Source organism: Limnobaculum zhutongyuii (assembly GCF_004295645.1).
Taxonomy (GTDB): domain Bacteria; phylum Pseudomonadota; class Gammaproteobacteria; order Enterobacterales; family Enterobacteriaceae; genus Limnobaculum; species Limnobaculum zhutongyuii.
In genome coordinates this window covers 4115344-4229987 of the sequence record NZ_CP034752.1, presented here as the reverse complement: position 1 = coordinate 4229987, position 114644 = coordinate 4115344, and the positions used below count along the sequence as shown (strand labels likewise).

The 114644-nt window shown below is 46.3% G+C and carries 117 protein-coding genes, 1 tRNA gene, 3 rRNA genes and 1 pseudogene (2 of these 122 only partly in view); 84 read left to right on the top strand and 38 right to left on the bottom strand.

What is annotated here, in order from left to right:
* The 3 genes from glpE to EKN56_RS18925 all read left to right on the top strand — a co-directional run.
* Positions 1-244: the 3' portion of a thiosulfate sulfurtransferase GlpE gene (gene glpE, locus EKN56_RS18935; protein ID WP_130593210.1), read on the top strand. The gene continues 80 nt to the left of window position 1, outside the view; 244 of the gene's 324 nt are visible here — the last part of the coding sequence; its start codon lies off the left edge, out of view; the stop codon is at positions 242-244.
* Between the two features lie 278 nt (positions 245-522).
* Positions 523-1362, top strand: coding sequence for a rhomboid family intramembrane serine protease GlpG (gene glpG / locus EKN56_RS18930; protein ID WP_130593209.1), 840 nt, complete (start codon positions 523-525; stop codon positions 1360-1362).
* Between the two features lie 48 nt (positions 1363-1410).
* Positions 1411-2172 carry a DeoR/GlpR family transcriptional regulator gene (locus EKN56_RS18925; protein ID WP_130593208.1) on the top strand — a complete coding sequence of 254 codons (762 nt, stop codon included), beginning with the start codon at positions 1411-1413 and terminating at the stop codon, positions 2170-2172.
* Positions 2173-2230: 58 nt separating this feature from the next.
* Here the strand turns inward: EKN56_RS18925 and EKN56_RS18920 are convergent, their stop codons facing one another.
* Entirely contained in the window at positions 2231-2788 is a 558-nt protein-coding gene (locus tag EKN56_RS18920) for a glycine zipper 2TM domain-containing protein (protein WP_130593207.1), read from the bottom strand.
* A gap of 228 nt (positions 2789-3016) precedes the next feature.
* Here EKN56_RS18920 and glpD point away from each other — a divergent pair, with 228 nt between their 5' ends.
* Positions 3017-4522 (top strand): glycerol-3-phosphate dehydrogenase, encoded by a 1506-nt coding sequence (gene glpD, locus EKN56_RS18915; protein ID WP_130593206.1) that lies wholly within the window; start codon positions 3017-3019, stop codon positions 4520-4522.
* 275 nt (positions 4523-4797) lie between these two features.
* Here glpD and nfuA read toward each other — a convergent pair whose 3' ends face one another.
* Positions 4798-5376, bottom strand: a complete 579-nt coding sequence (gene nfuA / locus EKN56_RS18910) for a Fe-S biogenesis protein NfuA (protein ID WP_130593205.1) — start codon at positions 5374-5376, stop codon at positions 4798-4800.
* Between the two features lie 42 nt (positions 5377-5418).
* Complete coding sequence (locus tag EKN56_RS18905; protein ID WP_130593204.1) at positions 5419-6117, bottom strand: phosphoribosyltransferase family protein; 699 nt, start codon at positions 6115-6117, stop codon at positions 5419-5421.
* A gap of 60 nt (positions 6118-6177) precedes the next feature.
* Here EKN56_RS18905 and bioH point away from each other — a divergent pair, with 60 nt between their 5' ends.
* Entirely contained in the window at positions 6178-6972 is a 795-nt protein-coding gene (bioH, locus tag EKN56_RS18900) for a pimeloyl-ACP methyl ester esterase BioH (RefSeq protein WP_130593203.1), read from the top strand.
* Between the two features lie 25 nt (positions 6973-6997).
* On the opposite strand, the gene EKN56_RS18895 is transcribed toward bioH, so the two are convergent.
* The 4 genes from EKN56_RS18895 to EKN56_RS18880 all read right to left on the bottom strand — a co-directional run bounded on the left by EKN56_RS18895 (position 6998) and on the right by EKN56_RS18880 (position 12748).
* The gene (locus EKN56_RS18895) at positions 6998-7246 is read right to left on the bottom strand and encodes a FeoC-like transcriptional regulator (protein ID WP_130593202.1); all 249 of its coding nucleotides are present in this window, start codon (positions 7244-7246) and stop codon (positions 6998-7000) included.
* Between the two features lies 1 nt (position 7247).
* Positions 7248-9563 (bottom strand): Fe(2+) transporter permease subunit FeoB, encoded by a 2316-nt coding sequence (feoB, locus tag EKN56_RS18890; protein ID WP_130593201.1) that lies wholly within the window; start codon positions 9561-9563, stop codon positions 7248-7250.
* A 59-nt stretch (positions 9564-9622) separates the two neighbouring features.
* Positions 9623-9847, bottom strand: coding sequence for a ferrous iron transporter A (feoA, locus tag EKN56_RS18885; protein WP_130593780.1), 225 nt, complete (start codon positions 9845-9847; stop codon positions 9623-9625).
* Between the two features lie 576 nt (positions 9848-10423).
* Complete coding sequence (locus tag EKN56_RS18880) at positions 10424-12748, bottom strand: Tex family protein (protein ID WP_130593200.1); 2325 nt, start codon at positions 12746-12748, stop codon at positions 10424-10426.
* A 162-nt stretch (positions 12749-12910) separates the two neighbouring features.
* Between EKN56_RS18880 and greB the strand changes: the two genes are divergently transcribed.
* From greB to envZ, 3 genes are all read left to right on the top strand, one after another.
* Positions 12911-13396 carry a transcription elongation factor GreB gene (gene greB, locus EKN56_RS18875; RefSeq protein ID WP_130593199.1) on the top strand — a complete coding sequence of 162 codons (486 nt, stop codon included), beginning with the start codon at positions 12911-12913 and terminating at the stop codon, positions 13394-13396.
* 197 nt (positions 13397-13593) lie between these two features.
* On the top strand, positions 13594-14313 hold the full coding sequence (ompR, locus tag EKN56_RS18870; protein ID WP_130593198.1) for an osmolarity response regulator transcription factor OmpR: 720 nt from the start codon (positions 13594-13596) through the stop codon (positions 14311-14313).
* Positions 14310-15644: a two-component system sensor histidine kinase EnvZ gene (envZ, locus tag EKN56_RS18865; protein WP_130593197.1), complete on the top strand. Its 1335-nt coding sequence runs from the start codon at positions 14310-14312 to the stop codon at positions 15642-15644. Before ompR ends, envZ begins: the two co-directional genes overlap by 4 nt.
* An 84-nt stretch (positions 15645-15728) precedes the next feature.
* Here envZ and pckA read toward each other — a convergent pair whose 3' ends face one another.
* From pckA to EKN56_RS18845, 4 genes are all read right to left on the bottom strand, one after another.
* Positions 15729-17351 (bottom strand): phosphoenolpyruvate carboxykinase (ATP), encoded by a 1623-nt coding sequence (gene pckA, locus EKN56_RS18860; protein WP_130593196.1) that lies wholly within the window; start codon positions 17349-17351, stop codon positions 15729-15731.
* A 221-nt stretch (positions 17352-17572) separates the two neighbouring features.
* Positions 17573-18457, bottom strand: coding sequence for an Hsp33 family molecular chaperone HslO (gene hslO / locus EKN56_RS18855; protein WP_130593195.1), 885 nt, complete (start codon positions 18455-18457; stop codon positions 17573-17575).
* A 47-nt stretch (positions 18458-18504) separates the two neighbouring features.
* Positions 18505-18909, bottom strand: a complete 405-nt coding sequence (gene hslR / locus EKN56_RS18850) for a ribosome-associated heat shock protein Hsp15 (protein WP_130593194.1) — start codon at positions 18907-18909, stop codon at positions 18505-18507.
* A 159-nt stretch (positions 18910-19068) separates the two neighbouring features.
* On the bottom strand, positions 19069-21252 hold the full coding sequence (locus tag EKN56_RS18845) for an IgaA/UmoB family intracellular growth attenuator (protein WP_130593193.1): 2184 nt from the start codon (positions 21250-21252) through the stop codon (positions 19069-19071).
* Positions 21253-21602: 350 nt separating this feature from the next.
* Between EKN56_RS18845 and nudE the strand changes: the two genes are divergently transcribed.
* Positions 21603-22163, top strand: coding sequence for an ADP compounds hydrolase NudE (nudE, locus tag EKN56_RS18840; RefSeq protein WP_130593192.1), 561 nt, complete (start codon positions 21603-21605; stop codon positions 22161-22163).
* A gap of 62 nt (positions 22164-22225) precedes the next feature.
* Here the strand turns inward: nudE and EKN56_RS18835 are convergent, their stop codons facing one another.
* Complete coding sequence (locus EKN56_RS18835) at positions 22226-24844, bottom strand: PBP1A family penicillin-binding protein (RefSeq protein WP_130593191.1); 2619 nt, start codon at positions 24842-24844, stop codon at positions 22226-22228.
* A 133-nt stretch (positions 24845-24977) separates the two neighbouring features.
* On the opposite strand from EKN56_RS18835, the gene pilM reads away from it, so the two are divergent.
* The 12 genes from pilM (at position 24978) to trpS (ending at position 35066) form a co-directional block, all read left to right on the top strand.
* Positions 24978-25841, top strand: coding sequence for a pilus assembly protein PilM (gene pilM, locus EKN56_RS18830; protein ID WP_130593190.1), 864 nt, complete (start codon positions 24978-24980; stop codon positions 25839-25841).
* Entirely contained in the window at positions 25841-26386 is a 546-nt protein-coding gene (locus EKN56_RS18825) for a PilN domain-containing protein (protein ID WP_168189686.1), read from the top strand. The genes pilM and EKN56_RS18825 overlap by 1 nt, the downstream gene beginning before the upstream one ends.
* The gene (locus EKN56_RS18820; protein ID WP_130593188.1) at positions 26383-26952 is read left to right on the top strand and encodes a hypothetical protein; all 570 of its coding nucleotides are present in this window, start codon (positions 26383-26385) and stop codon (positions 26950-26952) included. The genes EKN56_RS18825 and EKN56_RS18820 overlap by 4 nt, the downstream gene beginning before the upstream one ends.
* On the top strand, positions 26949-27311 hold the full coding sequence (locus EKN56_RS18815; RefSeq protein ID WP_130593187.1) for a hypothetical protein: 363 nt from the start codon (positions 26949-26951) through the stop codon (positions 27309-27311). The genes EKN56_RS18820 and EKN56_RS18815 overlap by 4 nt, the downstream gene beginning before the upstream one ends.
* Before the next feature lie 3 nt (positions 27312-27314).
* Positions 27315-28649 (top strand): DNA uptake porin HofQ, encoded by a 1335-nt coding sequence (hofQ, locus tag EKN56_RS18810; protein WP_246019885.1) that lies wholly within the window; start codon positions 27315-27317, stop codon positions 28647-28649.
* Between the two features lie 359 nt (positions 28650-29008).
* On the top strand, positions 29009-29527 hold the full coding sequence (gene aroK / locus EKN56_RS18805; protein ID WP_108900624.1) for a shikimate kinase AroK: 519 nt from the start codon (positions 29009-29011) through the stop codon (positions 29525-29527).
* A 55-nt stretch (positions 29528-29582) separates the two neighbouring features.
* Positions 29583-30668, top strand: a complete 1086-nt coding sequence (gene aroB / locus EKN56_RS18800) for a 3-dehydroquinate synthase (RefSeq protein WP_130593186.1) — start codon at positions 29583-29585, stop codon at positions 30666-30668.
* A gap of 76 nt (positions 30669-30744) precedes the next feature.
* Positions 30745-31704 carry an SPOR domain-containing protein gene (locus tag EKN56_RS18795; RefSeq protein WP_130593185.1) on the top strand — a complete coding sequence of 320 codons (960 nt, stop codon included), beginning with the start codon at positions 30745-30747 and terminating at the stop codon, positions 31702-31704.
* A gap of 78 nt (positions 31705-31782) precedes the next feature.
* Positions 31783-32601, top strand: a complete 819-nt coding sequence (dam, locus tag EKN56_RS18790; protein ID WP_130593184.1) for an adenine-specific DNA-methyltransferase — start codon at positions 31783-31785, stop codon at positions 32599-32601.
* A gap of 87 nt (positions 32602-32688) precedes the next feature.
* Entirely contained in the window at positions 32689-33363 is a 675-nt protein-coding gene (gene rpe, locus EKN56_RS18785) for a ribulose-phosphate 3-epimerase (RefSeq protein WP_130593183.1), read from the top strand.
* Positions 33360-34052, top strand: coding sequence for a phosphoglycolate phosphatase (locus EKN56_RS18780; protein ID WP_130593182.1), 693 nt, complete (start codon positions 33360-33362; stop codon positions 34050-34052). The genes rpe and EKN56_RS18780 overlap by 4 nt, the downstream gene beginning before the upstream one ends.
* 9 nt (positions 34053-34061) lie before the next feature.
* Positions 34062-35066, top strand: coding sequence for a tryptophan--tRNA ligase (gene trpS / locus EKN56_RS18775; protein ID WP_130593181.1), 1005 nt, complete (start codon positions 34062-34064; stop codon positions 35064-35066).
* Positions 35067-35133: 67 nt separating this feature from the next.
* On the opposite strand, the gene EKN56_RS18770 is transcribed toward trpS, so the two are convergent.
* Positions 35134-35730, bottom strand: coding sequence for a dual specificity protein phosphatase family protein (locus EKN56_RS18770; RefSeq protein WP_168189685.1), 597 nt, complete (start codon positions 35728-35730; stop codon positions 35134-35136).
* Between the two features lie 437 nt (positions 35731-36167).
* Between EKN56_RS18770 and codB the strand changes: the two genes are divergently transcribed.
* The 3 genes from codB (at position 36168) to EKN56_RS18755 (ending at position 39399) form a co-directional block, all read left to right on the top strand.
* A complete protein-coding gene (codB, locus tag EKN56_RS18765) occupies positions 36168-37421 on the top strand; it encodes a cytosine permease (RefSeq protein WP_130593179.1) in 1254 nt (417 codons plus the stop codon).
* On the top strand, positions 37411-38691 hold the full coding sequence (gene codA, locus EKN56_RS18760) for a cytosine/isoguanine deaminase (RefSeq protein WP_130593178.1): 1281 nt from the start codon (positions 37411-37413) through the stop codon (positions 38689-38691). Before codB ends, codA begins: the two co-directional genes overlap by 11 nt.
* Positions 38692-38832: 141 nt before the next feature.
* Positions 38833-39399, top strand: a complete 567-nt coding sequence (locus EKN56_RS18755; protein ID WP_130593177.1) for a peptidylprolyl isomerase — start codon at positions 38833-38835, stop codon at positions 39397-39399.
* Positions 39400-39468: 69 nt separating this feature from the next.
* Here EKN56_RS18755 and EKN56_RS18750 read toward each other — a convergent pair whose 3' ends face one another.
* The 4 genes from EKN56_RS18750 to EKN56_RS21040 all read right to left on the bottom strand — a co-directional run bounded on the left by EKN56_RS18750 (position 39469) and on the right by EKN56_RS21040 (position 44508).
* On the bottom strand, positions 39469-40515 hold the full coding sequence (locus EKN56_RS18750; RefSeq protein ID WP_130593176.1) for a radical SAM/SPASM domain-containing protein: 1047 nt from the start codon (positions 40513-40515) through the stop codon (positions 39469-39471).
* A gap of 11 nt (positions 40516-40526) precedes the next feature.
* A complete protein-coding gene (locus tag EKN56_RS18745) occupies positions 40527-41513 on the bottom strand; it encodes a TIGR04222 domain-containing membrane protein (RefSeq protein WP_130593175.1) in 987 nt (328 codons plus the stop codon).
* 178 nt (positions 41514-41691) lie between these two features.
* Positions 41692-44013, bottom strand: coding sequence for an FAD-binding and (Fe-S)-binding domain-containing protein (locus tag EKN56_RS18740; RefSeq protein WP_210405314.1), 2322 nt, complete (start codon positions 44011-44013; stop codon positions 41692-41694).
* Positions 44014-44025: 12 nt separating this feature from the next.
* Positions 44026-44508, bottom strand: coding sequence for an FAD-binding oxidoreductase (locus EKN56_RS21040; protein ID WP_210405313.1), 483 nt, complete (start codon positions 44506-44508; stop codon positions 44026-44028).
* Positions 44509-44864: 356 nt separating this feature from the next.
* Between EKN56_RS21040 and EKN56_RS18735 the strand changes: the two genes are divergently transcribed.
* Positions 44865-46379, top strand: coding sequence for a helicase HerA-like C-terminal domain-containing protein (locus EKN56_RS18735; protein ID WP_130593174.1), 1515 nt, complete (start codon positions 44865-44867; stop codon positions 46377-46379).
* Positions 46380-46667: 288 nt separating this feature from the next.
* Here the strand turns inward: EKN56_RS18735 and EKN56_RS18730 are convergent, their stop codons facing one another.
* Positions 46668-47357, bottom strand: coding sequence for a GntR family transcriptional regulator (locus EKN56_RS18730; protein ID WP_130593173.1), 690 nt, complete (start codon positions 47355-47357; stop codon positions 46668-46670).
* Positions 47358-47806: 449 nt separating this feature from the next.
* Here EKN56_RS18730 and EKN56_RS18725 point away from each other — a divergent pair, with 449 nt between their 5' ends.
* The 3 genes from EKN56_RS18725 to EKN56_RS18715 all read left to right on the top strand — a co-directional run bounded on the left by EKN56_RS18725 (position 47807) and on the right by EKN56_RS18715 (position 51327).
* Positions 47807-49099, top strand: a complete 1293-nt coding sequence (locus EKN56_RS18725; protein ID WP_130593172.1) for a ferredoxin reductase family protein — start codon at positions 47807-47809, stop codon at positions 49097-49099.
* Positions 49100-49250: 151 nt separating this feature from the next.
* On the top strand, positions 49251-49943 hold the full coding sequence (locus EKN56_RS18720) for a heavy metal response regulator transcription factor (protein ID WP_130593171.1): 693 nt from the start codon (positions 49251-49253) through the stop codon (positions 49941-49943).
* The gene (locus EKN56_RS18715; RefSeq protein WP_130593170.1) at positions 49930-51327 is read left to right on the top strand and encodes a heavy metal sensor histidine kinase; all 1398 of its coding nucleotides are present in this window, start codon (positions 49930-49932) and stop codon (positions 51325-51327) included. Before EKN56_RS18720 ends, EKN56_RS18715 begins: the two co-directional genes overlap by 14 nt.
* A gap of 332 nt (positions 51328-51659) precedes the next feature.
* Here the strand turns inward: EKN56_RS18715 and EKN56_RS18710 are convergent, their stop codons facing one another.
* From EKN56_RS18710 to manD, 4 genes are all read right to left on the bottom strand, one after another.
* The gene (locus EKN56_RS18710) at positions 51660-53141 is read right to left on the bottom strand and encodes a mannitol dehydrogenase family protein (protein ID WP_130593169.1); all 1482 of its coding nucleotides are present in this window, start codon (positions 53139-53141) and stop codon (positions 51660-51662) included.
* Positions 53142-53185: 44 nt separating this feature from the next.
* Complete coding sequence (locus EKN56_RS18705) at positions 53186-54592, bottom strand: MFS transporter (RefSeq protein ID WP_130593778.1); 1407 nt, start codon at positions 54590-54592, stop codon at positions 53186-53188.
* A 74-nt stretch (positions 54593-54666) separates the two neighbouring features.
* Positions 54667-55680, bottom strand: coding sequence for a Zn-dependent oxidoreductase (locus tag EKN56_RS18700; RefSeq protein ID WP_130593168.1), 1014 nt, complete (start codon positions 55678-55680; stop codon positions 54667-54669).
* Positions 55681-55694: 14 nt separating this feature from the next.
* Complete coding sequence (manD, locus tag EKN56_RS18695; RefSeq protein WP_130593167.1) at positions 55695-56909, bottom strand: D-mannonate dehydratase ManD; 1215 nt, start codon at positions 56907-56909, stop codon at positions 55695-55697.
* Positions 56910-57235: 326 nt separating this feature from the next.
* Between manD and argD the strand changes: the two genes are divergently transcribed.
* A complete protein-coding gene (gene argD, locus EKN56_RS18690) occupies positions 57236-58462 on the top strand; it encodes a bifunctional acetylornithine/succinyldiaminopimelate transaminase (protein ID WP_130593166.1) in 1227 nt (408 codons plus the stop codon).
* A gap of 220 nt (positions 58463-58682) precedes the next feature.
* On the opposite strand, the gene EKN56_RS18685 is transcribed toward argD, so the two are convergent.
* The 5 genes from EKN56_RS18685 to EKN56_RS18665 all read right to left on the bottom strand — a co-directional run bounded on the left by EKN56_RS18685 (position 58683) and on the right by EKN56_RS18665 (position 63943).
* Complete coding sequence (locus EKN56_RS18685; protein WP_130593165.1) at positions 58683-60764, bottom strand: YccS/YhfK family putative transporter; 2082 nt, start codon at positions 60762-60764, stop codon at positions 58683-58685.
* 70 nt (positions 60765-60834) lie between these two features.
* The gene (crp, locus tag EKN56_RS18680) at positions 60835-61467 is read right to left on the bottom strand and encodes a cAMP-activated global transcriptional regulator CRP (protein WP_027273485.1); all 633 of its coding nucleotides are present in this window, start codon (positions 61465-61467) and stop codon (positions 60835-60837) included.
* Between the two features lie 296 nt (positions 61468-61763).
* Positions 61764-62633: a phosphoribulokinase gene (locus EKN56_RS18675; RefSeq protein ID WP_130593164.1), complete on the bottom strand. Its 870-nt coding sequence runs from the start codon at positions 62631-62633 to the stop codon at positions 61764-61766.
* A gap of 84 nt (positions 62634-62717) precedes the next feature.
* The gene (locus EKN56_RS18670) at positions 62718-62966 is read right to left on the bottom strand and encodes a YheU family protein (RefSeq protein ID WP_130593163.1); all 249 of its coding nucleotides are present in this window, start codon (positions 62964-62966) and stop codon (positions 62718-62720) included.
* A complete protein-coding gene (locus EKN56_RS18665) occupies positions 62963-63943 on the bottom strand; it encodes a hydrolase (protein WP_130593162.1) in 981 nt (326 codons plus the stop codon). Before EKN56_RS18665 ends, EKN56_RS18670 begins: the two co-directional genes overlap by 4 nt.
* Positions 63944-64044: 101 nt before the next feature.
* Between EKN56_RS18665 and EKN56_RS18660 the strand changes: the two genes are divergently transcribed.
* Positions 64045-64647 carry a LysE family translocator gene (locus EKN56_RS18660; RefSeq protein ID WP_130593161.1) on the top strand — a complete coding sequence of 201 codons (603 nt, stop codon included), beginning with the start codon at positions 64045-64047 and terminating at the stop codon, positions 64645-64647.
* A 57-nt stretch (positions 64648-64704) separates the two neighbouring features.
* On the opposite strand, the gene EKN56_RS18655 is transcribed toward EKN56_RS18660, so the two are convergent.
* Complete coding sequence (locus EKN56_RS18655; protein ID WP_130593160.1) at positions 64705-66627, bottom strand: ABC transporter ATP-binding protein; 1923 nt, start codon at positions 66625-66627, stop codon at positions 64705-64707.
* 357 nt (positions 66628-66984) lie between these two features.
* Here EKN56_RS18655 and kefG point away from each other — a divergent pair, with 357 nt between their 5' ends.
* From kefG to slyD, 3 genes are all read left to right on the top strand, one after another.
* The gene (kefG, locus tag EKN56_RS18650) at positions 66985-67536 is read left to right on the top strand and encodes a glutathione-regulated potassium-efflux system ancillary protein KefG (RefSeq protein ID WP_130593159.1); all 552 of its coding nucleotides are present in this window, start codon (positions 66985-66987) and stop codon (positions 67534-67536) included.
* Positions 67536-69374 carry a glutathione-regulated potassium-efflux system protein KefB gene (gene kefB / locus EKN56_RS18645; RefSeq protein WP_130593158.1) on the top strand — a complete coding sequence of 613 codons (1839 nt, stop codon included), beginning with the start codon at positions 67536-67538 and terminating at the stop codon, positions 69372-69374. The genes kefG and kefB overlap by 1 nt, the downstream gene beginning before the upstream one ends.
* A 163-nt stretch (positions 69375-69537) precedes the next feature.
* Positions 69538-70164 carry a peptidylprolyl isomerase gene (gene slyD / locus EKN56_RS18640; protein ID WP_130593157.1) on the top strand — a complete coding sequence of 209 codons (627 nt, stop codon included), beginning with the start codon at positions 69538-69540 and terminating at the stop codon, positions 70162-70164.
* Positions 70165-70253: 89 nt separating this feature from the next.
* On the opposite strand, the gene EKN56_RS18635 is transcribed toward slyD, so the two are convergent.
* Positions 70254-70481: a protein SlyX gene (locus EKN56_RS18635; protein WP_130593156.1), complete on the bottom strand. Its 228-nt coding sequence runs from the start codon at positions 70479-70481 to the stop codon at positions 70254-70256.
* 168 nt (positions 70482-70649) lie between these two features.
* On the opposite strand from EKN56_RS18635, the gene EKN56_RS18630 reads away from it, so the two are divergent.
* The 10 genes from EKN56_RS18630 (at position 70650) to tuf (ending at position 79426) form a co-directional block, all read left to right on the top strand.
* Positions 70650-71846 (top strand): FKBP-type peptidyl-prolyl cis-trans isomerase, encoded by a 1197-nt coding sequence (locus tag EKN56_RS18630; protein WP_130593155.1) that lies wholly within the window; start codon positions 70650-70652, stop codon positions 71844-71846.
* A gap of 268 nt (positions 71847-72114) precedes the next feature.
* Complete coding sequence (gene fkpA / locus EKN56_RS18625; protein WP_130593154.1) at positions 72115-72903, top strand: FKBP-type peptidyl-prolyl cis-trans isomerase; 789 nt, start codon at positions 72115-72117, stop codon at positions 72901-72903.
* A 156-nt stretch (positions 72904-73059) separates the two neighbouring features.
* The gene (locus EKN56_RS18620; RefSeq protein WP_130593153.1) at positions 73060-73773 is read left to right on the top strand and encodes a helix-turn-helix transcriptional regulator; all 714 of its coding nucleotides are present in this window, start codon (positions 73060-73062) and stop codon (positions 73771-73773) included.
* 2 nt (positions 73774-73775) lie between these two features.
* Positions 73776-74162: a sulfurtransferase complex subunit TusD gene (gene tusD / locus EKN56_RS18615; protein ID WP_168189716.1), complete on the top strand. Its 387-nt coding sequence runs from the start codon at positions 73776-73778 to the stop codon at positions 74160-74162.
* An 11-nt stretch (positions 74163-74173) separates the two neighbouring features.
* Positions 74174-74533, top strand: a complete 360-nt coding sequence (gene tusC / locus EKN56_RS18610; protein ID WP_130593151.1) for a sulfurtransferase complex subunit TusC — start codon at positions 74174-74176, stop codon at positions 74531-74533.
* A 9-nt stretch (positions 74534-74542) separates the two neighbouring features.
* Complete coding sequence (gene tusB / locus EKN56_RS18605) at positions 74543-74833, top strand: sulfurtransferase complex subunit TusB (protein ID WP_130593150.1); 291 nt, start codon at positions 74543-74545, stop codon at positions 74831-74833.
* A gap of 195 nt (positions 74834-75028) precedes the next feature.
* Positions 75029-75403 (top strand): 30S ribosomal protein S12, encoded by a 375-nt coding sequence (rpsL, locus tag EKN56_RS18600; RefSeq protein ID WP_047779685.1) that lies wholly within the window; start codon positions 75029-75031, stop codon positions 75401-75403.
* A 96-nt stretch (positions 75404-75499) separates the two neighbouring features.
* A complete protein-coding gene (gene rpsG, locus EKN56_RS18595; protein ID WP_108900587.1) occupies positions 75500-75970 on the top strand; it encodes a 30S ribosomal protein S7 in 471 nt (156 codons plus the stop codon).
* A 95-nt stretch (positions 75971-76065) separates the two neighbouring features.
* Positions 76066-78171, top strand: a complete 2106-nt coding sequence (fusA, locus tag EKN56_RS18590) for an elongation factor G (RefSeq protein WP_130593149.1) — start codon at positions 76066-76068, stop codon at positions 78169-78171.
* A 70-nt stretch (positions 78172-78241) separates the two neighbouring features.
* Entirely contained in the window at positions 78242-79426 is a 1185-nt protein-coding gene (gene tuf / locus EKN56_RS18585; protein WP_130593148.1) for an elongation factor Tu, read from the top strand.
* Positions 79427-79522: 96 nt separating this feature from the next.
* Here tuf and EKN56_RS18580 read toward each other — a convergent pair whose 3' ends face one another.
* Entirely contained in the window at positions 79523-80959 is a 1437-nt protein-coding gene (locus tag EKN56_RS18580) for an LTA synthase family protein (RefSeq protein ID WP_313770517.1), read from the bottom strand.
* 666 nt (positions 80960-81625) lie between these two features.
* Here EKN56_RS18580 and rpsJ point away from each other — a divergent pair.
* From rpsJ to rplQ, 28 genes are all read left to right on the top strand, one after another.
* On the top strand, positions 81626-81937 hold the full coding sequence (gene rpsJ / locus EKN56_RS18575) for a 30S ribosomal protein S10 (protein WP_001181005.1): 312 nt from the start codon (positions 81626-81628) through the stop codon (positions 81935-81937).
* A 32-nt stretch (positions 81938-81969) separates the two neighbouring features.
* Positions 81970-82599, top strand: a complete 630-nt coding sequence (gene rplC, locus EKN56_RS18570) for a 50S ribosomal protein L3 (protein WP_130593146.1) — start codon at positions 81970-81972, stop codon at positions 82597-82599.
* Between the two features lie 16 nt (positions 82600-82615).
* The gene (gene rplD, locus EKN56_RS18565) at positions 82616-83221 is read left to right on the top strand and encodes a 50S ribosomal protein L4 (protein ID WP_108900583.1); all 606 of its coding nucleotides are present in this window, start codon (positions 82616-82618) and stop codon (positions 83219-83221) included.
* A complete protein-coding gene (gene rplW / locus EKN56_RS18560) occupies positions 83218-83520 on the top strand; it encodes a 50S ribosomal protein L23 (RefSeq protein ID WP_029095676.1) in 303 nt (100 codons plus the stop codon). The genes rplD and rplW overlap by 4 nt, the downstream gene beginning before the upstream one ends.
* A 19-nt stretch (positions 83521-83539) precedes the next feature.
* On the top strand, positions 83540-84364 hold the full coding sequence (rplB, locus tag EKN56_RS18555; protein ID WP_130593145.1) for a 50S ribosomal protein L2: 825 nt from the start codon (positions 83540-83542) through the stop codon (positions 84362-84364).
* A gap of 14 nt (positions 84365-84378) precedes the next feature.
* Positions 84379-84657 (top strand): 30S ribosomal protein S19, encoded by a 279-nt coding sequence (gene rpsS / locus EKN56_RS18550; RefSeq protein WP_029095678.1) that lies wholly within the window; start codon positions 84379-84381, stop codon positions 84655-84657.
* 14 nt (positions 84658-84671) lie between these two features.
* Positions 84672-85004, top strand: a complete 333-nt coding sequence (rplV, locus tag EKN56_RS18545) for a 50S ribosomal protein L22 (protein WP_047779694.1) — start codon at positions 84672-84674, stop codon at positions 85002-85004.
* Positions 85005-85021: 17 nt separating this feature from the next.
* Complete coding sequence (gene rpsC / locus EKN56_RS18540) at positions 85022-85723, top strand: 30S ribosomal protein S3 (RefSeq protein WP_108900580.1); 702 nt, start codon at positions 85022-85024, stop codon at positions 85721-85723.
* A 12-nt stretch (positions 85724-85735) separates the two neighbouring features.
* Entirely contained in the window at positions 85736-86146 is a 411-nt protein-coding gene (gene rplP / locus EKN56_RS18535; RefSeq protein ID WP_029095681.1) for a 50S ribosomal protein L16, read from the top strand.
* Positions 86146-86337, top strand: a complete 192-nt coding sequence (rpmC, locus tag EKN56_RS18530; protein ID WP_130593144.1) for a 50S ribosomal protein L29 — start codon at positions 86146-86148, stop codon at positions 86335-86337. Before rplP ends, rpmC begins: the two co-directional genes overlap by 1 nt.
* The gene (gene rpsQ / locus EKN56_RS18525) at positions 86337-86591 is read left to right on the top strand and encodes a 30S ribosomal protein S17 (RefSeq protein WP_108900579.1); all 255 of its coding nucleotides are present in this window, start codon (positions 86337-86339) and stop codon (positions 86589-86591) included. Before rpmC ends, rpsQ begins: the two co-directional genes overlap by 1 nt.
* Before the next feature lie 161 nt (positions 86592-86752).
* Positions 86753-87124: a 50S ribosomal protein L14 gene (gene rplN / locus EKN56_RS18520; RefSeq protein ID WP_108900578.1), complete on the top strand. Its 372-nt coding sequence runs from the start codon at positions 86753-86755 to the stop codon at positions 87122-87124.
* A gap of 10 nt (positions 87125-87134) precedes the next feature.
* Positions 87135-87449 carry a 50S ribosomal protein L24 gene (gene rplX, locus EKN56_RS18515; protein WP_108900577.1) on the top strand — a complete coding sequence of 105 codons (315 nt, stop codon included), beginning with the start codon at positions 87135-87137 and terminating at the stop codon, positions 87447-87449.
* 14 nt (positions 87450-87463) lie between these two features.
* Positions 87464-88003: a 50S ribosomal protein L5 gene (gene rplE / locus EKN56_RS18510; protein WP_130593143.1), complete on the top strand. Its 540-nt coding sequence runs from the start codon at positions 87464-87466 to the stop codon at positions 88001-88003.
* A 13-nt stretch (positions 88004-88016) separates the two neighbouring features.
* A complete protein-coding gene (gene rpsN, locus EKN56_RS18505; protein ID WP_047779700.1) occupies positions 88017-88322 on the top strand; it encodes a 30S ribosomal protein S14 in 306 nt (101 codons plus the stop codon).
* Between the two features lie 31 nt (positions 88323-88353).
* Entirely contained in the window at positions 88354-88746 is a 393-nt protein-coding gene (gene rpsH, locus EKN56_RS18500) for a 30S ribosomal protein S8 (protein ID WP_130593142.1), read from the top strand.
* Between the two features lie 13 nt (positions 88747-88759).
* A complete protein-coding gene (rplF, locus tag EKN56_RS18495; protein WP_130593141.1) occupies positions 88760-89293 on the top strand; it encodes a 50S ribosomal protein L6 in 534 nt (177 codons plus the stop codon).
* Between the two features lie 9 nt (positions 89294-89302).
* Entirely contained in the window at positions 89303-89656 is a 354-nt protein-coding gene (gene rplR / locus EKN56_RS18490) for a 50S ribosomal protein L18 (RefSeq protein ID WP_130593140.1), read from the top strand.
* 14 nt (positions 89657-89670) lie between these two features.
* Positions 89671-90171, top strand: a complete 501-nt coding sequence (gene rpsE / locus EKN56_RS18485) for a 30S ribosomal protein S5 (protein WP_029095690.1) — start codon at positions 89671-89673, stop codon at positions 90169-90171.
* Between the two features lie 6 nt (positions 90172-90177).
* Positions 90178-90357 (top strand): 50S ribosomal protein L30, encoded by a 180-nt coding sequence (gene rpmD / locus EKN56_RS18480; protein ID WP_029095691.1) that lies wholly within the window; start codon positions 90178-90180, stop codon positions 90355-90357.
* 3 nt (positions 90358-90360) lie between these two features.
* Positions 90361-90795 (top strand): 50S ribosomal protein L15, encoded by a 435-nt coding sequence (gene rplO, locus EKN56_RS18475; RefSeq protein WP_130593139.1) that lies wholly within the window; start codon positions 90361-90363, stop codon positions 90793-90795.
* 7 nt (positions 90796-90802) lie between these two features.
* A complete protein-coding gene (gene secY, locus EKN56_RS18470) occupies positions 90803-92131 on the top strand; it encodes a preprotein translocase subunit SecY (RefSeq protein WP_130593138.1) in 1329 nt (442 codons plus the stop codon).
* Positions 92132-92164: 33 nt separating this feature from the next.
* Entirely contained in the window at positions 92165-92278 is a 114-nt protein-coding gene (gene rpmJ, locus EKN56_RS18465) for a 50S ribosomal protein L36 (RefSeq protein WP_108900572.1), read from the top strand.
* A gap of 162 nt (positions 92279-92440) precedes the next feature.
* A complete protein-coding gene (gene rpsM, locus EKN56_RS18460) occupies positions 92441-92797 on the top strand; it encodes a 30S ribosomal protein S13 (protein WP_130593137.1) in 357 nt (118 codons plus the stop codon).
* A gap of 16 nt (positions 92798-92813) precedes the next feature.
* Positions 92814-93203, top strand: a complete 390-nt coding sequence (gene rpsK / locus EKN56_RS18455; protein WP_027275681.1) for a 30S ribosomal protein S11 — start codon at positions 92814-92816, stop codon at positions 93201-93203.
* Positions 93204-93237: 34 nt separating this feature from the next.
* A complete protein-coding gene (rpsD, locus tag EKN56_RS18450) occupies positions 93238-93858 on the top strand; it encodes a 30S ribosomal protein S4 (RefSeq protein ID WP_130593136.1) in 621 nt (206 codons plus the stop codon).
* A 25-nt stretch (positions 93859-93883) separates the two neighbouring features.
* Positions 93884-94873 carry a DNA-directed RNA polymerase subunit alpha gene (locus tag EKN56_RS18445; RefSeq protein ID WP_029095697.1) on the top strand — a complete coding sequence of 330 codons (990 nt, stop codon included), beginning with the start codon at positions 93884-93886 and terminating at the stop codon, positions 94871-94873.
* Between the two features lie 40 nt (positions 94874-94913).
* Complete coding sequence (rplQ, locus tag EKN56_RS18440) at positions 94914-95300, top strand: 50S ribosomal protein L17 (RefSeq protein WP_108900569.1); 387 nt, start codon at positions 94914-94916, stop codon at positions 95298-95300.
* A gap of 79 nt (positions 95301-95379) precedes the next feature.
* Here the strand turns inward: rplQ and EKN56_RS18435 are convergent, their stop codons facing one another.
* The gene (locus EKN56_RS18435; RefSeq protein ID WP_130593135.1) at positions 95380-96669 is read right to left on the bottom strand and encodes a tetratricopeptide repeat protein; all 1290 of its coding nucleotides are present in this window, start codon (positions 96667-96669) and stop codon (positions 95380-95382) included.
* A gap of 156 nt (positions 96670-96825) precedes the next feature.
* On the opposite strand from EKN56_RS18435, the gene zntR reads away from it, so the two are divergent.
* Positions 96826-97266 carry a Zn(2+)-responsive transcriptional regulator gene (zntR, locus tag EKN56_RS18430; protein WP_130593777.1) on the top strand — a complete coding sequence of 147 codons (441 nt, stop codon included), beginning with the start codon at positions 96826-96828 and terminating at the stop codon, positions 97264-97266.
* Positions 97267-97332: 66 nt separating this feature from the next.
* On the top strand, positions 97333-97539 hold the full coding sequence (locus tag EKN56_RS18425) for an alternative ribosome-rescue factor A (protein ID WP_130593134.1): 207 nt from the start codon (positions 97333-97335) through the stop codon (positions 97537-97539).
* 13 nt (positions 97540-97552) lie between these two features.
* Here the strand turns inward: EKN56_RS18425 and mscL are convergent, their stop codons facing one another.
* From mscL to def, 5 genes are all read right to left on the bottom strand, one after another.
* On the bottom strand, positions 97553-97954 hold the full coding sequence (mscL, locus tag EKN56_RS18420; protein WP_130593133.1) for a large-conductance mechanosensitive channel protein MscL: 402 nt from the start codon (positions 97952-97954) through the stop codon (positions 97553-97555).
* A 120-nt stretch (positions 97955-98074) separates the two neighbouring features.
* Complete coding sequence (trkA, locus tag EKN56_RS18415) at positions 98075-99451, bottom strand: Trk system potassium transporter TrkA (protein ID WP_130593132.1); 1377 nt, start codon at positions 99449-99451, stop codon at positions 98075-98077.
* 45 nt (positions 99452-99496) lie between these two features.
* Entirely contained in the window at positions 99497-100786 is a 1290-nt protein-coding gene (gene rsmB, locus EKN56_RS18410) for a 16S rRNA (cytosine(967)-C(5))-methyltransferase RsmB (RefSeq protein ID WP_130593131.1), read from the bottom strand.
* A gap of 67 nt (positions 100787-100853) precedes the next feature.
* Entirely contained in the window at positions 100854-101801 is a 948-nt protein-coding gene (gene fmt, locus EKN56_RS18405; RefSeq protein WP_130593130.1) for a methionyl-tRNA formyltransferase, read from the bottom strand.
* Between the two features lie 42 nt (positions 101802-101843).
* Positions 101844-102356 carry a peptide deformylase gene (gene def, locus EKN56_RS18400; RefSeq protein ID WP_130593129.1) on the bottom strand — a complete coding sequence of 171 codons (513 nt, stop codon included), beginning with the start codon at positions 102354-102356 and terminating at the stop codon, positions 101844-101846.
* Between the two features lie 292 nt (positions 102357-102648).
* Here def and dprA point away from each other — a divergent pair, with 292 nt between their 5' ends.
* From dprA to EKN56_RS18375, 5 genes are all read left to right on the top strand, one after another.
* Entirely contained in the window at positions 102649-103749 is a 1101-nt protein-coding gene (gene dprA / locus EKN56_RS18395) for a DNA-processing protein DprA (protein ID WP_130593128.1), read from the top strand.
* Positions 103750-103834: 85 nt separating this feature from the next.
* Entirely contained in the window at positions 103835-104386 is a 552-nt protein-coding gene (locus EKN56_RS18390; protein ID WP_130593127.1) for a DNA topoisomerase family protein, read from the top strand.
* Positions 104379-104936: an L-threonylcarbamoyladenylate synthase type 1 TsaC gene (gene tsaC, locus EKN56_RS18385; RefSeq protein ID WP_130593126.1), complete on the top strand. Its 558-nt coding sequence runs from the start codon at positions 104379-104381 to the stop codon at positions 104934-104936. Before EKN56_RS18390 ends, tsaC begins: the two co-directional genes overlap by 8 nt.
* Positions 104937-104953: 17 nt before the next feature.
* Positions 104954-105772, top strand: a complete 819-nt coding sequence (aroE, locus tag EKN56_RS18380) for a shikimate dehydrogenase (protein ID WP_130593125.1) — start codon at positions 104954-104956, stop codon at positions 105770-105772.
* Entirely contained in the window at positions 105769-106026 is a 258-nt protein-coding gene (locus tag EKN56_RS18375) for a DUF1488 family protein (protein WP_130593124.1), read from the top strand. Before aroE ends, EKN56_RS18375 begins: the two co-directional genes overlap by 4 nt.
* A gap of 11 nt (positions 106027-106037) precedes the next feature.
* Here EKN56_RS18375 and EKN56_RS18370 read toward each other — a convergent pair.
* Positions 106038-106570 (bottom strand): annotated as a pseudogene (locus EKN56_RS18370) (gamma carbonic anhydrase family protein).
* 516 nt (positions 106571-107086) lie between these two features.
* Here EKN56_RS18370 and EKN56_RS18365 point away from each other — a divergent pair.
* The 4 genes from EKN56_RS18365 to rrf all read left to right on the top strand — a co-directional run bounded on the left by EKN56_RS18365 (position 107087) and on the right by rrf (position 112164).
* Positions 107087-108629 (top strand): 16S ribosomal RNA (locus EKN56_RS18365).
* Between the two features lie 91 nt (positions 108630-108720).
* Positions 108721-108796 (top strand) — tRNA-Glu (locus EKN56_RS18360).
* A gap of 216 nt (positions 108797-109012) precedes the next feature.
* A 23S ribosomal RNA gene (locus EKN56_RS18355) occupies positions 109013-111918 on the top strand.
* A gap of 130 nt (positions 111919-112048) precedes the next feature.
* Positions 112049-112164 (top strand): 5S ribosomal RNA (rrf, locus tag EKN56_RS18350).
* The 16S, 23S and 5S rRNA genes sit together here with 1 tRNA gene alongside, the layout of an rRNA operon.
* Before the next feature lie 515 nt (positions 112165-112679).
* Here the strand turns inward: rrf and EKN56_RS18345 are convergent.
* Complete coding sequence (locus tag EKN56_RS18345) at positions 112680-113399, bottom strand: NUDIX hydrolase (RefSeq protein WP_130593123.1); 720 nt, start codon at positions 113397-113399, stop codon at positions 112680-112682.
* 200 nt (positions 113400-113599) lie between these two features.
* Between EKN56_RS18345 and EKN56_RS18340 the strand changes: the two genes are divergently transcribed.
* Together EKN56_RS18340 and EKN56_RS18335 are read left to right on the top strand one after the other, a co-directional pair.
* Entirely contained in the window at positions 113600-114613 is a 1014-nt protein-coding gene (locus tag EKN56_RS18340; RefSeq protein ID WP_130593122.1) for an SPFH domain-containing protein, read from the top strand.
* Positions 114610-114644, top strand: the beginning of a protein-coding gene (locus EKN56_RS18335) for an NAD(+)/NADH kinase (protein ID WP_130593121.1). 889 nt of this gene lie beyond the right edge of the window; the window shows 35 of its 924 coding nt (coding positions 1-35); the start codon lies at positions 114610-114612; its stop codon lies beyond the right edge, outside the window. Before EKN56_RS18340 ends, EKN56_RS18335 begins: the two co-directional genes overlap by 4 nt.

The window sequence follows — 114644 nt, the reverse complement described above, 5'->3', positions numbered from 1 at the left end:
TGATGCACAGAGTTTTCACTCAGGTCACGCGCCTGAGGCCGTTCACTTGACGGACGCCAGTCTGAATCGCTTTATGCAAGAAACTGAATTCAGCCATCCAATTTTTGTCATGTGCTATCACGGTATTAGCAGCCGTGGTGCTGCACAGTATCTGGTTCATCAGGGTTTTGAACAGGTTTACAGTATTGAAGGTGGTTTTGAGTCCTGGGCTCGTCACTATCCACAACAGGTGGTTGCTTCCTGATGTTGCGAACAGGCAGGCTATCGCTGTTAAGATAGCCTGTTGCCACACCATTTTTCCCCCTCTTTATCTTCTCTTTGCCTGCTGGCGGGCCTGTCTGCGTTATAAATTTATAGGTCAGTGCTCCGGCCTGTTAATATATCCCCTGATGATGTAGGGAATGTTGTGGTAAATTATGTATACGCAAGCGTTAACGTATTGCTTCAGGCACGGTTTATTATGGCAATCGGTATTGGTACGCTAAATTTTATATTCTCTGGTTAATGGTAGAGTGAGTCTGGATGGTTCGACTAATTGTTCTTTCTAATCCCCGTATGGCGCATGCCTTTGTTGACTATATGGCTACGTTAAATGTGACCATCGAGATTCATTATCAACAGCAACAAATAGAGCTATGGCTGGTTGATGAGTCATCTGAACAGCTGGCCCATCAAGAATTAGACCGGTTTTTGCATAATCCAAACGATCCGCGCTATCTGGCTGCCAGTTGGCAGTCAGGGCGATCTGATGCCAATATTACTTATCACCGGGCTTACTCGCTGGCTACGCTACGAAATCAGGCGGGGCCTTTAACATTTGCGGTTATTGCCATCTGCGTTATTGTCTATCTGTTGATGCAACTGTTTGGCGATGATGCATTAATGGAGATATTTGCCTATCCGGCAGACAGTAGCCAATATATTCAGATATGGCGCTGGGTAAGCCATACATTTTTGCATTTCTCTCTGATGCATATTCTTTTTAATCTGGTGTGGTGGTGGTATTTAGGCGGGCCACTGGAAAAGCGGCTGGGAACAGGAAAATTGTTAGAGATTACCTTGTTATCCGCTATTCTTTCCGGTTGTGGACAAGCAATGTTTAGTGGACATATGTTTGGTGGCTTATCCGGTGTAGTTTACGCCCTGATAGGTTACTGCTGGCTGTCTGGTGAACGAGCGCCGGAAAGGGGGATATTTTTACAGCGTTCGTTAATGGCATTTGCCGTGGCGTGGATAGTGATAGGCTATTTTGGTGCTCTCAGTCTGGTAGGTCTGTCTATAGGTAATACCGCTCACTTGGGTGGGTTAGTAGTTGGTCTGGCGTTAGCATGGTGGGATACCCGATCTTCTCAAAGATCTTAATAAACAATAACAAAGGGCGCAAAGGATATACGCGTATAGGGTCTCGAAGTGAAACAAACTCAACGACATGAGTCTATTATCGATTTAGTGCGCAAGCATGGCTATGTGAGTACTGAAGAGCTGGTAGAACATTTTGGTGTAAGCCCGCAGACCATTCGTCGCGATCTGAACGAGCTGGCGGATCAAAATAAAATCCAGCGCCATCATGGTGGTGCTGCACTGCCTTCAAGTTCAGCCGTCAATGCTGCTTATCACGATCGTAAAGTGATGTGGCTGGAGGAAAAAGCCCGTATCGCTGAGCGTGTTGCCAGCCATATTCCTGACGGCGCAACGCTGTTTATCGATATTGGAACTACACCGGAAGCGGTGGCACATGCATTGTTGAACCATAAAAACTTACGGGTTGTCACCAATAACCTGAACGTCGCTACTTTGTTAACCAGCAAACCCGATTTCCGTTTGATTCTGGCCGGGGGAGAAGTTCGTTCCCGGGATGGCGGTATTATTGGCGAAGCAACGTTAGATTTTATCTCTCAATTTCGGTTGGACTACGGCATTTTGGGGATCAGCGGTATTGATATGGATGGTAGCCTGCTGGAGTTTGACTACCATGAGGTTCGCACCAAACGGGCGATTATCGAGAATTCCCGTAGCGTGATGTTGGTAACCGATCATTCCAAATTTGGCCGTAATGCGATGGTTAACTTAGGTAATATGGGATTGATTGATTATCTGTTTACTGATGAAGAGCCCCCTGCCAGCGTAATGAACATCATCAAGCAGTACGATGTGAAGCTGGAATTGTGCTGATTGAATACGAATAACTCAACAGGCCGTTGTATGATGCGGCCTGTTGACGTTAAAAACGCTATTTTGACTGAGTGACTGGCACCGCGACTATTAGTTGGCCTTTATCATCCAAAGGGATCTGTTTTTCGGGTTGGTGATCCATACGGATATTCCCCGGTTTGTCTCCTACCTTATAAGCCACATCGTAGCCAAGAATCTTCTCTGAACTATCCTGCACGGTCTTACAGCGTTTTTCTGAGGTGGTATAGGTATCCGTATTTTGTAAATGTCCCTGAACCTCATGACCGGTATAGCCACCTGCCGCTGCGCCAGCAATGGTTGCCAGTTGCTTGCCATGTCCTCCACCGAACTGATGACCAAGTACCCCACCAGCCACCGCACCTAAAATTGAACCTGCAATTTGATGTTGGTCTTTCACCGGTTTTTTATGCGTTACGGTGACATCCTGGCACGCTTGACGAGGCGTCTTAATGGTTTCTTTAACGGGAGTAACAGAAATGACTTCAGCATATTTTGGCTGAGTAGAAAAAAGGCGCATACCATCGGAAGCAATAGCGGTAATACCTGATGCAATCGCAATACCAAAGCCAATCCCGACCAGCATAGATTTGTTCATAGCAGCTCCTGAAATGATGCCCATCACTTTTTGGTGATAATGCTAATTATATAACAGTTGATAATATTGGCCCGAATTAACCTTTATAATGTTGTGGATATAATGTTATTGAGATCACGCGTTAATGTTTTTATTTGGTTAATTACTGGCTAGTTTGTTTGTTTTCATCTACAATAATGCTCGAATTCGAACATAAAAAGCTCTTTCGAGCATGCTGAGGTAGATAAAATGGAAACCAAAGATTTAATTGTTATCGGCGGAGGGATCAATGGTGCTGGTATTGCTGCGGATGCTGCCGGGCGTGGGCTTTCCGTTTTACTACTGGAAGCTAAAGATCTTGCCTGCGCTACATCATCAGCCAGTTCCAAGCTGATTCATGGTGGATTACGTTATCTGGAACACTATGAATTTCGTCTGGTCAGTGAAGCATTGGCTGAACGCGAAGTATTGTTACGTCTGGCACCGCATATTGCTTTCCCTCTGCGCTTTCGTTTACCGCATCAGCCGCATTTGCGTCCGGCCTGGATGATTCGTGCGGGGCTGTTTCTTTACGATCACTTGGGTAAACGTACCAGCTTACCGGCCAGTAATGGCCTGAAGTTTGGTCCAGACTCAGTGTTAAAACCTGAGTTAACTCGTGGTTTTGAATATTCTGATTGCTGGGTAGACGATGCGCGTTTAGTGGTATCGAATGCCCTTGAAGTGGTTGAACGCGGTGGCGAAGTTCGCACCCAAACTAAAGTGACTCGCGCATGGCGTGAAGAGGGGATCTGGGTGGTTGAAGCCCGGGATGAAATCAGTGGTGAAGTGCTGACCTGGCGTGCGAAAGGTTTAGTGAATGCGACCGGCCCTTGGGTGAAACAATTTTATGATGATGGCTTACAACTTAAGTCTCCACGCGGTATTCGCCTGATTAAGGGCAGCCATATTGTGGTGCGTAAGGTTCATTCCGAACCACAAGCCTATATTTTGCAAAACGAAGATAACCGCATTGTGTTTGTTATTCCATGGTTGGGTGAGTTCTCTATTATCGGTACTACTGATGTGGAATATCATGGCGATCCTCTGGATGTGAAAATTGATGATAATGAAGTGAATTACCTGCTTAAGGTTTATAACGATCACTTTAAAAAGCAGTTAGCTAAAGACGATGTTGTCTGGACTTATTCTGGTGTGCGTCCACTGTGTGATGATGAGTCTGACTCTCCACAGGCGGTAACCCGTGACTATACGCTGGAAGTCGCTGACGATGCAGGTAAAGCACCGTTACTGTCCGTCTTTGGCGGTAAGTTAACCACCTACCGCAAACTGGCTGAGCACGCGATGGAAAAACTGGTTAACTACTACCCTGGCATTGGCCCAGCCTGGACCAAAAACAGCGTATTGCCTGGTGGCGGTATGGGAACTGATCGTAATCGTTATGCAGAAGCATTACGCCGCAAATATAACTGGTTACCGGACAGTCTGGCGATTCGCTATGCTCATACTTATGGTTCGCGCAGTGAGATGATTCTGGAAAATAAAACCAGTCTGGCCGATTTAGGTGAAGACTTTGGTCACAACCTGTATCAAGCTGAACTGGAGTATCTGGTTGCTAAAGAATGGGTGCACAATCTGGATGATGCCATCTGGCGTCGTACCAAGATGGGCATGTGGCTGGACGAAAGCCAAAAACAACGCGTCGCCGCATGGCTGGCGGATGTTGCTGGCAGAAAGCAGCAGTACGCGGAATAGTTTTATCTTCTGAATGAATCAAAAAGGGGCCAATGGCCCTTTTTTGTTAGCATAGCTTAAGCTAATCGGAGGGAGAGGGCGCCGTTGGGGTCGTAGCAGCTTTAGCTGCCGGAGCGCCCCTAGGCGGACTAGGCCCGACGCACTCTACAGCTAAGTACAAACGATCTTCCGGCCGGGCACGACAGTGATATAAGCACTTTATAATTACGGCCGGAATATTCTCTGAATATTAATTAGTAGGTATTAAAAAGGGGCCATCGGCCCCTTTTTAACGATTACTTATAATAAGAATGCTCACCACTCTCATGCTCGGTTTGGTCTTTAACCCCTTTCAACTCAGGGAATTTCTGGAGCAGTTCTTTTTCAATGCCTTCTTTCAGCGTGTAATCCACCATTGAACAGCCGTTACAGCCGCCGCCGAATTGCAGAATGGCATAACCTTCATCAGTAATTTCCATCAGAGAAACGCGACCACCGTGACCGGCCAACTGAGGGTTAATTTGTGATTGCAGCATATACTCAACGCGCTCAATCAAAGGCGCGTCATCGTCAACTTTACGCATTTTAGCGTTTGGCGCTTTCAGCGTAAGCTGTGCACCCAGTTGATCAGTCACAAAATCAATGACGGCATCTTCCAGGTAAGGCGCGCTAATTTCATCAATATAGGCAGAGAACTCGTTAAATTTAAGTTCAGTGTCATTGGCTTCAACCGCATCCGGCGGACAATAAGATACGCCACACTCAGCGGTAGGTGTACCAGGGTTAATCACGAAAACACGGATCTGCGTGCCTTCTTCCTGATTAGCCAGTAATTTTTTAAAGTGGGATTGTGCCGAATCAGTAATTGTAATCATGACATACTCAGTAGTTGACCTTTCTTGTCGGATATAATACGCCTATTTACCCTCACTCTTCAAGGTTCGACATAAACACCAAATCTGTACTGACGCGGCCCCATGATGCAATAACAAATGAGTGATTTCTGCCACCGTATTGCCTGTAGTAACGATGTCATCCAGTAAGGCGATATGCAGGCCGCGTATATCACCGATACAAGAGAAGGCGTTGGTTAGATTATGCTGGCGCAGTTCGGCCGTCAGGTTTTGTTGGGGAGGCGTAGCGCGTTGGCGAATAAGAATATCTTCACGATAAGGAACATTAACCCAGCGGGCCAGGCGACGGGCAATCAGCGCTGTCTGATTAAACCCTCGTTTCCAGTGACGAGTATGATGTAATGGTACGGTAAGCAATAACTGTGGGCGTTTGAGCTGTCGGTTGCGGCGAGCATTGAGCCAGCTTAGCAGCAACAGACGTGAAAGCAGAGGGGCATATTTATCCTCTCCATAAAATTTCAGTCGGGTGATAAAGTGTTTCACCGGATAGCAGTAATCACTGACGGCAATAAGCTGTGACCAGGCCGGAGGCTTTCGTCGGCACTCATCACAGCATGGCAATAGCGGTTCTGCTGGCAGGCCGCAGCGATGGCAACAGTTGGGTAATGGGGGTAACAGGCTCAAACAGATACTGCAAATACCCTGTTGTGCGATTGCCAGAGGGCGTTGACAGAGCCAGCATAAGCTATCGATAAACGGCATAGTAAGTTATCTTTCCTTGATTGGTTTTCCCTGACGGGCTCGCTTAATGGACTTTACTTCATGACATCACTTTACTGGCGGACTTTTGGCGAAGGTAAACTCGATCTTGTGCTGTTGCACGGATGGGGACTGAATGCCGAGGTTTGGCGTTGCATTACTGACAGACTTGCGCCGTATTTTCGACTTCATCTGGTGGATTTACCCGGCTATGGCCGCAGTCAGGGATTTGGTGTACTCAGTTTGCGCGAGATGGCAGAGGTGGTGCTGGAAAAAGCACCTCAGCAGGCGGTATGGCTCGGATGGTCAATGGGTGGACTGGTTGCCAGTAAAATAGCGTTAATCGCACCAGAGCGCGTTCAGGCTCTGATTAGCGTGGCTTCTTCACCCTGTTTTTGTGCCAGAGATGCAGAACAATGGCCGGGTATTCGGGCCGATGTATTACGTGGTTTTGAAGAGCAGCTCAGTGGGAATTTCGAACAAACCGTCGCTCAGTTTATGGCGTTACAAACTCTGGGTGCACCTGATGCTGGTAATGATGCAAAAAAATTAAACCAGGTGGTACTGAGTTGCCCTATGCCGGAAGTCAGCGTGTTACACGGTGGCCTGCGTTTACTGGCAGAGAATGATTTGCGTCAGGCATTGGTTAATTTACCTGTGCCTTTGCTGCGAATATATGGTTCCCTTGATGGGTTAGTACCAAGACGAATTATCCCTCAACTGGATGCGTTATGGCCGCAATCCTGTTCCGTTATGATTAATCGTGCGGCCCATGCGCCGTTTATCTCTCATCCGGATGAGTTTTGTCATCAGATAATGAATTTTATTCGCCAACACTCGTCAGGGGATCCGGTTTAGAGGATGGTCGGGGGCTTGGGTGTATTCAGGCTGAGATATGCTTTTTGATTCTGTAGGCTTCGGTCAGACATTTTTTGCCGTCAGGGCAGTCCTTACAGTTGCCTATCAGACAACTGCTGTCTGCTTCTACGCGTTCAATTTTTCCCATCGTTTCCAGCTGTTTTAACATAGCCTGCATCAATGCCGGAGGCTGGTCAAACTGACGACTGAGCTGGTTTAATTCCGCAATGCCCTGCAGGGCAATAGCATCGCGGATAGCAATTAAGCTGACCATTTTAGTGACAATGCCCTGCTTTATTTTTACAACAAGCTTCCGTTGCTGCCTTTGGCATTCTGGTGGTTACCCTATCGCGTAAATGGTACAGGGCGTACATCAGGAGCAGGTTAAATATCACAATAGCGGCAATAATCACGGTACTTTGCTGCGGATGAGCAGAGAAGTTGGCGATTTGGTAGAAAGCCGCTGACAGGCTGTAGGCGATATCTAGTCCCCAGAAGATAGAGAACATCATCCAGCCTTTACTGCTTTCGCGGGCTATCGCCCCCATAACGGAAACACAGGGAACATAAAGCAGTACGAAGATCAGGTAACTATAGGCAGCGGAAATACTGCCAAACTTGCTGCTCATAACACCCATTGAGGTGCCATTCATCTCGCCATCGCCTTTACTGGCTTCAATTGGGTTGCTTAATGCACTAAGGGTAAACGTACCTTTCAGGCTATCCCAAGTTTCTGCCACTGCACCTTCCAGCTCGGTTAACAGATTGAAGTTTTCATAGTCGAATGGTTCGTTGGTAATCTGTTCTGCGGTGTACAAGGTATTCAATGTACCGACCACCACTTCTTTTGCCATGGCTCCGGTAATTAAACCAACGGTAGCCTGCCAGTTATCCTGAGTCACACCAATAGGGTGAAGCAGCGGCGTTAGTACTTTACTGGTAGAGGCCAGCGCGGAATCATTCAGGTTATTCACCGGTTTGCCGGAAAATGAAAAACTGTTAAGGCCACCGATTAATACGCTGGTGATAACGATGACCGTACCGGCACGTAACACGAAACCTTTCAGACGCTGCCAGGTTTGCAGCAACAGGCTTTTAACGTGAGGAACATGGTAAACCGGTAACTCCATAATAAATGGCGTCGATTCACCGCGCATAATGGTGTATTTCAGCATCAGTCCGGTAAGAATGGCAACCACAATACCCAGCAGGTACAGCGAGAAGACCACCAGCGCACCATCTTTGCCAAAAAAAGCAGCGGAGAACACCGCAAATATCGCCAGTCGTGCACCGCAGGACATAAACGGAGCCATCAATATGGTGATTAGACGCTCCCGCGGTGCATCCAGAGTACGGGTACCCATAATAGACGGAACGTTGCAGCCAAAGCCGACGATCAGCGGAACAAATGATTTACCGGGTAATCCCAGTGCATACATCAGTTTGTCCATCACGAAGGCTGCGCGAGCCATATAACCAGAATCCTCCAGAAATGCGAGGAACAGATACATCAGGCCAATTTGTGGTACCAATGGCAATACGGTGTTAATACCACCGCCAATACCCTGCGCCAGAAAAATTGTCAGCCATTCAGGGAAGTTCAGGGTGTGACCAACCCACTGAATGCCGGAGATAAAAATGGCGGCAGAGCCAACATCAAACAGCGGTTGCAGTGCGCCACCGATATTGATGGCTAACACGAACATCAGATACATGACAAACAGAAAGATAGGTAATCCGAGCCAGCGGTTAATCACGATTTTATCTAACGTCTGGGTTAGCTTGCTCGGTTGCGCCTGACTCAGGTTATGTACATCGTGGCAAATGGCGGCAATGGTTTGATAACGGGTATCGGCAATAATTAGCCCCGGGTCTTCCTGATAATGCTCTTGCAGCACAGAGCGAGCCTGAGTTAGCTGCGCTTCTGCAGCTCCGGACAACGACCGGCTATAAATATCGCCTTCTAACATTTGCAGTGCCAGCCAACGAGTTTGTTGATCCGGCAACTGGGATGGCATCAGGCTGGCCAGCTTAGCGGCTTGTTCTTCAACGACATCCGGATAAGTAATTAACGATTGATGCTGGTTGAATTGGAGTTTATCAATGGCCGATTTTAACTCTTTCAGGCCCCGGGCCCGGGTGGAAACCAGCGGAATAATTGGGCAGCCTAACTTTTTAGATAAGGCTTCAATATCAATTTCAATATGCTGGTCATGGGCAATATCCAGCATATTGAGAGCGATAATGCAGGGGATCCCCAATTCCAATAGTTGAAGCGTCAGGTAGAGACTACGTTCCAGGTTGGAGGCATCCATTACGTTGAGAAGCAGGTCGGCTTCACCGCTCAGGATATAATGACAGGCAATTTGCTCATCAAGGGAAGTGTGCTCAGAGATAGTGGTCAATGAGTAGGTTCCCGGCAAGTCCACCAGCGTTATCTGACTATTATCGGTTTTGAAATGGCCTTCCTTAAGTTCGACGGTAACCCCGGCCCAATTCCCTACGCGTTGACGTGAGCCAGTGAGCTGATTAAACAGCGTGGTTTTACCTGAGTTTGGGTTACCGATTAACCCGATAGTAAGTTGTTTCATTTTTTAGCCAAAAAGAGATAAAAGTGAGTAATACTTCTATTTATCGAACCGGTTTTAACTTATTCAACCAGTGCGAGTTTAATAAAATTCAGGTCTTTCTTGCGTAACACTAAACACACCCGTGGTGTTTCGATTTGAATAGGATCGCCTAATGGCGCTACGCGAATAACGCGGAATACCGAACCGGGTAATAATCCGAGAGACAGCAATTTTTGACGATATGCAGGATTAATCTCAGGAGTGAACCCGGTGATTTTGTATGAGCACTGAGGTTGTAGTGGAATCATAACGTTCTGGGTAACCTTAACTCATGTTAATAACAGCATAAGATTTGTTTGAAAATGGGACTTAGCAATAAATGATATTCTGAATCCTGCTTCCTGCGATAAACCGTATCATCCCGTCATTTACGCAATTTTTTATGTCCTCAATGCTAATGTTATTAATAATGATTATCGTAAACAATGCCATGAGGTTCACTAAGCGTAAATAATTATTACTACCTTTGTCCACCAATATAAGTGGGAATAATAGAGAGCGACTCGTAGATTGAGGTGGCGATCAAAAAGTGTGATTTTTAATGCATTGATTACATTGCGATTAATTTAACTGACATTGCTGCGTATCCGTTAAAAGGATGAGTGGGATGACTATTAATTAACAACTGAAATAAATAAATTAAGCTTATTTAATAAGTGATTAGGCTAAATTTGTTATTACTATTTATCCTAAAAGTTAATAATGCAGTGGTTAAATAGATTAATGTGTATTTTTTGATTTATATCAAACTGAATAATAATCGCGGCTGCGGTCAGAAAATATTTTTTCATCGGCAGCCGTGATAATTTATTACACTTCTATCAGCGTTTCATTTTATTCAACGCCGCAGCCAGAGCATCACCCATGGCACTATTATTACCGCCAGAGGCTGGTTTTGCTTTCTGCGGTGCGGAGCGACGTTGTGGTCTGCTATCGTTGTCAGCTGGCACAGATTTCCGGCTGCTACCTTCGCCGGGTTGTTCATCCAGGCGCATAGACAGGGCGATACGCTTACGGTCCAGATCGACTTCCATCACTTTGACTTTAACGATATCCCCGGCTTTGACCACGGTATGCGGGTCTTCAACAAACTTATCGGCCAGCGAAGAGATATGCACCAGACCATCCTGATGTACACCAATATCCACAAACGCACCAAAATTAGTCACGTTAGTGACTGTACCTTCCAGGATCATACCGATATTAAGGTCGTTCAGGGTTTCTACCCCTTCAGCAAAATTAGCGGTTTTAAATTCAGGGCGTGGGTCACGGCCCGGTTTTTCCAACTCTTTTAGAATATCGGTAACGGTAGGTACACCAAAACGATCATCGGTAAAGTCAGAGGCTTTGATACCGCGCAATGCATCAGGGCTACCCATCAGGTCATGCAGGGTTTTCTGTGTTGCCTGTAAAATACGCTCAACGACCGGATAGGTTTCCGGGTGAACTGTTGACGCATCCAGAGGGTTATCACCCTGATTAATACGCAAGAAGCCCGCACATTGTTCAAACGCTTTCGGCCCTAAGCGGCTAACGTCCATTAACTGGCTACGGTTATTGAAGCGGCCGTGAGTATCACGCCAGTCGACAATATTTTGTGCAATTATCCGGCTTAAACCGGCAACGCGGGTTAACAGAGGAACAGAAGCGGTATTCAGATCAACGCCAACGGCGTTTACGCAGTCCTCAACCACCGCATCCAGACGGCGGGCCAGCAGCGTTTGGCTAACGTCATGCTGATACTGACCAACACCAATAGATTTCGGCTCAATCTTAACCAGCTCTGCCAGCGGATCTTGCAGGCGACGGGCGATAGAAACGGCTCCGCGCAAAGATACATCCAGATCGGGGAATTCCAGAGCGGCCAGCTCAGAAGCGGAATAAACCGATGCTCCCGCTTCACTGACGATAACTTTTTGACCTTTTACTTCCGGATACTGGCGTTGCAGCTCCAGATAGAAGCGCTCCGTTTCCCTTGAAGCCGTACCATTACCAATGGCAACCAGTTCTACGTTATGTTTGATGCAGAGCGCTGCAACAATCGCAGCCGCTTTGGCGGTCTGACCGGTATGTGGATAAATGGTATCGGTAGCGACCAGCTTACCGGTTGCATCAACCACGGCAACTTTCACACCGGTACGCAGGCCCGGGTCCAGACCCATGGTGGCACGCATTCCCGCTGGGGCCGCCATTAATAAATCTTGCATATTACGGGCAAAAACGTTGATGGCTTCATCTTCAGCCCGCTCTCTCAGGCTGCCCATCAGTTCGGTTTCCATGTGCATCAAAATTTTGATGCGCCATGTCCAGTTAACTACCGCCTTACGCCAGCTATCTGCTGGTGCATTGTTCAGGCGTAAGTTCAGATGGTCGGTAATAATTTGCTCACAATAGCTTTCACGCGGTGGTTCATCATGTTGCGGATCGGCATTCAGAGACAGGCTCAAAATACCCTCATTACGGCCACGGAACATGGCGAGCGCACGGTGAGAAGGGGTTCCAGATATCGGCTCCTGATGGGCAAAGTAATCGCGGAATTTTGCTCCTTCCTGCTCTTTGCCTTCCAGTACGCGGGAGGTCAGATAAGCATTCTTCCACAGGTATTCACGTATTTTGCTGAGCAACGCTGCATCTTCTGAAAAGCGCTCCATCAGAATATAACGCGCACCATCCAGTGCGGCTTTAGTATCCGCTACGCCTTTGTCACTGTCGACATAAGACAGCGCGGCCTGTTCGGGATCCTGCTGCGGGTCTTGCCATAATGAATCTGCCAATGGCTCCAGACCGGCTTCGATAGCGATCTGTCCACGAGTGCGACGCTTAGGTTTATAGGGTAGGTAGAGGTCTTCCAGCTCGGTTTTACTCATGGTGCCATTGATAGCGGAAGCCAATTCGTCTGACAGTTTGCCTTGCTCGTCAATGGATTTCAGAATCGTCTGGCGACGGTCTTCCAGTTCGCGCAGATAGACCAGTCGGGTTTCCAACTGTCTGAGTTGAGTATCATCCAGTCCGCCAGTGACCTCTTTACGGTAACGGGCAATAAAGGGAACCGTGTTGCCCTCATCTAATAAGTTAATGGTGGACAGAACCTGTTCAGGTCTTACCTGTAGCTCATTGGCAATAGTGCGACTTAATAGATTATTCATAAACCCTATATCTGTCTGAGTGAAAAATTAGAGTCGTTATACGGATTACTGAATAAAAATGCCAGAAGAAACCAACACAAGGCCTGCTGAATCACTATAAACTAAGGTGAAAACATTTTGATTAAGCTACAATTTGAAATAGTTTGAAGTGCAGAGAATCTAATGGCAAAAAGTAATTACATCACCCGTCAGGGCTGGGAAGCGCTGGACAAGGAATTGAAGTATTTATGGCGTGAAGAGCGTCCGGTCGTGACTCAGGCTGTGTCTGAAGCCGCAGCGATGGGAGACCGCTCTGAGAACGCTGAATACATCTATGGTAAGAAACGGTTGCGTGAAATTGACCGCCGGGTTCGATTTCTGACTAAGCGTCTGGAAGTACTGAAGATTGTTGACCCAAATCCTCAGCAGGAAGGTAAAGTATTTTTTGGTGCCTGGGTTCAGGTGGAGAACGAAGAGGGGGAGACCAACGTTTTCCGGCTGGTGGGGCCTGATGAATTTAATCCGGCAAAAAAATGGATCTCTATTGATTCGCCGGTGGCTCGGGCGCTGATTGGTAAAAAAGTGGATGATGAAGTGAGTGTGGAAACACCGAATGGCCGGGTTAGCTATTGGGTGTTAGATATTCGTTATCAACCCTTTGAAGAATAGAACGGTTTTTAAAATCGGTAAATCACGCGGATAATAAGGGTTTATCGGCGGGCGTTATGGCGCTGACCAGACACAAGTTTACAGTGATTAATCTTTGTAACAATTTTCCCGTGTCAGTTATGCAAATTATGTTGTCTCAGCTAAACCTATTTGAGATTTGAGTTTAGCTGTTCACAGGAAACCTTTGGAGCGAAATCATGCAAGAGAATCATAAGATTCTGGTCGTTGATGACGATATGCGTCTGCGTAGTTTATTAGAGCGCTATCTTACCGAGCAGGGCTTTCAGGTACGCGGCGTTGCTAATGCCGAACAGATGGACCGGTTATTAACCCGGGAGTCTTTCCACCTGATGGTACTTGATTTGATGCTCCCCGGTGAAGATGGATTATCCATTTGCCGCCGTCTGCGCAGCCAGAGTAATCCGATACCTATTATTATGGTTACCGCCAAGGGTGAAGAAGTTGACCGTATCGTCGGTCTTGAAATTGGTGCGGATGATTATATTCCGAAACCATTTAATCCAAGAGAGCTATTGGCCCGAATTCGTGCAGTGTTACGTCGTCAGGCCAATGAACTGCCCGGAGCGCCATCTCAGGAAGAAGCCGTTATTGTATTCGGTAAGTTCAAGCTAAACCTCGGTACGCGCGAAATGTTTAAAGATGATGAGCCAATGCCGTTAACCAGCGGTGAATTTGCGGTACTGAAAGCCTTGGTAAGCCATCCGAGAGAGCCGTTATCCCGGGATAAACTGATGAATCTGGCCCGTGGCCGTGAATATAGTGCCATGGAGCGCTCTATCGATGTCCAGATTTCTCGCCTGCGTCGTATGGTGGAGGAAGATGCGGCACACCCGCGTTATATCCAAACCGTATGGGGATTAGGTTACGTTTTTGTGCCGGACGGTAGCGCTGCATGATTTTTTGGCGGTTTCCTCCCCGCAGTGCGGTTGCTCGTACATTATTGCTGATAGTCTCCTTGCTGTTTATCAGTCTGGTGACAACCTACTTTGTCGTGCTGAACTTTGCCATTTTGCCAAGTATTAAGCAGTTTAATAAAGTATTGGCTTATGAAGTACGGATGTTAATGACCGACCGTTTAAAGCTTGAGGATGGAACTTACCTGATTATTCCGCCCCAATTCCAGCAAGAGATGTATCGGGAATTGGGGATTTCATTACATACTGATGCTTCTGCTGAAGAGAGTGGGTTGCGCTGGTCGCAGCGCTATGACTTTCTCAGTAAGCAGATGTCGCAACAGCTTGATGGACCCACAGAGGTTCGTATCCAGTTAGGGAACCACTCTCCGGTAGTGTGGTTGAAGACTGAACTCTCTCCGAAGGTTTGGGTCCGTGTGCCTCTGACTGAAATACGTCAGGGGGAGTTTGCCCCACTGTTTCGCTATACTCTGGCCATTATTCTGATGGTGATTGGCGGCGCCTGGCTGTTTATTCGTATTCAAAACCGACCGCTGGCGGATCTGGAACATGCCGCTCAGCAGGTTGGGATGGGGATGACGCCGCCGCCATTACGAGAGTATGGCGCATCTGAGGTGCGTTCGGTCACCCGGGCTTTCAACCGCATGACTTCCGGAGTTAAGCAATTAGATAACGATCGCACCATACTGATGGCCGGTGTTAGCCATGATTTGAGAACGCCATTAACCCGAATTCGTCTGGCAACTGAGATGATGGGATCGAAAGAAGATTATCTGGCGGAATCGATTAATAAAGATATTGAAGAGTGTAATGCCATTATTGAGCAGTTTATTGATTATCTGAGCACCGGCAGAGAACAGCGTACTGAGCCCGGTGATATCAATATTATTTTGGCTGAGGTGGTGTCTGCCAGTGGGTTGGATCAGGAGATTGCTACTGAGTTATATCACGGTGAACTGATTGCCAATATTCATCCACTCTCCATTAAACGTGCGATTGTTAATCTGATTGTTAATGCTTCCCGCTACGGTAACGGGTGGATTAAGGTTAGCAGCGGTAGGGAAGAGGGCCGAGTCTGGTTTCAGGTAGACGATGATGGCCCCGGTATTCCTGAAGAGCAGTTAGAAATGTTATTTCAGCCCTTTGTTCGGGGTGATAGCGCCCGCAGTATTAGCGGCACAGGTTTGGGGTTATCTATCTTACGTCGCATTATTGATGGCCATGACGGTGAAATCATGATGGGCACCAGTGAACGAGGTGGGCTGAGCGTGAGAATTTACCTGATGGAAAGTCGAGCTGAGGAATTGCTTTGATTGTCGTTCAGGGAATACCGCGGAACTATCAAATTATAAAGGCGCCAATTGGCGCCTTTATAGTTAACTAACCGCTAATCAGCATTACTTCACTTTTGGACCAACCGCAACCAGTGCTGCACCGGCTGGAGTATCGGTATATTTATCAAAGTTAGTGACAAACAGGTCTGCCAGTTTTTCTGCTTTCTCTTTCCATTCTGCTTCACTGGCGTAAGTGTCGCGCGGATCCAGGATCGCTGGGTTTACGCCCGGCAGAGAGGTTGGAACCGCCAGATTGAAGATTGGCAGTTGGATAGTTTCTGCGTTCTCGATTTCACCGTTCAGGATTGAGTCGATAATGGCGCGGGTATCTTTAATCGAGATACGCTTACCAGTACCGTTCCAGCCGGTGTTAACCAGATAGGCTTGTGCGCCAGATGCTTTCATTCTCTTCACCAATACTTCTGCATATTGAGTTGGGTGCAATGAAAGGAATGCAGCACCAAAACAGGCGGAGAAGGTCGGTGTTGGTTCTGTAATACCGCGCTCAGTACCTGCCAGTTTGGCAGTAAAACCAGACAGGAAGTGGTACTGGGTTTGGTCAGGCGTCAGCTTAGACACCGGAGGCAGAACGCCAAATGCATCAGCGGTTAAGAAGATAACCTTTTTCGCATGTCCCGCTTTAGAAACTGGCTTAACGATATTTTCAATGTGATAGATCGGATAGGAAACGCGAGTATTCTCGGTTTTTGAACCATCATCAAAGTCTACGCTGCCATCGGCACGTACGGTTACGTTTTCCAGCAGGGCATCACGTCTGATAGCGTTATAAATATCAGGCTCAGCCTCTTGGGAGAGTTTGATGGTTTTTGCGTAGCAGCCGCCTTCAAAGTTGAATACGCCATCATCATCCCAGCCGTGCTCATCGTCACCAATTAACTGACGTTTTGGATCGGTGGAAAGCGTCGTTTTACCGGTACCGGACAGGCCGAAGAATATTGCCACATCACCTTTATCACCCACGTTGGCAGAACAGTGCATAGACGCAATGCCCTTTAATGGCAGCAGGTAGTTCATGATGGAGAACATACCTTTCTTCATTTCGCCGCCGTACCAGGTACCGCCAATCAGTTGGATGCGTTCTGTCAGGTTAAAAGCTACAAAGTTTTCAGAGTTCAGACCCTGTTCTTTCCAGTTAGGATTGGTGCATTTTGCGCCATTCATAACGATAAAGTCTGGCTCAAAATTTTTCAGCTCTTCATCCGTTGGGCGGATAAACATATTTTTCACAAAGTGGGCTTGCCATGCCACTTCAGTAATAAAGCGTACTTTCAGACGGGTATCAGGGTTAGCACCGCAATAAGCATCGACGACAAACAGACGCTTGCCCGAAAGTTGGTTTGCAACCAGTTTTTTCAGTTCGGCCCAGACCGCAGGAGTGATAGGTTTATTATCGTTTTTACCTTTGCCCTGATCTGCCCACCACACCGTATCACGGCTGGTGTCATCACGAACGATATACTTATCCTTTGGTGAGCGACCGGTGAAAATACCGGTATCTACTGCTACAGCACCTAAGGTTGTTACTGTTCCCTTCTCATATCCCTGTAAATCAGGACGAGTTTCTTCTTTATACAGGCAATCATAGCTTGGGTTGTACACTATCTCAGTGGCGTCTTGGATACCGTAGGTAGTAAGAACTTGGGGAGTGATACGGGTTGTGCTCATAATTTTTCCTTAAAAAGATGAATACTGATGTTTATTGTAAAGGCTTTCCTGACGGTGACTGAGATAACTATCAAGGATCGACACATTGTTCTAAATTTTGCTAGAAGATGCGATCCACATCTCGGTAATTGAGAGGTGAAGCGATTAACGAAGGGATATGAGCAGAGAATAAAGATAAAAATGCCGGGAACAACGATATTTCATTCCCGGCAAAGCGTGTATTAATGACGAGTGTCGTTTTCCAACGTGGTGCTGCCATTTAACCGTAAGGCATCAATATCCATTTTTTCAAATAGATAGTGGTTGCCGCAATAATCACAGTGGATATCAATATGTCCTTCTTCCGCAATCAGGGAATCAACTTCATCCTGTGGAAGCGCCATCAGCGCTTGTGCACTGCGCTCTCTGGAACAAGTGCAATGGAAGCTAACCTTTTGGCCATCGAACAGCGTGACATCTTCTTCATGATATAAACGGCGCAGAACTTCTTCTACATTCAGTGAGAAGAGCTCTTCTCCTTTAATAGTTTCCGTCAGCGTTGCCAGATGTTCGAACTCGCTATCGTTACCTTTATGAGCAGGAAGAACCTGTAATAACATACCAGCAGCAGCAGCTTGTCCCTGATAAGCTCCGGTTCTGATAAACAGGCGAGTAGGCAACTGTTCGGACTGAAGGAAATAGGCTTCAATGCATTCTGCAACGGTTTCGCCTTCCAGACCTACCACGCCCTGATAGCGTTCACCTTCTTTAGGAATGATGGTTATAACCAGATAGCCATTACCAATCATTTGTTTTAGTGTGAAGTTATCGCTTACCTCGCCCTGAAGGCGGGCAACACCGCGCATCTCTTGTAGATTGTTGCCATTAATAACCGCCAGTTTAACCGGACCATCACCCTGAAGTTGAACGGTGATATCACCATCAAATTTTAGCGTAGCGGTCAGTAAGCTGGTGGCAACCAGCATTTCACCCAGTAAACGCTGTACTGCAACTGGATAATCATGGTTCTCAAGAATTTGACAATAGGTATCACTGAGCGAGATCAGCTCACCCCGAACATCATGTTTTTCAAATAAATAGCGGTGTAACAGATCTGCGTTTTGCATGTGTTTTCTCTCGTTAGGGCGATGGCTATTCTCAAAACATCTGGAGATTATTCATCATCACCATATTTAAATTTTATCAGATTACGGCGTTCTTTCTTGTCCGGGCGGCGATCCGGATGAGGCATGGTTAGCGCATTCAGCTTGCGTGCCTGAGAAATGTTCTCTCTTTTAGTCACACTCTCTGGTGTTTCATGGTAAAGCTGCTGCGCCTCACTGGCTCCCCGACGCTGCATACTCAAGGCATTAACAATGATGGTTCTTTCATCGTTCCCCTGTCTCAGGCGAATTTCGGCACCGACTTCAACCAGTTTACTGGGTTTGGAGCGTTGACCGTTGTAATGAACCTTGCCACCATCAACCATCTCTCTGGCAATGGCTCTGGTTTTATAAAAACGCGCAGCCCAAAGCCACTTATCGAGCCGAATATCCTGTTCTTCGGGTGGGTTTGCCATCACTGATTCTCCTGAGTGACTCCGGCAAGAGATGAAATAGACTATTTGGCTATTACACTTGCCGGGAGCATGAAACGGGGATGAAAATTGCCGATACTTCAACATATGGGCGAAATACAATAAATCAAGGTATTTCGCCCTAAGAGTGAGTGGCTGGTATTAGCTTTGCTGAACGGTGTGTCTGAAATCCTTGGCGAAACAGCGATCGTAGTATGCCTGAATTTTTTCTGTTCGATGGGCGTTTTTACGTAACCGAATAATTAATAGCGTGATGTTATAAATCAGGCTCAAGGACATAATGATAAACAGCATGCTGGAGCCCACATAACGCCAGAATGACACCAGACTGGACTCACTGTGCAGTGAAATCTTGATGGTACCATTCTCAATAGGCTGAATATCAATCACTATACCGCTGGAGCTGAAGTGAGCATTCAGTAGCTTATTCGACAGGCGTTGTAACTCAAACCATTGCTTAATCGCTGTATTGTCGTACAGCGTGTCCAGTGGAATATTTGGATGGGTCAACTCTTTGATTTCGTCACCGTCCACCATCTGTTTTTCATCATCGTCATTACGAATATAAAATCCGCCTTTAGGCTTATTGTATAACGCCTGTGCCGCCTGATGAGTCTGGCTGTAGAAGAATGAGGAAACAATAGAGTTAACCTGTGAACGAAGCGTATCTGCGGCTACAGGGCGAAGGAAAACATCAGTATCTTTCAGTGAATGGACCTGTGATTTCTCTACCAGCTCATCCCAGTCTTTTTCGTTGCTGAGAATTAACAATGATGCCTTTAACCGGCGACAGTCACCGGAATATTTACATAAATTCTCGGTTTTTAGCACAATGTCTGAAAAGTCTGGAACTACAGTCATACCGGCACGTTCAGCGGTTCTGGCCAGGTCAGGATTGTTTTTTATCGCCTGATTATTTAACGGATTAAGCTGGTAGTTCATGGTATCCAGCAGTGCAATCGCGTTATCAATCACTTCAGATGAAGGAAGAGAAGGTAAATTAGCTGAACCCCAATACATTTCCGTACAGTCAAAAGGCATAAACGGATAAAGAATATCACTGCGGTAAATGGCTGGAATACTGCACATCCCGGAACCCTGAACGGTTAAGTGATCGCCGATTTCAAGCTGCGAAGCCTTAAGCTGCTCAGGTGTGGTCACATTGATATTTTTTGAGCCGTCCAGCAAGGCCAGACTGAGTTCCAAAGGGCGCTTCATGGGGATTGACGTCAATAATAAAATGATAACCAGCAGAGAAGAAAGCGCCAGCACCAGATTTTTTCCCCAGTGGAACAGCGGAAAATTAACCGATTCATTGTGTAGTGAGAGGAATTTTCCCTGCTTCACGACATAACGATTCAGATAAATATCGATATTGGTTTTATGATCGAGATCGTAACCTACATAAGGCTGCCAATGCGGCGGATAAATCAGGTCGATAGCCCCAATAGAGATATTGGTTAACTGACCGTTATCCGATTCACCAAACAGTCCCCAGCGTTTGGGAATACCGCGTAAACAGTGGATATTGTATTGAGTTTGCTTTAACTCGCTGCGAAACATGCGCCAGATGCCGATACTTAACAGTAATATCGCCAGAGCCACTAGCCAGGGTAAAATTTCAGTGGAACTAATCAGGCTAAAGAACAAGATAATGTAAGAGAGGACGATAATGAGGGATTCATACACCTTCTTTTTCGGCTTCAAATTGTATTCAGCCGTGGTCTCTTTACGTAAACGAATTAACTCGACATTATCACTGTTTTCTTTATCTTTTGGTGCCGGATGTTTGAGTTGAGGTGCCGTAGCTGTATCACTGGTAGGGCGTTTGGATTGCACAAAGTCAGTCAGCTTATGGCCATTTAGCGAGATAGCCAGCGGAATAGTTTGTGTTTTGACGATTTCAACCTGATTAGTATTCTCAATATACTCAATCCATTCAGATTCTAAATAAATTTCAATACCATCAATGTAATAGCGCTTTATATTCTCTGTATCGTCAGGGGACGGTAGCGACATAATAGGAGAATTAGAAGCGTAAACATTATCGCTGTATGGCATCAGGGATGATTTGAGGAAATTTCCGGATTTATTTCCCTCTTTACGCACTTTTTCCAGATATTCCAGATATTCGCTGATGGCCTGCGTTTCATCTGTTGATAGTTTACGGGTACTGTTGTGTACAAAAGGCAGATGACTGGTTTGGGATTGATTGTTTTTTGCTCTCCAACGGATAAACCATTGATAAAACCCTACGCCGGACAGCGCAATAAAAATGATAAGCAATAATATGGTGAATATGCTTAGATCATTACTGGGTAACATGGATAACTCTCACTCGTTGGCCTGCCATTCTGTCATATATTGGTTAATCAATAAGGGTTAAATTTCTCTTCAAAAAGTAACTGTCAGAGACTCTCTTATCTGCACATTTTTAGCGCATCATTTTTTGTTTATCCGTACTATCTTATATTTAGTTGGCGATGGTATCAAAAAGCAGATGTAAACATTTACTTATAGTAAAGTGGTATCAGCCAGAATACAAAACCAGTAATATGAATTGCGGGCCACTTCCAAAATATTGTCATATAAATGTTTCATATTGTCAGTAATAATAAGTATAAGCCAGCTAACATTATTATTGTATGAAAGGAATTACCCCCGAGGTCTCATTAATGAGTAAAGTGCAGCAAAAACCCCAGATACTAAACGTTGAGACCATTGCTCGTTCTCGTATGTTTCGTATTCAGTCAGTTGATTTAGCTTTCAGCAATGGAGAAAACCGGGTTTACGAACGTCTGCTACCGGAAGGTCGTCAGGCGGTGATGATCGTTCCTGTAAACGGTAATGATATATTATTAATTCGTGAATATGCCGTCGCCATTGAAGACTATGAGCTGGGTTTTCCTAAAGGTTTGGTAGAACCAGATGAGGATGTACTGGTTGCCGCTAATCGCGAACTCATGGAAGAAATTGGCTATGGTGCGAAAAAGCTGACCATACTATCAAAGCTGACACTGGCTCCAACCTATTTTGCCAGCACCATGACTATTGTATTGGCCGAAGATCTGTATGCCCAGAAACTGGAAGGGGATGAGCCGGAACCGCTGACGTTGGTGACCTGGCCGCAGGAAACCATGATGGACTTACTTCATGAAGCGGATTTTAATGAAGCGCGTAATGTGAGTGCTCTGTTTCTAGCCCGGGAATATCTGCGGCAGAGAGTTGAATTGTAGCAATAAATTAAACAATAAAAAGGCCGTTCAGTTGAACGGCCTTTTTACATTAACGATACTAATCAGAACAGTTCATGGGTGTTACCACCGCTGTCGGTTACCGTTGTACCAACTTCAGAGTAAGCTCGAGCGGTCGGTTCAGTACCTTTAATAAAGTATTCTGAACGGCTACGGCCACCACCAGGAAGTTGTCCTGTCGACATATCGATAGTCACGCTGATAATGCCTTTTGGTTGTGGTGTAGTCTGTACCGGTAAGCCATTTAGCGCAACCTTCATGAAGTTAATCCAGGCTGGCTGAGCACTCTGCGCACCCGCTTCACCACGACCTAATCCACGGCGGTGATCGTCAAAGCCAATCCAGACGGACGTCACGGTGGATGGGCCAAAACCAGAGAACCAGGCATCTTTTGAACTGTTAGTGGTACCGGTTTTACCACCGATATCATTACGTTTTAGATCCCTTGCCGCACGCCAACCGGTACCGTTCCAACCACCACCTGGTTCTCCAGAGATATCACTCTTCAATGCATCCTGTACCAGGAAGGCTAACTCAGAGCTGATAACGTGAGGGGCATAAGGATCTGCCGGTGGAACCTTAGATGGATCAATTTTCGCCAGATTTGGTACTGGTGCGATATTGTTAACTGCATTCTCAGTTAATGGATCGACATCGTCTGAACTATCATCAGCAGGATCTGCAGGTTCTGGATTGGCCGTAGCTGCCGCAGCAAGAGCCGCTGCAGTTGCTGCGGCATCTTCCGGACTGCGCAGGTCAACGGTGTTACTAACCAGCGCCTGAGATTTTGCCGTTGCGCCATAAATCACCGGAATATCGCAGGTAAAGCCACAGGCCACCTTAGGTTTAGCACCAAAGATAACGGCACCAGTATCATCTTCAATTTTGGCGATGAAATAAGGGTCAACTAAATAGCCACCGTTGGCGAATACCGCATAACCACGCGCTAATTGCAGCGGGGTAAATGACGCCGCTCCCAGCGCTAATGACTCAGTTCGCGAAATGTTTTGTTCCGGGAATCCAAAACGTTGCAGATAATCAGCAGCATAATCCACGCCAATAGCACGCATTGCGCGAACGATCATTACGTTTTTGGATAAACCTAAACCAACCCGTAAACGCAGAGGGCCGGCATACGTAGGCGGTGAGTTTTTAGGTGACCAGGTTTTACCACCACCAACGTTTAGCGTAATCGGCAAGTCGGTTAACAATGTAGAAAGGGTCATCCCTTTATCCAATGCCGCGGCATAAACGAATGGCTTGATATTAGACCCGGCTTGACGAACGGACTGAGTGACCCGGTTAAATTTACTTTGGTTAAAATCAAATCCACCCACTAATGCTTTGATGGCACCATCGTGTGGATCTAATGAGATTAACGCAGAGTTAACGCCAGGGATTTGTGATAATACCCAGTTCTCACCGCTCTTACGGATCCAAATTTGCTGACCGGCTTTAACCACATCGGTCACTTTTCTTGGGCTGGCGCCCATTGCCCGATCGTTAATAAACGGTCTGGCCCAGCGCATGGCCGAGAACGGTAACGTCAGAGCTTCGCCATCGTGAAGCATTAGGGTGGCCTGTTGGCCTTCCGTTTTTGTCACTACAGCAGGAATAAGAGGGCCGTAGCTGGAAACGCCTTTCAGGAAATCAACAATCTGCTGTTTTTCCCACGGGGTTTCAGCCCCTTTCCACAGCACATGCTCAGGACCACGGTAACCATGGCGCATATCATAATCAATGATATTGTTGCGCACCGCGTCGGTTGCTGCTGTTTGCAAGGATTTGGTCACCGTGGTGTAAACCTTGTAACCATCGGTATAAGCATTTTCACCAAATCTATCAATCATTTCCTGACGTACCATTTCCGCCAGATAAGATGCGGTAAACGCCACCTCTGGTTCATGGTAGTTAGCGACCAACGGTGAGTTTTTAGCTTCCATGTACTCTTGCTGAGTAATGTATTTCTCTTCCAACATACGATAAAGCACGGTATGACGACGTACCAGTGCCCGGTCAGGATAGTTGATCGGGTTGTAGCTGGATGGTGCTTTTGGCAGACCGGCGATCATCGCCATTTCGCTTAACGTCAGTTGGCTGACATCTTTACCGAAATAGACGTGCGCAGCGGCGCCAATACCATAAGCCCGTGAACCCAGATAAATTTTGTTTAGATAGAGCTCAAGAATCTCATCTTTGGTCAACGATCTTTCAATACGAATGGCCAGAAAAGCCTCTTTTGCCTTACGAGTAATGGTTTTCTCAGGGCTAAGGAAGAAGTTTCTTGCCAGCTGTTGAGTGATGGTACTGGCCCCTTGCTGGGCAGAACCAGCACCAACGGCAACGACTAACGCACGGGCAATACCAATAGGGTCAAGACCGTGGTGCTCATAGAAACGGCTATCTTCTGTTGCCAGAAATGCATGAATTAACTGAGGCGGCATTTGTTTTAGCGTCACCGGAATGCGGCGCATTTCACCAAATTGAGCAATAAGCTCTCCCTCTGCGCTAAATACCTGCATAGGCATCTGTAGTTTGACTTCTTTTAACGTTGAAACATCCGGTAGTTCCGGTTCAAGGTATTTATAGAGGCCAAAAATCGCGCCAATTCCCAAAAAAAAGCAACAAATTGCAATGATGAACAAATACTTTACGAACTTCACCTGATAATTCCCATGCAATGGACATTGAGTGGTTTATAAACAATCGGTCGATAGTATAAAGGCAACACGACATTGTGGATACGTTCTTTTATCGATGGATAAGAGAAAATAAGGGAAAGGAGATTTCTGGAATATGCATACCTGGCAGGTTGGCTTAGATATTCAGGAAGATAGCTTCTGTGCGCTGGCGGTACAGCGCAGGCGATATGGTTGGCAACTGCGTCACTGGCACTATCAGTCGGTTTCATCTTCGTGCATTGGCGATAAAACGGCGATGTTATCACCAGAAATCATGGCGGCTTTGAGTGAATGGCGGCGTAATTTACCAAGGCGTGTTTCTTTACGAATTGCACTACCGGCCGACGTTATTTTACAGCAATCAATAAAATTACCTGAACCGTCTTTATCCTTACAGGAACAGTCATGGTTAGTAGAGGCATCAATGAGTAAGTTGTTTCCATTGGCTGCACGTGAATTGGCTGTGGATTATCGCCTCATCTCTTCAGTGAATTCTGAACGGTCAGACAGTGGGGAAATCGTAGTAAGTGCAACCCGGCGGTTGGTTATTGAATATTGGAAAACCGAGCTGGCCCGAGCCGATATTTTCCCTGATATTATCGATACCACACCTTGCGTATTGCGCTATATGGCGTTGTCTGGCGGTGTGCCACCTGACTCGCTGTTGGTTCATCAGCTGTATGAAAAGTACCTGTTGGTTTCACCGCTTAATCGTCCTTTTTATTATCAGGTTATTTCTGATAACGCGATGACAGTTTTAGAACGCATCGAGTATGCCCGACAGACTTATCAACAAATCAGTGGTTATACCGTTAATCAGGTTAATTATAGCGGTTTGCCGACATTAGAAGATTTTCCCTCTTACATTCAATGCTGGTCACCACTGGTGGCTCTTCAACAAATGCAACCGCCACTACCAGAGGCTCCTCAACAGTTTGTTTTGGCTTGTGGTCTGGCTCTGCGTTCAGAGGATTGTTGATGCTTCAGGTAAATTTTTTACCCTGGCGTGCCCAGCGGCAACAGAAGGCAATTCGGTCTTTTGTGGTAATGGTTTTTGGCTATGTGATGGCCACATTATTTTGTCTGAGTACACATTATTTTGCCGCAATCAATCAACAACAAAAACTCACTAAACGGCTGGCAGAGATGACGGCATCTAACGCCAGCAGGCTGAATGAAATTAAACAAGTTAAGGATATTCAACAGACTGCCTTAGTCTTAGCTCAGTTGCAGAATCAGACTCAGCAAATCAGGCAGCACATTCTCTTATTACAGACATTATTTACCGATATTACATCTGCTTTGCCTGAGACGCTTTGGTTGAAAAAAATAGCGTTTCAGGAAGAGAAACTGCTGATTGAAGGCTTGGGGAATGGCTACCTGAGCGTTATGGATTTCCAGCAAAAGTTAAGCCATTCATCGTTAATCACAGGACTTCAACTGGGAAAAATGATAGCCGTGGAAGCTGAATTATCTTTGTTCACTTTTACTTTTACAGCCAACAGGACGGGAGCGACGCTGTGACGGGAGGAGCTCAAATTGACTGGCGGGATGTGGTTTTTGCTCCGTTATGGATGCGTCATATCATTATGATTTCTGTTTGTATGTTGGTGGGAGGATTGGGTTGGTATTTACTGATGATTCCGTTAACTGAGGTTAATCAGCAGTTTCAAATGCAGTTAGAAAAAGCAGAACAACAGGGAATGCTTTATCAACAGCAATTGCTCTCTCTGCCGGATAAAGAGCAGCTAAAGACGCAAATTGAGCAGGTTAAGGGGAAACTTCAACCATATCAGTATCAATCTGATAATGGTGCTGGTTTTATTCGAACCATCGCTGAATACCTTTCAACATCAGGTTGTCAGTTAATCGATATTGGATCACCCCTGGTTTCGCAACAGGGTGTTCTGACCCTATACGACTGGCAACTAAAAGTGAGCGCCGACTATTTTCAATTTATTGAGTTAATTCAATTGCTCAATAGTGGAACGGGTTTAACAACCATTAGTCGTCTGACACTGGACGGCGGTCCGCGCTTAACCATCAATATGACCGTTCGTTTATATCGGCTAAATCAAGGCACATTATGAAGCTGCTTTTTGGGGTCTTATTGCTGCTTTTTTCTGCTGACGTTTTAACGCAGGAAACTTTGCACCGTAATCCCTTTATGCCCGTTCAAGCCGCTCAGTGCCCGACTGCTGCAATTGAAGAAGAACAGCAGGTATTGAGCTGGGCGCTGCGAGGTGTAATTGGGCGTGATGATAATTGGTATGGATGGATACAAACTCAGACCGGCGGCTGGATACGAATTGCCAGGCAGAAGCCATTACCTTTGTTTTACTGGCAATTGGATCGTTTGTTGTATGGCAGTGCTCAATTCTCCGATAAGTCAGCGAGCCGTGGTACCTGCCGCAGTCGGAGCATCATTGAGCTTAAATTAAGGAAGTAAGTAATGGATTATTTTATGCATATTCGCATCATCTGTTTATGTGGAGCACTATGTCTGTCATTGCCAGTATACCCAACTGATATTGAAAAGAATCTTATAGGCCAGGTTGCGGAAACGCCAGTTTCGCTGGATTTTCAGGATGCGCCAGTTAGTGTGATCTTACAGGCGCTGGCGGACTATCAACAGTTGAATCTGGTAGTGATGGATAGCGTAAAAGGCAAGTTGAGTATTCGCCTTAATCAGGTTTCCTGGCAGCAGGCACTGTCCGCCATTTTAAAGGCAGGTCAGTTGGATGCAGAACTGGACGGTAATGTGATGGTGGTTATTCCTCGTCAGGAGAAAGAGGCTCAAAACCAGCGGGAGAAGCAACTTCAGGAACAGAAGACTGAAGAACAGCCGCTAATGACCTTTAAGTATCGGGTTCGCTATGCGGATGTTAATGAGTTGACCAAATTACTTAATAGTCAAAAAGGGCATTTTCTGTCAGATCGGGGAAGTGTCGTTGCTGATATAAGAACCAATATTGTTATTGTGCGAGATATTGCATCGGCTATACCCTCAGTGGAGTCTTTTTTACAGGAGATAGACAGTCCACAACCGCAGGTATTGCTAACGGCACATATCGTCACCATCAGCCATGAGAATCTGCAGGAGTTAGGTGTCAGATGGGGATGGGGTGGAGAGTCTCTGGCTGAGGGCGCGGGTATTACCAGCCAGTTTAATGTGGCTTTAGCCGCAGGTTCACCCGCCGGACAAATAGGTTTTCAGGTTGCACGTATAGATGGACGTTTGTTGGGATTGGAGCTATCAGCCATGGAGGCTGAAAGCAGTGTGGATATTATTGCCAGTCCGCGGCTTATGACGGTAAATCGACAAACGGCCAGTATCAAGCAAGGAACGGAGATCCCTTATGAAGTCTCAAGTGGTGCCAGTGGCGCAACATCCATTGAATTTAAACAAGCGGTACTTGGACTTGAAGTGACGCCACAAATCTTTCCGGGAGGGCAGTTAGAGTTAGCGCTGCAGATTAGCCAGAATATGCCGGGAAAAGGGCTAAAAAAGGGCGATGGAAGTGAAATTCTAACCATAGATACCCAAGAGATTAAAACTCAGGTTTCTGTGGCCGATGGAGAAACTATCGTGCTGGGCGGTATTTTTCAGCAAAATAAACTTTCGGGAAAGGAGCAAGTTCCTGTATTGGGCGATATACCCGTGTTAGGAGCACTGTTTCAACGTAATTCACATAAACAGAGTAAACGAGAATTGGTGATATTTATTACTCCAACCATCATTACCTCTCCGGCAGTTATATCGACAGGAAAAACATTAAATGGATAGTGTTCGGGAAAATCTGTTTTTCATGATGACGACCAATAAAAATGGCAGAAATTGTCAGAGAGTGATTTATCAAATAGCATCCAAATTTGACGCGTAGGCGGATTTAGCTTACAAGTGTCTATCTGAAACCGGTCTGACATGAGGTTTGAGCCTAAAATTTGATGGAATTATTGTGCTCTGCTACCGAGAAATTGAGGTGTTAAAATTTATTAGGTTGCCAAACCACCTATAGTGTTGAGATAATTTCCAGTCTGATCTCACACATCATGCAAATGAGGTTTCAGGTGAACTCCCGTTTATGTATTTACCTTACGGGGCGGGTTGTCATTAACGAATTATCTTAGTAATACCAATAAAATATGGCAGAGAAACGCAATATCTTTCTGATCGGTCCTATGGGTGCAGGTAAAAGCACGATAGGTCGTCAGTTGGCTCAACAGCTTAATATGGAGTTTGTAGACTCCGATCACGAGATTGAACGCCGTACTGGAGCTGATATAGCCTGGGTATTCGACGTAGAAGGCGAAGAGGGTTTTCGCGATCGTGAAGAAAAAGTTATTAATGAACTGACGGAAAAGCAAGGAATTGTCCTGGCTACTGGCGGCGGTTCTGTAAAATCCAAAGAAACCCGTAATCGTTTATCCGCACGCGGCATTGTGGTGTATTTAGAAACCACAATCGAAAAGCAGCTGGCTCGTACTCAGCGCGATAAAAAACGTCCTCTGTTGCAGGTTGATACCCCACGCGAAGTGTTAGAAGCGCTAGCGTTGGAACGTAATCCTTTATATGAAGAGATTGCTGACGTCACCATTCAGACTGACGATCAAAGCGCTAAAGTTGTTGCAAACCAAATTATTCAGTTAATCGAAAACCGCTGATTTTTAATGTGTTCGTTCTGCATTAAATCTAAGAATAAGATTAAAAAGGCATGCTATGGAGAGGGTAAGTGTTACTTTAGGAGAGCGTAGCTATCCTATTACGATTGAGGCTGGTTTGTTTAGCCACCCGGATTCTTTTCTTCCTCTCCGGTCTGGAGACAAAGCACTAATTGTTACCAATGAGTCTATTGCTCCGCTCTATCTGGAAACAGTAAGAGGGAGTCTGGAAACTTTAGGTGTTATTGTTGATTTCGTGATATTGCCCGACGGTGAAAAATATAAAACGCTGTCAGTAATGGATCAGGTCTTCACCCGTCTGCTGGAAAATAATCATGGTCGTGATACCACACTGATTGCGTTAGGCGGTGGTGTGATTGGTGACCTGACTGGTTTTGCAGCGGCGTGCTATCAACGCGGCGTGCGTTTTATTCAGGTGCCAACCACACTCTTGTCTCAGGTTGATTCATCCGTTGGTGGTAAAACGGCGGTTAATCATCCATTGGGTAAGAATATGATTGGCGCATTTTATCAGCCTGCGTCGGTCGTTATCGATCTTAACTGTCTGAAAACGCTGCCTAAGCGAGAGCTCTCTTCGGGCATGGCTGAAGTGATTAAGTACGGCATTATTCTGGATGCGGACTTGTTCGACTGGCTTGAACAAAACATTGATCGATTGATGGCATTAGATGAGCAAGCAATGGGGTACTGCATTCGCCGTTGTTGTGAAATTAAAGCTCAGGTGGTGGCTGCTGATGAGCGGGAAAATGGCGTCAGAGCACTGCTAAATCTTGGTCATACCTTCGGTCATGCGATTGAAGCTGAAATGGGCTACGGTAACTGGTTGCATGGCGAAGCGGTATCCGCGGGTATGGTAATGGCGGCTGAAACGGCCAAACTGCTGGGGAGTTTTAGCCAGCAGGATATTGACCGTATTAAACGCTTATTACTACGTGCAGATCTGCCAATTTACGGGCCTGAGAGTATGAAACCAGAAGCCTATATTCCTCACATGTTACGCGATAAAAAAACGCTGGCAGGTAAATTACGTTTGGTATTGCCGACGGCCATTGGTCAGTCTGAAGTGAAAAGTGGGGTTGACCATCAAGTTGTGTTGTCTGCAATAGGAAATTGCCTGATATAATTTCAGCGTCTGTGATAGTTATTATTCATAAAAGCGTTGTTGGCGCGGTATATCATTTATCTGAAGAGGTGGGAAAGTGCGAGTAGAAGATCAAGACGACTTTGAATCTGATGAAATGAAACCGGATGTTGACGATCGGGTTGCACGTCGTGAACGTAGCAAACCACAAAAGAGCGCATCGGTATCTCGTCAGCATATTAAGATTGGTATTGGTATTCTGGTACTACTGCTTCTGATTTTTTTGGTGAGTTCTGCTTTAAAAGGGCCAGCACCACAAAATAATGGCCCTCGTGAAGTGAATTTAGGCGCCAATTCAGGTTCGGATACGCCAGCGCAAGTAACGGATACTCCGCCAGCAAATACACAACCACAAGAAATTACTCCACCACCGATTTCAGGTACGCCAACAGAGTCTCAACCTCTGCCTGGTTCGCCAAATCAACAGCGAGTTGAAATCCCTGGGGAGATAACCGATGCTCTGACCGCACAGCAAGAGCAGCTGAACCGTTTGAAAGAGACTGAAATGCCAGGTTCTGGTACTACACCAGCTACGACCTCAGGGCAACAGCCCGCGGGTACTGCACCAGTTAAAGCTCCGGCTCAGAACTCCCAGCCAGCGACAACCTCTCCACGGCCAACAACCCAACCTAAGCCGGTAAGTCAGCCAACGACGACACCAAAAACAACCACACCAAAGGCGAGCGAAACCTCAACTGCACCCGTTGCTAAAGGTTCTACCACGCCAGGCACAGCTTCCGGGCTGTCAGCGATACCGGCGAATCGGGTAACACTGCAAGTTAGCAGTGCTTCTCGTTCTGATACGCTGTTAGCTTTTGCTAAAAAGAACAACATGACGGATTACTGGGTATATTCAACTCGCCGTGATGGTAAGCCGTGGTTTGTTTTAGTCACCGGTAACTATGCTTCAGCCACAGAAGCGCGTTCTGCATTATCAGGCATGTCGAAAGAAGTTCAGGCAAACAAGCCATGGGTAAGATCTATGCAACAAGTGCATCAGGATCTAAAACAAAAATAACCATTAAATGAGCAAATGTGCTGCTTGAAACAGAGTGCAAAACGCCGTTGTGAATTGTATAAGTAGCTGACTCGCAGCATGAAAAAAAATCGTTCTTTTTTAAAATGGGCCGGGGGGAAATATCCCCTGGTCGATGAAATTCGGGAGCATTTGCCCAGCGGGGATCGTTTAATCGAGCCTTTTGTTGGTGCAGGCTCAGTGTTTCTTAATACAGATTATGATGAATATATTCTGGCAGATATAAATAGCGATCTAATTAATCTGTACGAGATTGTTAAAGAGTGTGCAGAGCAAGTAGTAAAAGATTCCAGAGAACTGTTTAATGATGAAAATAATCAGGAAGCGGTTTACTACGCGTTGCGTAAAGAGTTTAACCAAAGTCGCGATCGCTATCGTCGGGCCTTACTGTTTCTCTATTTGAATCGCCATTGTTATAACGGATTATGTCGCTATAACCTGAGCGGCGAATTTAATGTGCCTTTTGGTCGCTATAAGCGCCCTTATTTCCCGGAAGCTGAGATTTATTTTTTTGCTGAAAAGGCGAAAAAAGCCACGTTCTTTTGTGAGAACTATGAGCAGACCATGATGAAGGCTTCATCAGGTGCCGTGGTATATTGTGACCCGCCTTACGCCCCTTTATCTGCTACCGCTAATTTTACCGCCTATCACACCAATAATTTCAACCTTAAAGATCAACAGCATTTAGCCTTGCTGGCTCGGAATGTGGCTGGTAATTTAGGTGTTCCGGTACTGATCTCTAACCATGCAACCGAATTAACCCGTGAATGGTATAAAGAGGCTAAATTGGTGGTGGTCAGAGGGCGAAGAACCATCAGCCGTAACGTGATGGGCAGAACAAAAGTTGATGAACTATTGGCCTTGTATCGCCCGCGCTGATTAAATATTCTGGCGATAAGAATTTAAACGTTCTTAAACCAGAACGCCTGTTTTTAAAAATGTTTTCGATAACCAGTGGATATGTGCATGAATAAATTTCTGATAGCTCCTTCAATTCTTTCTGCTGATTTTGCCCGTTTGGGTGATGATACAGCGAAGGTATTGGCAGCGGGCGCTGATGTAGTGCATTTTGACGTTATGGATAACCACTATGTACCGAATTTAACTATCGGTCCGATGGTCTGTCAGGCACTGCGTGACTATGGTATTACTGCACCTATCGATGTGCATTTAATGGTGAAGCCGGTTGATCGGATTGTGCCTGACTTTGCCAAGGCTGGTGCATCCTATATCTCTTTTCATCCAGAAGCGTCAGAACATGTGGATCGTACGATTCAACTGATTAAAGAACACGGCTGTAAAGCAGGTTTAGTCTTTAATCCTGCCACACCGCTAAGCTATCTTGATTATGTTATGGATAAGCTGGATGTGATTCTGCTGATGTCAGTTAACCCGGGCTTTGGCGGGCAGTCATTTATACCATCCACTTACGATAAGCTGCGTCAGGTTCGTAAAATGATTGATGACAGCGGTTTTGATATTCGTCTGGAAGTCGATGGCGGCGTGAAAGTTGATAACATTGGGCAGATTGCAGCAGCAGGTGCAGATATGTTTGTTGCGGGCTCAGCTATTTTTAATCAGCCTGACTATAAAGCCGTTATTGACCAAATGAGACAGGAACTGACAAAGGCCACTCAATGAGTATGTTTACCGGTATTAAAGGGGTAGGGTTCGATCTCGATGGTACGCTGGTAAATAGTTTACCGGGGCTGACTGCGGCTATTGATGCCACATTGAAATCTTTAGGCCTGCCTGTTGCCGGTGAAGAACGGGTTTCCCACTGGATTGGTAATGGTGCCAATGTGTTGATTATGCGTGCATTGAGCTGGGCTGGTGGTGAATCTTCTAAAGAGTATCAGGATAGCGCCCGTACCCTGTTTGACCGTTACTACAATGAATTTGTTGAACCGGGCACTCAGCTCTATCCTCACGTAGAATCAACCCTGAAAGCGCTGGCCCGTAGTGGCATGAAAATGGCGCTGGTGACCAATAAGCCGACACAATTTGTCCGGCCTTTATTGAGTTCACTGGGTATTTTAGATTATTTTAGCGTGATTATCGGCGGAGATGATGTGATTGAAAAGAAACCTCATCCTGCACCGCTCTATCTGGTTTTAGGCCAATTAGGTCTGAGAGCGGATGAACTGGTTTTTGTCGGTGATTCCCGCAACGATATTCAGGCCGGCCAGGCAGCTGGTTGCCCAACGATAGGATTTTCCTACGGATATAACTATGGCGAGTCTATAGCACTGAGTCATCCTGACCGTGTATTAGCTTCATTCGCCGACCTCCTGCCCACTATCGGGCAGCTTACATCAAAGATGAATTAGGACGAAATCATGAGTAAACCCATTGTATTTAGTGGCGCACAGCCATCAGGTGAATTGACCATTGGTAACTATATGGGAGCGCTGCGTCAATGGGTTCAGATGCAGGATGAGTATGACTGCGTATACTGCATCGTTGACCTGCATGCGATTACCGTTCGTCAGGATCCGGAAAAACTGCGTAAAGCAACGCTGGATACGCTGGCGCTGTATCTGGCCTGTGGTATTGATCCAAAGAAGAGCACTATCTTTATTCAGTCTCATGTTCCTGAACATGTTCAACTGAGCTGGGTTCTGAACTGTTATACCTATTTTGGCGAGTTGAGTCGCATGACTCAATTTAAAGATAAATCCAGCCGCTATGCAGAGAATATTAACGCGGGTCTGTTTGACTATCCGGTGTTGATGGCGGCGGATATCTTACTGTATCAGACCAATCAGGTTCCGGTCGGTGAAGACCAGAAACAGCATCTGGAATTGAGTCGTGATGTGGCACAACGTTTTAATGCTCTGTATGGCGATGTGTTTAAAATTCCACAGCCGTTTATTCCTAAGTCTGGTGCCCGAGTGATGTCTCTGCTGGAGCCAACCAAGAAGATGTCTAAGTCTGACGAGAACCGCAACAACGTTATTGGCCTGCTGGAAGATCCAAAGTCAGTGATGAAAAAGCTGAAGCGTGCGGTAACCGACTCCGATGAACCACCTGTGGTTCGTTATGATATTGAGAATAAAGCCGGGGTTTCTAACCTGTTAGATATTTTGTCCGGAGTCACCGGCAAATCTATTGCAACTCTGGAGCAAGAGTTCGAAGGCAAAATGTATGGCCATCTGAAAACTGAAGTAGCTGAAGCAGTAGGCAATATGCTGACTGAACTTCAGGAGCGTTATCACCGTTTCCGTAATGATGAAGCTTTCCTGCAGCAAGTGATGCGTGAAGGGGCAGCTAAAGCCAGCGCTCAGGCTAAAAAGACCATGGAAAAGGTAAATCAGGCCGTTGGATTTGTGGCGATACCGTAATCTTGTATCTCGTTATATCAGCATTCCATTAAAAAGATGGAATGCTGATATATAAGTGTTTTTATTCCTACTGTTCTATTCCTGCTGTTCCGGTTACCTGCTTGCGTATACTCTCTACGTCCACGTTTTCCAGATACTGAATAATGTTGTAGTAGGCCCATTTGTGGTAGCCAAACTCGGGTTTTTTTAGCTCTTCAATCGCATCCTGCTTTGACCAGCCAAGAAAGACCATACGGTACATGGCGACCATCAGTCCGGTACGATCGCTACCGTGCCAACAGTGAATCAGCGCCGGTTTCGGTGCATGATAGAGCTGTTTCAGCGCCAGAATCACCTGCTCTTCGGTGAAACGACCGGCTTCCATAGGGATATGATAAAGCTTCAGCGATGTGCCTTTTGCTTCGCTGTTATCGGTGTGGAAGTTACGCAGGTTAAAAATAGATTTAACCCCCCGACGTTCCAGCTCCTGCATCTGTTCTACCCCTGGCTGACCCGAACGGTAGAGGTCTTTATCCACCTGATAGAAATTCTCCAGTGTCGTATCGCTCACTTTCGTTGCTGGTGTATGCATGTCGGTTTCAACCGGCATAGTGGCGATGGCAGAAGCGGAAGATAAAACCAGCAGGGCTGAACCAATAACTCCGATCTTGCTGAAAATATTCATGAATAATCCATTTAATGGTAAATATGACATAGCACTTTCAAACTCAATCATTCCAGAGTTGCATGATTGCGTTGCTGTATTTTTCAAATCGTTTTAGTACCGCATCAACTTTTTGTATCCGTTCATCCAGCGATCCCCGCAGTGAAATATAAGGGGTTTTTCTTACTTTCTAACTTGAATATTCTAATCACGTTATCTTCACATCATAACTATTTTTCCGACACTTTTCTTAATCTATTACCTGATGACTTAAATTATTTGGTCAACGAAAGCGCCTGTTGTAAGTAGCATTTTTCTGTGATTTTTTGATAAAAAATCACTTTATAAATCATTTGCATGCAATGAATTTGGAAAAAAACCTAAACGAAACCGATTGCTTTATCGTGAGATGCGTATATTATACCGCGAATTTTTTGGCCCGGATTTAAGGAGATATTGTGTCGCAAGATAACAATTATAGTCAGGGGCCTGTCCCCCTGGCTGCGCGGAAAGGCGTGATTTCATTGACATTTGTCATGTTGGGATTAACGTTTTTTTCAGCCAGTATGTGGACCGGAGGCACTCTCGGTACCGGTCTTTCCTATAATGATTTCTTTTTAGCAGTTCTCTTCGGTAATCTCCTCCTCGGTATCTATACAGCATTTCTTGGTTATATCGGTTCTAAAACCGGACTCTCTACCCACCTCCTGGCTCGTTACTCATTTGGTATTAAAGGCTCATGGCACCCTTCATTCCTGCTAGGCGGCACTCAGGTCGGCTGGTTTGGCGTGGGTGTAGCGATGTTTGCCATCCCCGTGAGTAAAGCCACAGGGTTGGATACCAATATGCTGATAATGGTTTCTGGTCTGCTGATGACAGTCACTATCTTCTTCGGTATTTCGGCATTAACCATTCTGTCAGCCATTGCGGTACCGGCGATTGCTATCCTTGGTAGCTACTCGGTCTGGCTGGCGGTAAATGATGTTGGTGGATTAGATCACTTGCGCGCTATCGTGCCGGAAACACCACTTAATTTTTCTACCGCGCTGGCGTTGGTGGTTGGTTCGTTTATTAGTGCAGGTACGTTAACCGCGGATTTCGTGCGTTTTGGCCGCAGTGCTAAAGGAGCAGTGCTGGTAGCATTGATTGCCTTCTTCCTCGGTAACTCCTTGATGTTTATCTTTGGGGCTGCGGGTGCCGCTGCGGTAGGTCAGGCAGATATCTCCGACGTGATGATTGCTCAGGGGCTGCTGATTCCGGCGATTGTGGTACTGGGTTTGAATATCTGGACTACCAACGATAATGCGCTGTACGCTTCCGGCCTTGGTTTTGCCAATATTACCGGCCTTTCCAGCCGTACTCTGTCAGTGGTTAACGGTATTATCGGTACACTAACCGCGCTGTGGTTGTATAATAACTTTGTTGGCTGGTTAACCTTCCTGTCCGCGGCAATCCCGCCAATTGGTGGTGTGATTATTGCCGACTACCTGATGAACCATCGCCGCTACGCTGCAGATTTCAGTAAGGTACATTTCCTGACGGTAAACTGGGTAGCTATTCTGGCAGTTGCCATCGGTATCGCCGCAGGTAACTACTTACCGGGTATCGTACCGGTGAATGCTGTGTTGGGTGGTGTTGTCAGCTATATGCTGTTTAATCCACTCGTTAATCGTAAATTTGTAAAACTGCCAGAGGTTGGTCATGCAGAATAATTCCGTTGTTATTACCAATGCCCGCCTACAAGGGCGTGATGGTCTTTGGCAACTCTCTATAGAAAATGGTGTTTTTAGCCGCATTGAGCCGCAGGGTTCTGCATCACCGGCCAGCGGACAGACGATTGACGCTGAAGGTGGTTTAGTCATTCCTCCGTTTGTTGAACCGCATATCCACCTGGATACGACTCAAACCGCCGGTGAGCCGAACTGGAACCAGTCCGGTACTCTGTTTGAAGGTATTGAACGCTGGGCAGAACGTAAAGCGATGCTGACTCACGACGATGTGAAGCAGCGGGCCATGCAAACCCTGAAATGGCAAATGGCTAATGGTATCCAACATGTTCGTACCCATGTGGATGTGTCTGACCCAACCCTGACTGCGCTGAAAGCTATGCTGGAAGTGAAACAGGAAGTGGCTCCGTGGGTGGATTTGCAGATTGTTGCTTTCCCACAGGAAGGAATTCTTTCCTATCCAAACGGTGAAGCGCTGATGGAAGAGGCAGTACGCCTTGGTGCAGATGTTATCGGTGCTATTCCTCATTTTGAGTTCACCCGCGAATACGGCGTCGAATCTCTGCATAAAACCTTCGCACTGGCGCAGAAGTACGATCGTTTAATTGACGTGCACTGTGATGAAATTGACGATGAACAATCACGTTTTGTAGAGACGGTTGCCGCTCTGGCCCATCGTGATGGTACTGGTGCGCGCGTTACTGCCAGCCACACTACCGCGATGCACTCTTATAATGGGGCTTATACTTCTCGTCTGTTCCGTTTGTTGAAAATGTCTGGTATCAACTTTGTTGCTAATCCACTGGTGAATATCCACTTACAGGGCCGTTTTGATACTTACCCTAAACGCCGTGGTATCACACGGGTGAAAGAGATGTTGGAAGCGGGTATCAACGTCTGCTTTGGCCATGATGACGTTTATGACCCTTGGTATCCTCTGGGAACAGCAAATATGCTACAGGTATTGCATATGGGACTGCACGTTTGCCAACTGATGGGTTACGGTCAGATTAATGATGGTCTGAATCTGATTACTACTCACAGTGCTAAGACGTTGAACCTGCAGGATTACGGTATTGAAATCGGGCGTTCAGGTAATTTGGTTATTTTACCGGCGGAGAATGGTTTTGATGCGGTGCGCCGCCAGACGCCGGTGCGTTATTCCGTACGTCGGGGTAAGGTGATTGCCGAAACTGTTCCAAGCCAAACAACGTTATATTTGAATCAGCCAGAGAATGTGAGCTTTAAGCGTTAATTCACGTTTGCTGAAAATATACAGGGCCGGATAGATTATCCGGCCTTTTTTTGTCCGCTAAATCAGTAGCCGCTGAGGGGGAAAATCACTAGAATCGGGAAGGTTTGAATTTATTGCTACCTAACAAGAAGGTATTTTCTTATGTTGAAGCGTATTTGTATCACCTTAACGGCGCTGTTCTCACTGGTATTACTGGCACCGGCTGCATTGGCGGCTAATCCTCATGTTGTACTGACCACCTCGTTGGGTAATATTGAAATCGAGTTGGATCAGGACAAAGCCCCAATCTCTACCAAAAACTTTGTGACTTACGTTAAAGATGGTTTTTATGACGGCACGATTTTTCACCGTGTAATTCCTGGTTTTATGGCTCAGGGCGGTGGCTTCACTGCTGAGATGAATCAGAAGAAACCTAATGCTCCGATTAAAAACGAAGCGGCGAACGGTTTGAAAAACGTGCGAGGAACTATTGCGATGGCGCGTACCAATGCGGTTGACAGCGCTACCAGCCAGTTCTTTATTAACGTCGTGGATAACGATTTCCTTGACCAGTCTGCAGGTAATTTTGGTTATGCGGTATTTGGTAAAGTGGTGAAAGGAATGGACGTTGTAGACCAAATGATGAAAGAGAAAACTCAGTTCTCTGGTCAACATCAGGATGTTCCGGTTACGCCGATTGTGATTAAGTCTGCGAAGGTAATGCCGTAATATCGCCTTTGGCGGTTGAAGGATTTATCCGTTTTGTCAGTAGTCTGAAAGGCGCATATGGCGCCTTTCTTAATTTTTATCAGCAGGCTTTGCCAAATAACTACAGGCTGGATCGGCCCGAAATGGAGTTTGGTGTTGGGCATAGGCCAGGCAGCGGAGGCCGCCCTGGCATGTAGTGCGGTACAGACAGGTGGAGCACTCTTCGGGGGAGGAAAAATCTCGTAGCTGCTGTAAGAGTGGGGATTGATAGTAGACTTCGACGAGTGATTGTTGTTGTAGATTGCCAACATTCACTGGCATGCGTCGACATGGCAGGACACTGCCGTCGGGCATCAATGTAATCAGCTCCTTTCCTGCGTTACAGTAATAGGGCGTGTTTCCACTGGCCTGAAACTGTAGTGCGCGGAACATGGCTATTTCCGTTTTGTTATTCGCTTTAGATTCCACCTTGCACTTAACCTGATACATCTGCTGAAAATAATCTACGCTTTGTCGGGTATCCAGGGGCTGTGGCGCACCTCGGTGGCAGGAAGGTAGCATTCGGTCTGACCATATTCGATCGACCTGATGAATATGGGCCAATTCGGCAACCTGGTTGAATTCCTGATAATTCTTATTGTGAGCCGTGAATGACCATAATACCCGAATACCCGCCTGTTTCAGGCAGTGGGTCGCAGCTAATACCTGTTGAAAATGACCGCGACCTCGGATGGCGTCATGGGTTGATTCATTACCTTCAACGCTAAGTTGTACAAATTTAACGGGTAGTCGGGCAAAAAGAGCCGCCCATTCTGCATCAATCAATGAACCGTTGCTTAGAATTGCCAGCGAAGGGCGGGATGGATGAGCGGCCAGATATTCCAGCAGGGCAGCAAAGTCCGGGTGTACACAGGGTTCTCCACCGGTCAGGTTAATCTGCAACGGCGTATTGATATCGGTTCGGGCAATTTGATGAAGTCTGAACACCTGCTGAGCAATCTGTTTTAGCATGGCTAAATCAGGGCCTTTATCGCGATAACTCTCCTGATAGCAGTGGCTACAGCGGAGGTTACAGCGATCGGTAATATGCCACTGTATGGTTAAACGCTGTAGCTTAGGGACGACATCAGTAACCATAGTTTATGCTCTTAATCACCACCGCCACATCCACCGCATCCCGAACATCCGCTGGAACTGCCTGAATCTGAAGACGAACTGCTGTCGCTATCGGCACCACCAGAGGAGGAGTTTCCACCAGCGGCTCCTCTGCCCGATGCGCCTGACGGCGGAAGTACGGCAAAGTTGAGCAGATAAGCATGTTGACCAAAACTGCACTCAGAATAGATGAAGTTACTGGTTGATAGCGCGACGACAGCCATGGCGATATCCAGTTTTTTCAGCGACTTTTTATCCCTTGGCAGGCTGGCGTTGAGTCGCTCAAGAAATATTTTGCCTTTATTGGTCAGATGAACCCTGTCAGCCCGGTGGCGTAGAAAAATCCGGTAATGAATCCAGCCGAAAAATAGCATCATCAGACTAAGAAAAATAACGTTATGGTAGCCATTTCCCCAGGCAACAATTAACTTATAAGCCCCCATTCCTGTCAGCAAAATAAACCCAATCCACGCAACCATAGCGGACAAGCTTTCGCTGGTAGCTGAATAAACCAAACCCTCCTTTTGCGCTTTGGCTCGAAAGTTTCGGCCGGTAGGAGCCAGAGCATTGAACGCCCATTCTTTGCTCTGTTCGTGCTGTTGCTCAAAACAGGAAAAAACCAAAGTCTCTAACCGATTGAGCTCTTGCATCTTTGACTGAATTGACTCTGGATTGGTTACAGGACGAAGCATATAGGTTGTAGATTTACTGCCAGGAACCAGTAATCCGGAGTAAGACAGGCGCATCATTGCCAGCTGTAATACCTTCTCCCGACCGCTTTGCAACCAGGCAAGAAAGTAAGGGTCGATATGGGAGGGCAACAGGCCAGGCTTATTATCAGAACGGGAAGTGTCAGGGTAACAGCGCAGACTTATCATCCCTGTCGCAATCATGATGGCGATACAGTAAATCAGATAAAACAGCAGAAACCAGGGACCATACATGTCCACTATCGGGTTACTCATGACTGTCCATGTCATAACGCTAAACTCCGCGACTAAATGAGAATTGAGTGATAGTTGCTATTGTATACGGATAAATGCGTGTGTCACCGATTGACTAAAGAAGATTGCGCCGGGATTTCTCTATTCAACCATATTGATTGGTGAAAGGAGCCCGGCGCATAGGATAAGGCGATATATTCTATGTAAGCACTGACTAACTTAACGGCTTAGTGACTCTATCCACCACATACAAAATAGAACGATAAGGCACACCAGAGTGTTCCGTTAAGCCTATCTCACAGGTTCGGCTATTGGATACCCCTTCGACACAGTTAGCCGGTACTTGCTGGCTTAACAGACGCAATGCGCTGGCGTTCAGTTCCGGATTTTTTATTCCTTTATCTCCGGCAAAGCCGCAGCAGTGGATACCATCGGGAATAATCACCTGATTACAACAGCGATCCAGCAGGTTTTTCATCGGTGCTGACAGACCCATTTTCACGCTGGAGCAGGTGACATGCAGCATGATTGGATTGTCTTCCGGAGTGAACGCTAACTTATCCAGCAGATAATGATTCACAAAACCAACCGGTTCAAACAGCGCCATTGGTTTGGTGAAACCTTCCACCGCGCGCAGGGCACAAGGGCTGGTATCGATCAGTACCGGATATTTTCCCTGTTCGCTGGCTTCCCAGAGGGCTTGCTCCATATCCGCCAGTCTCTCTGAGGCAACAGAGGTAATGCCTTTACTGTTATAAGGCATTCCGCAGCACAGGCTATCCAGTTTTTGTGGGTAAATCACCGAGAAGCCCGCTTTGTTTAACAGACTTTCCACGATGTCCGTCAAAGGACGCTGGTCCGGGTCATTGGCGGATGCTCCCATGGTGCGCGATGCGCAGCTGGGTAAATAGACCACTTTCAAATCGCCAGCCACTAATTTTGGCGCTTTTGGGGAAGTGGCTCCCCGCGGGAAAGATGGGGTTAACAGCGGAATATATCCGGCGCTGGCAGTGTGCAAGGCTTTGGTGATTTTGCCAAAACGCGGTTGACCAATAACTTTACCGGTAGCGGCTACGCTATTTAATGCCAGACGGGCGCCACCGGTAATGGTGGTGAAGTGATCTGCGGTCCAGCGGGCGATACGCTCATAGCGCATATTACGCTGGGTACGAATATCCCGAATCAGTTCACCGGTGTTAATTCCTACCGGACAGCGACGGGCACACAGACCGGTAGCAGCACAGGTAACATCACCCAGATAAAGGAAGTCTTTTTCCAGTTTTTTCAGCCGTTTATTATCATCACCGCTACGACGCAGGCGGTTAATTTCACGCCACATAACGATGCGTTGACGCGGTGTGAAAGAGAGGCTGGTGGAAGGGCAAACCGGTTCACAGAATCCACATTCAATACAGCTATCTACGCGTTTATCGGCGGCAGGTAGTAACTTTAAGTTTTGCAGATGGGCCTGATGGTCGCGGTTAAGCAAAACCCCAGGGCTTAACAGATGATTTGGGTCGAGCAGATTTTTCAGCTGCCACATTAGCTCATAGGCTTCACTTCCCCACTCCAGCTCAACAAAAGAGGCCATATTACGACCGGTACCATGTTCTGCTTTGAGTGAACCTTTATATTCAACCGCAACTAAGTGGGCAATATCTTCCATAAAGAGCTGATAGCGGGAAACTTCAGCCGGGGAGTCGAAAGATTGCTGGAAGACAAAGTGCATATTGCCATCCAGAGCATGTCCATAAATAACCGCGTTATAGTCATGTTTAATAAACAGCTTACGCAGGTCACGTACACCGGCAGCCAGTTGCTCAATAGGAAAAGCCACATCTTCAATAATGACCGTTGAGCCTACAGGACGAACGGCACCAATCGCCGGGAAAATGCCTTTACGAATTGCCCACAGCCGACCAAATTCTTCAGGTTTATCGGTGAAGGGAACCTGCTGCTCCAGCGTGAAGCTGGCGATAGATGACATAATTTGTGCCATCTTGTCCTTTAGCGTATCAGCATCGGCTGCGCGAACTTCAACTAACAGCGCAGTGGCATCCTCACTGAGATCAGGCATAAAGTCAGGCAGGCCCTCTTCATTCTCTACTGATGCCAACGCGCCGCGGTCCATCAGTTCTACCGCAGAAACAGGCTGTTGTTTAAGAATACGGGTTGCCTCACAAGCGGCTTCAATATCACCAAATACAAACAGGGCGGAGGCTTTAAATGGATGTTCTTCCACCGTACGGTAGGTAATTTCAGCAATAAATCCTAATGTCCCTTCTGAACCAATCATCAGGTGAGTCAGGATGTCCAGCGGATGGTCAAAATCAACCAGTGCATTCAGGCTGTATCCGGTGGTATTTTTCAATCGATATTTATGGTGAATCAGCTCCGACAAATGGCTATTGGCTTTAGTTTGCTGAGCAAGTTGCCCTAATTGCGCCAACATTTTTCCGTGGGTTTTATTGAAGGAGGCAACGGATTCGCTGTCAGCGGTATCAATCAGGGTGCCATCCGCCAGAATCAGGCGCATTGCCTGTAACGTTTAGTAAGAGTTTTGCGCCGTACCACAACACATGCCGCTGGCGTTATTGGCTGCAATACCGCCAATTTTACAGGCGTCAATGGAGGCCGGGTCCGGGCCAATTTTGCGGCCAAAAGGTGCCAGATAGCGGTTGGCATCAGCACCAATAACACCCGGTTTCAGGGAAATATAACCCGCATCACCAAAAATCTTATACTGGCGCCAGCTATCGCCCAGAATAATCAGTATTGAGTCGGTAATCGCCTGACCGGACAGGCTGGTGCCGGCCGCCCGGAAGGTCACAGGGAGTTTATGTTTTCTTGCCAGAACCAATGTTTGCTGTACTTCCCGCTCGTTATTAACCCGCACAACAATTTGAGGGATCAGGCGATAACAGCTGGCATCAGTACCATAAGCCATGGTTCTTGATGGATCGGTATAGATGAATTCTTTAGAGATAACACGACAAAGCTCACGATAAAAAGGTTGGTACGACACTTTCATTTATACTTCCTTTATTTTACTTTTTGCGCAGTATATGCGTTTCTTTGTCGTTGATTATAATAGTAAAACCATGAAATTATTGTGATCGCACTCTATCTTTAATCGCTATTGAATCGATTCATATTACAAATGTGCTTTCATCGTGTTGTCCGGTGAGAAAAATCCTCAATATTTTTTAGCCGTTGTGCTACCGGTCGAGATAAACGGAATTTTTATTAATGATCCTCGGTTGAGTCATTTATACTGTGTCTGTACAGGACATTGCGCATAGTGACATGCCGTGGCCTTTCTGAATAAAAAGTCTGACAGGTGCACTTTTCGGCTCGGTGGAGTCGTTATATATAGGATGAACTCTGATGTTAGAACCTCTTGTTATTGCCAAAAGCAATGAGTTAGAGCTGGCGATTCTGCCTGCGCTGGCTAACCGTCATGGATTGATTACCGGAGCAACCGGAACAGGAAAAACCGTCTCGCTGCAAAAAATGGCAGAGAGTTTTTCACGAATTGGCGTACCGGTATTTATGGCCGACGTCAAAGGTGACCTGTCGGGTATCGCCGCCGAAGGGGTAATGAACCCGAAACTTCAGTCACGTCTGGAAGCGCTGAAAGTAACCGATTGGGATCCAGCCGCTTGTCCTACCGTATTCTGGGATGTTTTCGGTGAGAAAGGGCATCCGGTGCGCGCAACGGTTTCCGATATGGGGCCGATTTTGCTTTCCCGTTTATTGAATCTGAATGATGTTCAGTCTGGCGTACTGCAATTAGTGTTTAAAATTGCGGACGATAACGGCCTGTTGCTGCTGGATATGAAAGATCTGCGCTCAATGGTGCAGTTTGTTGGTGATAATGCCAGGCAATTCCAAACCCAGTACGGCAATATCTCCAGTGCTTCCATCGGCGCTATTCAGCGTGGTTTGTTGACGCTGGAACAGCAAGGGGCTGAGAGCTTCTTTGGCGAGCCAATGTTAGATATTTTTGACCTGATAAAAACCAATGCATCAGGTCAGGGGATCGTCAATATTCTGGCGGCAGATAAGTTGTATAACCAGCCTAAACTGTATGCGATCTTCCTGCTGTGGCTGTTGTCTGAGCTATTTGAACACCTGCCGGAAGTGGGTGATATGGACAAGCCGAAGATGGTATTTTTCTTCGATGAAGCCCATTTACTGTTTAACGATGCGTCAACCGCTTTGCTGGAAAAAATTGAGCAAGTGGTACGCCTGATTCGTTCTAAAGGTGTGGGTATCTACTTTGTTACTCAAAATCCACTGGATATTCCGGATAGCGTACTGGGGCAGTTAGGTAACCGGGTACAGCATGCTTTGCGTGCGTTTACACCGCGAGATCAAAAAGCAGTCAGAGCGGCGGCAGAAACCATGCGGGCCAACCCGACATTTAATGCCGAGCAGGCTATTACTGAGTTGGGTGTTGGTGAAGCACTGATTTCATTTTTAGATGAGAAAGGGCGTCCAAATATTGTTGAGCGTGGCTTTGTGATTGCACCTTGTTCTCGTATGGGAGCACTAAGTGATGATGAGCGTAACGGCTTGATTAATCGCTCTCCATTGTACGGCCGTTATGAAGAGATGATCGATCGTGAATCTGCCTATGAAAAACTGATGGCGGGTGCTGGTGTAGCAACACCGGCAGCGAAAGATGCTCCGGTGACTAAGCAAGAAGCTCAACAGAAAGAGAACGAAGATGGCGGTTTACTGGGCAGCCTGAACGATATTCTGTTTGGCACCACGGGCCCACGCGGTGGTAAAAAAGATGGCATAGTACAGACTGCGGCTAAATCGATGACTCGCCAGCTGGGTAACCAGATTGTGAGGGGGATCTTGGGGAGCATTCTGGGTGGTAAGCGTAGATAACTGAAGTTGTGAGCAGAATGAGTTAGGGTCAGTGGATATTCCGGCCGTAATAACAAAGTGCCCATATAGCCTTTGTGCTCGGCCGGAAGGGCATTTGTACTTAGCTACGGAGTGCGTCGGGCCTAGGCTGCCTACGGGCACTTCGTTGGCTTACGCCAAGTCGACCCCCACGGCACCCTCTCCCTCCGTTTGGCTGTTTTTAAACACAAATATCTAACGACCAATGTCAAAAATAGCGGCTTAATGCCGCTATTTTTGTTGATTACATCTGCCAGCTAAACCGAATTGCTATTCGTCGGCTTCGAACCAGTCGGTATTGCGTTGGGAAATGGTGGTAACGGTGGAGATCATCTCTCCGAGGTGTTGTTTCATTGCGGCTTCTGCCGCATCGGGATCGCGTTTTTCCAGCCCGTTATAGATTTTGTAGTGCTGCTCGATCAGGCTTTCTGGTGGAGAAACATCAGCCAGACTCATAAACCGTACACGGTCCATGGTCGCTTTAATGGTTTCGATAGTTTCCCATGCCATGGGACAATCGATTATTTGAGTGAAAGTGCGATGAAACTCATCGTCTAACTCTAAAAATTCTTTGATACGTTTATTGCTGGCAGCAAGCTCCTGACGATGGAGATTGTGCTTCAGCTGCATCAAGTGTTCAGGGGTGATGGCTAACGCTGCCCGGCGAATAATGGCTATTTCTACCGCTTCGCGGATAAAACGCCCATCAGATACACGCTTGGCGGAGATCTTCATTACGAAGGTGCCACGCTGTGGCAGAATCTGGACTAGCCCAGTTTCTGACAGTTTGATAAACGCTTCTCTGACAGGTTGCCGAGATACATTGAAGCGAGTTGAGATCTCTTTTTCTGACAGTAAAGTACCCGGACGAATTGTACAATCAACGATCTCCTGCCTTAACAGGCGGTAGATTTGCTGATTCACAGGTTCACTGGTAGCGAATGGGTAAGCAATGGTCATTGATGTCGATAGAGCTCTTACTGTAGTTAGCAACTTTCCGCATTATAGCGGGATTTCACGGATAATTCGCCAAAATTCTTATGGAAAAGCGTCATTTTTTAACAAATCTAATTGAGTAGCGAACGAATATTTTCACCGGAATAAATTAACCAGTGAAGCAGAACAATAGTTATTCAACAAAGAACGGGTTGGTTCTGACTATTAAACTGATTTCTTACCCACAAACCGTTTCAGATACCAATGAACCTATCATGATTAGAGCACATTTAATTTGATCTTTGGCGTGTAATTCAGCAATTCGTTAGTGTGTCAGGTAAGTGTTTACACACAAATTAAAATGACAGAAATGTAATCTGCACATTGGCGGTTTGTCATTCGGACATTGTTATTCTTTTTGCAACTTACTGGGCGATTAAGCCAGCGATGATTTGTCATAAAAGGAATAACTTATGCGTCGATTAACCGGAGGTCTATTTTTCATTTGGGCAGTGACTTTTCTGTTTTCATTGCCTGCAACATTCGACTTTTTTTTCTGGCGACGCCAGATTATTTTATTGACCGGTATTCTTAGCTTTGGCTATATGAGTGTTGCGATGTTATTGGCTATCCGCCCCGCCTGGCTTGAAAAACGGCTGAACGGGTTGGATAAAATGTATCGTCTGCATAAATATCTGGGAATTGGATCATTGGTGGCGTTATCAGCCCACTGGTTGGCGTTTAAAGCCGGTAAATGGCTGACGCAGGCGGGTGTCGTGCAACGGCCTTTTCGCCCCGAAGCACCAGGGATTAACTGGCATGCCATCGCCAATGATATTGGTGAATGGGCGTTTTATGCTTTTATCGTTTTTGCGTTGGTAAGCCTGCTAAAAGTCGTCAGCTATAAAAGATTCGTGATTCTGCATAAATTGGCTGGCGTCATATTTATCGCCGGAGCCGTTCATGGCGCGATGTCATTAAAATATCTGATGAATACGATGTTGTATGATATAGCGATTATCGCCATGGCATTAGTGGGTTGTTATTGTGCTTTGCTATCACTGACCAGCCAAATCGGTAGTAACAAAAAGGTCAACGGTACGGTGACTCATGTTGAGCGTTATGCAGATAATGCCGTCCATTTTCAGATAACGGTTAACCAACCGATGAAGTATCAGCCCGGTCAGTTTGCCTATCTCAATTTTCATGATGGCGAATCCCCTCATCCTTTTACCGTGGTTAACTATGACAAGCAGCAAAAAATCATCGAAATAGCGGTTAAAGCGTTGGGTGACTATACCGCTAAACTGGTGAATCACTTGCAAACAGGGCAGCAGGTCGAAGTTGAAGGTGGTTATGGTAAATTCTTGCTGTCAGATAAGAAGAAACAGGTATGGGTTGGCGCTGGTATTGGGGTTACACCATTTATTGCCTGGCTTGAATCGATGGCGTCTGGCAGCAATGCTCAAACGTCAGCTGAGAAAATTATATTTTTCTACTGTGCCAGAAACCGGCAAGAGGCCTTTTTTATTGAGCGCCTGCAGCGTTTAACCCGACGGATTTCTCATGTAGAACTGCGAGTATTGCTGGCGGACGACGGGGAGCTATTAACGCCGGAAGAGATTATTCATCTGATGGATAACTGCACCGATTACTCGGTTAGCTTTTGTGGCCCTGAACTGTTTGCCGAACATTTAAAGAAAGGGTTATCAGCGTCAGGATGGTGTCAGAGTCAGTTTCACCATGAAATATTTTCAATGCGTTGATGGCTCATTTTACCAAGCCAGATGAAGGCGAGGTTTTTATATTGATTTACATCCTCAGAGCCATTATTCATCATGGCTCTGATTTAATCGTTTTAAGTGAGGCAGATGCAAAAAAATCTGTTGGTATGCATAAGGTAAATGGATAACCACTATGAAAATATTATTGGTAGAAGATCAGAAAATGGCATCGGAATACATCGCCCGAGGGCTCAAAGAGCAAGGCATGGTGGTCGATATTGCGGCCAATGGTCCCGATGGTTTGCACTATCTGTTAACCAATGAATATGATTTGGCGATTCTGGACGTTATGCTGCCCGGCCTGAGCGGTTGGGATATTCTGGAAATGGCGCGTAAAGCGGGTAAGCAAACTACGGTAATGTATTTGACCGCCAGAGATAATGTCGAAGATAGGGTTCGAGGCCTGGAACTGGGAGCCGATGACTACCTGATAAAACCGTTTTCCTTTAGTGAGTTGTTGGCACGCATTCGCGTTATTCAGCGGCGCCAGATTGATCCACAACAGCCGGAATCTACGGTATTGCGGGTGGCCGATCTGGAACTCGATTTATTGAAACATCAGGCTTATCGGCAGGGTAAACGCCTGGAACTGACACCAAGAGAATTCACATTATTAAGTTTGCTGATGCGCCGCAGTGGTGAAGTGTTATCCCGTATTGTGATATCCGAAATGGTCTGGGATATGAATTTTGACTCCGGAACCAATGTGGTAGATGTGGCTATTCGTCGATTACGTACCAAAGTCGATGACCCCTATTCGGTCAAATTGTTACACACTATTCGGGGGGCCGGTTACGTGATGGAGTTAAGAGATGAAACTGTTTGATATCCGTAGCTGGTCGTTAACCCAACGACTGAGTATCTTTTTTACTCTGGCGATGACCATTATCGTGTTGATTGTTTCAGCGATTGCCTTTACCGCATTAGTGGAACAATTGAAGAAAAAGAACCACCTTGAATTAACCAATATTCTTCAGTCACAAAGCAGCGTTATCGAAAATATCCATGATAATCGTAAGTTAAGGGTCTGGCAGCAGCGCTGGTTTGAAAATATCGATCCGGACAAGCGCGCGTTTTTGCGGGTGATTATGCCGAACGGGCAGGTGTTTGCGGAATCTCCACAACTGACGATTGCGTCGGAGGAATTTCCTGATGCTAATGAGGCGTTCAACTATAAAATAACCTTCTCTAAGCAAGGAGAACGTAAGAGTAAAATGCTGTTGGGCAGCCGCAAGGTGGCTCAGGCTAATGGGCAAGTATGGTTGGTACAGGCAGCGCTGAATGTTAGTCAGGAACGGGAAATTCTGGATCTTTGTCTGGATATTCTAAAAGTGGTGGTATCCGCTGCACTGGTTATTTCGGCATTGCTTGGATGGCTGATCGTGCGAAGTGGTCTCAAGCCATTAAATATTCTGAATAAGCAAATACAGAATATCCATGTAGAACGGCTCAATACTCGTATCGGCCAACAGAAGTGGCCCAGAGAACTAAAAGAACTGGCCGCTTCTTTTGACGATATGCTTGGTCGATTAGAAAGCTCTTTTGCCGAACTATCCCGCTTCTCATCGGATATTGCTCACGAATTCCGCGCCCCCATCAATAATATGGTGGCCGCCGCCAGCGTGACGCAATCTCTGCCTCGTACTCCGGAAGAATATCAGGATACGCTGGAGAAAATTATGGAGGAGGGAGAACGACTCTCCCGAATGATCTCTTCCATGCTGTTTCTTGCCAGAGCAGATAACTCGCGGGAAGTTATTCATATTGAGCCGGTTTCAACGTTGATGTTGTTTAATCAGGTGGCTGAATTCTTTAGCGGTTTGGCTGAAGAGAGACAGATTGAGTTATCGACTTCTGGTGATTACATCATGCAAGCTGACGTGATGTTATTGCGGCGGGCATTTTCTAATCTGGTTGATAACGCATTACGCTATACCCCGGTAGGGGGGAAAATCACACTGGCAGCAGAAAGGGAGAACGATCGCCTGATTCTGTCGGTGACTGATACCGGTGAAGGCATTGAACCACTGCACATCGATCACATATTTGAACGTTTTTACTGTGCTGATAGCGCAAGAAGCTCGAATGAAAGTACGGGTCTGGGGCTGGCTCTGGTGAAATCCATTGTAGAGCTGCATAACGGTACTATTTGGGTGGAAAGTGAAGTGGGGCACGGTAGTCGTTTCGTGATGAGTTTTCCGTTTGTTTAGTTTTGAACTATAAGAAATAGCCACCTGGGTGAGTGGGACACAGACTGCTGACAAACCAGAACAATTGGCCTCAATGAATATTCCGGTCGTAAAATCTAAAATTGTTTATATTGGCTTTGTGCTCGACCGGAAGACCGTCTGACTTGGCTTCAACGTGTGTCGGGCCTGGCCTCCCTACGGGCGCTTCGTTGGCTTACGCCAAGTCGACCCCCACGGGAGTCCCTCCCGACAATCGGCTATTTTAAAACACAAAACTGAATAAACCAGACTTTATCATTGCTCTGAGCCACCCAAGGGGTGGCTATTTACGAACTGATAAATTGGATGGTTTATCAAAACTGCTTAACCAGTAAAGCAACGCTCTGCCTGGCACCAGACTGTAACAACTGCAGATAGGCTTCAGTTACGGCCGTAACAAAGCGAGCATTTTGTGGTAGCGCTTTGCCAAACACCACTTCCAGTGACAGCAATGCTTTTACCCGTTCAGCCCCTTCTTCACTGGTAGCAACCAATGCTTTTAGCTGTTCCAGCAGCGGATCGCTAACTTCAATCGCTTGTCCTTGCTCATCAATACCACCAACGTAACGCATCCAGGCTGCAATACCCAGCGCCAGACAGTCAAAGCGACTGTTATGGGCAAGATGGTAGCGTACTGAATCCAACATACGCTGCGGTAGCTTCTGCGTTCCATCCATTGCGATTTGCCAGGTACGGTGCTTCAGAGCTGTATTACGATAGCGATTAAGCAGAGAGTCGGCATAGGCTTCCAGATCGACCCCCTGAGTTCGCAACGTTGGTGCCTGTTCACTTAGCATCAGATGGCGCGCAGCAGTGGCGTAGTTGTCATCTTGCATACAGTCGTTAATATGCTGATATCCAGCCAGATAGCCAAGATAGGCCAGAAATGAATGGCTGCCGTTTAGCATACGCAGTTTCATCTCTTCAAATGGCAACACGTCTTGTACCAGCTCGGCCCCGGCTTTTTCCCACTCTGGACGGCCATTAACAAAGTTATCCTCAATCACCCACTGGCGGAACGGTTCGCAGGCCACGCCTGCGGGGTCGTTAATTCCACCAAGCTGCTGAGTGATTTTCTCCAGCGTTTCCGGGGTAACGGCAGGTACAATGCGGTCCACCATGGTCGACGGGAAGCTGACGTTAGTTTCAATCCAGTTTGCCAGTTGAGCATCCTGAAGACGGGCTAACGCCAGAACCACATTGCGGGTGACATGACCATTTTCCGGCATGTTATCGCAGGACATCACACTAAAAGCAGGAAGATTACGGTCGCGACGCAGTCGTAAAGCCTGAACAATTGCGCCGGGCGCTGATTTTGGCGTTGATGGGTTAGCAATATCATGCTGAATCAGCGGGTGATCTTCGATTAGCGTGCCGGTAGCTGGCTGATAGCAATAGCCTTTTTCAGTAATGGTAATAGAAACGATGGCAATCTCTGGCTGTGCCATGGCTTCCAGCACGCTGTTGATACCATCGACTTCACCATGAATAGCACGGCGAACCACGCCCACCACGCGGCCTGACCAGCCTTCAGAAGCCATTTCTGCCACTGAATACAACAGATCTTGTGAGTTTAAATCGCTAATCTGCTGTTCACCGCCAATCAGATTAACTTCACAATATCCCCAGTTGCTGCCGTATTCTGATGCCAGAATGTCGGCATAAACTGCCTGATGGGCGCGGTGAAACGCGCCGAAGCCTAAATGCACAATTCGAGTCTGTAGTCTGGTTCTGTCGTAGCCAGGCACTACGACATTTTTCGGCAGATTGCGTAATGATGTGTTTGATAAATTCATATCGTTCGGTTCACCTGTTAAAAGATAAATAAGCGTTGTTCTAATTAAACTTCTGCCGCACTACGGCGAACATCAACCGCAGATGCCTCGTGAGCTGGGACTTCCGCCGCATCTCTTGGATCGCTCAGATCGCGATCTTTTACTTCAGGCATACAGATAGCTGAAATTAAACCGATAGATGAATAGACAATAATCATCACCACGATTGGCCACCAGGAGTCGGTCATATTACAGAAGATTCCTGCCAGTACCGGGCCAAAACCTACCGCAACCAGACCACCGGTCTCTTTAGAAATTGCCATCCGGGTAAAGCGATTACGTGAGCCAAACATTTCGGCCATGGTAATGTTTTCAAGGGCGAACAGACCCAGTACCGCAACGTTATGAATAATGATAATGCAGGCCATAATCACGTTAACTTCACCGGTTTTATCAACAATCATTGAGATCATTGGATAGGCTAAGATGATGGCACTGATGCTCAGAACGATATAAGGCAAACGACGACCAATTTTGTCAGACAGCCAGCCCAATAGGGGAATGGTCAGGAACCCAAGAATTGAGCTAATCATTAACGCATCGGTTGGAATACGTTTTTCAAATAGCAGGGTTTGTACTAAATAACCGGCCAGGAAGGTCTGAATTAAGCCAGAGTTACCCGCCTGCCCAAAACGCAAGCCGGTTGCCAGCCAGAAGGATTTGCTGGTGAACATAGAAAGAATTGAGCTTTCTTCTGAAGCGGCTTTTTTCGCGGCTGCGGTTTCTGTCGCCGCGTTTTCGCTGGCCTGCTCAAATACCGGGCTCTCTTTCAGGTTCATTCGTAACCAAACCGCAAAGATCATAACAACCACACTGGACAGGAACGGAATACGCCATCCCCAGTCAAGCAGTTGCTCTCTGTCGAGCATAACAAACATCACCGCCCAAATAGCCGTGGCGCTTAATGTTCCGCAGTTGGTTCCCATCGCTACCAGTGAAGAGATAATGCCGCGTCTACCTTTAGGCGCATACTCTGCCAGCATGGTGCCTGCACCAGAGATTTCGGCTCCCGCGCCCAGTCCCTGAATGATACGTAAGGTAATCAGTAACAGTGGTGCGAAGATGCCAATTTGAGCGTAGGTAGGTAATACCCCAATCAGCGTGGTACAGATACCCATCATGGTGATGGTGATAAACAGGACTTTCTTTCTGCCGATGGTGTCACCCATTCTGCCGAAGATAAAGGCACCAACGATACGTGCGATATATCCCGCACCGTAGGTCCCCATCGCCAGAATCAGCGCCATAGCTGCCGATTGTTCAGGGAAAAAAATCTCATGGAAAACCAGCGCGGCACCCAGTGAGTACAGCTGAAAATCCATAAATTCGAGGGCGGTTCCCAGCCAGCCGGAAACCGCGGCCTTAACCAGGTCAGAAGTACTTCTTTCCGGTTTGTTATTTGTTGATTCCATGCTTTTAGTCATATTTCTGCTCTCTACAGTTGTTGTTATATATACAGAAAAGGTTTGGGTACAGAGGTTTTCTGTTAAAACTTCAATAAAACTTTGCAACAGAACTTAGGATCCTTTTCGAATATCTCCATTGCTTCAACGACTTGTGTGTAATCAAATTGATGAGTAATCAGTTTTTCAGGATGGATTTTTTTGCTGTTCATCCAGTCAATAACCATCGGGAAACGATTACTGTTGAGGCGAGAGCTATGAATCGTCAGCTCTTTACTGGTGATACCCTGTTGATTAATGACGCAAGGGTCAGAAGAGAAACCCATAATGCCAATACGAGCTGCTGGTGATGCTAAACCAATGGCTTCTGGCAGAATTGACGGGTGGCATGCAGCATCAATAATCAGCGTCGGGCGGATACCCAGCTTTGCCAGCTCTGCGCTCAGGTCGATATCGGTATTGTTGATAACGCGATCGGCTCCGTTCTCTTTGGCCATGGCTAAGCGCTCGTCGATACGATCTGCAACAATGATCTCCTTAACGCCATACACGCCACGCAGTGCCTGAATAGAAGTCAAACCCATTGGACCTGCGCCATAAACCAGAGCAACATCCAGAGGGCCAGGGTTCATTTGACTACAGATATTTGCAGCAATGGTAAAAGGCTCAATCATCGTTGCTTCCCGATCCGGGATGCTGTCAGGAACGATATGGGCATTCCTTGCCGGTAACGTGATATATTCACTGAATCCGCCGTCCCGATGTACACCAATAACTTGTAAAGAGGTGCAAACATTCGGACGGCCTACCGAACAAGGGTAGCAATGGCCACAACTGACTACCGGATCGCCAACGACACGTTGGCCAACACGAGATTTATCTACGCCTTCACCTACCGCATCAATACGACCAAAGAATTCATGACCGATGACTCGCGGATATTTAGCAAAAGGGTTATGGCCGCGATAGATATGTACATCGGAACCACAGATACCGGCACTTTCTACCCGCAAACGCACTTCGCCAACCTGTGGCTGTGGTACCGGGCGATCTTCAATGACTAAAACTTCGGGTTGTTGAATGACTACGCTTTTCATGTTGTTCTCCTTAATCACCAGTTCCACAGCGTGCCGTCAGTTAAACGGGCAACCGGCAAGTAGGCAGCTTCATAGGGATATTTGGCAGCCAGTTTTTCATCGAAATCGATACCCAGACCCGGTTTATCGCTTGGGTGCATGTAGCCATCATCAAAGGTCCAGTTGTGTGGGAAGACCTCTAACATTTGCTCGGAGTAGCCCATATATTCCTGTACACCAAAGTTCGGTACCCACAGGTCAAAATGCAGTGCTGCCGCGTGGCAAATTGGTGAAAGGTCGGATGGGCCATGGGAACCGGTACGTACCTGATACATGGCAGCGAAGTCAGCAATGCGACGCATATGGGTGATGCCACCGGCATGGGTGATGGTAGTACGGATATAGTCGATCAGTTGTTCTTCAATTAGCTGTTTGCAGTCCCAGATACTGTTGAACACTTCACCCACGGCGATAGGGGTAACGGTATGCTGACGGATCAGACGAAAACACTCCTGATTTTCCGCCGGTGTTGGGTCTTCCATCCAGAACATGCGGTAGTCTTCAATGCTTTTGCCAAAACGAGCCGCTTCAATTGGTGTCAGGCGATGGTGCATGTCATGCAGCAGATGTTCATCAAAACCAAACTTATTACGTACTGCATCAAACAGTTTTGGTGTGAAATCCAGATATTTCTCGGTAGACCACAGCTGCTCTTCCGGATAGTGGCCTTTGGTGGCTGGTTCATAAGCCAGGTTTTTACCTTTGCTTAAACCATAGGTGGTTTTCATTCCCGGTACGCCACACTGAACGCGGATGGCCTTAAAGCCCATCTCTTTATGCTTAGCGTAGTCTTCCAGCACTTCATCAATAGTGCGGCCGGTGGTATGGCAATACACCATAACTCCGGTGCGTGAGGCGCCACCGAGTAGCTGATAAAGCGGCATATTTGCTGCTTTGCCTTTGATATCCCACAGTGCCATATCAATGGCAGAGATAGCGGACATCGTGACTGGACCGCGACGCCAGTAAGCGCCTTTGTAGAAAAATTGCCAGATATCTTCGATTTGATGAGCGTCGCGGCCAATCAGTTGTGGGCAAAGATGATCTTTAAGGTAGGAGGCAACGGAGAGCTCACGTCCATTGAGGGTGGCATCACCTATGCCATAAATGCCTTCATCGGTAGTGATCTTGACGGTAACAAAGTTACGGCCCGGGCAGGTTACAAAAACTTCAGCCTTTACAATTTTCATAATGCATCCATCCTGACGGAATAAGAGAACTAATTCGGTATAGAAAGTAAGCACAAGATACTTCTGGATTAACTACCATACAAGTAGGTCTAGAATGTTTATAAAGGAAAGTTTGAGATCTGTGACCAAAATCACCGTGGTAGCGACAACACGGCATGATTAATTATTTAATAATAATGAATTGTTATTTATCGAATCTATTTTAATAATTAATTTATTGTTAATGAATAAAGGATTTTTATTGATATTTTTATCTATACAAATTGATTTTATATGCAATCTTGGTAGTGTGGAGTCATTCGCGGTGAAATTAATAGGGTTGTTTTATGGATAGTAATTCGTCAGTTAATCGCAATACTTTTGATAACGTTATGTTACCCGTATATGCGCCAGCGGCCTTTGTTCCGGTTAAAGGCAAGGGAAGCCGAGTCTGGGATCAGCAGGGAAATGAGTATATCGACTTTTCCAGCGGTATTGCGGTTACCGCTCTGGGACATTGCCATCCTGCTTTAGTTAAAGCACTGAATACCCAAGGTGAGATGATTTGGCATACCAGTAACCTGTTCACCAACGAACCAGCTTTGCGGCTGGCCCGGAAACTGATTGATTCAACCTTTGCCGATCGGGTGTTTTTTGCCAATTCGGGTGCTGAAGCCAATGAAGCCGCATTTAAGCTGGCCCGTCGTTATGCGATTACTCGCCATAGTCCTTATAAAACCAAAATTATTGCGTTTAATAACGCCTTTCATGGCCGCACCCTGTTTACCGTTTCCGTTGGTGGGCAGCCTAAATACTCCGATGGCTTTGGCCCAAAACCAGCGGATATTGTGCATATTCCTTTTAACGATCTGGATGCGGTTAAAGCGGTTATTGATGATCATACCTGTGCCGTGGTATTGGAACCGATTCAGGGAGAAGGGGGTATCACCCCGGTTGATGCCGAGTTTTTACGTGGCGTCAGAGAACTGTGTGACCAATATAAAGCGCTGTTAGTATTTGATGAGGTACAGTCAGGTATGGGTAGAACCGGTTCACTGTTTACCTATATGCAATACGGCATTGTTCCGGATATTTTGACCTCTGCCAAAGCGCTGGGAGGTGGTTTCCCAATTAGCGCTATGCTAACTACTGATGACGTCGCGCAAGTGATGGAACCCGGCGTTCACGGCACTACCTATGGCGGCAACCCGCTGGCCTGTGCGGTAGCAGAAGCGGCATTTGATGTGATCAATACGCCAGAGGTGCTGTCAGGTGTGCAATCACGCTATGAGTATATCGTCACCCGTCTGGAAGAAATTAATCAGCTCTATCATGTATTTACCGACATTCGTGGCTTGGGTTTGTTAATCGGTGCGGAACTGCAGCCCGGCTATCAGGGCATGGCGAGAGAGTTTCTTGCTGCGGCAGTAGAAAATGGCCTGATGTTACTCAATGCCGGCCCTAACGTAATCCGTTTTGCTCCATCTCTGGTTATCCCGGAAAAAGATCTACAACAGGGGATGGATTGCTTTGAAAAAGCGGTAAAACAAATGGTTGAGGCTAAGGGGAAATAATTAAAACGGGAAATAGTTATGAACGAGCGGAGTTAATCTGAGGGAGAGACCGCCGTTGGGGTCGACTTGGCGTAAGCCAACGAAGTGCCCCTAGGCGGGCTAGGCCCGAAGCACTCCGAAGCTGAGTACGTAGCCCTTCCGGCCGAGCACAGTGATGATATGAATACATGGTGTTTACGGCCGGAATATCCACCGAGGTAAATTTTCAAAAAATTACCAGCTACCCCTCTTCTCTCAATCTCCGCTTCAACCACATTCCATGATGTGGCCTCTGCTGCCACGCCAGTGAAGAAATAGTATGCATTGTCGTAAGGTGCGCCAGTATCCGTTCGATATGTTTTTCCATTGAGGTTTCTGATAACTCATCCTTATCCCCGGATTCCACAATAGGCAATATGCTGGTATCACCGCTGGGACCGTCATATTCCAGACGTTGCTGACAGGTCTGAATCAAAATCTCACAGGTGTTTAAATAATTCTGTGCTAACGCCGGAACCAAGACGTATTGGTCCCGGGCGATAGTGGTCATTGCATTCAGGTGCTCAACTAAAAACTGGCTATGGGTAACCCACAGGCGCATATCGGCTAAATAGCGAGTATTAAACCCCGGTTCCTGCATGGCCTGATTCAATGCGGTAAAAAGCGTATTGTGAGCCTGGTTAACCTTCATTCGGGTATAAGCCAGTTCAGCAATATCATTGGTCCGATTAAATATTTGCCGCAGATGCTGTTGATAGGTCTCCAGCGCATTGTGAGCATTTTTACGTAATAACGCACTTTGCCATTGAGGCCATAACCACAGGCTACTGGCAAATGCCAGCATACAGCCAATAACCGTATCGATCAGGCGCGGCAACAGGTAATTCATACCGCTGTTAGAGATAATCTGTAAGGTATAGAGGGCGGTAATGGTGAATCCAATGACTGCAATACCATAATTTTTACGCACTATCAGATAAGAGCAAAACGTCAGAACTAACATCAAAATCAACATCAGATTTTGCGAGTAGTAGAGATGCAAAATTGCTGCTCCGGCAAGAATACCGATCATGGTGCCCAGTGAGCGGTGCTGAATTCGAATTCGGGTCGCGTTATAGCCATTTTGGCTAACCACCATAATGGTCATCAGTATCCAGTAGGGCTTAGGCAGATTGAGCGTCAGACCAATTCCGGCACCTGCCGCTAATGTAAGACCAAGACGTGCGGCATTTCTGAGAGCGGCAGATTTAAGCGAACAATAATTTTTTAGCGCTTGCCAAAAAGGAAGACGATTTTGTATCGGCATCAATGTGTGGTTGTATAACGGCTTTTGACGGCTAAGCAAGCGGGCAATGCGACTGAAATGATAATAACAAAAAGCCCCAACCGGATTATCAGGATGCTGTCTGGTAATTTTCTCCAGTGCTGATAATTCCGTCTCCATACTGAAAGGCGTTGGGCGTCGATGATAGAGGATATCATCAGCTAATACCTGTAAGCGTTGACTAATAGATTTTGCATTATGACGAATAATAGCTTCGGCCTGACTTTGCTCAACCAGCTTTTGTACTTCCGCAGGCTGGTGCAGGCTGACGGTAATGTGCTCCTGCAAATCGAGAGCCACCTGAAACGCCTGAATTAATCGCCGATGACGAGGGTGCTTCAGATTGGGAATCATATAGATTTGCTGATAAATCAACGTGATGATATCCATCACTTTCTGTTGGCGTAACAGTAGGGGAGGGAGTGCTTTTTCAGGATCGGTATGTTGGGTTAATAAGCTGTATTTCTCTTCAAAATAGTAAGCTAACTGACGAAAAAGCAGGCTAAGTGATTCTCGCATGGGTTGTTCTTGCCAGAGCCGAAACCACAGGTGGATAAATAAACCATACCAGAACGTGCCAATGGCAAATAATATGGCTACTCGCCAGATAGGTAAATTCCCCGCCATACTGAGCGTAAAAATGGCGGTCACTAATGCCGCAGGCATTAATCGTCCATAAAGCGGACTGATTTCCGCCGTTACACCAAACAGGAGGGTCAGAATAAGCATGCAGAACGGCAGCGGAACTGACCACAGCAGCAGAAACTGTAACAATACACTGCTAATAACAAACAGTGAGCCACCAATAGCCAGCCGTTTGAAAAAGTGTTTATGGGGAGTGTCGAGACCACCAATACTGCAGCAGGCAGGAACAAGGGAGAGTAAAAAGCCGGTTGCCAGATCGTCGAGTAGCCAAAACAGCAAGACAGGCAAACAGAGAACTAAAGTTTGGCGCAGAGCATAATTGACTTCTGGATGATAAATGACTCGTCGCCACATAGGCCTCCCCGGGAAAAGAAAGCGGATATGGCATTTGGAGGCCGTAAACCTATCCGCTTCTCTTTATTATTTAACGAGTCCCGTAGACAACGATAGTCTTTCCATGAGCGGAGATCAGGTTTTGATCTTCCAGCATTTTTAAAATACGTCCTACCGTTTCACGGGAACATCCAACAATTTGACCAATTTCCTGACGGGTGATCTTAATTTGCATTCCGTCTGGATGAGTCATTGCATCCGGCTGTTTAGCCAGGTTGAGTAATGTCTGTGCGATACGGCCCGTAACATCAAGGAAGGCAAGGCTTCCTACTTTCTCAGAGGTAACCTGTAAGCGGCTGGCCATCTGAGCAGATAAACGCATTAAAATATCTGGGTTAACTTGAATCAGCTGGCGAAACTTCTTATAGGAAATTTCAGCAACTTCACATGCTGTTTTTGCCCTGACCCAGGCACTGCGCTCCTGACCTTCTTCAAACAGGCCAAGTTCTCCGATGAAATCCCCCTGATTGAGATAGGAGAGGATCATCTCTTTACCTTCTTCATCCTTAATCAGAACGGCTACGGCACCCTTTACAATATAGTAAAGAGTTTCTGCTTTTTCACCTTGGTGAATAAGTGTGCTCTTGGATGGATATTTATGAATATGACAATGAGATAAAAACCATTCGAGAGTAGGGTCTGTTTGCGGTTTGCCGAGAACCATTTGTTGTTATCCTCTTTGTAGTCACTGCCTAACACAGCAAAGCGAGAAGCTTGCCGAAAATCTTACCCGCCCCGAAGCATATAACTTGCCAGGTGAGCGCTATTATAGCTGATGTAAAAAAGAATATAGAGGTGTTTGTGGGTTAGTATTGCATCAGCCTGAGCAAACTCTAATTTATCTGTTATACCCACACTATGGTTTTAACACAGGTTGAGCCAAGAGTCTCGTGTTGTCTTACTAAAATGAGGGTTAAGCGGCGCTGATTCGGGTTATTCGCCTGTTTTATCCTCATTTCCCTATTCTAATATTCTGCCTTCTAATAATTGTTGTATTAATGGTGTGATAATTAACTCCATAGCCAGCCCCAACTTCCCTCCTGGAATCACTAAAGTGTTTGTTTGGGAGATAAACGATCCCTGTAACATGACCAGTAAATAGGGAAAATCAATTCCTGTCAGCCCCCTGAAGTGAATAACGACCAGACTTTCGTCCATAGTTGGAATACTTTTCGCAGAAAACGGGTCAGAGGTATCAACGGTGGGGACGCGTTGGAAGTTGATATGCGTCCGGGAAAACTGTGGGGTGATGTAATTGATGTAGTCGTCCATTGAACGCACAACAGAATCCAGTACCGCTTCCCGGGAGTGTTCTCGTTCCACGGTGTCGCGGATCAGCTTTTGTATCCACTCCAGGTTAACGATAGGAACGACTCCAACCAGCAAATCGACATGCCGGGCAACATTATGTTTTGCGGTGACGATGCCGCCATGCAGACCTTCATAAAATAGCAGGTCGGTGGTTTCAGGCAGCGGTTGCCAGGGGGTAAAAGTACCGGGTGTTTGATTATAGGGAACCGCTTCATCATAAGTATGCAAGTACTTACGTGTGCGTCCGTTTCCGGTTTTTCCATATTCAATAAAACTGTTTTCCAGCAGAGCGAAGTCGTTCGCCTCGGGACCAAAATAACTGATGTGGCGCCCTTGCTCTCTGGCTTTACGAATTTCCGCATCCATCTCCGGACGCGTATAACGATGGTATGCATCACCATCAATGCGTGCAGCGCTTAAATTTAGCTGCTGAAAGATTTTTCTGAAGGCCAGACTGGTGGTAGTAGTACCGGCTCCGCTGGAACCAGTTACTGCAATGATCGGATGTTTTGCTGACATTAACCTGATTCCTTAGTTTTCGTTGTTATTACCAGAGCATAGTCGGATTGGTGCAGGGCTGTCATAAAATTTTATTCAGATGAATCAATACTCCGGATAAGGCTGCTCTTCCATATCATCACTGAACCGATCTTTGGGCATAATATTGATGGTTTCATGCAGCTCTGACCAAACCAATATTACCTGACCACTTTTTAGCTGACGTTTAACGTCATCCACTTTCTGCTGTAACGATCTTTCGTGCTCTCCGTAATCGGTACCTTCACGCAGAACAAAGGATTCAATAATACTCTCCAGCGTTTCGGGCGCCAGTTGCTGCCACGGAATCATCATTTGTTGTTCTCCAGATAGCCGGTTAACCATTCAGGAATGCGATGTTCCAGCCACATTTGCGGTTTTTTCCATGTGCCACTGACAAAGCCAACATGACCGCCATGTTCCGTTAACTGATATTCAATATTTTCGGGCAGGCTGTTTTTCGCAGGGATCACATCGGGTGCCATAAAGGGATCGTCTTTGGCATGAATAATCAGCAGAGGAATACGTACCTGATGTAAAACCGGCAGGGCACTGCACTTTTGATAATAATCGGTAGCGTCTTTAAATCCATGCAATGGTGCAGTAAGGGCATCATCAAACTGACGGATCGAACGAATATTTTTCAGCGATAAATCGGGCAGCGGCATAATGTCGGGGTAACGGATAAGTTTACGTTTAGTACTCTGTTTTAGCAGGCCAAGTAGATAGCGATGATAGACTTTCGATAAGCCTTGTTCCAGACGACGGGAACAAGGATCGAGCATCAGCGGAGCAGAGACAATCACCGCCGCTTGCAGAGGCACGCGATCGCCTTCTTCAGCCAGATAGCAGCCCAGCATATTGCCACCCAGCGAGTAGCCGACGGCTGCGGTAGGGGCTTCTCCCAGCGTATTCTGTATCCAGTTGAGGAAAAAGCGCGTATCGCTGGTTTCACCGGAATGATAAGCGCGAGGGCTACGGTTAGGTTCACCGCTACAGCCGCGAAAATGCATAACCACCCCCAGCCAGCCGTTTTGACGGCAAACCGCCAGTAAACCATGGGCATAAGGGCTGTAAAAGTTGCCTTCTAAACCGTGAAACAATACCAGACGAGGCTTATGTTTGGCCTGATAAGGATCTTCACTCCAGGCAACATCGATAAAATCGCCGTCCGGAAGTTCCAGACGCTGCCATACCGGATCCAGACTGATCTTTCTGCGAATAATTCGCGGCAGCAGAGTTTGTATGTGTGGGTTAGCGGTGCCCGGTATGGGTCGAAATTGTGCATCCATAACAAAATTATTTTCACTCTTGGGGACTTGTGCGATCAATATCACACTGCTAGCTTGAATGGAATGATTAAACATCTCTCACTGGTAAAGGGTTCTACAGAATGGAGTTAGGCTGGTTTCTTTCTATGTCGATGTTTTTATGGATAGCGGCGGTTACACCGGGTCCAAATAATATGTTACTCACCTCTTCGACTGCTAATTTTGGTTTTACCCGATCGTTACCATTGATGTTTGGCATCATGATCGGCATGCAATTATTGCTGCTGTTGGTTGCTATGGGTGTGGGAACCTTGGTAACCGCCTATCCTTCACTACATCTGGCACTCAAAATTGCAGGTAGCCTCTATCTGATTTGGCTGGCGTGGAAAATTGCCACTTCCCGCTATGAGAAACTGGAGACAGAAAAAGGAACAGCACAACCGGTTCGGTTATATCAGGGATTACTGTTACAGGCGTTGAATCCTAAAGCCTGGCTAATGGGGATTGGTTCAATCGCCAGCTACAGCCTGGCCGGGGATATGTATAGCGCATCGGTGATCGCCATTAGTGTTGCCATGTTTATGGTCAATCTGGTAGCCGGATTTATCTGGATGGGCTTTGGTTCTGCCATTGGCCGTTTGCTGCAAAGTCGTAAGTCGTGGGCAATTTTTAATATCACCATGGGTATTCTGACGGCGGGCTGTGTGGTGCTTATCTGGTTGTAGTGAAAGCAAAATATTATTAGCAGAGGCGATGATAATCACCGCCTCTGTCATTCAGCGTTAATCATTCCCCAGATTAAAACTGGTCGTCATCTCTTCTAACTGCTCCTGCAGTTCCAGCCAGTTCATTTCAGTCTCTTCCTGAGCTGATTTTACACTAACCTGTTGTTGCAGCAGTTTTGTGAGTTCGGCTTTTTTCTCCGCCTCATAAATTGCGGTATCCGACAGGGCCAGTTCAATATCACTTAACTGTTTTGCCAGCTTGTTTAGCTCAATATCCAATTTATCGATCTTTTTACGAATGGGCTGAGTTTGGGTACGGAAGTCTGCTTCCCGACGTTTCTGATCTTTACGTGCCTGGGCGCTATTGGCGGTTGGCTCTTTATCATTCGCTTCCGGCTGCATTTCTTGCTTTTGCAGCTCAACTAACCACTGCTGATAATCTTCTAAATCACCATCGAAAGGCTCCACCTTCTTGTCATGAACTAAATAGAGTTCATCGGTAGTGGAACGCAGTAAATGACGATCGTGGGAAACAACCACCAGAGCACCGTCAAAATCTATCAGCGCTTCGGTCAGAGCCTGACGCATATCCAGATCGAGGTGGTTAGTTGGTTCGTCGAGCAACAGTAGATTCGGACGTAGCCAGACGATGAGTGCCAGCACCAAACGGGCTTTTTCTCCTCCGGAGAAGCGTTCGGTATTTTCACTGACTTTATCACCGCGAAAACCAAAGCCTCCCAGATAATCCCGCAGCGGCTGCTCATATTCCTGAGGAGCCAGACGGCTGAGATGCTGTAATGGTGATTCGTCAGGTCGAAGGGTTTCTAATTGATGCTGGGCAAAGTAACCCAGTTTGATGCCTTTAGCTAAACCAATCTCTCCCTGTTGAGGAGCCAGTTCCCCTGCCAGTAGTTTAATTAGCGTAGATTTACCTGCGCCGTTTCGCCCCAGTAAACCGATACGTGAGCCGGGAACCAGGTTCAGCTTGATAGATTGCAAAATGGTTTTATCGCCGTAACCTGCACTGACTTTTTCCATTCTTAACAGCGGATTTGGCAGGCTTTCTGGCTGGCGGAAACTAAAGCTAAAAGGATTATCAACGTGTGCAGGCGCAATTAGCTCCATGCGTTCTAACATTTTAATTCGGCTTTGCGCCTGTTTGGCTTTGGTTGCCTGCGCTTTAAAGCGGTCGATATAGCTTTGCAGATGGGCGACTTTCTCCTGCTGGCTTTGATATAAAGCCTGCTGCTGCGACAGCTTAGTAGCGCGCTGGCGCTCAAAGGAGGAGTAGTTACCGGTATATTCAAACAGCTGTTGCTGCTCGATATGCAGAATTTTATCCACGATAGGATCAAGAAAATCGCGATCGTGGGAAATCAGGATTAGTGTTCCTTCGTAGCTTTTCAGCCATTTTTCCAGCCAGATTACCGCATCTAAATCGAGGTGGTTGGTTGGTTCGTCGAGCAGCAGCAAGTCGGAACGGCAAAGCAGAGCCTGAGCCAGGTTCAGACGCATGCGCCAGCCACCGGAAAAGGCGCTTACCGGCTGTTGTAACTGCTCCTGAGAGAAACCTAAACCGTGTAGCAGGCTGGAGGCGCGAGGATAGATAGTCCATGCCTGTATGGCATCCAGCTTGCCGTGTAGTGAAGCAATTTCATTACCGTCGTTTTTCTCATTGGCTTCAGCTAATGCATGTTCAAGCCGACGGTACTCCCGATCGCCATCAATAACATACTCAACGGCGGGAATATCTAATGCCGGAGTTTCCTGATTGACCCATGATAAAGCCCAACTGGCAGGGAAAGTGGCATTACCGCCGTCTGCCGAGAGCTCGCCTTTTAACAGAGAAAGCAGCGTCGATTTTCCACAGCCATTTTTACCTACCAGCCCCACTTTTTGTCCGGGATTGATGGTTGCTGTTGCGTTATCAAGCAAAACGTTAACGCCACGTCGAATCTGTAATGAAGAAAAAACAATCATAGGGTCACATATCAAGTTATTAGTCGTTGGGTTATCAACAGTGAATATCCGACTTTAAAAATAAGTACGGCATGAAACTATTGATAGAAAACAGTGAGAGGAGTACAACAGCAGCCGCTACACTATTTTTAATATTATTGTTTAAAAGTAAAGCACTTAGCCATATTGACAATCGAGAGTCTGGTTATTCATAACAGTCTCTTTTTTAATATTATTATTGTTCAATATTTTAATTTACTGGCTAAACTTACAGAGTGCGACGGTTGTATAAAACCACCATTGATTCACACCAGTAATTTATAAGCCATGCATGGTAGCGGAAAATGTCAGTGATGACGATGTTTAGGGGAAGCGAAAATGTCGCACTTGCCAAAAGCCCTCGTCTTGTTTGCTCATCCGGAGCCCAAGCGCTCGGTTGCCAATAAGGCGTTATTAAAGGTTATCCGCAACTTGGATAACGTCACAGTCCGTGATTTGTATGCTTACTATCCCGATTTTTTTATTAATGCTCATCGTGAACATCAACTATTAAGAGATCACGAGGTCATTATTTTTCAGTTCCCTATTCATACCTATAGCTGTCCTGCCCTGATGAAAGAGTGGATTGACCGGGTATTAAACCTGCAATTCGCTGGTAGCATTGGTGCCAATGAGCTTTCTGGTAAGCGTTTTCGACTGGTGGTCACAGCGGGCGCGACTGAAAGTAACTATCAGCCTGGTGGCTCTGTGGGTTATACCTTCGATGATATCCTGCTGCCATTCAAAATAATGGCTAAAGCCTGTGGAATGGAGTGGGTTGACCCAATGATTATTTATCGTGCCCGCCGCCTGGAAGAAGATGAATTACAGCAACATGCGCTGAAATATGCCGAATGGCTTAGTGTGTCCGCAGAAGAGGATAGCGAATAATGGAAACTTCACCCCAACTTATCGCTGTTTTGGTTTTTCTCTCCGTGGCCGTTTTGGCTGTTCCTTTGGCAAAGCGAATTGGCATTGGTGCGGTATTGGGTTATCTGGTGGCTGGTATTGCCATTGGTCCCTGGGGATTTCGATTGATTAATGATGTTGATGAAATCCTTCATTTTTCTGAAATGGGCGTGGTTCTGCTGCTGTTTGTTATTGGTCTGGAATTGAACCCGGCCAAACTGTGGAAAATGAGAAAGCCCATTTTTGGTCTGGGTACCGCTCAGGTGCTGATTACCAGTGCTGTTCTTTGCGGACTGTTGTATTGGGCCGGTTTTGGCCTGTCAGCGGCAATCATTGGTGCTATTGGCTTATCGATGTCATCTACCGCAATGGCGTTACAGTTGATGAAAGAGAAAGGCATGCGCGGTGATGGCGGACAGTCCGGCTTTGCTGTGTTGCTATTTCAGGATATGGCGGTTGTTCCTGCTCTGGCGCTGGTACCGATTTTGGCGGGCACGGGAGGATCTGGTGCCGACTGGTTTACCGTTCTCAGTAAAGTGGTTGGACTGGCAATTTTAGTTCTGGGGTGTCGTTATTTATTGCGCCCGATTTTTCGCTATGTTGCTGCTTCGGGCGTACGGGAAGTGTTTACTGCCACCGCTTTGCTGGTGGTATTAGGCGCAGCCGTACTGATGCAGCAAATAGGCTTCTCCATGGCGCTGGGTACTTTTCTGGCGGGTGTACTGTTGGCAGAAAGTGAATACCAGCATGAACTGGAAGTGGCTATTGAACCGTTTAAAGGTTTGCTGCTGGGGTTATTCTTTATTTCGGTGGGAATGGTACTCAATTTAGGGGTTTTCTACTCGCATATCCTGCAGGTGTTAGTGGGTGTATGTGTTCTGTTACTGGTTAAAAGCGTGGTGCTATACGGATTAGCCCGTTTCTTTCGCATTAACCGTTCAGAGCGATTACAGTTTTCTGCAGTCCTTAGTCAGGGGGGCGAGTTTGCCTTTGTGCTGTTTGCCGCGGCCAAATCTCAGAATATTTTTGATTCAGAACAGATAGCGATGCTGTTAGTGGTAGTGACCATTTCTATGATGACCACGCCGATATTAATGCAACTGGTCGATAAGATATTAGCGCGCCGCTATAACCCGGGGGATGAACCCGCACAAGCATCCGATGTCGAAGATGATGAACCTCAGGTAATCGTGGTTGGATTTGGTCGCTTCGGTCAGGTAGTTGGGCGCTTACTGATGGCAAATGAAATTCGTCTGACGGTACTGGAGCGAGATGTCAGTCAGGTAAGTATATTGCGTAGCTATGGTTACAAAGTTTACTACGGTGATGCGACTGAACTTGAGTTGTTACGCGCCGCCGGAGCGGAAAAAGCCAAAGCCATTATTATTGCCAGTGACTTGCCGGAAGAGACTATGACGGTGGTTCGTCTGTGTCAGCAATACTTCCCTAATTTATCGATTCTGGCTCGTGCCAGAGGTCGGGTTGAGGCCCATGAACTGTTGAGTGCTGGTGTTGAATTATTCTCCCGGGAGACATTCTCCAGTGCCCTTGATTTAGGACGTAAGGCTCTTATCGATCTGGGGATGCATCCTCATCAGGCCTATCGTGCCCAACAGTACTTTAAGCGGCTGGATGAGAATATGCTGCGTGAGCTGGTGCCTGTGCGACAGGGTGAGGTTCAGCAAGTATCGCGAGTGGCAGAAGCACGACGTGAACTGGAAAATCTGTTCCAGCGAGAAATTCAGCATGACAGTAAGTTATCTGACGCCTGGGATCTGGATGATGAAGTACAGGAAGCACGGCACGAAGAGCAGGATTAGTCGAAAAAAAGATATGCTAAAGAGGCCGCAGGATCTCAATCAATTAGTCGACTTTCATCATACTTAGTAATATAAAGTTGCCTAAATTTTTATCTCAGTGAGTACAGCGCCGTTGATTTCAGCTACAATCAGCGGAAATTAAGTATCAACGGTAGGAGAAATCATGAAAGTAGCAAAAGACCTAGTGGTCAGCCTGGCCTATCAGGTTCGTACAGAAGACGGTGTATTAGTTGATGAGTCTCCGGTGAGCGCACCGTTAGATTATCTGCATGGACATGGTTCTCTGATCGCAGGTTTAGAAAAAGCATTAGAAGATCATAATGTAGGCGATCGTTTTGACGTGTTTGTACCGGCTAACGAAGCTTATGGTAACTATGATGAAGTCTTGGTTCAGCGCGTACCTAAAGATGTATTTATGGGTGTTGACGAGCTTCAGGTCGGTATGCGTTTCCTGGCTGATACCGATCAAGGTCCAGTGCCGGTTGAAATCACCGAAGTAGAAGACGACCACGTTGTGGTAGATGGCAACCATATGCTGGCTGGCCAAAATCTTAACTTTAATGTTGAAGTTGTTGCTATTCGTGAAGCAACACCGGAAGAGCTGGCTCATGGCCATGTTCACGGTGAGCACGATCACGAACATGGTGAAGGTGGCTGCTGTGGCGGTCATGGTCACGGTGATGGCGGCGGTTGCTGTGGCGGCGGTGGTCACGATCATGACCACGAACACGGTGAAGGCGGCTGTGGTGGTCATGGTAAAGGCCACGGTGGTTGTGGCTGCAGCCACTAATCATTATTTAAGAAGTAACAAAATGGCAGCTTAATTAAAGCTGCCATTTTATTTTTTGACTAAGCTACCGCTATAGTTTTGATGAAGCATCAGTAATGTGGAGGGGGAACCTCTTCTGATTGTGAAGCTATCATCGATGGTTGAGAGGCTTTCAGCTTATCTGTCAGCAGTCTTAACTGCTCCTGAAGCTTAGCAATTTCAAGTTGATGCTGAATGACTGCCTGATTGAGATCTTCAATAGTCACCTCTTGAAAAGCCAGACGACTCTCCAGTAGTTCCAGTCGTTGTAACAGGCTGTCAGAGTTTAGTTGTTGCATATTTTCTCCGGTGAATCATGATGAATCTCGTACTATGAATGTGATATAAATCAGCGCAGAAATTTGTAAGATGCGCATAAATATCAGTGTGCTTGCCAGTAATGCAACCGGCAGGAGATGTTGACCGTTAATGGCTCTATTCTACAATGAAACACAAGGAATATATTGATGTCTTTTTTAAATAAGCCTTCATATGCGATTGGGGCGCTGTTGTTAACGCTGCCTGTTTTTACCGTATTCGCTAATCCTGCTGCGTCAGATACTAAAGCTGAACAAACTGCTGCTGCTGTTCAACCAGCGACAACTGCTGCACCATCTCAACCGGAAGCGACAAAGGTTGAACAACCGACTGATGCAACACCTGTAGCAGCAGAAGAACAGAAGAATAGCCAGCCATCTTCAGCAGCAGAACCTGCTAAGGATAGCGTATCAGACCCAAAGATGAGTACGCAGCAAGCTGTCACTGAGCCTGCGGCGACAAATTCTACCCCTGTTGTAGAAACAGCTCCGGTAACGAGTGAAACCCCAGCAGTAACCGACACGGCTCCAGCCCCTGCGGAAAAAGTAGCAGCTACAGAAGCCACTCCGGCAACAGAAACGGCCCCAGCTAATGCGGCTTCGGTATCAACGACTGGAGAGGTTACTCCCACTGCTGAACCGAAGAAAGAGCCAGCGCCAGTGGTCACCGAACTGGAAACCACGCCATTATCATCCGTAAAATTTTCTCTGAACAGTGAAGAACAAAAGCGCGCTTACGCCAGTGGTGTAACGCTGGCGCGTTACCTGCAAGAAAATATGGCTCAGCAAAAGAAACTGCATATCACGCTTGATCCTAATATCGTGCTGGCGGGTATTGTTGATACCTTTGCCAGTGATATAAAAATGGATGACGCAATGGTTAAAAAAACCATGGCGGCGTTTGACGATCAAGTTAACACGCTGAACAAGGCCAAGATGGAGCAGGAAGCCGCACGGGAACGTGAGATGGGCGATGCATATCAGGCTGAATTTTCCAAAATGGATGGCGTGAAGAAAAGTAAAACAGGGCTGCTCTATTTAGTTGACAAGAAAGGCACTGGTGCAGCGATTGCTGATAAAGACATTGTTGTCGTTGAGCTACAAGGTATGCGGGTAAATGGTGCGGTGTTTGAAAAAACGGCTTCGCCAATTACTTTAAAAGTAGCGGATGTTATTCCTGCTTTGCGTAGTGGTATTAAATTGGCAGGCAGAGGCGGTGAAATTAAACTGGTTGTGCCACCGGAGCAAGGGTATGGTGCTAAAGGTGCTTTACCGGGTATTCCACCAAATGCGACGTTAATTTTTAATATTAAAGTATTGCAGGTTAATCCGACTAAATCGAAATAATCACGGATAGCTGAGTTGAAAGGCTGACCGTAGTTATTTATCTGAGCTATATAATGATTTATGGTTCGCTGATGAAGAGAATTCTTCATTTCAGCGAACCATTTTAATTTATGTTGTCGAAGATGAGTAATTAGCATAATGGGCTATTCTTTTTGGGTAATAAGATAATTTGATACTCTTTGCGTCTGTCTAGAATTAGCCTGTATGGTATAGAATTCGAATTCTGTTTTATCGCATAACAACATATGTCCTATCACCGGAGATGTAGATGAAATCATTATTTAAAGTAACGCTGCTAGCGACCGCAATGGCTTTCGCTACTGGGGCAATGGCCAACACTGCTGCAACTGCAGCACCAAAAAGCGCCGCTCCGGCTAAGTTTGACAGCGAAGACCAGAAGGCTGCCTATGCGTTAGGTGCTTCTCTGGGTGGTTATATGACTAACTCTCTGAAGGATCAGGATAAGTTAGGTGTAGTGTTAGATCGCTCCCAAATCCAGGCTGGCTTTAAAGATGCCTTTGAAAGCAAAAGTAAATTAACTGATGCTGAAATTGAGCAAACCTTACAGACGTTTGAAGCCCGCGTGAAAGAAAAAGCACATGCTAAAATGCTGGCTGATGGCAAAGTTAACGAAGAAAAAGGCGCAGCCTATCGTGATACTTTCGCTAAAGAAGATGGTGTAAAGAAAACCGCATCTGGCCTGTTATATAAAGTAGAAACTGCAGGTACCGGTAACGCACCAGGCGACAGCGATTCTGTAGTGGTGAATTATAAAGGTACCTTGATTGATGGTACCGAGTTTGATAACTCCTATACTCGTGGGCAACCTGCCACTTTCCGTCTGGATAGCGTGATCCCAGGCTGGACTGAAGGATTAAAATTCCTGAAGAAGGGCGGAAAAATGACGATGGTTATTCCACCATCTTTAGCCTACGGTGAAAACGTTGTTCCGGGAATTCCAATTAATTCTACTTTAGTGTTCCAGGTTGAATTACTGGACGTTAAGTCTGAAAAAGCGGAAGCACCTGCAGCAGCGTCGGCAAAAGATAAGCAATAACGCTTTGCTCTGAAAAAACCGCAGAATTCCACTGCGGTTTTTTTATTTCTTATGTCGGCACTGTTTTTGTTAAACTATCCAACACTTGTTAAGAATGAGTCTCCAGGTTTTTTCCGTCTGAGGACCAATATGGACTAAATATATTGGAGAGTTATCATGTCTGATTCACCGCTATCCGGCGAATATGAGACGTTGGATGAGCAGCCATTTACCAGCGAAGATCACGATATTCTGCGCTCTTATGAATCGGTAGTTGATGGTTTAGCTATGCTGATTGGCTCGCATTGTGAAATCGTTTTGCATTCGCTGGAAGATTTAAAATGTTCGGCTGTTCGTATTGCCAATGGCGAGCATACCGGACGTAAAATAGGTTCTCCAATTACTGATATGGCATTGCGAATGCTGCATGCTATGTCAAATGATGACAGTAGTGTTTCTAAAGCCTACTTTACACGAGCAAAAAGCGGTTCATTAATGAAATCGCTGACGATTGCTATCCGCAATAAAGACCATCGGGTTATTGGATTACTGTGTATTAATATGAATCTGGATGTGCCTTTCTCCCAGATTATGCAAACCTTTATTCCACCAGAAACCAAAGATGTTCATTCTAATGTTAACTTTGCCTCATCGGTTGACGATCTGGTTGCTCAAACATTGGAATTCAGTATTGAAGAAGTGAATGCCGATCGGAACGTATCAAATAATGCCAAAAATCGCCAAATCGTACTTAACCTGTATGAAAAAGGAATTTTTGATATTAAAGATTCAATTAATCAGGTTGCCGATCGTCTGAATATTTCTAAACACACGGTTTACCTCTATATCCGCCAGTTTAAGAACGGTGATTTTTCAGGAAATGACCGGTGAGTTTGAGTTATACGCTGGTGGTTACCGGCCCGGCTTATGGCACCCAGCAGGCAACCAGCGCCTGGCAATTTGCGCAGGCATTGATTAGCCGTGGTCATAAGTTGACGAGCGTATTCTTTTATCAGGAAGGAATTAGCAATGCTAACCAACTGGTCTCACCGGCCAGTGATGAGTTTGATTTAGTCCGAAGCTGGCAACGATTAGCTGAGCAACAAGGCACAGTGCTAAATGTTTGTGTTGCAGCGGCGTTGCGTCGTGGCGTGGTGGATGAACAAGAGGCGACATTACGCCAACAAGCAGCAGCTAATTTACAGCCGGGATTTGTGCTAAGCGGATTGGGCTCATTGGCGGAAGCGATGCTGACTTGCGATCGCGTGATGCAGTTTTAGGCGGGCTGATTATGAAGAAAATAGCCTTTGTGTTTACTCATGTTCCCCATGGCTCCTCCGGCGGCAGAGAAGGATTAGATGCTGTTTTAGCCACCTCAGCCCTGACGGAAGAGATCGGCCTGTTATTTCTTTCCGATGGTGTTTTTCAACTGCTTCCCGAACAACAACCCGATCAGATCCTGATGCGTAATTATATTGCTACCTTTGGTGTTCTGGCGTTATACAATATTGAACAATGCTTTGTTTGCACGGATTCAATGTTTGAACGTGGAATTGATCAAGATACCGTATTGGTCATCGACGCCATTCGTTTGAACCAGCAACAAATGCATGAACGTTTATCGGGTTACGATGTAGTGTTAACTTTTTAAGGATTAACTGTGTTACATACCGTCTCACATTCGCCTTATCAAATTGATATGAGCGCACTGGTGAATACCATAGGGCAGGGTGATGTGTTGGTGTTATTGCAGGATGGTGTAACGGCAGCGTTAAAGGATAGTCGCTGGTTGGTACGATTAGTACAGCGTAACCCAATAAATATTTATGTACTTCGGGAAGATGTCGATGCCCGGGGGCTATTGCTACTTATCGATAGTCGCGTTGAGATTATTGATTACTCAGGCCTGGTGGATCTCAGTGTCGACCATTATCCTCAAGTGAATTGGTGACATTTATTGATTATTGTTTTAGTGAATATTCTGATAAATCAAACAGTCCACCCCTTTGTTCATTGTTCAATACTGTATATTTCTTGACAGTTACCCTCTTCAGCCATAAAATTTTGCGTCCCTCAGTGTACCTATGCATTCAGGGATCGATTTATTACGTGTTTACGAAAGTAAAAAAACCAGGAGCTTTTTTTAATGGCAACAATTAATCAGCTGGTACGCAAACCGCGCTCAATGAAGGTTGCAAAAAGCAACGTTCCTGCGCTGGAAGCTTGCCCGCAGAAACGTGGAGTATGTACTCGCGTATATACCACCACTCCAAAAAAACCAAACTCTGCATTACGTAAAGTTTGTCGTGTACGTTTAACTAACGGTTTTGAAGTTTCTTCATATATCGGTGGTGAAGGTCATAACCTGCAGGAGCACTCCGTGATCCTGATCCGTGGTGGCCGTGTTAAAGACCTGCCGGGTGTGCGTTATCACACCGTCCGTGGCGCGCTGGACTGCTCAGGTGTTAAAGACCGTAAGCAAGCCCGTTCCAAGTATGGCGTGAAGAAGCCGAAGGCTTAATGGTTACCCGTTAAGTAAGGCCAAACATTTTTAACTTAATGTCAAAATAAACTCATCGAGTTTTGGACAATCCTGAATTAACAACGGAGTATTTCCATGCCACGTCGTCGCGTCATTGGTCAACGTAAAATTCTGCCAGATCCTAAGTTCGGATCTGACTTACTGGCCAAATTTGTAAATATTTTAATGGTAGATGGTAAAAAATCTACCGCAGAAGCTATCGTTTATACTGCGCTTGAGACTTTATCTCAGCGTTCAGGTAAGAACGAACTGGAAGCTTTTGAAATTGCCCTGGACAACGTAAGACCGACTGTAGAAGTTAAGTCTCGTCGTGTTGGTGGTTCTACATATCAGGTACCGGTTGAAGTTCGTCCGGTTCGCCGTAATGCACTTGCCATGCGTTGGATTGTAGAAGCTGCTCGTAAACGCGGTGATAAATCCATGGCTTTACGCTTAGCGAATGAACTGTCTGATGCTGCAGAGAACAAAGGTACTGCAGTTAAGAAACGTGAAGACGTTCACCGTATGGCTGAAGCCAACAAGGCGTTCGCCCACTACCGCTGGTAATTTTTTTTCGGTAGTTATGCTAATCATCATGCGGGCGCTTTTTAAGTTGACCCGCATGGGTTATCTGAAGAACGACCTAGTAATCGAGGAATAAAATGGCTCGTGTAACCCCTATTGAGCGTTATCGCAACATCGGTATCAGTGCTCACATTGATGCCGGTAAAACAACCACTACTGAACGTATCCTTTTTTATACTGGTGTAAACCATAAAATCGGTGAAACTCACGAAGGTTCAGCAACTATGGACTGGATGGAACAGGAGCAAGAGCGTGGTATTACTATCACCTCCGCTGCGACTACTGCATTCTGGTCTGGTATGGCTAAACAATTCGAAGCACACCGTATCAATATTATTGATACCCCGGGACACGTTGACTTCACTATCGAAGTAGAACGTTCTATGCGTGTGCTGGATGGTGCAGTAATGGTTTACTGTGCAGTTGGTGGTGTTCAGCCGCAGTCTGAAACCGTTTGGCGTCAGGCTAACAAATATAAAGTTCCACGTATCGCGTTCGTTAACAAAATGGACCGTATGGGAGCTAACTTCCTGCGCGTAGTTGAACAACTAAAATCGCGTCTGGCAGCAAATGCTGTTCCTATTCAGTTACCAATTGGTGCTGAAGACAGCTTCACCGGTATCGTTGACCTGCTGAAAATGAAAGCGATCAACTGGAGTGAGGCCGATCAAGGCGTTACTTTTACCTATGAAGATGTTCCAGCACATTTGCTGGAAGAAGCGAAAAAATGGCAGCAAAATGCCTTTGAAGCAGCAGCTGAAGCTTCTGAAGAGTTGATGGACAAGTATTTAGGCGGCGAAGAGCTGACTGAAGAAGAAGTGACTGAAGCACTGCGTAAGCGTGTCCTGAATAATGAAATTATTCTGGTTACCTGTGGTTCTGCGTTTAAGAACAAAGGCGTTCAGGCAATGTTGGATGCGGTAGTTGAATACTTACCTGCACCAACCGATATCGAAGCGATCAACGGCGAACTGGATGATGGTACTCCAGCTGCTCGTCACGCTGACGATGCTGAGCCGTTCTCTGCGTTAGCATTTAAAATTGCCACCGACCCATTTGTTGGTAACCTGACGTTCTTCCGTGTTTACTCCGGCGTTGTTAACTCTGGTGACACAGTACTGAACTCAGTAAAAGACAAACGTGAACGTTTTGGCCGTATCGTTCAGATGCACGCTAACAAACGTGAAGAGATCAAAGAAGTTCGCGCTGGTGACATCGCGGCTGCTATCGGTCTGAAAGACGTGACTACTGGTGATACATTATGCGACCAGGCTAAGCCTATTATCCTGGAACGTATGGAATTCCCAGAGCCAGTAATCTCTGTAGCTGTTGAGCCGAAAACTAAAGCTGACCAGGAAAAAATGGGTATCGCTTTAGGTCGTCTGGCTCAAGAAGATCCATCATTCCGCGTTCAGACTGATGAAGAATCAGGTCAAACAATTATCGCGGGTATGGGTGAGCTACACTTAGACGTGTTAGTTGACCGTATGCGTCGTGAATTCAACGTTGAAGCTAACATCGGTAAACCTCAGGTAGCTTATCGTGAAACTATCCGTGAAACGATTAAAGACGTTCAGGGTAAACACGCTAAACAGTCTGGTGGTCGTGGTCAGTACGGTGACGTTATTATCGATATGTCTCCGTTGGAAGCTGGTGGCCCAGGCTACGAGTTTGTCAACGACATCAAGGGTGGTGTAATTCCTGGTGAATTCATCCCTGCGGTTGATAAAGGTATTCAGGAGCAACTGAAATCTGGTCCTCTGGCTGGTTATCCGGTTGTTGATATCAAAGTGCGTCTGCACTACGGTTCTTACCATGATGTTGACTCCTCAGAACTGGCGTTTAAATTGGCTGCTTCTATCGCCTTTAAAGAAGGCTTCATGAAGGCAAAACCAATTCTGTTGGAACCAATCATGAAGGTTGAAGTAGAAACTCCAGAAGACTACATGGGTGATGTGATCGGTGACTTAAACCGTCGTCGTGGTATCATCGAAGGTATGGAAGACTTGGCGACAGGTAAAATTGTACGTGCTCAAGTTCCACTATCTGAAATGTTTGGTTATGCTACAGACCTGCGTTCACAAACACAGGGTCGTGCTTCTTACTCTATGGAGTTCTTGAAGTACAGTGAAGCACCAAATAACGTTGCTACAGCAATTATCGAAGCTCGCAAGGCTAAATAAGCCTCACGGGTAATAAATTTATATCCCAGTCCCCCTCGGATAGAGGGGGATAGTGTAAAGGAAGAGAATCGTGTCTAAAGAAAAATTTGAACGTACAAAACCGCACGTTAACGTTGGTACTATCGGCCACGTTGACCATGGTAAAACTACTCTGACAGCAGCTATCACCAACGTATTAGCTAAAACTTACGGTGGTCAGGCTCGTGCATTCGATCAAATCGATAACGCACCAGAAGAAAAAGCACGTGGTATCACCATCAATACTTCTCACGTAGAATACGACACCCCAAGCCGTCACTATGCTCACGTTGACTGCCCGGGACACGCCGACTACGTTAAGAACATGATCACTGGTGCTGCTCAAATGGACGGCGCTATTCTGGTAGTAGCTGCAACTGACGGCCCAATGCCACAAACTCGTGAGCACATCCTGTTAGGTCGCCAGGTAGGCGTTCCTTACATCATCGTGTTCCTGAACAAGTGTGACATGGTTGATGACGAAGAACTGTTAGAATTAGTTGAAATGGAAGTTCGTGAACTTCTGTCTCAGTACGATTTCCCAGGTGATGATACTCCGGTAATCCGTGGTTCAGCACTGAAAGCGCTGGAAGGCGACGCTGCATGGGAAGGCAAAATCATCGAATTAGCAGAAGCACTGGATTCTTATATCCCAGAGCCAGAGCGTGCAATTGATAAGCCGTTCCTGCTGCCAATCGAAGACGTATTCTCTATCTCTGGTCGTGGTACAGTAGTAACCGGTCGTGTAGAGCGCGGTATCGTTAAAGTGGGTGAAGCGGTTGAGATCGTTGGTATCAAAGAGACCACTCAAACCACTTGTACTGGCGTAGAAATGTTCCGTAAATTACTGGACGAAGGCCGTGCGGGTGAGAACGTTGGTGTTCTGCTGCGTGGTACTAAGCGTGAAGAAATCGAACGTGGTCAAGTACTGGCTAAACCAGGTACTATCAACCCACACACCCAGTTCGTATCAGAAGTTTATATTCTGAGCAAAGATGAAGGTGGTCGTCATACTCCATTCTTCAAAGGCTACCGTCCACAGTTCTACTTCCGTACAACTGACGTGACCGGTACTATCGAACTGCCAGAAGGCGTAGAGATGGTAATGCCAGGTGATAACATTCAGATGACAGTAACACTGATTGCTCCAATCGCGATGGACGAAGGTTTACGCTTCGCTATCCGTGAAGGTGGTCGTACTGTTGGTGCTGGTGTTGTTGCTAAAATCATTAAGTAATAATTATTACTTTTCGATAAAAAAGGGTGCTTCGGCACCCTTTTTACTGTCTGAATTTTATTAAAATAGCTCAATTGAACACATGACTATTTCCAGTCACTCACCCGCATTTTTTAAATCCTGATAGATATAATGCTTATAGCTTTTAATCAGTTGCTCATCGGGGCAATCATCAAGAAGTCCTAAACAAAGATTTCTCATGCGGATATTTGCCTCATAGAAAGGGGATACTGATAAACCTGCACGTTCAAGTAGCATTCCACCTAAAAATGAAATATCGGTCAGGCCCCCGATATTGGCAACGGGTTTTGAAGATAAATTATCTTTTAGAAAAAATTGAGTAATACGAGGTTCGTTGGTCCAACCGGTATTGTAATCGTCATCCCAGCCGATGTTAGGTTGATGATCGCCAAAATACAGGAACATGGTTGGTTTTTCTCGATGGATAATGAATTGAGAGAATTCCTCTGTTGCTTCATTCAACAGTTTGAGCTTGCTAATATAGTGGCTTAAAGCACCGGCAACATCACGATTATCAATTGATTTTTCTATACCGAAATCATCAGAATGTCCGGTATCGTAAGGGCCATGTTCATTCATAGTAAGAACAAAAATGAATACCGGCTTATCGGTATAACGGGCAAGTAATGTCTTCACATAATCCAACATAGTTCTGGTTGGAATAGTCCATAAATTATCATCAAGTTCTGCAGGGTAGCCTAATTCTTGTGGTTGAATGATTAAATCAATGCCCAGATGGTTATAGGTTGGCCCTGCATTGTAGTTCATCTTATACATCGGGGTGAGTACTACGGTGTAGTAGCCATTGTTCTTTAGTTCGTGAAACAAACTGGTTTTTATATGCGGGGCAACAGTATAGAAAACGGAATTCTTGCGAAACTTAAAGTCATCGGTATTAAGCCCGGTAAGAAGAGAAAACTCGGATAGCCATGTCCCTCCACCAAATGTTTGTACTCTGAGCGGACTGGTTGCTCGAGTTCCTTCATCAGCGGCAAACATTTTAAACTCAGGTAATGTTATATCTGGTAAGTGATAAAGTGCCGGGTTAACGGTTGACTCTTGCAACATTACGACAATATCAGGTTTTTTAGTGTTTGCATCTGGTCGGTATTTAAATGATGACGCGGATAAAAAGTACTTAGCTGAACCGTCATATTGAGGTGGCTGATAATACATTTGTTGGGCAGACATAAATAAGTTAACGATGGTTCCCTTTCCTTTCGGGAGAGAAGCCTGCCAATGCTCAATATTCGTTTTGTTCTGGCTGGCAAATATAATGCCGGTAACTAAGGCGCCTACTGCTACCAACGAAAGCAAACGATAAGAAATACTTATCTTCGGGCTTCGAATATAAAGCGCAATATTAATAATAAGCAAGATGATCAGGCCGATAACACCTGATAATGCCAGAGGATAATGAAACAGAGTGCTGAAGTTGGTTGGATCGAGAGCAATGCTGATATCAGAAAAGAATAATCGCTCTTTATAGTAATGAACCTTTATCTGATTCAATAGTTGCAGAATAACTATCAGCGTACTGGCAATACTTAATGACAATTTGACCCGAGCTGAAAGTAATAGCAGGCAACCAAAAATAGAAGCGAAACAAGCAAAGGAGATAAAACCCACATAAGAAAAACTAAAGCGGGTGCTGCATATTACCAGCGCAGCAATTGTCATCAGACTCAGGTAAACATTGGAAACAGAGAGATGAGCTCTCAAATGGTGATTCAAATTCATAGTCATTCAGCGTTATTATACTTGCGGCTTAATATAAGGTATTTTGAGAAGTGAGTATCAGCTGATTTATCATATTTAGAGGTGAGTCGAAAGAACCGCTTAGAAATTCAACAAATGTTAAGTATCCTGTTTCCGCTGAACACCGCCAGAAAACCGCATTGAACTCTTTTTTGAACAAGTATTGTTGAATTTAATCCCAGATAGCCCTTGCGCTATGGTCCTAAATCTGTAAAATGCTCAGGCCTACACTTTTATGTGGTGCGGTATAAGTTCAAATAAGAGCTTATTACTAAGAGGTTTTGCCAATCAGGCATAATTGATTAGTTACAATACTCCCGATCTGGGGGTTACATGAAGAACGATTACACTCCCCCATCAATCGAAATGGGTGTGAGTAGTGATTTTTTACGTTTATAAAATAATTGGAGCTCTGGTCTCATGCAGAACCAAAGAATCCGTATCCGCCTGAAAGCGTTTGATCACCGTTTGATCGACCAATCAACTGCGGAAATCGTCGAGACTGCTAAGCGCACTGGCGCTCAAGTTCGTGGTCCGATCCCGCTGCCGACCCGCAAAGAGCGTTTTACCGTTCTGATCTCTCCGCACGTCAATAAAGATGCGCGCGATCAGTACGAAATTCGTACTCACAAGCGTCTGGTTGACATCGTTGAGCCAACTGAAAAAACGGTTGATGCTCTGATGCGTCTGGATCTGGCTGCCGGTGTTGACGTGCAGATCAGCCTGGGTTAATCAGGTCATTGAGCGATTGAGAGGTTGAAACAATGATTGGTTTAGTCGGTCGTAAAGTGGGAATGACCCGCATCTTTACTGAAGATGGCGTATCTATCCCCGTTACAGTTATCGAAATTGAAGCGAACCGTGTTACTCAGGTTAAAGACCTGGCTAACGACGGATACCGTGCTGTACAGGTTACTACCGGTGCTAAAAAAGCAAACCGTGTAACCAAACCAGAAGCGGGTCACTTCGCTAAAGCTGGCGTTACAGCTGGCCGCGGCCTGTGGGAATTCCGCCTGAATGAAGGTGAAGAGTTCGCAGCAGGTCAAGAAATTAACGTTGATATTTTTGCAGACGTTAAAAAAGTTGACGTTACCGGTACATCAAAAGGTAAAGGTTATGCTGGCACTGTTAAGCGCTGGAATTTCCGTACTCAGGATGCTACCCATGGTAACTCTTTGGCACACCGTGGTCATGGTTCAATCGGTCAGAACCAGACTCCAGGTAAAGTGTTCAAAGGCAAGAAAATGGCAGGCCACTTAGGTGACGAGCGTGTAACCGTTCAAAGCCTGGACGTAGTACGTGTTGACGCTGAGCGCAACCTGCTGCTGGTCAAAGGTGCTGTTCCGGGAGCAACCGGTAGCGACCTGATCGTTAAACCGGCTGTCAAGGCGTAACGTCGAGGAGATAGGAATGGAATTGGTAATGAAAGACGCGCCTGGCGCGCTGACTGTTTCCGAAACTACCTTCGGGCGTGATTTCAATGAAGCGTTAGTACATCAGGTTGTTGTTGCTTATGCAGCTGCAGCTCGTCAAGGTACTCGTGCTCAGAAGACCCGCGCTGAAGTAACAGGTTCCGGTAAAAAACCGTGGCGTCAAAAAGGCACCGGCCGTGCGCGTTCAGGTTCTGTAAAGAGCCCGATCTGGCGTTCAGGCGGCGTGACCTTTGCTGCTCGTCCACAAGACCACAGCCAGAAAGTCAACAAAAAGATGTACCGCGGCGCACTGAAGTGCATTCTGTCCGAACTGGTACGTCAAGATCGTCTGATTGTAGTCGAGAAGTTCACTGTAGAAGCACCTAAAACTAAGTTGCTGGTACAGAAACTGAAAGAAATGGCTCTGGATGATGTACTGATCATCACTAGCGAAGTTGAACCTAATCTGTACCTGGCAGCAGGTAACTTACACAAGGTTGACGTTCGTGATGTTGCTGGCATCGATCCATTTAGTCTTATCGCTTTTGATAAAGTGGTGATGACTGCTGACGCTGTGAAGCAAGTAGAGGAGATGCTGGCATGATCCGTGAAGAACGCCTGCTGAAAGTCCTGCGCGCACCACATGTTTCTGAAAAAGCCTCTAGCGCAATGGAAAAGCACAATACAATCGTGCTGAAAGTTGCTAAAGATGCGACTAAAGCAGAAGTTAAAGCTGCTGTTCAGAAGCTGTTTGAGGTTGAAGTCAATGAAGTTCGTACTTTGCTGGTTAAAGGCAAAACGAAACGTCATGGTCAGCGTGTTGGTCGTCGTAGCGACTGGAAAAAAGCTTACGTCACTTTGAAAGAAGGCCAGAATCTGGACTTCATCGGCGGCGCAGAGTAAGTCGGAGGATTGAAAAACAATGGCAATTGTTAAGTGTAAGCCAACATCTCCGGGTCGTCGCCACGTAGTTAAAGTGGTTAACCCTGAGTTGCACAAGGGCAAGCCTTATGCCCCATTGCTGGAAAAAAACAGCAAATCAGGTGGCCGTAACAACAATGGCCGTATCACCACGCGTCATATTGGTGGTGGTCACAAGCAGCATTATCGTTTAGTTGACTTCAAACGCAACAAAGATGGTATCCCTGCTGTTGTTGAGCGTCTGGAATATGATCCGAACCGTTCCGCGAATATCGCGTTGGTTCTGTATAAAGACGGTGAACGCCGTTATATTCTGGCGCCAAAAGGCCTGAAAGCCGGTGACCAAATCCAATCTGGTGTTGATGCAGCTATTAAGGTAGGTAACACCCTGCCAATGCGTAACATCCCAGTGGGTTCTACGGTTCACAACGTTGAAATGAAACCAGGTAAAGGCGGCCAAATGGCTCGTTCTGCTGGCGGATATGTTCAAATCGTTGCCCGTGAAGGTTCCTATGTAACGATACGTCTTCGTTCTGGCGAAATGCGTAAAGTATTATCTGATTGCCGCGCCACCTTAGGTGAAGTTGGTAACTCAGAGCATATGCTGCGCGTACTAGGTAAAGCTGGTGCTAGCCGTTGGCGTGGTGTTCGTCCTACCGTTCGCGGTACGGCGATGAACCCAGTCGATCACCCACACGGTGGTGGTGAAGGTCGTAACTTTGGTAAACATCCTGTGACTCCATGGGGCGTTCAGACCAAAGGTAAGAAGACCCGTAGCAACAAGCGTACCGATCAATATATCGTACGTCGCCGTAGTAAAAAATAATTAGAGGATAAGCCATGCCACGTTCTCTCAAGAAAGGTCCATTTATAGACCTGCACTTGCTGAAGAAGGTAGAGAAAGCGGTGGAAAGCGGAGACAAAAAGCCTGTTAAGACTTGGTCCCGTCGTTCAACGATCTTTCCAAACATGATCGGTTTGACCATCGCTGTCCATAATGGTCGTCAGCACGTTCCAGTATTTGTATCCGATGAAATGGTCGGTCATAAACTGGGCGAATTCGCGCCGACTCGTACTTATCGCGGCCATGCGGCTGACAAAAAAGCCAAAAAGCGCTAAGGTAGGAGGAAGAGATGGAAACTATCGCTAAACATCGCCACGCTCGTTCTTCTGCTCAGAAGGTTCGCTTAGTTGCAGACCTGATTCGCGGTAAGAAAGTGTCACAAGCTCTGGAAATTTTAACCTACAACAACAAGAAAGCTGCTGATCTGGTTAAAAAAGTACTTGAGTCTGCCATTGCAAACGCAGAACACAACGATGGCGCTGACATCGACGATCTGAAAGTCGCGAAAATCTTTGTCGACGAAGGTCCAACCATGAAGCGTATCATGCCTCGTGCGAAAGGCCGTGCAGATCGTATCCTGAAGCGCACCAGCCACATCACTGTGGTTGTGTCCGATCGCTGAGACTCTGGAGAATAGCAATGGGTCAGAAAGTACATCCGAATGGTATTCGACTGGGTATTGTCAAACCTTGGAACTCTACCTGGTACGCAAATACCAAAGAATTCGCTGATAACCTGGACAGCGACTTTAAAGTTCGTCAATTCTTAACTAAAGAATTGTCGAAAGCTTCTGTTTCTCGCATCGTTATCGAGCGTCCTGCGAAGAGCATCCGTGTGACTATTCACACTGCTCGTCCAGGCATCGTTATCGGCAAGAAAGGTGAAGATGTCGAAAAACTGCGCAACGCGGTAGCATCAATTGCTGGCGTGCCTGCGCAAATTAATATCGCCGAAGTCCGTAAACCGGAACTAGACGCTAAACTGGTTGCTGACAGCATCACTTCACAGCTGGAACGTCGTGTTATGTTCCGTCGTGCTATGAAGCGTGCAGTTCAAAACGCCATGCGTATAGGCGCTAAAGGTATCAAAGTGGAAGTAAGCGGCCGTTTAGGCGGTGCTGAAATCGCGCGTACCGAATGGTACCGTGAAGGTCGTGTTCCGTTGCACACTCTGCGTGCGGATATCGATTATAACACTTCTGAAGCGCACACCACTTATGGTGTAATCGGCGTAAAAGTGTGGATCTTCAAAGGTGAGATCTTGGGTGGTATGGCTGCCGTTGAACAACCGGAAAAACCGGCTGCTCAACCGAAGAAGCAGCAGCGTAAAGGCCGTAAATAAGGAGCATCGCTGATGTTACAACCAAAGCGTACAAAATTCCGTAAAGTGCACAAGGGCCGCAACCGTGGTCTGGCTGCTGGCGCGGATGTGAGCTTCGGCACTTTCGGTCTGAAAGCTGTTGGCCGCGGTCGTCTGACTGCTCGCCAAATCGAGGCGGCACGTCGTGCCATGACACGTGCAGTTAAGCGTCAAGGTAAAATCTGGATCCGTGTGTTCCCAGACAAACCAATCACTGAAAAGCCGCTTGAAGTGCGTATGGGTAAAGGTAAGGGTAATGTGGAGTATTGGGTTGCCCTGATTCAACCGGGAAAAGTCCTGTATGAAATGGATGGTGTCTCGGAAGAAATTGCCCGTGAAGCATTCAAGCTGGCAGCAGCAAAACTGCCGATTAAAACCACCTTTGTAACTAAGACGGTGATGTAATGAAAGCAAAAGAGCTGCGTGAAAAAAGTGTTGAAGAGCTGAACACTGAGCTGCTTAACCTGCTGCGTGAACAGTTTAATCTGCGCATGCAAGCAGCAAGCGGTCAACTGCAACAGTCTTACCTGTTGAAACAAGTGCGTCGTAATGTTGCACGTGTGAAGACTTTACTGAATGAGAAGGCGGGTGCGTAATGACTGATAAAATCCGTACTCTGCAAGGTCGTGTTGTTAGTGACAAGATGGAGAAATCCCTTGTTGTAGCGATTGAGCGTATGGTGAAGCACCCGATGTATGGTAAGTTCATCAAACGTACGACTAAGCTGCACGTACATGACGAGAACAATGAATGTGGAATCGGCGATCTGATCGAAATTCGTGAATGCCGCCCACTGTCTAAGACTAAGTCCTGGACACTTGTTCGAGTTGTAGAGAAAGCTGTTCTGTAATAGAGTACGCTTTCTTAAACAGAATAAACGGCTCAGTTAACGAGCCGTTTATTTTTTCTACCCAACATCGAAAAGCGGTGGTATAATGCCGCGCCCCGATGTATGGGGCTTTTATACGACCCGTGAGGGTCCTTAGTAGTTGACATTAGCGGAGCACTAAGATGATCCAAGAACAGACTATGCTGAACGTCGCTGACAACTCTGGCGCACGTAGCGTAATGTGTATCAAGGTTCTGGGTGGATCGCACCGTCGCTATGCTGGCGTGGGCGACATCATTAAAATTACCATCAAGGAAGCAATTCCTCGCGGTAAGGTTAAAAAAGGTGATGTCCTTAAGGCTGTAGTGGTGCGCACCAGAAAGGGTGTTCGTCGCCCTGACGGATCTGTCGTTCGCTTCGATCGTAATGCTTGTGTGTTATTAAATAACAACAGTGAGCAACCGATCGGTACGCGTATTTTTGGGCCGGTGACTCGTGAACTGCGTTCTGAAAAGTTCATGAAAATCATCTCTCTGGCACCAGAAGTACTGTAAGGAGCGAACCATGGCAGCGAAAATCCGTCGTGATGACGAAGTTATCGTGTTAACCGGTAAAGATAAAGGTAAACGCGGTAAAGTTAAGAATGTTCTGTCTTCCAGTAAGATTGTTGTTGAAGGTATCAACCTGGTGAAGAAACATCAGAAGCCGGTTCCGGCTCTGAACCAACCAGGTGGCATCGTTGAAAAAGAAGCTGCAATTCAGGTTTCTAACGTTGCAATCTACAACACAGCTACAGGCAAGGCTGACCGTGTAGGCTTTCGTTTTGAAGACGGCAAAAAAGTCCGTTTCTTCAAATCTAATAGCGAAACTATCAAGTAATTTGGAGTAGTACGATGGCGAAACTGCATGATTACTATAGAGAACAGGTAGTTAGTAAACTGGTAGAACAGTTTAGCTACAAATCTGTCATGCAAGTCCCTCGGGTCGAGAAGATCACCCTTAATATGGGTGTTGGTGAAGCGATCACTGATAAGAAACTGCTGGATAACGCAGCAGCTGATTTAGCAGCGATCAGTGGTCAAAAACCGCTAATCACCAAAGCACGCAACTCTGTTGCAGGCTTCAAAATCCGCCAGGGCTATCCGATCGGCTGTAAAGTGACCCTACGTGGCGAACGTATGTGGGAATTCTTAGAGCGTCTGATTTCTATTGCTGTACCTCGTGTACGTGACTTCCGTGGCTTAAATCCTAAGTCATTTGATGGTCGTGGTAACTACAGCATGGGCGTGCGTGAGCAGATTATCTTCCCAGAAATCGACTATGACAAAGTCGATCGTGTACGTGGTTTGGACATTACCATTACCACTTCTGCGCAATCTGACGAAGAAGGCCGCGCTCTGCTGGCTGCCTTTAACTTCCCATTCCGCAAGTAAGGTAGGGTTACTAATGGCTAAGCAATCAATGAAAGCACGTGAAGTTAAACGTGTGAAGTTAGCAGACAAGTTCTACGCAAAGCGTACTGAACTTAAAGCGATTATCTCTGATGTGAATGCATCCGATGAAGACCGTTGGAATGCAGTGCTCAAACTGCAAACTCTTCCACGTGATTCCAGTCCAAGCCGTCAACGTAACCGTTGTCGCCAAACAGGCCGCCCACACGGCGTTCTGCGTAAATTTGGATTGAGTCGTATCAAGGTCCGTGAAGCCGCAATGCGCGGTGAAATCCCGGGTCTGAAAAAGGCTAGTTGGTAATATCACCATTGAATCACGGGAGTAGAGACAGATGAGCATGCAAGATCCGATCGCGGATATGCTGACCCGTATCCGAAACGGTCAGGCCGCGAACAAAGTTGCGGTCACTATGCCTTCCTCCAAGCTAAAAGTGGCTATTGCCAAAGTGCTGAAGGAAGAAGGTTATATTGAAGATTACAAAATTGAAGGCGACACCAAGCCTGAACTGGAATTAGTACTTAAGTACTTCCAGGGAGCGCCTGTTGTAGAAAGTATTCAGCGAATCAGCCGTCCAGGTCTGCGCATCTATAAAAGAAAAGATGAGCTGCCAAAAGTTATGGCTGGTTTAGGTATTGCTGTTATTTCTACTTCTAAAGGTGTCATGACCGATCGTGCAGCTCGCCAGGCAGGACTTGGTGGCGAGATTATCTGCTACGTAGCTTAATCAGGAGGAAAAAATGTCTCGTGTTGCAAAAGCACCCGTCGTTATTCCTGCTGGCGTAGAGGTAAAACTCAACGGTCAGGTTATAACTATTAAGGGTAAAAACGGCGAGCTGTCGCGTACAGTCCATGATTCCGTTGAAGTTAGACAGGAAAACAATGCAATTACTTTCGCTCCACGCGAAGGTTTTGTAGACGGATGGGCCCAAGCGGGTACCGTACGTTCTCTGATTAACGGAATGGTGATCGGTGTTACTGAAGGCTTCACTAAGAAGCTACAGCTGGTAGGCGTAGGTTACCGTGCAGCAGTTAAAGGTGATGTGGTGAATTTAGCGTTAGGCTTCTCTCACCCAATTGACCATAAACTGCCAGCAGGCATTACTGCCGAATGTCCAAGCCAAACTGAAATCATCCTGAAAGGGGCTGATAAGCAGGTAATTGGTCAAATCGCAGCAGAATTGCGTGCCTACCGTCGTCCTGAGCCATATAAAGGCAAGGGTGTCCGTTACGCCGACGAAGTCGTGCGTACCAAAGAGGCTAAGAAGAAGTAAGGTAACACTATGGATAAGAAAGCAGCTCGTATCCGTCGTGCGACCCGCGCACGTCGTAAGATTAAAGAACTGTGTGCGACTCGCCTGGTGGTTCACCGTACTCCGCGCCATATTTATGCGCAGATTATCGCACCAAACGGTTCTGAAGTTCTGGCAGCCGCTTCTACAGTAGAAAAGGCTATCGCAGAACAAGTGAAGTATACCGGAAACAAAGATGCAGCAGCAGCAGTAGGTAAAGCTATCGCTGAGCGTGCACTGGCTAAAGAGATTACGAAAGTATCCTTTGACCGTTCTGGTTTCCAATATCATGGTAGAGTCCAGGCGCTGGCAGATGCTGCCCGCGAAGCTGGCCTTCAGTTCTAAGGTAGAGGTGTAAGATGTCTCACATCGAGAAACAAGCTGGCGAACTGCAGGAAAAGCTGATCGCGGTTAACCGCGTATCTAAAACCGTTAAAGGTGGCCGTATTTTTAGCTTCACCGCACTAACTGTAGTGGGTGATGGCAACGGTCGCGTTGGTTTTGGTTACGGGAAAGCGCGTGAAGTTCCAGCAGCGATCCAGAAAGCGATGGAAAAAGCCCGTCGTAACATGATGAATGTTGCATTAAACAACGGAACCCTGCAGCACCCTGTTAAAGGTGCTCATACTGGTTCTCGCGTATTCATGCAGCCAGCATTCGAAGGTACCGGTATTATCGCCGGCGGTGCAATGCGCGCCGTTCTGGAAGTCGCCGGAGTACGTAACGTATTAGCTAAGGCTTATGGTTCAACTAACCCGATTAACGTGGTTCGTGCAACTATTGATGCCTTGGAGAATATGAAGTCTCCTGAGATGGTTGCTGCCAAGCGCGGTAAAACTGTCGAAGACATTCTGGGGTAATGAGCAATGGCAAAGACTATTAAAGTTACTCAAATTCGCAGCTCTATCGGCCGTCTGCCTAAACATAAGGCAACTCTGGTCGGTTTAGGTCTGCGTCGCATCGGTCACACCGTAGAGCGCGAGGATACTCCTGCTGTACGTGGCATGATCAACCTGGTTTCTTACATGGTTAAAGTGGAGGAGTAAGAGATGCGTTTAAATACTCTGGCTCCGGCCGAAGGTGCAAAACACGCTGCTAAGCGTTTAGGTCGTGGTATTGGTTCTGGCCTGGGTAAAACCGGCGGCCGTGGTCACAAAGGTCAGAAGTCTCGTTCTGGCGGTGGCGTACGTCGTGGTTTCGAAGGCGGCCAAATGCCTTTATATCGTCGTTTACCAAAATTTGGTTTTACTTCTCGTAAAGCAATGATCACGGCAGAAGTTCGTCTGTCTGAACTGGCTTTAGTTGAAGGCGAAGTTATTGACCTGAATGCGCTGAAAGCGGCAAACGTAGTTGGCATTCAGATTGAGTTCGCGAAAGTTATGCTTTCTGGCGAAATCAGTCGTCCAGTTACTGTACGCGGTCTGCGTGTTACCAAAGGCGCTCGTGCTGCAATCGAAGCCGCTGGCGGGAAAATTGAGGAATAAGTAGCAGATGGCTAAGCAACCAGGATTAGATTTTCAAAGTGCAAAAGGCGGAATAGGCGAGCTTAAGCGCAGACTCTTATTTGTTGTCGGTGCTCTGATCGTGTTCCGTATCGGCTCTTTCATTCCAATTCCTGGTATTGACGCCACTGTGCTTGCTAAGTTAGTCGAAGAGCAGAGAGGCACCATCATTGACATGTTTAACATGTTCTCTGGTGGCGCCCTCAGTCGTGCTTCTGTCTTCGCGCTCGGTATTATGCCGTACATTTCGGCTTCTATTATCGTGCAACTGTTAACTGTGGTTCATCCTAAGTTAGCGGAATTGAAGAAAGAGGGCGAGTCTGGCCGTCGTAAGATTAGCCAGTACACTCGATATGGTACGTTGGTTCTGGCCATATTCCAGTCAGTCGGTATTGCTACCGGCTTGCCGAATATGGGAATGCCGGGTCTGGTAATTAATCCAGGTTTTGCGTTCTACTTTACCGCGGTTGTGAGCTTAGTGACGGGAACCATGTTCCTGATGTGGCTGGGCGAGCAGGTGACTGAGAGGGGTATCGGTAACGGTATTTCTATCATCATTTTCGCAGGTATTGTTGCTGGTTTACCGCCTGCTATTGGACAGACTATCGAGCAAGCTCGGCAGGGTGACTTACATGTTCTTCTGCTGCTGTTGGTTGCGGTTTTAGTATTCGCAGTTACTTTCTTTGTTGTATTCGTTGAACGTGGTCAGCGTCGTATCGTCGTTAACTATGCAAAACGTCAGCAAGGTCGCCGCGTCTATGCTGCACAAAGTACCCATTTACCGTTGAAAGTGAATATGGCAGGTGTAATACCAGCGATCTTTGCTTCAAGTATCATTCTGTTCCCTGCGACAATTGCCTCATGGTTCGGTGGTGGTACTGGTTGGAACTGGTTGACAACTATTTCTATGTATTTGCAACCCGGACAGCCACTTTATGTGTTACTCTATGCGGCCGCGATCATATTCTTCTGTTTCTTCTATACAGCGTTGGTTTTCAACCCTCGTGAAACAGCAGATAACCTGAAGAAGTCCGGTGCGTTTGTACCAGGGATTCGTCCGGGAGAGCAAACGGCTAAATATATCGATAAAGTAATGACTCGGTTAACCTTTGTTGGTGCTATGTACATTACCTTTATCTGCCTGATCCCGGAGTTTATGCGTGACGCAATGAAAGTACCTTTCAACTTTGGTGGTACTTCACTACTTATCGTCGTTGTCGTCATCATGGACTTTATGGCTCAAGTGCAAACTCTGATGATGTCGAGTCAATATGAGTCTGCATTGAAGAAAGCAAATCTGAAAGGCTATGGCCGTTAATTCAGCTAGCTTGAGAAGTTACGGAGAGTTAAAATGAAAGTTCGTGCTTCCGTCAAGAAGTTATGTCGCAACTGCAAAATCATCAAGCGCCACGGCGTTGTTCGTGTGATTTGCGTTGAAGCGAAACACAAACAGCGTCAAGGCTGATTGTTGTTAATGCTAAAGTTTTGACATATTTTTCTTGCAAAGTGTGATTGAGCTGGCTAGATTAGCCAGCCAATCTTTTGTGTAAGACAGCAACATTATTTGAGTATCCTGAAAACGGGCTTTTCAGAGTAATGTTGCCTTATTTTATTGTAGGAGTGCATAGTGGCCCGTATAGCAGGCATTAACATTCCTGATCATAAACATACTGTTATCGCATTAACTGCGATCTTCGGTATCGGCAAGACCCGTTCACAGGCTATCTGTGTAGCGTCTGGTATTGCTGAAAATGTTAAGATCAGTGAACTGTCTGAAGAGCAAATTGACAAGCTGCGTGACGAAGTTGCCAAGTACGTTGTTGAAGGTGATCTACGTCGTGAAGTTACCATGAGCATCAAGCGTCTGATGGACCTTGGTTGTTATCGTGGTGTACGTCATCGTCGTGGTCTACCGGTTCGCGGTCAGCGTACCAAGACTAACGCCCGTACCCGTAAGGGTCCGCGTAAACCGATCAAGAAATAATCGGGGTGATTGAATAATGGCAAAAGCACCTGTTCGTGCACGTAAGCGTGTAAGAAAACAAGTTTCTGACGGTATGGCTCATATCCATGCTTCTTTTAACAACACCATTGTGACTATTACCGATCGTCAAGGTAATGCATTGGGTTGGGCAACAGCTGGTGGTTCCGGCTTCCGTGGTTCTCGTAAATCCACTCCATTTGCTGCGCAAGTTGCGGCAGAGCGCTGCGCAGAAGCAGTAAAAGAGTATGGAATTAAGAATCTGGAAGTTATGGTTAAAGGCCCAGGTCCCGGTCGTGAGTCTACTATCCGCGCATTAAACGCGGCTGGTTTCCGCATCACTAATATTACTGATGTGACTCCGATTCCTCACAACGGTTGTCGTCCTCCTAAGAAACGTCGCGTTTAATCGCCACAGTTTCTAGGATTGTTGGAGAAAGAAAATGGCAAGATATTTGGGTCCTAAGCTCAAGCTTAGCCGTCGTGAAGGCACCGACTTATTCCTTAAGTCTGGCGTTCGTGCGATCGATACCAAGTGTAAAATTGAACAAGCTCCTGGTCAGCACGGTGCGCGTAAGCCACGTCTGTCTGACTATGGTGTACAGTTACGTGAGAAGCAAAAAGTTCGTCGTATTTACGGTGTTCTTGAGCGTCAATTCCGTAATTATTATAAAGAAGCAACGCGTCTGAAAGGCAACACAGGTGAAAACCTGCTGCAGCTTTTAGAAGGTCGCTTAGACAATGTGGTTTACCGTATGGGCTTCGGCGCTACTCGTGCAGAAGCACGTCAGTTAGTTAGCCACAAAGCTGTAATGGTTAATGGTCGCGTTGTTAACATCGCTTCTTTTCAGGTATCTCCGAATGACGTAGTCAGCGTACGTGAGAAAGCGAAAAAGCAATCTCGTGTTAAAGCCGCTTTAGAGCTGTTTGAACAGCGCGAAAAGCCGACTTGGATCGAAGTTGACGCTGCTAAAATGGAAGGCGTTTTCAAACGTAATCCAGAGCGCACCGATCTGTCTGCGGACATTAACGAACACCTGATCGTCGAACTTTACTCTAAGTAAAGTTTAGTACCAAAGAGAGGACACAATGCAGGGTTCTGTGACAGAGTTTCTAAAACCACGCCTGGTAGATATCGAGCAAGTGAGTTCGACGCACGCTAAGGTGACCCTTGAGCCGTTAGAGCGTGGCTTCGGCCATACTTTAGGTAACGCACTGCGCCGCATTCTGCTTTCATCAATGCCGGGTTGTGCGGTAACTGAAGTTGAGATTGATGGTGTACTACATGAGTACAGCACCAAAGAAGGCGTACAGGAAGATATCCTGGAAATCCTGCTCAACCTGAAAGGGCTGGCGGTGAAAGTTCATGGTAAAGATGAAGTTATTCTTAGCTTGAATAAGTCTGGCATTGGCCCTGTGACTGCAGCCGACATTACCCATGATGGGGATGTTGAAGTCGTCAAACCTCAGCACTTGATCTGCCATCTGACTGATGAGAACGCATCTATTAGTATGCGTATCAAAGTTCAGCGTGGTCGTGGTTATGTGCCGGCTTCTGCCCGTATTCATACGGAAGAAGATGAGCGTCCAATTGGTCGTCTGTTGGTTGACGCATGCTACAGCCCGGTAGAGCGTATTGCCTACAATGTTGAAGCAGCGCGTGTAGAACAGCGTACTGACTTGGATAAGCTGGTCATCGAGATGGAAACTAACGGTACGATTGATCCGGAAGAATCAATTCGCCGTGCAGCAACCATCCTGGCTGAACAACTTGAAGCTTTCGTTGACTTACGTGATGTACGTCAGCCAGAAGTTAAAGAAGAGAAGCCAGAGTTCGATCCGATCTTGCTACGCCCTGTTGACGATCTGGAACTGACTGTCCGCTCCGCTAACTGCCTCAAGGCAGAAGCTATCCACTACATCGGTGATCTGGTACAGCGTACCGAAGTTGAGTTGTTAAAAACTCCTAACTTGGGTAAAAAATCTCTTACTGAGATTAAAGACGTGCTTGCATCTCGTGGTTTGTCTCTGGGCATGCGCCTGGAAAACTGGCCACCAGCTAGCATTGCTGACGAGTAACCGGATCACAGGTTAAGGTTTTACTGAGAAGGATAAGGTCATGCGCCATCGTAAGAGTGGACGTCAACTGAACCGCAACAGCAGTCATCGCCAAGCTATGTTTCGCAACATGGCAGGTTCTTTAGTTCGTCATGAGATCATCAAGACGACTTTGCCTAAAGCGAAAGAACTGCGTCGCGTGGTTGAACCACTGATTACACTTGCTAAGGCCGACAGCGTTGCTAATCGTCGTCTGGCATTCGCCCGTACTCGTGATAACGAGATCGTGGCAAAACTGTTTAATGAGCTTGGCCCGCGTTTTGCGAGCCGTGCAGGTGGTTACACTCGTATTCTGAAGTGTGGCTTCCGTGCAGGTGATAACGCTCCGATGGCTTACATCGAGCTGGTTGATCGTGCAGAAAAAGCTCCAGCAGAAGCAGCAGAGTAATATTTGTTGCTGAAAGAAAAAGCCGGGTTTATCCCGGCTTTTTTACGTCTGATGTTTATTACATCAACCTCTTTTCGAATTATGCTTTCTCTGACGTATTGATATTTCGGATCGTCAATGTTTTGTCATTAACCTGATCTAATGTGAAGAATGGAAGATACTCTTCCCAGACGCCATTATGTACAACCGAGCGATATTCGGCTTGTTTCACACCGTTTTCATCTATTAATTCCCACGCTTGTAGCTCTCCATCAGCTAATTTACTGCTGACAGCAACGCGTTGATAACTGGTATTACTACCAACATGGAATTTATTGGTTTTCCAACGGATTGGCGGATGGGCAGGGAAAGGTTTAGCATGATGAAAGCCAAATATATCATCATGAGAGAGAACACTCTGCCGAACTGTAGGCCAGATATATTGACGCAGGAAGTATTGATCGACAAAACGCTTGTGCGCTTCCTGCTGGCTTAGATATTCACGAGTTGCATCGACAACAGAAGGAATATTTTCATTGTGACAACCGCCCCATAGCCCTGCAAGAATTAGCTCTGAATGGGTAAAGTAATCGCGGATATGGTGATACCAATAATCACTGTTAACCCACTCATTTATTGCTGCTTGCTCGCGTTCAGAAAGCAGTGAATCAGCATCCCGAATGATATAGCGTTTGATTTTTGGATCATCCAACACCAGAAAACGCCACATCAGGGCAGGTAGTGCCTGACGGGTAGCTTCATCCACTTTAATGACGTTTGCTCCAGCCTTGCGAAGGCGTTCCTGAATATCTTGGGGAACAGTGTCATCCAGATAAAAACGGCATTCCCAACCGGGGAACAGGTCCTGGCTGACAATGGCATTCATTACTGCGGCTTCACAATAACGAGGTGCTGCACCAAATAATGTGAAAGAGATGACATTCTCTTGTGGATTGTTTGGATTAAATGGTGGTGGATTGCCTGCTGGTAATGGGTAAACTTTTCCGGCACTAAAGATTTTATCCGCTTCCTCAAGTGACATCAGACCGTAGCGACGTACTTCTTCAGGACGTTGTAACCAGCCACAAACCTCAGTTAATCCATCAATCATGGTTGATGGTAATTGATTCAGAGGGGCGGTTTTTAGCAAACGTTTATAAAGCTTGTATGACTTTTCATATTCACCGATACGCATTAAACAAAGTGCATAACTGGCCTGAACGTCCTGGTTGCGCGGCATTATTCTCAGCGTGGCTTCAGCAAGCTCTTTACCTTTTTGGTAATCAGCTTTTCTCATGGCCTCTTGAAATTGACTGGCCAGTTGATGAAACTGCTGCTCTTGTTTTGCGATTAAATCAGCAGAGCGTCTGTTATTTTGAACAGGGCGCATGTAATACCTCATATTTGAATTATTTGTCACTTACAAGGCTACTTTATAAAGAGAACTCTTTTTCAAAACGCCGGAAGTGGGTTAGTGGTATTCTATATATATCCTTCCATTTTAACATGTGGGATAGAAATTGACGATAAGAAGGGGGATAGCGTGATGTACCGTATTGGACAGTTGGCAAAATTAGCAAGCGTTACGCCGGACACCATTCGTTATTATGAGAAGCAGGGCATGATGTCACACGATGTTCGCTCTGAAGGTGGTTACCGTCTTTATACTGAACAGGATTTACAGCGGCTTAAGTTTATTCGTTATGCTAAACAGTTAGGCTTTACGCTGGAATCTATTGCTGAATTGCTTTCTATCAGGGTTGAACCTGAGCAGCATACTTGTCAGGAGTCTAAGTCTATTGTTCAGGCCAGATTAGATGAAGTGGAAAAGAAACTGAAAGAGTTGGAACATATGAGAGTCTCTTTACAGAGATTAAGTGATGCCTGTTGTGGAAGTGCACACAGTAGTGCTTATTGTTCTATTCTGGAAGCATTGGAATATGGTGCAACCAACAAGTTGCCACATATAGATTTAAGAACCAGATAGGCAATAAATCATTTTTGTACTATGATGCGCTCGTTTTATAGCCAATATTCATTTAGAGAGGTTGTTATGGCGAAATATCAGCACCAAAAAGGAACAATTCAGGATAATGCATTGCAGGCGTTATTGCACGATCCGCTGTTTCGGCAACGTGTAGAAAAGAATGTGAAAGGAAAAGGCAGCTATCAGCGTAAGCCAAAACATGCAGGGAAAATAGAGCGGGAGGCTGGAGATAAGGTGATGCAAAGCGTCTTTTTATCTCCAGCCTTCTGTTAATTTATAGCCTATTCTATTTTTGCTGTTGTTTTAAGATATCGCGGATATCTGTTAACAGCTTTTCTTCGGTTGTTGGTGCAGGTGGAGCCGCTGGCGGTTGTTCACGACGCACTTTATTCATCAGCTTAATAGCCATAAAGATCGCGAAAGCGACAATAATAAAATCAAAAATATTCTGAATGAAAACGCCGTAATGCATTACAACCGCTGGAGTGTCTCCCTGAGCAGAGCGCATTACCCATTCAAATTGCTTAAAATCTATTCCACCAATCAATAATCCCAGTGGCGGCATGATGATATCCGATACCAATGACGATACGATTTTACCGAATGCTGCACCAATAATGACACCGACAGCCAGGTCAACAACATTACCGCGCATTGCGAATTCGCGAAATTCTTTAAGCAGACTCATAATCAATTACCTTTAATTCAACATGTGTTATAAGCATAACAATCGATCGGCATTTTTCCAGATAAATGAGGAAAAATATAGGCTTATTACGACCGCGTTCAGTGAATAAGCCCTGGGTTATCAGAGGAAGAATGGACTCGGTTGGAATAGCCGTTCAACATCGGAAATATATTTCTTATCAGCGAGGAACATGATTACGTGGTCACCTTGCTCAATAACAGTTGTCCTGTCAGCAATAATTACATCATTCCCACGCACAAGTGCCCCGATGGTGGTACCCGGCGGGAGCTTGATATTTTCAAGCTGGCGACCAACAACTTTAGACGTCGTGTCATCACCATGGGCAATAGCCTCTATGGCTTCAGCGACTCCACGACGCAGCGTAGAAACACTGACGATGTCTGCTTTTCTGACATGCCCTAACAGTGCTGAAATAGTGGCCTGTTGAGGAGAAACTGCAATATCAATAACACTACCCTGAACCAGATCGATATAGGCATGACGCTGAATGAGTACAATGACCTTTTTGGCCCCCAAGCGTTTGGCCAACATGGCCGACATAATATTGGCTTCGTCGTCATTAGTTAGGGCAATAAACAGATCGATTTGTTCAATATGTTCTTCTGACAGTAATTCCTGGTCCGATGCATCGCCACAAAACACCACCGTATCTTGTAGGATCTCAGCTAATTCAGCCGCACGCTCTGCATCGCGTTCGATAAGTTTGACGCTGTAGTCTTTCTCTAAACGTTTGGCGAGACCGGCTCCTACGTTACCGCCACCAACAATCATTAATCGCTTATAGGGCTTTTCTAAACGCTGTAATTCACTCATTACCGCGCGAATATTTTCGGAGGCGGCAACGAAGAACACTTCATCACCCGCTTCAATAATCGTGGAGGCTTGTGGACGGATCGGGCGATCCTGGCGGAATATTGCTGCTACGCGAGTTTCAATATGGGGCATATGCTCACGCAGAGATGACAATGCATTACCCACTAACGGACCGCCATAATAAGCGTTAACGCCTGCAATACTGACCTTACCTTCGGCAAAGTTTACTACCTGTAAAGCACCAGGGTATTCAACCAGCTTGTAAACGTAATCAGTCACCAGTTGCTCGGGAGAGATTATATGATCGACAGGAATAACTTCGGGTTCAAATAGCTTATCTTCTTCACGGATATATTCTGGTGAACGAATACGTGCAATACGGTTTGGGGTATTAAATAAAGAATAAGCAATCTGACAGGCCACCATATTGATTTCGTCAGAGTTAGTAACGGCTACCAGCATATCCGCATCATCTGCGCCAGCCTCGCGTAATACACGAGGATGACAGGCATGCCCTTGTACTACACGCAGATCAAACTTATCCTGAAGCTGGCGTAAGCGAACAATATTATTATCAACCAGAGTAATATCGTTATTTTCACCAACCAGGTTTTCAGCCAGTGTTCCACCAACCTGACCTGCACCGAGAATGATAATTTTCATTTTTTTCTCTTTTTAGCGCCAAAGATATTTTGTTACTGACTCAGCTTATGCCTTTATCAGTTTGGCATAAAAAAATCCGTCACCACCATCAGGTGAAGGTAAATTTTGTCGATAGGGTGATTGTGTATCACCAATATTCACCAATTTAGCATCACTATGATTCCGGATAAAATCATCGATCTGCAATTTATTCTCTTCTGGAAGAATAGAGCAGGTTGCATAAATCATCGTGCCGCCTGACTTTAACTGTGGCCAGATGGCATTAATAATCTCTTTCTGTAACGAGACTAATTCATCAATATCGCTGTTACGGCGCAACCACTTGATATCCGGGTGACGTCGAATCACGCCAGTGGCTGAACATGGTGCATCTAACAAGATGCGATCGTATATTTGACCATTGCTCCAGGCCTGTGGATCGCGGCCATCTCCGGCAATAACTGTCGCTTGCTGATTCAGGCGGGCCAGATTTTCTGTAACGCGCTTCAGGCGTCCTTCATCAACATCAACAGCAATGACTTTAGCTTCCGGGGCTGCTTCCAGTATATGAGTCGTTTTCCCACCCGGCGCAGCGCACAGGTCCAGAATGCTTTCACCATTTTGGGGTTCGAGTATAGATACACAACCTTGAGCCGAGGCATCCTGAACGGTAACCCAGCCCTGTTCAAAACCGGGTAAAAGTGTTACGGAACAAGGAGCCGCTAAACGCAAAGCATCGGAATAATCGGGATGAGGGAAAGCTTCGATACCCGCTTGCTGTAATAATTGCAGATATTGTTCGCATGTATGATGCTGGCGATTTACCCGTAGCCACATCGGTGGCTTTTGGTTATTGGCATCAATAATGGCCTGCCACTGTTGTGGATAGGCGAGCTGTATTCGCTGTAAAAGCCATCCGGGGTGTAAGAAACGACCATTTTGAGATTGAAATTGTTCGGTCATTATCTGCTGCTGGCGTTGGAATTGACGCATTACGCCGTTGATCAAGCCTTTCATTTGTGGACGTTTCAGCACAATTGCGCCATTTACTGTTTCCGCAACAGCGGCATGAGCAGGAATCCGGGTATACAGCAGCTGGTAGAGGCCAACCATTAGCAGATAGTGTAATGGCCTTTGTTTACCCGTCATTACTTTTGCCATTAGTTGCTGTACATACCATTCGAGCTCAGGCAGAACGCGTAACGTACCAAAGCAGAGCTCCTGCAGTAGTGATTTATCTTTATCTGAAATGTTTTTTTGGTATTCAGGAAGTACTGTACTGAGGGATTGTCCCTTATCCAGAACCTGACTAAGTGCACTGGCAGCAATAGCCCGAAGATTATATTTGTTATTCATAGAAAGTGGACCGAGCCATTATTAGGCTATTCATAACTGTGCGGGTCAGGATGACCCGCACCTGAAATCAGGCTAATCGATGACCTGAGATAAACCACTCCCGGCGAGAATTTAGCAAATCCTGAGCGGACATTGCTTTTTTACCGGCAGGTTGAAGTTGAGTAATATTCAAAATACCTTGAGCAGTAGCAATTTGAATGCCTGACTTATTAGCTTCAAGGATGGTACCAGGTTCTGCCTGAGTATTATTTTCAATGACATCAGCAGCCCAGACTTTTATCGGCTGATCATCAATAATGAAATAGCTGACAGGCCAGGGATTAAAGGCACGAATGCAACGTTCTAATTGAGCTGCTGAGAGAGACCAGTCAAGCTTAGCCTCTTCTTTGCTCAGCTTATCGGCATAGTTAGCCAATGTATCATCCTGCTTTTCTGCCTTGATTGAGCCTTCTGCCAGTCCCGTCAGTGTATTGAGTAAACCTTCAGGGCCTAATTTAGCCAGTTTGTCATATAAGGTCGCGCTGGTATCTTCAGATAAGATAGGACAGGTGAGCTTGTATAGCATATCGCCAGTATCAAGCCCTTCATCCATTTGCATAATGGTGATACCCGTTTCGCTGTCTCCAGCCCACAGTGAGCGTTGAATCGGCGCAGCACCACGCCAGCGAGGCAATAGCGAACCATGCACATTGATACAACCTAATCTGGGCATGTTCAATACAGCCAGAGGCAGAATCAAACCATAGGCAACGACCACCATAACATCTGCATTAAGTTGAGCCACCAACTGTTGGTTCTCTTCTGGCCGCAATGATTTGGGCTGAAATACCGGGATGTTATGTTGCTCAGCCAACTGTTTAACCGGGCTTGGCGTCAGCTTGTTGCCTCTGCCTGCCGGGCGATCGGGCTGAGTGAAAACTCCGACTATTTGGTGATGAGATGAAAGTAGCGCGTCCAGATGACGCACTGCAAAATCAGGGGTACCGGCAAAAATAATTCGCAAAGGTTGAGACACTACAATTTCCTACCGTATCTGATGGATTAAGTTGCCACGCTGTTATTGTGAACGCGCTTCCTGTCGGGCAATTTTTTCTAATTTCTGGCGGATTCTCTGGCGTTTAAGCGGAGAAAGATAGTCGACAAACAGTTTGCCTTCCAGATGGTCCATCTCATGTTGAATACAGATTGCCAACAGGTCATCCGCTTCTAACTCGAACGGCTTTCCATCGCGGTTTAAAGCGCGGATTTTAATCTGCTCTGCACGAGGCACAAAGCCTCTGGATTCAGGTACAGAAAGACAACCTTCTTCAATACCGGTCTCGCCAGATTTTTCCAGTACTTCCGGATTAATAATAACGAAATGTTCATCGCGATTTTCCGAAACATCAATCACGATAATACGCTGGTGGATATTTACTTGCGTAGCAGCAAGGCCGATACCCTCTTCGGCATACATCGTTTCCAGCATATCATCGACGATCTGCTGTATTTCTGGCGTCACTTCCGCAACCGGTTTAGCTTTGATGCGTAGTCTTTCATCGGGAAAATGTAATACTGGTAATACTGCCATATCTCTTTAAATCACCAATTAATGGGTAAAATATCATGCTTATATTCTAGACCTTTCCGGTGATGATTGACAGTATCAGTCAACTATTGAAGTGATAGATAACCTAGTGGTAGCGGGTTTGTCGAATATTCAATGTTCAGAAATGCGAGCTTTAACGAAGAATTAAGTCGTATGAAGAATGTTGTTACCACATTAATGGGAACATTGTCGAAATAGGTAATCCTTATGCTCGGTTTTGATGGTTTTTCATTTTAATCTGCAAACAGACTTATGTTGTGGTGCAGGTAATTAAATGGAAAGAGACGAGTGGTGGTTAAGGTTGCTGATGATATCAGGGAAAAAACTTCCTTATATCCGACGGTTAAGAAATGTAGAGCCATCGCAAATCGTTTTTAACGAACAGCTTTTGCCATTACTGGGTTTTAGCCGCCAACAAGTGGAGGCATTTTTACAGGTAGAACCACATCAGCTGATAAGAAATCTCAGTTGGTTAGAGGGGGAAGATTGCCATTTAGTCACCTATATTGACCCCGAATACCCGGATCTTTTGCGAAATATCTCTTCTGCGCCATTAGCTTTATTTATTAGGGGAGAAAGAAGTAATTTAGCTAAGCCCCAATTAGCGATAGTAGGTAGTCGCCATTACAGTCAGTATGGGCAAATTTGGGCCAGCTATTTTTCTCAACAGTTAGCAGCCAGCGGGCTGGTAATAACCAGTGGCTTAGCGGTAGGTATTGATGGTATTAGCCATCAGGGAGCATTGGCTGCGGGGGGAATTACAATAGCCGTTTTGGGAAGTGGACTTGCCAGGCTTCATCCCAGAAGCCATCTGGGGTTGGCTCAAAAGATATTAGAAAGTCAGGGCTCGCTGGTTTCTGAGTTTTTACCTTTCGAAGCACCAAGGGCCGAGTATTTTCCCCGACGAAATAGAATAATCAGTGGCTTATGTTTGGGGGTACTGGTGATTGAAGCAGGCTTACGCAGCGGTTCGCTGATTACGGCCAAATATGCTTTAGAGCAAGGTAGGGAAGTATTTGCAATTCCAGGTCCATTGGATAATCGTAACAGTGAGGGAACTCATAGCCTGATTCAGCAAGGCGCACTGCTGGTTGCTCAACCGGAAGATATTATAGAAAACCTTAACAGTTCATTGTGTTGGATAACGCCGTTATCATCAGAGTCATCGATTGAGCCAGCTCCTTTGTTATTTAGTCCGGATTGTCCGCTGGCGGATTCACCGTTATATGAACATGTTAGTCATCACCCCATTTCTGTTGATGTTATTGCGGATAAAATGTCTTTATCGGTTACTGAGGTGATGATTCAACTGCTTGAGTTGGAATTGTCTGGTGCGGTACAGGTGGTTCAGGGAGGGTACATCAGAACCAGATAAACATGGGGATATAAAAATGGTTTTAATCAGGTAGACTGTGTAGTTATCAATCGGCTTTAAACGATTAACGATTAGCAGTGAGGCTATGAGTAAAACAGCATTGTTTACAGGCAAAAGTGAAGAGCTCTGCCCCGAATGTGGTGCGCCATTAGTTATTCGCACGGGCAAGCAGGGACCATTTCAGGGATGTTCTCGCTATCCTGAATGTACCTATATTCACTCATTAACGCCGCAAAGTGATGGTCATGTCGTTAAAGTGTTGGAAGGACAGAACTGTCCCCAATGTGGTGAAACTCTGGTATTACGTCAGGGGCGCTATGGCATGTTTATTGGTTGTAGTAGTTATCCTGACTGTGAATATATTGCGGTGATTGATAAGCCTGATGAAACTCAGATTGCTTGCCCGCAGTGTAAGCAAGGGAGGTTGTTACAGCGGAAGTCTCGTTATGGTAAGGTTTTTCACGCCTGCGATCGTTATCCAGAGTGTCAATTTGCGCTTAATCATACCCCTGTAGCTGGAATCTGCCCGATATGCGACTATCCTCTTTTGATGGAAAAACGCACCTCCAGAGGTAATCGCCTGTTTTGTGCAAGTAAAGTGTGCGGCAAAGAAGTTTTGACAGAGAAAGATGACTGATAATTTAGAATTTATAGTAGAGCAACTTCAGCAACAACAGGTTGTTGCTTATCCAACTGAAGCGGTATTTGGACTGGGTTGCGATCCAGACAGTCAATTAGCAGTGGAACATCTTCTGCAATTGAAACAGCGCTCATGGGAGAAAGGGTTAATATTGATTGCTGCAAATTATGAGCAATTACAGCCTTATATCGATGATACGCAACTAACTGCTGAGCAAAGAATGACCATGTTTTCCAGCTGGCCTGGGCCTGTAACCTGGGTAATACCGGCGCGACCTTCCACACCAAAGTGGTTAACCGGACAGTTCGACTCCCTGGCCGTCAGGGTTAGTGACCACTTACTGGTGCGGGAACTTTGTCAGGCATTTGGTAAGCCTTTGGTTTCAACCAGTGCTAATTTAAGCGGGTTGGAACCGTGTAAAACGGAACACGGTGTTTTGCAGCAGTTTGGTGATAACTTTCCCGTATTGAAAGGGTTAGTAGGTGGGCGTGAAAAACCGTCAGAAATTCGGGACGTATTAACCGGAAAACTATACAGACAGGGATAATTATTCTCAGGGGTTTTATGCAACAGTTCGCTGTTTTTGGTAATCCAATTGCTCATAGCAAATCACCATGTATTCACCATCTTTTTGCGGAAGGATGTCGGATCGATTTGCACTATGTAACGCAGTTAGGCTCTCTTGATGGGTTTGAAAATGAAATCAGGGCATTTTTTGCTAATGGAGCAAAAGGTGCCAATATCACTTTGCCTTTTAAAGAGCGCGCATATGCAATATGCGATGAACTCACTGAACGTGCGGCTTCTGCTGGTGCAGTAAATACCATAAAACGCCTGGATGATGGACGTTTGCTGGGTGATAACACTGATGGTATTGGACTATTGAGTGATTTGCAGCGTTTGGGCATGGTTATACCAGGTGCACGAGTTTTACTGATAGGTGCTGGTGGGGCCGCCAGAGGTGTGATCTTACCGTTACTGTCATACGGTTGTGAGTTAGTAGTTACTAACCGTACATATGCAAAAGCAGAAACGCTGGCATCATTATTCTCATCATTTGGCAAGATAACCAGTAAACCTTCTGATGCGTTAGCGGAAGATCAATTCGATCTGATTGTTAATGCGACTTCGACAGGTATCAGTGGAGATGTTCCCTCTATCTCATCATCATTAATCTCCAAGGATACAGTATGTTATGACATGTTCTATCAGGCTGCACTAACTCCGTTTCTGAAATGGGCTGTAGAACATGGAGCTGGAAAACATGCTGATGGTTTAGGAATGCTGGTGGGGCAAGCCGCTCATGCCTTTAATCTTTGGCATGGTGTGATGCCAGAAGTTGAACCAGTGTTGAATGAATTACGTAAAGAACTGACTAAGTGAACCAGTCGATCATTTTTACTGATAATGAAGAATGGGATCCTATTCGTAATGCTGTTATCTGTTCTGCCTTAGTAAATGGGTTTCAGGTTCACTGTTGCATTCAGGGGAAAGTTATCAACGCGCGTTTTGGTTTTGCCGAACGGCCCGAACAGTTTATTGAGCTGTTCAGGCAGTATCGTTGGGATCTTGAAGATGAATTCGAACAAATGATTTTAAATGAAGAATTCGATAATGATGGTTGGGTCGTTATTTAATGAGTAATGATTTAGCCATTTAAATATTGGTCTTTCAAAATGACATAGTTTTTAGCTGAAGCTGTTAACGAGGCTATTTCTGCTTCATTCAATGGGCGAGCTTGTCGGGCAGGATTACCGAGATACAGATAACCACTTTCGAGACGTTTGCCTGGCGCGACTAAACTACCGGCACCGACCATGACGTTATCTTCCACAATAGCACCATCAAGTACCCGAGCTCCCATTCCTATCAGCGTATTGTTACCAATGGTACAACCATGAAGAATGGCTGCATGCCCAACGGTAACATCATCCCCAATAATTAAAGGATGCCCATCAGGATTTGACTCATTGCCCCGGGATACGTGCAAAATACAACCATCCTGAATATTTGTTCTGGCGCCAATAGAGATGAAATTAACATCTCCACGAATAACGGCTAAAGGCCAAACGTTTGAATCATCGGCTAAGGTTACCTGACCAATGATCTGGCTGGATCGATCATGACTCGTTGACCAATTTGGGGTGTATGGTGGAGATAGTTACGAATAGCACCTGACATTTTGAATGGCATCCTGAATTATTAGATAAGTAGATCATTCTATTTTATGCGATTTGGATCCTTTTAGTATGAATGGATCCAAAAATGCCTTTTTTTGTTTAAAAAATGAGCTAAAATAGAAGCTGTAGAGTAAAAATTGTGCATATGAATTCTTTTTATCAAAAAAGCCTTGTGCAAAAAGATCCGATGCCTATAATGCGCCTCCATCGAACGGATGTGAGCGAACTCACAAATCCTAATTCGAAATTCTCTTAAATGAGAAACAAAAAGAGTGAATGAACTCATTGACTCTGAAACGGATTCGCGTAATATACGCAGCCCGTGCCGCGGGAAGCGCAGCTTTCTGTCGGCCATGCTCTTTAACAATTTATCAGACAATCTGTGTGGGCACTCACAAGACGGTATCTCACGTCATTACACTTCGGTGTAACGACACAAAAAAATACCAAGTCTTAAAGAGTGACCAGACAGTAATTCATTTGAATTATTGAAAGTAATCTTTGAGCATCAAGCTTTTAATTGAAGAGTTTGATCATGGCTCAGATTGAACGCTGGCGGCAGGCCTAACACATGCAAGTCGGGCGGTAGCACAGAGGAGCTTGCTCCTTGGGTGACGAGCGGCGGACGGGTGAGTAATGTCTGGGGATCTGCCTGATGGAGGGGGATAACTACTGGAAACGGTAGCTAATACCGCGTAACGTCGCAAGACCAAAGCGGGGGACCTTCGGGCCTCGCGCCATCAGATGAACCCAGATGGGATTAGCTAGTAGGTGGGGTAATGGCTCACCTAGGCGACGATCCCTAGCTGGTCTGAGAGGATGACCAGCCACACTGGGACTGAGACACGGCCCAGACTCCTACGGGAGGCAGCAGTGGGGAATATTGCACAATGGGGGAAACCCTGATGCAGCCATGCCGCGTGTGTGAAGAAGGCCTTAGGGTTGTAAAGCACTTTCAGTGGGGAGGAAGGATGTGGTGTTAATAGCACCATGTATTGACGTTACCCACAGAAGAAGCACCGGCTAACTCCGTGCCAGCAGCCGCGGTAATACGGAGGGTGCAAGCGTTAATCGGAATTACTGGGCGTAAAGCGCACGCAGGCGGTTTGTCAAGTCGGATGTGAAATCCCCGGGCTTAACCTGGGAACTGCATCCGAAACTGGCAAGCTAGAGTCTTGTAGAGGGGGGTAGAATTCCATGTGTAGCGGTGAAATGCGTAGAGATGTGGAGGAATACCGGTGGCGAAGGCGGCCCCCTGGACAAAGACTGACGCTCAGGTGCGAAAGCGTGGGGAGCAAACAGGATTAGATACCCTGGTAGTCCACGCTGTAAACGATGTCGACTTGGAGGTTGTTCCCTTGAGGAGTGGCTTCCGGAGCTAACGCGTTAAGTCGACCGCCTGGGGAGTACGGCCGCAAGGTTAAAACTCAAATGAATTGACGGGGGCCCGCACAAGCGGTGGAGCATGTGGTTTAATTCGATGCAACGCGAAGAACCTTACCTACTCTTGACATCCAGAGAATTTAGCAGAGATGCTTTAGTGCCTTCGGGAGCTCTGAGACAGGTGCTGCATGGCTGTCGTCAGCTCGTGTTGTGAAATGTTGGGTTAAGTCCCGCAACGAGCGCAACCCCTATCCTTTGTTGCCAGCACGTAATGGTGGGAACTCAAAGGAGACTGCCGGTGATAAACCGGAGGAAGGTGGGGATGACGTCAAGTCATCATGGCCCTTACGAGTAGGGCTACACACGTGCTACAATGGCGTATACAAAGAGAAGCTACCTCGCGAGAGCATGCGGACCTCATAAAGTACGTCGTAGTCCGGATTGGAGTCTGCAACTCGACTCCATGAAGTCGGAATCGCTAGTAATCGTAGATCAGAATGCTACGGTGAATACGTTCCCGGGCCTTGTACACACCGCCCGTCACACCATGGGAGTGGGTTGCAAAAGAAGTAGGTAGCTTAACCTTCGGGAGGGCGCTTACCACTTTGTGATTCATGACTGGGGTGAAGTCGTAACAAGGTAACCGTAGGGGAACCTGCGGTTGGATCACCTCCTTACCTGAAAGATATGCAGTTGCGTGCAGTGTCCACACAGATTGTCTGATGAAATAAAAAGAGAGCAAAGCGTCTGCGAAGCTGACATATCTGTGTCCCCTTCGTCTAGAGGCCTAGGACACCGCCCTTTCACGGCGGTAACAGGGGTTCGAATCCCCTAGGGGACGCCACTTGCTGATAATGGGTGAAAGACATTGTCGATGAATATCTCAAAACTGGCTTACTGAGCCATGTTTGAGATATTTGCTCTTTAACAATCCGGAACAAGCTGAAATTTGAATCCTCAGCCATACATGAGTAATACACTGACATGTAGTGGACTGAGCGAGTCTCTCAATTGTTTGCAACTTTAGAATGTTGTCTTTCGAGACACCTTCGGGTTGTGAGGTTAAGTGACTAAGCGTACACGGTGGATGCCTAGGCAGTCAGAGGCGATGAAGGGCGTGCTAATCTGCGATAAGCGTCGGTAAGGTGATATGAACCGTTATAACCGGCGATACCCGAATGGGGAAACCCAGTGCAATTCGTTGCACTATCATACGATGAATACATAGTCGTATGAGGCGAACCGGGGGAACTGAAACATCTAAGTACCCCGAGGAAAAGAAATCAACCGAGATTCCCCCAGTAGCGGCGAGCGAACGGGGAGGAGCCCAGAACCTGAATCAGTTTGTGTGTTAGTGGAAGCGTCTGGAAAGTCGCACGGTACAGGGTGATAGTCCCGTACACCAAAATGCACAGATTGTGAGTTCGATGAGTAAGGCGGGACACGTGACATCCTGTCTGAATATGGGGGGACCATCCTCCAAGGCTAAATACTCCTGACTGACCGATAGTGAACCAGTACCGTGAGGGAAAGGCGAAAAGAACCCCGGCGAGGGGAGTGAAACAGAACCTGAAACCGTGTACGTACAAGCAGTGGGAGCACCCTTTGGGGTGTGACTGCGTACCTTTTGTATAATGGGTCAGCGACTTATATTTTGTAGCAAGGTTAACCGAATAGGGGAGCCGTAGGGAAACCGAGTCTTAACTGGGCGTCAAGTTGCAAGGTATAGACCCGAAACCCGGTGATCTAGCCATGGGCAGGTTGAAGGTTGGGTAACACTAACTGGAGGACCGAACCGACTAATGTTGAAAAATTAGCGGATGACCTGTGGCTGGGGGTGAAAGGCCAATCAAACCGGGAGATAGCTGGTTCTCCCCGAAAGCTATTTAGGTAGCGCCTCGTGAACTCATCTTCGGGGGTAGAGCACTGTTTCGACTAGGGGGCCATCCCGGCTTACCAACTCGATGCAAACTCCGAATACCGAAGAATGTTATCACGGGAGACACACGGCGGGTGCTAACGTCCGTCGTGAAGAGGGAAACAACCCAGACCGCCAGCTAAGGTCCCAAAGTCATGGTTAAGTGGGAAACGATGTGGGAAGGCACAGACAGCCAGGATGTTGGCTTAGAAGCAGCCATCATTTAAAGAAAGCGTAATAGCTCACTGGTCGAGTCGGCCTGCGCGGAAGATGTAACGGGGCTAAACCATGCACCGAAGCTGCGGCAGCGATATGAAAATATTGTTGGGTAGGGGAGCGTTCTGTAAGCCTGCGAAGGTGGACTGTGAGGTCTGCTGGAGGTATCAGAAGTGCGAATGCTGACATAAGTAACGATAAAGCGGGTGAAAAGCCCGCTCGCCGGAAGACCAAGGGTTCCTGTCCAACGTTAATCGGGGCAGGGTGAGTCGACCCCTAAGGCGAGGCCGAAAGGCGTAGTCGATGGGAAACAGGTTAATATTCCTGTACTTGGTGTTACTGCGAAGGGGGGACGAAGAAGGCTAGGCTATCCGGGCGACGGTTGTCCCGGTTTAAGCGTGTAGGTGGAGTGATTAGGTAAATCCGATTGCTTATTAACACTGAGGCGTGATGACGAGCCACTACGGTGGTGAAGTAGTTGATGCCCTGCTTCCAGGAAAAGCCTCTAAGCTCCAGGTAACATTAAATCGTACCCCAAACCGACACAGGTGGTCAGGTAGAGAATACTCAGGCGCTTGAGAGAACTCGGGTGAAGGAACTAGGCAAAATGGTGCCGTAACTTCGGGAGAAGGCACGCTGGCATTAGGTGAAGTGGTTTACCCATGGAGCTGAAGCCAGTCGAAGATACCAGCTGGCTGCAACTGTTTATTAAAAACACAGCACTGTGCAAACACGAAAGTGGACGTATACGGTGTGACGCCTGCCCGGTGCTGGAAGGTTAATTGATGGGGTTAGCGTAAGCGAAGCTCTTGATCGAAGCCCCAGTAAACGGCGGCCGTAACTATAACGGTCCTAAGGTAGCGAAATTCCTTGTCGGGTAAGTTCCGACCTGCACGAATGGCGTAATGATGGCCAGGCTGTCTCCACCCGAGACTCAGTGAAATTGAACTCGCAGTGAAGATGCTGTGTACCCGCGGCAAGACGGAAAGACCCCGTGAACCTTTACTATAGCTTGACACTGAACATTGAGCCTTGATGTGTAGGATAGGTGGGAGGCTTTGAAGCGGTGACGCCAGTCATCGTGGAGCCAACCTTGAAATACCACCCTTTAATGTTTGATGTTCTAACTTTGGCCCGTGATCCGGGTTGAGGACAGTGTCTGGTGGGTAGTTTGACTGGGGCGGTCTCCTCCCAAAGAGTAACGGAGGAGCACGAAGGTTAGCTAATCACGGTCGGACATCGTGAGGTTAGTGCAAAGGCATAAGCTAGCTTGACTGCGAGAGTGACGGCTCGAGCAGGTACGAAAGTAGGTCTTAGTGATCCGGTGGTTCTGAATGGAAGGGCCATCGCTCAACGGATAAAAGGTACTCCGGGGATAACAGGCTGATACCGCCCAAGAGTTCATATCGACGGCGGTGTTTGGCACCTCGATGTCGGCTCATCACATCCTGGGGCTGAAGTAGGTCCCAAGGGTACGGCTGTTCGCCGTTTAAAGTGGTACGCGAGCTGGGTTTAGAACGTCGTGAGACAGTTCGGTCCCTATCTGCCGTGGGCGCTGGAAGATTGAGAGGGGTTGCTCCTAGTACGAGAGGACCGGAGTGAACGCACCACTGGTGTTCGGGTTGTCATGCCAATGGCATTGCCCGGTAGCTACGTGCGGAAAAGATAACCGCTGAAAGCATCTAAGCGGGAAACTTGCCTCGAGATGAGTCTTCCCTTGGACCCAGAGTCCACTGAAGGAACGTTAAAGACTATGACGTTGATAGGTCGGGTGTGTAAGCGTAGCGATACGTTGAGCTAACCGATACTAATGAACCGTGAGACTTAACCTTACAACACCGAAGGTGTTTTGGTGAGATGAGATTGAGAGAGAGAAGTCGAATTTCAGCGAATGTTCAGGATTGAAATGGATGGTTGTGTGGATAGTGATATTGACATACAACGGTTCATGTACAGAATATGCCTGGCGGCGACAGCGCGGTGGTCCCACCTGACCCCATGCCGAACTCAGAAGTGAAACGCCGTAGCGCCGATGGTAGTGTGGGGCTTCCCCATGCGAGAGTAGGGAACTGCCAGGCTTTAATTAAGAGAAACCCTCAGCGTAAGCTGGGGGTTTTTGCTTTGATGGTGATGCAGTTCGCTACTCGATGGAGAGTAGGACAAACCTGCGAAGCGGGTTTGAGCAACGCACAGCGTTGACCCGAAGGGTGAATGACGCAGTCATTCATAAACTGCCAGACTTTAATTAAGAAAAACCCTCAGTCGAAAGACTGAGGGTTTTTTGCTTTATGCAGCTCACGAAATATTCAGAAACTGGCCCTGCCGGCCGGGCACCTAAGTGATATCAGCACATACCGGTTACGGCCGGAATATCCGCTCCAGTCAATTTATCAGGTTCTCATCAGGAAGAGTCACTTCGGCTGAAAGGCGGGTTTCTTGCTTTATGCAGATGGTGAAATATTCAGAAACCGGCTCTACCGGCCGGGCACTTTAGCGATATCAGCACATACCGGTTACGGCCGGAATATCCGCTCCAGTCAATTTGTCAGGTTTGCCGGTGGCCTGAAACCATGAGTTCAGATAATCATGTCAATCACTCACCTAAGTTACGCGAAAAGTTCTGAATATCGACATTATCCATTTTACGATAGATCTTGGCCTGTCGCGATCCCGTAGCTGCAAACTTACCGGTTTCTTCAAAAATACCTGAGGCATCAAAGCGTCTTACCAGACTTTTACGCTGAATCGGCTTGTCCAGAATAGTTTCAATAACCGTTTGTAGCTCTGATAATGTGAATTCATCTGGCAGGCAGTAAACCGGTAACATTGAGTAGAGCGTTTTCTGTTCCAGACGGTGGATGGCTTTTTCAATAATATGCTGATGATCGAAGGCGATCTCTTTAATGGATGGGATCTGTTTTACTGACCACCACTTTGCATCCAATACATCATCAATCTGAGTTTGACAGTTTTGATAAGCAATAAGTGCAAAATAGGCTGTTGTCAGACTCCATCCTCTTGGGTCGCGTTCTGTTCCGGAGAATGTCTCAAGTTGTTCCAAGTAAGCGGGAGTCACACCGGTTTTCTCCACGATTTTACGCATTGCAGTTTGATAGATGGTGTCATCACGCAACATATCAATAAATCCACCGGGTAATCCCCAATATCCTTGCTGCGGGTGGTTAGCGCGTTTTACTAACAGAACACACAGTGCTCCATCTTTTAGCGTAAACAGCACGCTATCAACCGTGACAATGGGTGAGGGAAATTGAGACGAGTCGTAATGTCTGAGAAATTCTTGTTCTGATTGCATGGTTTCTGTGATTTAAATGTCTTTAAGACAAAATTATCAGACTCTATGTGTTTCAACAAGCAGTAACTCGAATGTAGAAATAATTACTTATATTACATAGCGATATATCTTAATTGTTATTTTAGTGACATAAACGCTTGACTATTAATGTCTCTGGGACAGTTATATTAATGTCATAGAGACATTAATTGGAGGTATTTATGTTTGGATTAAATTTTATTAAAGCTGACTCATCAACTCACCTGATTCAATTTCAAAAAGGTCAGGTTGTCAGACAGGGAGTAGGGATGAGTTTTTACTATTCATCTTTTACTTCAACACTGGCGGCAGTACCGGTTTCCAGTAAAGAGTTGCCATTCGTTTTCCTATTACAAACCTCAGATTTTCAGCAGGTTACCATTCAGGGACAGGTAACGTATTGTATTACCACGCCAGAACAGGCAGCCAAAATGCTGAATTTCACCATTAAAAGCAGCGGACGTTACGTTTCTGACGATCCTCAAAAGTTGGATGACAGGGTACAGCGCAGCGTACAGGTGGCGGTTCGCGACAGATTACAACGGCAGCCTTTGAGAGAGGCGCTGGTATTTGCTCCGGAACTGATTCAATACCTGAAAATTCAGTTAGCTTCGTCTGAAGTGTTAGAGGCTTTGGGGGTTAGCGTTCTGGATGTGGCGATTACGGCAATTTCACCTTCTCCGGAAACGGCCAAAGCACTGGAGGCTGAGGTACGTGAGCAGCTACTGAAAGAGTCCGACGATGCAATTTATATCCGTCGTTTGTCCAGCATTGAGCAAGAAAAGGCGGTAAAAGAGAAAGAGCTGGCTACGGAGGTGGCAATTCAACGTAAGAAACAAGAAATTGAGGAAGCGAAGATTGAAGCTCAGAGGATGGTATTACAGAAAAAATATGTGCTGAATGAGGAGAAGATTAAGGCTGAAATTGCGGAAGAGCAACAGCGTCAGTCACTGGTTCAACTGACTTCAGAAAATGAGCGAGCGCTGGCCGACGTTGCCGCCTACGGCATTGAAAAGCGTATGAAAGTGTACGAGTCCGTTGGTCCGGAAATTCTTAAGGCTCTGGCAATGAGTAATATGCGTCCTGAACAGCTAATAGCTCAGGCATTTGAGAATTTGACTCAGGGTGAAAATAAAGTGGGTAATTTGAATATTAGCCCGGAATTGCTTAATTCATTGATTCGTCAGGAGGCATGATGATTACTGACCGCAAACTCATATTAGTAAC

What these genes read in the sequence shown, in the direction of transcription:
- aroB (WP_130593186.1), top strand. Translation starts at nt 29,583, where the DNA reads ATGGAGAGGGTAAGTGTTACTTTAGGAGAGCGTAGCTATCCTATTACG.
- aroE (WP_130593125.1), top strand. Translation starts at nt 104,954, where the DNA reads ATGCAACAGTTCGCTGTTTTTGGTAATCCAATTGCTCATAGCAAATCA.
- rpsE (WP_029095690.1), top strand. Translation starts at nt 89,671, where the DNA reads ATGTCTCACATCGAGAAACAAGCTGGCGAACTGCAGGAAAAGCTGATC.
- zntR (WP_130593777.1), top strand. Translation starts at nt 96,826, where the DNA reads ATGTACCGTATTGGACAGTTGGCAAAATTAGCAAGCGTTACGCCGGAC.
- EKN56_RS18845 (WP_130593193.1), bottom strand. Translation starts at nt 21,252, where the DNA reads ATGTTACCCAGTAATGATCTAAGCATATTCACCATATTATTGCTTATC.
- rpsQ (WP_108900579.1), top strand. Translation starts at nt 86,337, where the DNA reads ATGACTGATAAAATCCGTACTCTGCAAGGTCGTGTTGTTAGTGACAAG.
- rplD (WP_108900583.1), top strand. Translation starts at nt 82,616, where the DNA reads ATGGAATTGGTAATGAAAGACGCGCCTGGCGCGCTGACTGTTTCCGAA.
- EKN56_RS18660 (WP_130593161.1), top strand. Translation starts at nt 64,045, where the DNA reads ATGGAGTTAGGCTGGTTTCTTTCTATGTCGATGTTTTTATGGATAGCG.
- EKN56_RS18665 (WP_130593162.1), bottom strand. Translation starts at nt 63,943, where the DNA reads ATGGATGCACAATTTCGACCCATACCGGGCACCGCTAACCCACACATA.
- rpsG (WP_108900587.1), top strand. Translation starts at nt 75,500, where the DNA reads ATGCCACGTCGTCGCGTCATTGGTCAACGTAAAATTCTGCCAGATCCT.
- rsmB (WP_130593131.1), bottom strand. Translation starts at nt 100,786, where the DNA reads ATGAATAACAAATATAATCTTCGGGCTATTGCTGCCAGTGCACTTAGT.
- EKN56_RS18675 (WP_130593164.1), bottom strand. Translation starts at nt 62,633, where the DNA reads ATGTCAGCAAAACATCCGATCATTGCAGTAACTGGTTCCAGCGGAGCC.
- EKN56_RS18635 (WP_130593156.1), bottom strand. Translation starts at nt 70,481, where the DNA reads ATGCAACAACTAAACTCTGACAGCCTGTTACAACGACTGGAACTACTG.
- rpsS (WP_029095678.1), top strand. Translation starts at nt 84,379, where the DNA reads ATGCCACGTTCTCTCAAGAAAGGTCCATTTATAGACCTGCACTTGCTG.
- EKN56_RS18895 (WP_130593202.1), bottom strand. Translation starts at nt 7,246, where the DNA reads ATGGTCAGCTTAATTGCTATCCGCGATGCTATTGCCCTGCAGGGCATT.
- rplR (WP_130593140.1), top strand. Translation starts at nt 89,303, where the DNA reads ATGGATAAGAAAGCAGCTCGTATCCGTCGTGCGACCCGCGCACGTCGT.
- EKN56_RS18390 (WP_130593127.1), top strand. Translation starts at nt 103,835, where the DNA reads ATGAGTAAAACAGCATTGTTTACAGGCAAAAGTGAAGAGCTCTGCCCC.
- rplP (WP_029095681.1), top strand. Translation starts at nt 85,736, where the DNA reads ATGTTACAACCAAAGCGTACAAAATTCCGTAAAGTGCACAAGGGCCGC.
- feoB (WP_130593201.1), bottom strand. Translation starts at nt 9,563, where the DNA reads ATGAAACAACTTACTATCGGGTTAATCGGTAACCCAAACTCAGGTAAA.
- EKN56_RS18720 (WP_130593171.1), top strand. Translation starts at nt 49,251, where the DNA reads ATGAAAATATTATTGGTAGAAGATCAGAAAATGGCATCGGAATACATC.
- EKN56_RS18340 (WP_130593122.1), top strand. Translation starts at nt 113,600, where the DNA reads ATGTTTGGATTAAATTTTATTAAAGCTGACTCATCAACTCACCTGATT.
- EKN56_RS18725 (WP_130593172.1), top strand. Translation starts at nt 47,807, where the DNA reads ATGCGTCGATTAACCGGAGGTCTATTTTTCATTTGGGCAGTGACTTTT.
- EKN56_RS18630 (WP_130593155.1), top strand. Translation starts at nt 70,650, where the DNA reads ATGTCTTTTTTAAATAAGCCTTCATATGCGATTGGGGCGCTGTTGTTA.
- rpmD (WP_029095691.1), top strand. Translation starts at nt 90,178, where the DNA reads ATGGCAAAGACTATTAAAGTTACTCAAATTCGCAGCTCTATCGGCCGT.
- EKN56_RS18740 (WP_210405314.1), bottom strand. Translation starts at nt 44,013, where the DNA reads ATGCGCCTGATTCTGGCGGATGGCACCCTGATTGATACCGCTGACAGC.
- EKN56_RS18435 (WP_130593135.1), bottom strand. Translation starts at nt 96,669, where the DNA reads ATGCGCCCTGTTCAAAATAACAGACGCTCTGCTGATTTAATCGCAAAA.
- crp (WP_027273485.1), bottom strand. Translation starts at nt 61,467, where the DNA reads ATGGTTCTCGGCAAACCGCAAACAGACCCTACTCTCGAATGGTTTTTA.
- rplF (WP_130593141.1), top strand. Translation starts at nt 88,760, where the DNA reads ATGTCTCGTGTTGCAAAAGCACCCGTCGTTATTCCTGCTGGCGTAGAG.
- manD (WP_130593167.1), bottom strand. Translation starts at nt 56,909, where the DNA reads ATGAAAATTGTAAAGGCTGAAGTTTTTGTAACCTGCCCGGGCCGTAAC.
- rpsN (WP_047779700.1), top strand. Translation starts at nt 88,017, where the DNA reads ATGGCTAAGCAATCAATGAAAGCACGTGAAGTTAAACGTGTGAAGTTA.
- pckA (WP_130593196.1), bottom strand. Translation starts at nt 17,351, where the DNA reads ATGAGCACAACCCGTATCACTCCCCAAGTTCTTACTACCTACGGTATC.
- rpsH (WP_130593142.1), top strand. Translation starts at nt 88,354, where the DNA reads ATGAGCATGCAAGATCCGATCGCGGATATGCTGACCCGTATCCGAAAC.
- rplC (WP_130593146.1), top strand. Translation starts at nt 81,970, where the DNA reads ATGATTGGTTTAGTCGGTCGTAAAGTGGGAATGACCCGCATCTTTACT.
- bioH (WP_130593203.1), top strand. Translation starts at nt 6,178, where the DNA reads ATGACATCACTTTACTGGCGGACTTTTGGCGAAGGTAAACTCGATCTT.
- slyD (WP_130593157.1), top strand. Translation starts at nt 69,538, where the DNA reads ATGAAAGTAGCAAAAGACCTAGTGGTCAGCCTGGCCTATCAGGTTCGT.
- rpsD (WP_130593136.1), top strand. Translation starts at nt 93,238, where the DNA reads ATGGCAAGATATTTGGGTCCTAAGCTCAAGCTTAGCCGTCGTGAAGGC.
- dam (WP_130593184.1), top strand. Translation starts at nt 31,783, where the DNA reads ATGAAAAAAAATCGTTCTTTTTTAAAATGGGCCGGGGGGAAATATCCC.
- hslO (WP_130593195.1), bottom strand. Translation starts at nt 18,457, where the DNA reads ATGCAAAACGCAGATCTGTTACACCGCTATTTATTTGAAAAACATGAT.
- pilM (WP_130593190.1), top strand. Translation starts at nt 24,978, where the DNA reads ATGCATACCTGGCAGGTTGGCTTAGATATTCAGGAAGATAGCTTCTGT.
- rpsL (WP_047779685.1), top strand. Translation starts at nt 75,029, where the DNA reads ATGGCAACAATTAATCAGCTGGTACGCAAACCGCGCTCAATGAAGGTT.
- rpmJ (WP_108900572.1), top strand. Translation starts at nt 92,165, where the DNA reads ATGAAAGTTCGTGCTTCCGTCAAGAAGTTATGTCGCAACTGCAAAATC.
- rplN (WP_108900578.1), top strand. Translation starts at nt 86,753, where the DNA reads ATGATCCAAGAACAGACTATGCTGAACGTCGCTGACAACTCTGGCGCA.
- EKN56_RS18825 (WP_168189686.1), top strand. Translation starts at nt 25,841, where the DNA reads ATGCTTCAGGTAAATTTTTTACCCTGGCGTGCCCAGCGGCAACAGAAG.
- rpe (WP_130593183.1), top strand. Translation starts at nt 32,689, where the DNA reads ATGAATAAATTTCTGATAGCTCCTTCAATTCTTTCTGCTGATTTTGCC.
- tusC (WP_130593151.1), top strand. Translation starts at nt 74,174, where the DNA reads ATGAAGAAAATAGCCTTTGTGTTTACTCATGTTCCCCATGGCTCCTCC.
- secY (WP_130593138.1), top strand. Translation starts at nt 90,803, where the DNA reads ATGGCTAAGCAACCAGGATTAGATTTTCAAAGTGCAAAAGGCGGAATA.
- rplW (WP_029095676.1), top strand. Translation starts at nt 83,218, where the DNA reads ATGATCCGTGAAGAACGCCTGCTGAAAGTCCTGCGCGCACCACATGTT.
- EKN56_RS18705 (WP_130593778.1), bottom strand. Translation starts at nt 54,592, where the DNA reads ATGGAATCAACAAATAACAAACCGGAAAGAAGTACTTCTGACCTGGTT.
- argD (WP_130593166.1), top strand. Translation starts at nt 57,236, where the DNA reads ATGGATAGTAATTCGTCAGTTAATCGCAATACTTTTGATAACGTTATG.
- EKN56_RS18445 (WP_029095697.1), top strand. Translation starts at nt 93,884, where the DNA reads ATGCAGGGTTCTGTGACAGAGTTTCTAAAACCACGCCTGGTAGATATC.
- EKN56_RS18710 (WP_130593169.1), bottom strand. Translation starts at nt 53,141, where the DNA reads ATGAATTTATCAAACACATCATTACGCAATCTGCCGAAAAATGTCGTA.
- trpS (WP_130593181.1), top strand. Translation starts at nt 34,062, where the DNA reads ATGAGTAAACCCATTGTATTTAGTGGCGCACAGCCATCAGGTGAATTG.
- aroK (WP_108900624.1), top strand. Translation starts at nt 29,009, where the DNA reads ATGGCAGAGAAACGCAATATCTTTCTGATCGGTCCTATGGGTGCAGGT.
- nfuA (WP_130593205.1), bottom strand. Translation starts at nt 5,376, where the DNA reads ATGATTACAATTACTGATTCGGCACAATCCCACTTTAAAAAATTACTG.
- EKN56_RS18905 (WP_130593204.1), bottom strand. Translation starts at nt 6,117, where the DNA reads ATGCCGTTTATCGATAGCTTATGCTGGCTCTGTCAACGCCCTCTGGCA.
- rplE (WP_130593143.1), top strand. Translation starts at nt 87,464, where the DNA reads ATGGCGAAACTGCATGATTACTATAGAGAACAGGTAGTTAGTAAACTG.
- EKN56_RS18730 (WP_130593173.1), bottom strand. Translation starts at nt 47,357, where the DNA reads ATGACCATTGCTTACCCATTCGCTACCAGTGAACCTGTGAATCAGCAA.
- EKN56_RS18770 (WP_168189685.1), bottom strand. Translation starts at nt 35,730, where the DNA reads ATGAATATTTTCAGCAAGATCGGAGTTATTGGTTCAGCCCTGCTGGTT.
- fkpA (WP_130593154.1), top strand. Translation starts at nt 72,115, where the DNA reads ATGAAATCATTATTTAAAGTAACGCTGCTAGCGACCGCAATGGCTTTC.
- EKN56_RS18425 (WP_130593134.1), top strand. Translation starts at nt 97,333, where the DNA reads ATGGCGAAATATCAGCACCAAAAAGGAACAATTCAGGATAATGCATTG.
- rplQ (WP_108900569.1), top strand. Translation starts at nt 94,914, where the DNA reads ATGCGCCATCGTAAGAGTGGACGTCAACTGAACCGCAACAGCAGTCAT.
- EKN56_RS21040 (WP_210405313.1), bottom strand. Translation starts at nt 44,508, where the DNA reads ATGAAAGTGTCGTACCAACCTTTTTATCGTGAGCTTTGTCGTGTTATC.
- kefB (WP_130593158.1), top strand. Translation starts at nt 67,536, where the DNA reads ATGGAAACTTCACCCCAACTTATCGCTGTTTTGGTTTTTCTCTCCGTG.
- EKN56_RS18755 (WP_130593177.1), top strand. Translation starts at nt 38,833, where the DNA reads ATGTTGAAGCGTATTTGTATCACCTTAACGGCGCTGTTCTCACTGGTA.
- EKN56_RS18920 (WP_130593207.1), bottom strand. Translation starts at nt 2,788, where the DNA reads ATGAACAAATCTATGCTGGTCGGGATTGGCTTTGGTATTGCGATTGCA.
- trkA (WP_130593132.1), bottom strand. Translation starts at nt 99,451, where the DNA reads ATGAAAATTATCATTCTCGGTGCAGGTCAGGTTGGTGGAACACTGGCT.
- kefG (WP_130593159.1), top strand. Translation starts at nt 66,985, where the DNA reads ATGTCGCACTTGCCAAAAGCCCTCGTCTTGTTTGCTCATCCGGAGCCC.
- EKN56_RS18735 (WP_130593174.1), top strand. Translation starts at nt 44,865, where the DNA reads ATGTTAGAACCTCTTGTTATTGCCAAAAGCAATGAGTTAGAGCTGGCG.
- dprA (WP_130593128.1), top strand. Translation starts at nt 102,649, where the DNA reads ATGGAAAGAGACGAGTGGTGGTTAAGGTTGCTGATGATATCAGGGAAA.
- tsaC (WP_130593126.1), top strand. Translation starts at nt 104,379, where the DNA reads ATGACTGATAATTTAGAATTTATAGTAGAGCAACTTCAGCAACAACAG.
- mscL (WP_130593133.1), bottom strand. Translation starts at nt 97,954, where the DNA reads ATGAGTCTGCTTAAAGAATTTCGCGAATTCGCAATGCGCGGTAATGTT.
- envZ (WP_130593197.1), top strand. Translation starts at nt 14,310, where the DNA reads ATGATTTTTTGGCGGTTTCCTCCCCGCAGTGCGGTTGCTCGTACATTA.
- rplV (WP_047779694.1), top strand. Translation starts at nt 84,672, where the DNA reads ATGGAAACTATCGCTAAACATCGCCACGCTCGTTCTTCTGCTCAGAAG.
- EKN56_RS18670 (WP_130593163.1), bottom strand. Translation starts at nt 62,966, where the DNA reads ATGATGATTCCGTGGCAGCAACTGGCGCCCGAAACGCTGGAGAGTATT.
- rpsJ (WP_001181005.1), top strand. Translation starts at nt 81,626, where the DNA reads ATGCAGAACCAAAGAATCCGTATCCGCCTGAAAGCGTTTGATCACCGT.
- rpmC (WP_130593144.1), top strand. Translation starts at nt 86,146, where the DNA reads ATGAAAGCAAAAGAGCTGCGTGAAAAAAGTGTTGAAGAGCTGAACACT.
- rplB (WP_130593145.1), top strand. Translation starts at nt 83,540, where the DNA reads ATGGCAATTGTTAAGTGTAAGCCAACATCTCCGGGTCGTCGCCACGTA.
- EKN56_RS18620 (WP_130593153.1), top strand. Translation starts at nt 73,060, where the DNA reads ATGTCTGATTCACCGCTATCCGGCGAATATGAGACGTTGGATGAGCAG.
- glpG (WP_130593209.1), top strand. Translation starts at nt 523, where the DNA reads ATGGTTCGACTAATTGTTCTTTCTAATCCCCGTATGGCGCATGCCTTT.
- EKN56_RS18880 (WP_130593200.1), bottom strand. Translation starts at nt 12,748, where the DNA reads ATGAATAATCTATTAAGTCGCACTATTGCCAATGAGCTACAGGTAAGA.
- EKN56_RS18780 (WP_130593182.1), top strand. Translation starts at nt 33,360, where the DNA reads ATGAGTATGTTTACCGGTATTAAAGGGGTAGGGTTCGATCTCGATGGT.
- EKN56_RS18715 (WP_130593170.1), top strand. Translation starts at nt 49,930, where the DNA reads ATGAAACTGTTTGATATCCGTAGCTGGTCGTTAACCCAACGACTGAGT.
- rpsK (WP_027275681.1), top strand. Translation starts at nt 92,814, where the DNA reads ATGGCAAAAGCACCTGTTCGTGCACGTAAGCGTGTAAGAAAACAAGTT.
- rplO (WP_130593139.1), top strand. Translation starts at nt 90,361, where the DNA reads ATGCGTTTAAATACTCTGGCTCCGGCCGAAGGTGCAAAACACGCTGCT.
- greB (WP_130593199.1), top strand. Translation starts at nt 12,911, where the DNA reads ATGGCAAAAAGTAATTACATCACCCGTCAGGGCTGGGAAGCGCTGGAC.
- EKN56_RS18815 (WP_130593187.1), top strand. Translation starts at nt 26,949, where the DNA reads ATGAAGCTGCTTTTTGGGGTCTTATTGCTGCTTTTTTCTGCTGACGTT.
- EKN56_RS18655 (WP_130593160.1), bottom strand. Translation starts at nt 66,627, where the DNA reads ATGATTGTTTTTTCTTCATTACAGATTCGACGTGGCGTTAACGTTTTG.
- fusA (WP_130593149.1), top strand. Translation starts at nt 76,066, where the DNA reads ATGGCTCGTGTAACCCCTATTGAGCGTTATCGCAACATCGGTATCAGT.
- EKN56_RS18750 (WP_130593176.1), bottom strand. Translation starts at nt 40,515, where the DNA reads ATGGTTACTGATGTCGTCCCTAAGCTACAGCGTTTAACCATACAGTGG.
- nudE (WP_130593192.1), top strand. Translation starts at nt 21,603, where the DNA reads ATGAGTAAAGTGCAGCAAAAACCCCAGATACTAAACGTTGAGACCATT.
- EKN56_RS18700 (WP_130593168.1), bottom strand. Translation starts at nt 55,680, where the DNA reads ATGAAAAGCGTAGTCATTCAACAACCCGAAGTTTTAGTCATTGAAGAT.
- EKN56_RS18745 (WP_130593175.1), bottom strand. Translation starts at nt 41,513, where the DNA reads ATGACATGGACAGTCATGAGTAACCCGATAGTGGACATGTATGGTCCC.
- rplX (WP_108900577.1), top strand. Translation starts at nt 87,135, where the DNA reads ATGGCAGCGAAAATCCGTCGTGATGACGAAGTTATCGTGTTAACCGGT.
- hofQ (WP_246019885.1), top strand. Translation starts at nt 27,315, where the DNA reads ATGGATTATTTTATGCATATTCGCATCATCTGTTTATGTGGAGCACTA.
- glpD (WP_130593206.1), top strand. Translation starts at nt 3,017, where the DNA reads ATGGAAACCAAAGATTTAATTGTTATCGGCGGAGGGATCAATGGTGCT.
- codA (WP_130593178.1), top strand. Translation starts at nt 37,411, where the DNA reads ATGCAGAATAATTCCGTTGTTATTACCAATGCCCGCCTACAAGGGCGT.
- ompR (WP_130593198.1), top strand. Translation starts at nt 13,594, where the DNA reads ATGCAAGAGAATCATAAGATTCTGGTCGTTGATGACGATATGCGTCTG.
- rpsC (WP_108900580.1), top strand. Translation starts at nt 85,022, where the DNA reads ATGGGTCAGAAAGTACATCCGAATGGTATTCGACTGGGTATTGTCAAA.
- def (WP_130593129.1), bottom strand. Translation starts at nt 102,356, where the DNA reads ATGGCAGTATTACCAGTATTACATTTTCCCGATGAAAGACTACGCATC.
- hslR (WP_130593194.1), bottom strand. Translation starts at nt 18,909, where the DNA reads ATGGCAAACCCACCCGAAGAACAGGATATTCGGCTCGATAAGTGGCTT.
- EKN56_RS18685 (WP_130593165.1), bottom strand. Translation starts at nt 60,764, where the DNA reads ATGTGGCGACGAGTCATTTATCATCCAGAAGTCAATTATGCTCTGCGC.
- EKN56_RS18345 (WP_130593123.1), bottom strand. Translation starts at nt 113,399, where the DNA reads ATGCAATCAGAACAAGAATTTCTCAGACATTACGACTCGTCTCAATTT.